Below are 114,938 nucleotides of genomic sequence, written 5' to 3' on the forward strand. Positions count from 1 at the left end.
TCGGCCTTTCCCCCCTGTTGTCTGTTTTTTCCCCTCTCTCCCTTTCCCCTTTTTTTGCTTTGGCTTGTGTTGGTTTTTTCTTTTCTCGTTTTTGTTTTTTTTTTTTTTCCCCCCCCCCCCCCCCCCCCCCCCCCCCCCCCCCCCCGCCCGCTGTCGTTCCCGAGCCGTCTTGGCTCACGAGGCCGACCGGCCGGGCTGCTTCGGCGCCCGCATCGCCGGAACCGGCGTCTGCCCCGCGGCCTTCCGCTCCGCGTCCAGAGCCCGTCCGGCCGCCCGCAGCGTGCTGAGGACCGCGGTCACCTCGCGTACCGACTCCTCGGGAATCACCGACCCGATCCGCAGTTCCAGCTCCTCCTCGAAGACCTTCAGCGCCCCGTTCACCAGCTTCCGCCCCTCATTGGTGAGCTCGACGATCGAGGACCGGCGGTCGTTCGGATTGGCCTTCCGACCACACAGGCCCGCCGCCTCCAGTCGGTCGACGACCTTGCTCGTGCCGCCCACCGTGATCGAGAACTCCTCCGCGATGTCCTGGATCCGGCGCCCAGGCTGCCTCAACAGCAGGTGCAGCACCTCGAACGAGGTCAGTGCCAGGTCGTACTCGGCCCGCAACCGCCCCTCGATGCCGTCCCACAACTCGATCTCCAGCGAGACCAGCTCCCGGTACAGCAGCTTCAGGTCAGCGTCAGCCATCACTCATCTTCCAAAGAATTATCTTCCATAGACAGTTAATTGTAGGCCACCAGTATCGGGACCCTCAGACGCCATCCGCTGTGGGTGTGTTGCAGGTGCTGTCTGCTCAGTGCAGACGATCACAGCGGACATCCGGATGTGCTGCAATGGGTGAGTGAAGTTTGAGCATGACAACATGGTCGGTGTCCGCCTGGCTGTGTCGCTGGTGAATCTCGAGGCGGGTGGTTCCTGGCGGGCTGAGTCGTTGGAGCAGGTGCTGGAGAGTCATGCGATTCGGCGTGCTCGTGTGACTGGTTCGGCCGGCGAGGAGATCAGGGTGTGGTCGCGGCGCCTGCGGTCCGTTTTCGAGGCTGTCTCGCAGGACGAACGGTGCGAGATGGTCAACGCGCTGCTCGCCGACGGTGCCGGAAGGGTCTATCTGACTTCGCACGACGGGTTGCGGCCACATCTGCACTTCGCGCCGGACGGCAAGGACGTGCAGAGCCGTGTGCGGGCCGTGACCGCGGGAGGGCTGGCCATCTTCGCCATGGAGGCGGAGGGCCGACGGCTGGGAGTGTGCTCGTTGGATTCGTGCCGGACCGCTTTCGCCGACACCAGCCGCAATGGTCGCCGCGCCTACTGCAGTGCTCGCTGCGCCAACACCGATGCGGTCCGCCGCCACCGGATGAAGCAGGGCTGACAGCGGCGGCGGGCCCGAGGGCCCCGCTGGTCAGGTGGGGACGAGGGCCGCGACGAGCGGGACGGCGGCGATGCCCACGAGGGTCTGTGTCGCGGTGATGCCGGCCATCATCGGCGCGTCCCCGCCGAGCTGTCGGGCCATGATGTACGACGACGATGCCGTGGGCAGGGCCTGGAAGAGCACGGCGACGAGCAGTGCCGACGCCCCGAGGCCAAGCGGCTGGGCCAGCAGGAAGGTCACGGCCGGCATAAGGACGAACTTCATGGTCGAGGACATGAGGATCGGGCCCGTCCATGCGCGTGCCTGGCCAAAGCGCAGCGCGGCGCCGATGCACAGCAGTCCCAGCGGCATCGAAGCGGCTCCCAGCGACTGCAGTGCCGGCTCGATGCCCGGTGGCAGGCCCAGGTCCAGGGCCTGGAGGAGGCCGCCTGCCACGCAGGCGAGGATGAGCGGGTTGGTCACCAGTTGCCGGGCGATGCCCGTCAGGCTCAGGCGGGCGCCGCCGAATAGGGCGAAGACCAGCACGCACAGCACGTTGACCGTGGGCACGATCGCCGCGTTGCAGACCGCGGCCATGGCCACGCCCTGTGTGCCGTACAGGCCGGAGGCGATGGTGACGCCGATGTAGTTGTTGAAGCGGATGCTGCCCTGGAAGACCGAGGTGAAGCCGTCGCCGGGCAGCCGCATCAGGGGCCTCAGGGCGATGACCAGCGCGGCGACCACTACGGTGGAAGCGACCAGGACGGCTGTCAGGGTTCGCACCGGGAGGTCATGGGTGTCGGCCGTCGCGAGGCCGTGCAGGAACAGTGCCGGCAACAGCACCCGGTAACCGAGGCTCTCGGCCCCGGACCAGAAGCTCTCGCCCTGGATCATCCACCGCTTGACGACAAAGCCGAGCCCGATCAGCACGACGACGGGTATCAGGGCCTTGAGTGTCAGCGCGATCACGAGGCGACCTCGTCAAGGACATCGACGACGGTGCGGCAGCCCGCTTCCAGCGTGGTGATGTCGGTGGCGAAGGAGAGCCGCAGATGGCCCGGCGCGCCGAAGGCGCTGCCCGGCACCGTTGCGCATCCCGCCTCCAGCAGCGCGTCCGCCACCGCGAGATCGTCACCGGTCGCAAGGCGCGGGAAGAGGTAGAACGCGCCGTCCGGCGCCACCGTGTCCAGGTGCGGGTTCTGGCGCAGGATCCCCAGCGCGGCATCCCGGCGGCGGTGGTAGATCGCCCGCCGCTCCGCCAGGATTCCCTGAGGCCCCTCCAGCGCGGCGACGGCCGCCAACTGGCTCACGGCCGCCGTCTGCGTGCAGTTCTGCGTCTGTACGGCGGTGATGGCGCGCACGAGGTCGGACGGGCCCAGTCCCCAGCCGATCCGCCAGCCGGTCATCGCGTACGCCTTGGAGACGCCGTCGACGAGCAGGATCCGTTCCCGCAGATCCGGTGCGACCTGCGCGAGGCCGACGTACTCCCGATCGTCGTAGCGGATGTGGGCGTAGATCTCGTCGGACAGAACCGTGACGGTGGGGTGCCGCCGCAACACCTCGGCGAGGGCCGCCAGTTCATCACGGCTGTAGGTGGCGCCAGAGGGATTACCGGGGGCGTTCAGCACGACCCAGCGCGTCCGGTCGGTGATGGCCGCCCGCAGCGCTTGCGGTGTGAGACGGAAGCCAGACTCGGCCGGGCAGTCGGCGACCACCGGCAGCCCGCCGCACAGGCGGATCATGGCGGGGTAGCTCGCCCAGTACGGCGCTGGGACGATCACCTCGTCCCCCGGGCCCAGGGTGGCGAAGAACGCGTTGAAGATGACTTGCTTCGCGCCGCACCCCACCGCCACCTCGGCGTCCGCGTACTCCAGTCCGCGATCCCGCTCCACCGCGTGCCGCACGGTCCGGCGCAGTTCGGGCAGGCCGTTGGCGGGGCTGTAGCCCAGCACACGGCCGGCCGCCTCTTGCGCCGCGGCGATGACATGGCCGGGCGGGGCGAAATCTGGCTCGCCGAGCGTGAGATCGACGGTGTGACGGCCCTGCGCGCGACGCTCGGCCGCGCGGCGGGCCATCTCCAGGATGGGCGATCCAGGGGGCGTCCCCATGCCACCTGTCACCGCGCTCTCCCGCAGGGGAACGACAGCTGCGCACGGCCGGGGGTCACCTCGTGCCGCGGGGACAGACGCCCCGGTGCACCAAGTATCGAAGCAGGCATGCAGACACACTGATGTAACCGTGCGGGGCACTACAACCATTACATGGCAGGCTCGGGAGCTGTACGAAAGGGCTGGTCACAGCCGCCCATCGAGCTGGCTCGGGCGGAGGACACGGCGCGCCCTTGGAGATCCGTACCGCCCGGGCAGCGACTCAGTGGCTCCGGCCCGGGTCCGGCTGGGTCGGCAGCGTCCGGATCGGGGGGTTGGGCTGGGACAGCGAGTGGAGCAGTTGCCGGTTGTGCGCGGTCAGTTGGTTGACAACGCGCACGAGGTGCTCGACGTCGGTGCGCAGCTGGGCCAGTTCGGTGGCGTCCCGGGTGCGGAGCTCCTTCAGTTTGACGATCTGCCGGCGCAGGCGGATCTCGGAGTCCGGCGTCTGGCCGCGTGCCCTGACCTGCGCGTAGAAGTCGTTCTTGAGGTCGAGGTGGCGCTGGGTGAGCGCGTTGCGGGGTACGTCGGCTTCCTGGGCCAGGGCGACGATCGTCAGCGCGCCGTTGGAGTGCTGCGCGGCTCCCTGCAGGATGCGGTCCATGGCCGCGCGGATGCGGTCGCGTTCGTCGGGTGCGGGGCTCATGCGGTGCCGTCCTGGAGGGTGGTGCGGCTGTGGTGGTGGGCGTCGGCGAGGTCACGCAGCCGGGTGGCGTTGTCGCGCAGTCGCTGGCCCAGCGGGCCGGGGACATGGCCAGCCTGCTGATCCAGCTCGGTGGCGCGGCGGCGGAGGCCGGCGGCGTGCTGGTCGGTGCGGGCGATGTTCGCGCAGGCGGGGACGCACTGGTCGAAGGTGGGGGTGTCCTTGAGTCCGCGGTGGCACAGGGCCTTGTCACGCTTGTAGACGCACATCAGCAGCGTGCGGGGATTGTCGTAGACGGCCAGGTGGGGGTTGGAGAGGATCTGTCGGGCCTGACGCGCGGTGATGACGGTGCCGGTGTAATGGGGCGCGGTGGCGGCGGCCTTGATGGCCCGGCGGGCGGCGGGCCCGGAGATGCCGAGGCCGTCCTCGAGCGCGGCATTCAAGTCCGCGACGGTGTCGATGGTGGCACGGGCCGTCTCGACGTCGAGGAGGTCGTGAATGCCGTCCCGGCTGCGCGCGGCGTATCCGGCCGCTACGGACGTCCGCAGATGGCCGTACTGAATCGCGAGCGCGACCAGGCCCCCGGGACGGCGGGCGATGTGCCAGGCCAGGCTCCTGCGGAACCGCTCGGTTCCGATCCTGCCGTGCGGATCCGGCGGGATGACTTCATGGACCAGCCCGCGGGCGGCTGACTCGTGGTTGGCCCAGGTGATGAAGTCCTCCACCCGGGTGCCCAGGGTGTGCACGGTGAGGGAGCCGGTGCCGGCGCGGGTGCCGCGCAGGTCGTGGGCGTGGTGGTCGAACAGCAGCTGCCCCTGGGGAACCATGCGTTCCAGGACGCGGATGGCTTTCACGACGGGGGCGATGGCCACCCAAGGGGCATCGCGGACTTCGCCCTCGGAGCGGTGGTTGCCGTCTTCGTCGCGGGCGGTCTTGTACACGGTGCTCGTGATCAAGTGCCGTCCCGTGCGCCCAGCGCTGTCCGGCTCCGGGTCGGGACAGCAGCCGCTGCGCAGTCCGGCCGCCTCGCCGGGACGCAGCCCGGTCAGATAGGCGATGACGATGAAGCACGCCGTGCCCAACTGGCGCATCAGGAAGCCTGCTTCGGTGTAGTCGACGGCCTCCCTCCAGGGGGTGCCGCCGAGTGTGCCGGTGACCGGGGCGCGGAGCGGGCACGGGCCGGGCCGGTCCAGGGCGGCCTGCCGCCAGCCGTGATCACGGGCGGTGCTGTAGACCTGGCCCAGGGAGGCGCCGGTGAGCGCGGCGATATACGCGCCCGCGATCGTGGTTCTGCCCAGCCACTGTGTGGCAATCGGCCGGCATCGATGCGGTCCATGAAGGCCCGAAGCGCGGCTCGTGAGGCGGGCGTGGCGCTGTTGCCGGCAGCCGCCGCATGCAGCCGGTTGCGTTCGGCCCAGGCGGCCAGAATGTCGTCGCTGAACTCCTCGACCGTGCGGATCGCCCACACGAGCAGGGGGCCCATGGTCTGCTCGGCGATCGCCTCGGCGGCGTTCTCGCCACCCGGCGTCGCCGGCGGCAGGTAGTCGTCCACCCCTGCGGTCTCCCAGGGCGGGCAGCCGATTCCACTGGGACGGCGACTGAGCTGGTCGAAGACCCACAGCCGGGTCAGCGACGACAGCACGCTGTGCACCGTGATGCGGGCCGCCCCGCTGTCGCGCACGTGACGGCCGTACTCATCCAGTACCTGCGTGGTGCACTCGCTCAGCGTGGTGATGCCCCGGTCGGTGAGCCACACGGCGAGCCGGCACCACGTCCCGATCGTCTGGCAGAGCGCCTTGGGTGCCTGGCGTGAGCGCCAGGTGGGATGGCGCTCACGCAGGAACACGGCGGGCAGTTCGCCGTTGATCAAGGTCCAGGCGGCCAGCCGCATCTCCTCCCGGAACGTGTCGGGGAGCGTCGGCCAATGGATGGTGCTGTGTGTGACGCCCGGGTTGGCGTTCATGGGGATCAGCGGCCAGGCCGGCGCCGCGTAGCGCGCGATGGGGCCGGTGTAGCCGCCGACGATCCGGTGGGCGGGGACGACGGGGGTGTCGGGTCCGGGAAGGAGACGGACAGGGGCTGGGGTGGCCGTCACGGGTCGAGGTCTCCGTTGAGCAGCAGGGCGATGAGTTCGCGGTCGGTGTCGGTCACGTCGGCCAGGGCGCGGGTCCACACTGCGGTACCGAGCTGGCTCTTGAGGTGTTCCAGGCGGGCGTGTCCGTCCTCCCACTGGCTGTGCCACTGGCCCGGGCCCAGAGCGGTGCGCAGGTTGTCGAGCGCGTGGTGCAGGTGGGCCAGGCGGCTGTGGTGGGCGGGGTGGATTCGGGCGTTGGGGCAGGCCAGGCACATCAGAAACGAGGCCCCGCAGCCGTCGGGTCCGGGGTAGGGGCTGTTGTCGTAGTCGTGGCAGTCGGCGGTGGCTGTCGGCTGGTCTGCCGGATCGGCTCCGTCGCGCAGTTCGGCGGCGAGCACGGTTGCGTGGGCTTGGGTCACGACGGCTTCGGCTGCCTGGGCGATGACCGGGATCGCACTCTGACGGACCTGAGGGTCGGTCAGTGTGTATACACGGTCGTGGGTGGCCTGGCTGTTCTGTCCGGGCGCGCGCCGGTGCAGCGTGTTCACCGTCCGCCGCCCCCTGCGGAAGGGCGAGGAGACGAAGCCCTGTTCGGTCGCCCAGCCCTTGGCCGTAGAACCGGAGATGCCGAACCCGAACACCCCGATGCCCGACTTCTTGCCGCTCTCGTCGGTCGGGTGCTCCAGCGGGGCCCTGGCGGAGCGCCAGACCAGTAAGCGGTCCGTACCAGGGCTCAGCGCGTGCACGGCCGCGCGGGCGAACACGGTGGCCTCCAGCGCCTGTGTGATGAGCCGCCCGGGGGAGGTGGCCCCGTCGTCGGTGAGGTTGCGGGTCTCGAAGTACCGTCCGGCGTCCCGCTTGTGCTTCTCCAGCTCGACCCGGTAGATCTGCGGCCCGTCTCTGCCGGCGTCCGGGGCTGGTTGCGGCACCTTTAACCGGTTGATCACCGACAGGTTCCAGCCGTGCTCGGCCATCAGCAGCACCCCCAGCGCGACCGTCTCCATCCGGGTTAAGAACAGCCGCTGCCACGTGTGCTCGGGCCGCTCCCCGCCCAGCACCCGCGCATAGCGGGCGAGCACCCGGCCACGCTGGCGACGCACCCTGGTGTCGTGGGGTGCCTCACCGGTCCGGGCCAGACAGTCCAGCGCCTCACCCAGCAGCCATGCCTCGCTGCCGCGAGCGAACGTCGCCGACCGCCATTGGGCGAGGTGGCGGGCATTGTCCGTGATCCGCAGATGCGCGGCACGGAACCTTCGCCGCGCCGTGGTGACGATCGCGTCGAACTCGGCATCCTGGAAGGACACTTCCTTGGCCGTGGGTTGCAGGACGCGACGGGCAAGCGCTTCCCGTGTCGCAGCGGACAGCCGCGGATCGTCCAGCAACAGCCCTCGCACGGTGGTGATCTGGCGGTACCCGAACCGGGTGTTCTGTCGGCTGAGCCGCCACTGCTGCCACACCCCCGCGGTCAGCTGGTCGAGGTCGGCAACCGGTGCGTCCAGCGTGGCCAGGTACGAGGTGAACGCCTGCAAGGGAAGCCAGAAGTACCTGCTGCTGTGGTGCGAGGTCCACAGGCTTGGCACGCACCGCGCGGCGAACAGGCCGGCCAGCGACCTGCGCAAGGCATTCGTGACAGGCAGAGTGCGGAAGTCGTAGACCGCGACGGCTCCCGATCGGTCTCGGTGCTCGACCACGAGACCGTCGCCGCTCAGAACCGGTGGTCTGCGTACCGGCGTTGTCGGCAGAGGCGCCGTACGCCCGCGCCGGTTCATCCTGTCGTCCGCGAGGTGACCTGCAGCTTGGCATCGATGTCCTGGATGCCCTCGGCCTCCAGCGCCAGACGCGCGAACACCTCATCCATCTCCCGCGTCGGCCGTTCCCCTTCGCGGAACGGGGGCGCGGTGGTCAGCAGCGACCGCAGCTGAAGGTCGGCGACCGGGGCCAGATACCGCACGCGGGTCGTTTCCAGGGACGCATGACCCAACAGGTCCTGCACCATCCGCCACGGATCCCCATACAGCAGCCGGTAGTCCCGCCGCTCCTCCGGGCTCAGACCGAAGCGCCGGTCCATCAAGTGGTGCAGGACCACCAGCATGTAGAGGGCGAAGCTGTGCCGGCAGGAATGCGGCGTCGCATACGGTGCCCGGCTGCGATGCGGATCCAGCCGACGTTCCGGCTCCGGACCCAGCACCGCCCGGCACCGCCGGTTCGCCGAAGTGAAGACGTTGTTCCACGAATGCGGCTGGAACGGCAAACTCATCTCGTTCAGCCACAACCACAACGGCTCCGGTCCGTCCGGGCCTTCGGTGTACCACGTCATCCGTTCGTCCGCGGTAGCCTCCGTCAGCGCGATACGGCCCGTGACGCCCCGGCGGTCGCACCAGTACACCGTAGGCTTCGGTCCCCGGCTCACCCGGGTGACCAGCCGCATCCCCGGCACGCCGTCGTACCGGTCCCGGGCCTGGGCCGCGCGGATGGCCTCGGCGCGCGAGGAGTCGACGTAGTTCTCGATATCGCCCACCACATGAGCCTCGACGTAGTAGGTACGGGCCTTCTTGGAACGCGTGACCGCCGCCGCGAGGCGCCCCGTGTAGTAACGGCCGCCTTCCAGGCGCAGTGACGGCACCTCGAACGTCAGCAGCGAGGCGCCCTCCAGCCGCCGCACCCCCGAAGAGGTCAGCAAGCGCACAAACGCAACGTTGCGGCCCTCCAGCCGGCCCACCCAGCCCGTCGAGGGAAGGCCGTCAGTGCCGTACCCGCGCAGCCCGACGTCCACCCAAAGCCGGAACGTCCGAGGTGTCAGCCAGTGAACATTGCTGTCCCGGGCGTCCTTCGCCTTCCCGTCCGGCACGTTGACGACCTGCCCATGCCGACCCACCACCCGATGCACCGGCACCGGGTTGCGCGGTAGGAACTCGTTGCCCAGCTTCGTCGCCCACGTGTACAGGTTCATCAGTGCGGCCAGTTCACGATTCCACTTGTTCCCGCCCACCCGCACCGGGTTGTCGCGCGACGTTTGGCGCCAGAACTGAAAATCGTCGACATCGGACTCCACGGCCTGCGTCCAGACCTTTCCGCGCTGCCACAGGAAGTTGAGGAACAGGCAGATGTCCGTGATGTAGTTCCGCTTTGTCTCTTTCGTGTATCCCCGGAACGGGCTACTGCGCGTGTACAGGCTAAAGAGTTCGTCGACGCGGTAGTCCGGTGTCAGCAGAATCGGATCGCCGGGCCGGATCCCGGTTGACTCTTCACGCTCTGTCAGGTCTGTGCATCCCGCCAGCACAGGTACGTGCGGTGAGGCGATCGGCGCCGACTTGGAGACCCAGAACACACGCCATTTGTTCATCGCGCCACCCTGTCAGATCGGCTTCAACACGCCGATTCAATAGGGATCGCCTGCCACTTCTCCCAGCCACCGTGTGCGTCGAGGAAGGCGCCGAGGAGGGCGTCGTGGTCGCCGGTATCGGACAGGTAGGCCGGGACGGTTTCCGGCTCCGGGCGGGCCGGTTCGGGCGTGGCCGCGGTGACGGCGAGTGGCTTGCGGGCTTCGAACATCTGGTGGTCCGTGAACCGCTCCGGGTCTGATGGAGGCTCCGGCCTGTCCCAGAGCGGTTCATTCTGACGATAGGGCAGCCCGTGCGGTGGCCCGCTCGACGTGCGCCGGATGCTCCCCCGACTCCTCAGCCGGAGCCCAGCGCCCGCAGGACGGAGGGCAGCAGGCGGTCGGCCCATGCCATGGCGGTCTCGGGGTCCACCTCGTCCGGCGCCTGCGGGGTGATCAGGAAGTGGCTCATCACCGGGCCGGCGACCAGGTCGCCGAGGATGCCGGTGTCGTCCACCGGTGGGATGTCTCCCCGGGCCACGGCCCGCGTCACCACCTCCTCCACGCGGCTGCGCACGGGGGCCAGGAACGTGGTCGCGAGGGCCTCGGCGAGGGCGTCGTTGTGCGCGGCCTCGCCGACGAGGGCGCGCATCAGCCGCCCGCTCTCCCCGGTCAGGCTCGCGGCCTTGTGCCTCAGCAGGGCCCGCAGATCCCCTTCGAGGGTGCCGGTGTCGGGCCGCTTCACGAGGTCCTTGGCACGCGCTGCGGCGGCCGCGATGACCAGGGTCTCCTTGGAGGACCAGCGGCGGTAGAGCGTGGCGGTGGAGACTCCGGCCCGGGCGGCCACGGCGGCGGTGGTCAGGCCGCCGTAGCCACTCTCGGCCAGGACGGCCAGGGTGGCCTCCAGCAGGGCCCGGTCCCGTGCTGCGTCACGGGGGCGGCCCCGGCGCGGCGCGGCCTCAGGCATCGGCCAGACCGGGGAGGTGCTCGGCGAGGTGCATGGCGTGCAGCCGGGCGAACTCGTCGTGGGTGCAGCGGCCGTAGGCCGGGTGAAGCGCGTGCGGACCGGTGTGGCCGCTGAAGAGGGCCACCGCGTCCGCGAGGTCCGCCGCGGCCTCGGCGGCCGGCAGGTGCGGGTCGAGGGCGGGGGCACCGTCGAGTTCCGCGTCCAGGGCGTGCTTCGTGGCGCCCCGGTTCAGGAACACGTGCTTGGCCAGGGCGCCCGCGGTGGCCCGGAACAGTGCGGGCTTCAGCCGCGGGTATCCGGTCACCGAGTAGCGGACGGTCTGGGCGCAGTGCTGGAGCGTCTGGGAGAGGTTCCAGGTGCTGCCCGGCGCGAGGAGGTCGGACTCGGGAACCGCGAGGCGCTCGGGCAGCCGCTCGGTGAGCTCGGCGAGGGGCGGGGCGGGGATTCGGGTGGGCATGCAGCGAGTGTACTCGATAACGAAACGAAAGAATTTCGTTTCGTATATGCTCCGCGGCATGCATCCTGACTCCCGCCTCCAGCCCGCCGTCGCCGCTGACGAGACCGTCTCCCGACTGCGCACGGTCTTCGCCACCGGGCTCACCCGCCCCGTCTCCTGGCGCCGGGCCCAACTGCGCGCGTTGCGCGACATGCTGACGGAACACCAGGCCGAGTTCGCGGCCGCCCTGCACGCCGATCTCGGCAAGGGCGCCACCGAGGCCCGTCTCACCGAGATCGGCTTCGTCGTCAAGGAGATCGACCACACCCTGCGCCATCTCGCCCCCTGGCTGCGCCCGCGCAGGGTCTCCGTGCCCCTGACGCTCTCCCCGGCCCGGGCCCGGACGGTACGGGAGCCGCTGGGCACCGTGCTGGTCATCAGCCCGTGGAACTATCCCCTGCAGCTGGCGCTGGCGCCGCTCGTCGGCGCGCTGGCCGCGGGCAACTGCGTGGTGGTCAAGCCCAGCGAGCTCGCCCCCGCGACCTCGGCCGCGCTCGCCCACCGGCTGCCGCGGGCGCTCGACCCGAGCGCCGTGGCAGTCGTCGAGGGCGGTATACCGGAGACGACCGCCTTGCTGGAGCAGCCGTTCGACCACGTCTTCTACACCGGCAACGGCACCGTCGGACGCGTCGTGATGGCCGCCGCGGCCCGCCGTCTCACGCCGGTCACGCTCGAGCTCGGCGGCAAGTCCCCCGCTGTCGTCGAACCGGGCGCGGACCTCCGGGCGGCCGCCCGCCGCATCGCCTGGGGCAAGTTCATGAACGCCGGGCAGACCTGTGTCGCCCCCGACTACGTGCTCGCGATCGGCGAGGCGGCCTCCGGGCTGGAGCCGCACCTCACCGCCGCGGTCCGTGAGATGTACGGCACCGAGCCGTCCGCCAGTGCCGACTACGGCCGCATCGTCAACGACCGTCACTTCGACCGGCTGGTCGGCCTGCTGGGCGGCGGCCGGCTGGTCACCGGCGGGGAGCACGACCGCGCGACCCGCTACCTCGCCCCGACGGTCCTCGCCGACGTGGATCCGCAGGCGCCCGTCATGAGCGAGGAGATCTTCGGACCGATCCTGCCGATCGTGCGCGTCCCCGACCTCGACGCGGCGATCGCGTTCGTCAACGCGCGGGACAAGCCCCTCGCCCTGTACGCGTTCACCGCCTCCCGCCACTCCAAGCGGCGGCTGACCGCGGAGACCTCCTCGGGCGCCCTGGCCTTCGGCATCCCGAACGCCCATCTCAGCGTGCCCGGCCTGCCCTTCGGCGGCGTCGGCGAGAGCGGGGTCGGCCGCTATCACGGGCCGCACTCCCTCGACACCTTCAGCCACACCAAGGCGGTACTGGACAAGCCGCTGCGACCGGACGTGCTGCGGCTCGTCTACCCGCCGTTCACCCGCCGGAAGGAGCGCCTGCTGCGCCGGTTCCTGTGACCGGGCCCGAGGACCGGCGAGTGTCCGGGAGAACTGCTGGAGCACTCCCAGCAGGGTGAGCCGACTGGGGCCCGGCCGGGGGCCAATGCCACGGTGCAGCCGTGTCCGACTCCTCGACGTCCTCACGCCGAACCGCCGAAGGCGCCGGCTGGGGCGACTCCGACCCCGGCGCGTAACGGCGGCTCATGCCCGGCCGGACAGCGAAGATCTCGTGGCTCGAGCCCCGGATCCTGTGGGCCCGCCCGCAACGGTGTGCTCGCCTTATGGTTCGGGGACCCCACGGGCCGTAACCTGGTCAGCTACGGGGCGGAGCTGCGCAAGAACAACTCCTTCCTCGTCATCCTGGCCACGCCCGCCGACTGGTACGGCCGCACTGGGCCGAACGACGTAACAGCTGGTCAGGGGTGGGGTACCAGTGGGAGAAATCGGGAGTAAGGTCGAATTTCGCCTCGCGACCTAGACGTACCCGGGCATGGACGCCTGATGGGCATCTGCCCAGGTCAGGCGCCCTTTTTCTATGTTTAGAAGAAGCCCAGCTTCTTCGGCGAGTACGACACCAGCAAATTCTTCGTCTGCTGGTAGTGGTCCAGCATCATCTTGTGGGTCTCGCGGCCGATGCCCGAGCCCTTGTAGCCGCCGAACGCGGCGTGCGCGGGGTACGCGTGGTAGCAGTTCGTCCAGACGCGGCCCGCCTGGATGGAACGGCCCGCGCGGTACGCGGTGTTGGCGTCCCGCGTCCACACACCGGCCCCCAGGCCGTACAGAGTGTCGTTGGCGATCTTGATTGCGTCGTCGAAGTCGTCGAACGAGGTGACGGACACGACCGGTCCGAAGATCTCCTCCTGGAAGATCCGCATACGGTTGTCGCCCTCGAAGATCGTCGGCTGGACGTAGTAGCCGCCCTTCAACTCGCCATCGTGCTCGATGCGTTCCCCGCCCGTGAGGACCTTGGCCCCTTCCTGCCTGCCGATGTCCAGGTAGGAGAGGATCTTCTCCAACTGGTCGTTGGAGGCCTGCGCGCCGATCATGGTGTCGGTGTCCAGCGGGTGCCCCGTCTTGATCTGCTCCGTGCGGGCGACGGCCGCCTCGATGAACTCTGCGTAGTGCCCGCGCTGCACCAGGGCCCGCGACGGACACGTGCACACCTCACCCTGGTTGAGCGCGAACATCGTGAAGCCCTCGAGGGCCTTGTCACGGAAGTCGTCGTTCGCCGACCACACGTCGTCGAAGAAGATGTTCGGCGACTTGCCACCGAGTTCGAGCGTCACCGGCGTGATGTTCTCCGAGGCGTACTGCATGATCAGACGCCCGGTCGTCGTCTCACCCGTGAACGCCACCTTCGCCACCCGCGGACTCGACGCCAGCGGCTTGCCCGCCTCCACCCCGAACCCGTTGACGATGTTCACGACTCCCGGCGGCAGCAGATCCGCGACCAGGCTCAGCCAGACATGGATCGACGCCGGAGTCTGCTCGGCCGGCTTGAGCACGACCGCGTTGCCCGCGGCCAGCGCCGGCGCCAGCTTCCACGTCGCCATGAGGATGGGGAAGTTCCACGGGATGATCTGCGCGACCACACCGAGCGGCTCGTGGAAGTGGTACGCCACCGTGTCGTCGTCGAGCTCCGCCAGCGAACCCTCCTGCGCGCGCACCGCCCCCGCGAAGTAGCGGAAGTGGTCGATGGCGAGCGGGATGTCGGCGGCCAGCGTCTCGCGCACCGGCTTGCCGTTCTCCCAGCTCTCGGCGACCGCCAGCTTCTCCAGGTTCGCCTCCATCCGGTCGGCGATCTTCCGCAGGATGTCCGAACGCTCCGTCACCGACGTACGACCCCAGCCGGGCGCGGCCGCGTGCGCCGCGTCCAGGGCCCGCTCCACGTCCTCACTCGTACCCCGCGCGATCTCCGTGAACGGCAGCCCGTTCACCGGACTCGGATTCTCGAAGTACTGCCCGCGCGCCGGCGGTACATACTCACCACCGATGAAGTGGTCGTACCGTGCCTCGTAGGAGACGACCGCGCCATCCGTACCAGGTGCTGCGAAACGGGTCATGGAATACCTGCCTCCTCGGAAGCGCCACCCGCCGTTGGGCGGCTTTCTCGTGGAGGCTAGGAATCCGACGGTTGCAACGACGTTGCGCTGCGATTCGGTGATCTCCCTTCGTCAAGTACGTCTCTGCTTCGCCCACCCCGCCGGCGCCCTCAGCTCCGCCTCCAGTTCCCGCAGCCGGGCGCTCACCGCCGGTGTCGGGCGCACGGCCGCCAGAGCGCGCCACACGTCGAGGTCGTCCTCGCCCCAGGGCGCGTGTACCCAGTCCGCCAGCAGGTCGGGATCACGGCGGGCTATGAGAGCGGTACGCAGCCCCTCGGCGAGCCTGTGGCGCAGACGGACGACCGCCGGAGCCTGCGAACCGGGAAGCAGCGGACCCTCGTACGCCGTCGCGGCCGACGTCACCGCACCCGTCTCCAGCCTGCGCTCCACGACCGCCACATCGGACTCCACCGGAACCGTGAGCCGATACGGGCGCGACCCGAGCAGTCCCGGCCCGAGCAGTCGGCGCAGCCTTGCGAGTTCCGCACGCAGGGTCACCGGCGTCACCGACTCGTCCTCGTACAGCGCGCAGAGCAACTCGTCGCCGGAGAGCCCTTCCGGATGCCGGGCGAGCAGCACCAGGATCTCGCTGTGCCGTCGGCTGAGCCTCACCCTCCTTCCAGCAACCAGGAGTTGCGCCTCGTCCCGGCCGAGGGCGGTCAGTTCCAGTGCGTCGGCCGGGGCACCGGGCGGTGCGAGCAGGGCCAACTGCGACTCGGCGGCCCGAGCCACCGCCTGCACGAAACCGAGACTGTGCGGATGCGCCAGTCTGTCGCCGCCGGTGATGTCGATCGCGCCGAGCACCCGGCCGGTGCGCGGATCGTGCACCGGTGCCGCCGCGCACGTCCACGGCTGCACCCGCCGTATGAAGTGCTCGGCCGCGAACACCTGCACCGGCCGGTCGACCGCGACCGCCGTACCCGGCGCGTTCGTACCGACCTCGGACTCCGCCCAGCGTGCCCCCGGCACGAAGTTCATCCCGTCCGCCCGACGTCTGGTCGCCGGATGTCCCTCCACCCACAGCAGGCGGCCCTGCGCGTCGCACACGGCCAGCAGATGCTCGCCGTCCGCCGCGAAGGTGCCCAGCAACTCCCGGACCAGCGGCATCACGCAGGCCAGCGGATGCTCCGCGCGATAGGAACCGAGGTCGCCGTCCATCAGCTCCACGCGCGCGGTGCCCTCCGGTCCGACACCGGCTTTCGCGGAGCGCCGCCATGAATCGGCCACCACGGAACGGACCGGTCGCGTCACCGCGCCGCCCTGGGTGAACGCCTCATGCGCGCGGCGCAGCACCCGCACTCGCTCGACAGGGTCGGCTCCCGGCTCCAGAGCCACCCATGGATCGGTCAACTCGGCCTCCCCGGACGTCGTGCATGGCAGGATCCATCGTCGACCTCGCATACGTGCCCGACAAGCCATGAGACGTACCCGCGGTCCCGCGTCCACTGCTTCAGATGGCGTTGACCATACGTATGTACCGGGTCCAGTCCCAGTGCGGCCCCGGATCGGTGTGGTCGGTGCCCGGTACCTCGAGGTGGCCGATGATGTGGTCGCGGTCCTTGGGGATGCCGTACCTGTCGCAGACCTTCGAGGTGAGGGCCGCCGACTGCTCGTACATGGCACCGGTGAAGTACTCCGGGCGGTCGACCCAGCCCTCGTGTTCGATGCCGATGCTGCGTGCGTTGTACTCCCAGTTGCCCGCGTGCCAGGCGATGTCCCGCTCACGGACACACTGGGTGACCCGCCCGTCGGCCGACCGCAGCACGTAGTGTGCGGAGACCTGTTTCGCCGGGTTCCAGAAGACGGGCATCGTGTTCTTGTAGGTCGTCTGCGTCACGTGAATGATCACCAGGTCGACGGGGTGGCTCGCCGGGCGGTCGGCCGCCGTGTAGTTGGCCTCGCTCGCCGGCTCCCACAGGGCGTACGGGTGGTCCACGGGCGGTGGGTGGACACCTGTGCGGGGACTCGGGAGCAGCGCGTAGGGGATCGCGGCGAAAGCGGTGCCTTTCAGCAGCCGCCGCCTGCTCGGCAACGCTTCGGCTCGCTCCATCGGGTCTGCCTTTCAGAGTGGGCCTGAATCGGTCTGCGGGGACGGGCGTCCATGTGTGAGACGCATCCGCAGGTCGAACGGCTGCGCCTCGCGTGAATCACGGTACGGCGATCAGCCGGTACGCCGTCGAAGCATGGGGGAAACGGTGGAAAAGCAGGCCATTGTGGATAACTCCGTCACCTGCGGGGGTGAGATGGTTCTGAGGGCCCAGGGCATGAGGACCGCTTCTCCCTCGCGGCGGCAGCCGCGATCCCCTCGGTTACGCCCGCACCCCGACCGTCGCCGGGTCGTCGAGCACCGCCCGCACCACCGAGTGGGCCGCCCCCAGCAACGGCCCCTGCGAGCCCAGGCGCGACACGGTCACGGCGCAGGCGGGCCCAGCTGTCCGCCGGGCCAGTTCACGCTCCAGTGCCGGGACGAGCCAGGGCGCGAGGGCGGCCAGGGCGCCGCCCAGCACCACGGTCTCGGGGTCCAGCAGATTGACCGCGCCGGTCAGCGCGATACCCAGCGCGGTGCCGGCGCCGCGCAGCGCCCGGCGTACCTCCTGGTCCCCGGCGGCGGCCCGCTCGGCGAGCAGTTCCACCCGGTTCTCGCCCGGCTCCAGTCCGGCCGCCCGCAGCACGGCCTCCTCGCCGGCGTACTGCTCGAGGCAGCCACGCCCCCCGCACGCGCACTTCGGGCCCTCCGGCCTGACGGGCACATGACCCAGCTCGCCCGCGAAGCCGCGGGTGCCCCGGAGCAGCCGGCCGTCGACGACCACCGCGCCACCGATGCCGATCTCCGCGGAGACGTGCAGGAAGTCGTGCGGGGTCGCCTCGCCGAGCCAGAGTTCGGCGAGGCCGCCGAAGTTGGCCTCGTTGTCGACCGTCAGCGGCACACCGCCCGGGAGTAGGGCGCCGAGGTCCGTGTCGTGCCAGTCGAGGTTCGGGGCACGGACCACGGTGCGGCCGTCGCGCGCCACCAGACCGGGCACGGCGACCGCGAGGCCCGCCGCCCACAGGCCCTCCTTCCCGGCCTCGGCGACGACGCGTCGCACGAGCGCGGTCAGCTCGTCGATGACCGGCTCGGGGGGACGGCCGCGATTGGTCCCGTGCCGCACGGCACGCGCCCGTACCTCGCCGCGCAGGTCCACCGCGCACACCGCGAGGTGGTCGACGCCGATCTCCGCGCCGATTCCGGCGGGACCGCGCCCGCTGAGAGCGAGTGCCGAACCGGGGCGCCCGACCCGTCCGGGACGCTCGGGGCCCAGCTCTTCGAGGAGTCCCGCCCGGATCAACTCGTCCACCAGCGTGGACACCGCCGCCCGGGTGAGGCCGATGTGCGACGCCACGGCCGCACGGGAGAGCGGGCCCTCGGTGTTGACGGTGTGCATGACCCGGGAGAGGTTGCGGCGGCGCATGCCCTGCTGGGTGTCGGGCAGGCGGCGGCCCGGGCTGCCCGGGTGCGTCTCGTGCAGCGGTGCGGTCATACCTCCCCCTCTTGAAGTGTCCTGGCGGGTGCCCTCTCAGATCATGCCGGAAGCGTATCGCCCCACTTCAGGTGCCCCTTCCCTGGTCAGCGGGCACCCGGCTCGCGCTCCAGCAACGGCGCCGCGTCGGAGAGCACCCCGGAGATCCTGGTCAGCGTCTCCTCGTCCCGTTCCACCGCCTCCAGGACCGGCCCGCGGGTGGTGCCCCAGCGGCGGGCGACCGCGGCCGGGTCCTCGCCGGTGAGCAGTCCGGCGGCCTGCGCGGCGGCGCCCAGCGCGACCAGCTCCTTGGCCTCCGGGACCTGCACCGCCCGCCCCGACAGGCGTCGCACGGTCTGCTGCCACGCCGCGCCCCGCGCGCCGCCGCCGATCAGCAGCAGCGGAGCCGAGGGATCCGCGTCCGCGTCGAGCACCAGGTCGAGGGCACCGAGCAGCGAGTGCACGGCACCGTCGTAGGCGGCCTGGAGGAGCTGTCCGCCGGTCGTGTCGTGGCGGAGCCCGTGGAGGAGGCCGGAGGCGTGGGGGAGGGCCGGGGTGCGTTCGCCGTCCAGGTAGGGCAGGAGGGTGACGCTGGTGCCGGGTTCCACGGCCTCGCGGTCCAGGCCCAGCAGTGCGGCGACGCGGTCGACGGCCTGGGTGCAGTTCAGGGTGCAGGCCAGCGGCAGCCAGTCGCCGTGGGCGTCGGCGAAGCCCGCCACCGTGCCGGTCGGGTCGGCGGGGCGGTGCTTCGAGACGGCGTACACCGTGCCGGACGTGCCGAGGCTCAGTACCGGGGTGCCGGGCCGCAGGCCGAGACCCAGTGCGGCGGCCGCGTTGTCACCTGTGCCGGGGGCGACGAGAGTGCCCTTGGCGAACGGCAGGTCGTGGGCGTCCCGCACGGTGCCGGCCACCTCGCCGGGCCGGACCACACGGGGCAGCAGCGCCGGGTCCAGGCCCACATGGGCCAGGACCTCGCCGTCGTACGCCTCGGTCCCCGAAGCCCACCAGCCCGTGCCGGAGGCGTCACCGCGGTCGGTCGTGCCCTGGCCGGTGAGGCGTTCGGTCAGATAGTCGTGCGGCAGTCGTACGGCGGCAGTCGCACGGACCGCCTCGGGTTCGTTCTCGGCGAGCCAGGCCCACTTCGTGACGGTGAAAGAGGTGCCGGGAACGCTTCCGGTGCGCTCGGCCCAGGCCTTCGGGCCGCCCAGCTCCGCCACCAGCCGGCGCACCTGCGGCGCCGAGCGCACGTCGTTCCACAGCAGCGCGGGGCGTACCGGCTCGCCCTGTGCGTCGAGGGTGACCAGGCCGTGCTGCTGGCCGCCGATCGACACCGCGGCGGCCTCACGCGCGGGCTCACCGCACTGGCGCAGCGCCTCGCACAGCGCCTCCCACCACTGACGTGGATCGCTCTCCCGGCCCGCGCCGGACGACACGGTGTGCGGGGCCTGCCCGCTCGCCACCACCCGTCCGGTCGACGCGTCGACGACCAGGGCCTTGGTGGACTGTGTGGACGAGTCCACACCGACGACGAGCGGACCCTCGGCTGTTGACATCGGGCTCTCCCTCTCACGCGGCTCGTGACGGCCGCTGATGCGGCTGGCGCCTCCGGCGGGCGACATCTTGTCTTCCCCGAGACGCGTCCGCATACTAATTTGTAAATCGCCATGACGAAATAGTCGGAGCGCAAGGAGTCGCGGCATGAACTACCAGCCCACCCCCGAGGACAGGTTCACCTTCGGCCTGTGGACCGTCGGCTGGCAGGGAAGGGACCCGTTCGGCGACGCCACCCGGCGGGCCCTCGACCCGGTCGAGACGGTGCAGCGTCTGGCGGAACTGGGCGCCTACGGCGTGACCTTCCATGACGACGACCTGATTCCCTTCGGGTCCTCGGACAGCGAACGCGAAGAGCACATCAAGCGCTTCCGCGCCGCCCTGGACACCACCGGCATGACCGTGCCGATGGCCACCACCAACCTCTTCACCCACCCCGTGTTCAAGGACGGGGCCTTCACCGCCAATGATCGGGACGTGCGCCGCTACGCGCTGCGCAAGACGATCCGCAACATCGACCTGGCGGTCGAGCTCGGTGCCAGGACCTACGTCGCCTGGGGCGGCCGGGAGGGCGCCGAGTCCGGCGCCGCCAAGGACGTCCGTGTGGCACTCGACCGGATGAAGGAGGCCTTCGACCTTCTGGGCGAGTACGTCACCACCCAGGGCTACGACCTGAAGTTCGCGATCGAACCCAAGCCGAACGAGCCGCGCGGAGACATCCTGCTCCCCACGGTCGGTCACGCCCTGGCCTTCATCGAGCGCCTGGAGCGCCCGGAGCTGTACGGCGTGAACCCCGAGGTCGGCCACGAGCAGATGGCCGGGCTGAACTTCCCGCACGGCATCGCTCAGGCCCTGTGGGCGGGCAAGCTCTTCCACATCGACCTCAACGGCCAGTCCGGCATCAAGTACGACCAGGACCTGCGCTTCGGCGCCGGTGACCTGCGCTCGGCCTTCTGGCTGGTCGACCTCCTGGAGAGCGCCGGTTACGCGGGTCCGAAGCACTTCGACTTCAAGCCGCCGCGCACCGAGGACTTCGACGGGGTGTGGGCGTCGGCCGCCGGCTGCATGCGCAACTACCTCATCCTGAAGGAGCGCGCGGCCGCGTTCCGTGCCGACCCGCAGGTTCAGGAGGCACTGCGTGCGGCCCGCCTGGACCAGCTGGCGCAGCCGACCGCCGCCGACGGTCTGCAGGCGCTGCTCGCGGACCGCACGGCGTTCGAGGACTTCGACGCCGAGGCCGCCGCGGCTCGCGGTATGGCCTTCGAGCAGCTCGACCAGCTCGCGATGGATCACCTGCTGGGCGCCCGCGGCTGATCACACGCGCGTGGAGGAGGCCCCCTGCCGCTCGAAGCGGCGGCGGGCCTCCTACTGTTCCCGAAACGGTACTCTTCGCCCCTTTCGTTCCCGTTCTGACTGGTTTCGGCGTCCCCTTTGCCCGGTCCTCGCGGCGACCCCGGCGGGTATGGGTATGCCGCCACCGCCGTCCCAGCCCCCTCCTACGCCGGACGGCGCACCGCCGCCGAACGACCCGACCGGGAGTCGCCCACCACCCCCGCCGGTGTTCGGCCCGCCTCCGTGGGGTGGCGACCGGCAGCCACCCGCCCCGCCCGGTGGCCGGCCACCACCCTGGCCTTCCGGTGGCCCGCCTTCCGGTGGCCCGCCTCCCGGTGGTCGGCCTCCAGGCGGGCCCCGGAACGTGCGGCTCGTCGTGGCGGCCGTGGTCGTCGCGCTGGTCGCCGTCGCGGCAGTGGTTCTGGTGGTCTCGGGGAAAGACGGATCACCGGGGGACAGGTCGCCGGGCGGGACGGGCGGCGACACGAGTGCTGCGCCCACCCCGTCGCTGAGCCTCCCGACCCGACTGCCCAGCGGACTCCCGTCCGAGTTGCCGAGCGGGCTTCCGTCGCTGCCCACGGGCTTCCCCAGCGAGCTCGCCGACGACCTCGGCTCGCTCCTCCCGTCCGAGGTCGGGTACGGAGCGCCGTAGCGCGAAGAGAGCACGCGCGCGCGGCCGTCATGAGCCGAGGTCCGCGCGCGCCCGCCCGACGGGCTCATGCCTCGGCGTCGACCGAAGCCAGTGCCGTCGCGGGATCGTGGGCGGCCGGACCCGCCGGTGCCCAGCGGCCCCGTTCCTTGCGGTACGGCCACCAGCGACCGTCCCGTCCGAGGCGCAGCTGGGCCGAGCCGCCGACCACGGTCCAGCGGTTGTGGGTGGGGCGCAGGCGTGGTCGTTCGTCCTCGTCCCAGGCGGCTTCGAGGGCGGCACGCGCGCGTGCGAGCGACTCCGCCCGCACATGCCACTCCTCGTCGAGGACGGCGAGCCCGGCCGCGCCGCCGTACCGCCAGGCGCGGACCGCGAGCGCCAGCCCTTCCCGGTCACGCCCGGCGCCCTCCGCGAGCCGTGCCGCGACGCTCGGCTCCGGGTCACCTGCGGCCAGGCGCACGGCGTCCTGTCCTGGTGCCGGCTCTTCCTCCACGGCCTGCTGATCATGTCCGGCACGCAGAGCATCGGCCAGGAGCCTGTGCGCCTCCCGGGCGGTCTGTGCCGCCAGGAACTCGAGCGCGCCAGGGTCGACACCGGGTCCGGGCGGGACCTCGGTGTCCAGGGACGGCGGCCGCCCGGGCTCCCCGGGCAGCCCGGGCGGCTCCGGAAGCGGAGGCAGGATGTCCCCGGCCGCGTACGCCTCAACGGCGTCCAGGCCGCCTCGTGGGGTCTGCGGCGCACCCTGCTCCTCCGCCGTGGGGGTGGCACCGCGGACCTGCAACTCGTTCAGCAGGGTGCGCTCGGCTCGCCCCCGCATCAGCAACAGGACGAACGGATCCCGGTCGAGCAGTCGTGCCACCTGATAGCAGAGCGCCGCGGTGTGGCGGCAGTGGTCCCAGGTCCCGCAGCCGCACTCCGCCTCCAGATCGCCGAGCCCGGGCAGCAGGTCGACCCCGGCCGTCTCGGCGTCCTCGACGAGATGCGGCGGCATCTCCCGGTCGAGCAGGGCGGCGATGTGCCCGGACCGCTCGACGGCCATCTCGAGGAAGCGGCGCCAGTGCTCCTCGGACAGCTCCTGGAGCAGGACGTCGGCGCGATGGGCCGTACCGTCGCGGTCCTGGACCACCGCGGTGACCCGACCAGGGCGCACCGACACGGCGCCCACGGCGCCCGCGCGCGCGAGTCTGCGCCCCGCTTTCAGCTGCTCCGAGTCCAGCGCCGCGTCCTCCAGCGCCTTCAACCAGGCCTGGCCCCACCAGGTCTGCGCGAATCCACGCCCACGCACCGGCGAGAGTGCGGCGAACGTGCGCTCCTCGCCCGGTCCGGTGTGTTCCGTCATCGTGCATCCCCCCGCAGCTCCACCAGGTCGGCCAGGGCCGCGTCGGACAACTCGGTGAGGGACGCGTCGCCGGAACCGAGTACCGCCTCGGCCAACTCACGCTTGCGGGCCAGCATGTCTGCGATGCGGTCCTCGATCGTTCCCTCCGTGATCAGCCGGTGCACCTGCACCGGCCGTGTCTGGCCGATGCGGTACGCCCGGTCGGTGGCCTGGGCCTCGACGGCCGGGTTCCACCAGCGGTCGTAGTGCACGACGTGCTCGGCACGCGTCAGGTTCAGACCGGTACCGGCGGCCTTCAACGACAGCAGGAAGACGGGCACTTCACCCTCCTGGAAGCTCTCGACCATCGCCTCGCGCTCCGGGATCGGTGTTCCGCCGTGCAGGAACCGCGTCGGCACCCCGCGTGCCGCGAGATGGCGCTCCAGGAGACTCGCCATCCCCACGTACTGCGTGAACACCAGAACGCTTGCTCCCTCGGAGAGGATGGTGTCCAGCAGTTCGTCCAGCAGCTCCAACTTCCCCGAGCGGCCGACGATCCGGGGACGCTCCTCCTTGAGGAACTGCGCCGGGTGATTGCAGATCTGCTTGAGCCCGGTGAGCAGCTTCACGATCAGGCCGCGCCGTTCCATGCCGTCGGCCGCGGTGATCTCCGCCATGGTCTCGCGGACCAACGCCTCGTACAGGCCCACCTGTTCCCTGGTGAGCGACACGGCGCGGTCCGTCTCGGTCTTCGGCGGCAGTTCCGGGGCGATGCCAGGGTCCGACTTGCGGCGGCGCAGCAGGAACGGCCCAACGAGACGGGCGAGCCGCTCCGCGGCGGCGGGATCGCGGTCGCCCTCGACGGCCCGCGCGTACCGGGTGCGGAAGGAACCGAGCCTGCCGAGCAGTCCCGGGGTCGTCCAGTCGAGGATCGCCCACAGCTCGGACAGGTTGTTCTCCACCGGAGTGCCCGTGAGCGCCACGCGCGCGCGTGCCCCGATGGTGCGCAGCTCCTTCGCCGTGGCCGAGTACGGGTTCTTCACGTGCTGTGCCTCGTCCGCCACGACCATGCCCCAGGCGACGTCGCCGAGGCGCGGCGCGTCGAGGCGCATCGTGCCGTACGTGGTGAGGACGAACTCCCCCTCCGTGAGCCCGTCCAGGGTGCGCCGGGCGCCATGGAAGCGGCGCACCGGAACGCCGGGCGCGAACTTCTCGATCTCCCGTTGCCAGTTGCCCATCAGCGAGGCCGGGCAGACCACGAGCGTGGGGCCCGCGGAGGAGGCGTCGGACTGCCGGTGCAGATGCAGGGCGATCAGCGTGATCGTCTTGCCGAGGCCCATGTCGTCCGCCAGGCAGCCGCCCAGTCCCAGAGACGTCATCCGGGCCAGCCAGTTGAGTCCCCGCAGCTGGTAGTCGCGCAGCGTCGCGGCGAGCCCGGACGGCTGCCCGACCGGCTGCTGCCCCTCCGGGTCCGACAGCCGCTCCCGCAGCGTCGCCAGCCACCCCGTGGGCCGTACGTCGACCATCCGGCCGCCGACCTCGGTGGAGCCCGTCAGGGCGGCGCTGAGCGCGGCGACGGGGGACACCGTGTGGTCCTTCTGCGCGCGGGCGCGGCGGATCTCCTCCGGGTCGACGAGGACCCACTGGTCGCGCAGCCGCACCATCGGGCGGTTCGCCTCTGCCAGCACGTCCAGTTCCTGGCGGGTCAGCCGCTGGTCGCCCAGAGCGAACCACCAGTCGAAGGCGAGCAGCGTGTCGGCCGACAGGGACGACGGAGTGCCGGACGAGTCGGCGCCGGGACCGGCCGCGGCAGGGCCGGTCCCGGCGCGGTCCTGCTCGTCGTCCGGCGGACCGATGACCGCGCGGGCGGTCAGCTTGCGGGCCAGCTCCTTGGGCCAGTGCACGTCGACGCCGGCGGCGGCCAGCACCCGGGCCCCCTCGCCCAGGAGCTCGGTGACCTCCTCGTCGGCGAGTTCCACCGAGTCGGGCACGGCGGCCGAGAGCAGCGGGGTGAGCGGGGTCCAGGCACGGGCCGCGCGGCGCAGCGCGAGCAGGGCGTCCATCCGTGCGCGGGGACCGAAGATCTCGGCGCCGGTCCATACGGCGGAGGCGTCCGCAACCAGGGCCGGGTCGCTGACGCTGTGGACCTGGAGGACGGCCCGGAACGACAGGCGTGTCTTGTCCCCGTCGGCCGTGTCGAGACCGGGGACCTCCACGCGGAGCGAGAGGCGGACGCCGGCATCGTGACCGGCGGCGACATCGGCGGCCCAGGCACGCTGCTCGGGCACCGACTGCGGTTCCGGCGCCGCGAAGGCCGAGCCACCCGCGGCGAAGGCGGCGGCGGGGGAGCGGGGCAGCGAATCGGCGACCGCGTCGAGGAACGCACGCAGCAGCAGCTCGGGGTCCGGCAGTCGCAGCGGCGGGGAGTGGTCGACCGGCAGGGCATGTGCCTCCGGAGGCATCGCCGCTGCCAGCTCGCGGATCCGTTCCAGGTCCTCCGCCCGCAGTGGGCCGATCCGCCAGGCGTCGTGACCGCCGGCGGTCACACCGGGCAGCAGGAGTCCTCGTGCTACGAACTGGAGGGCGAGGAGTGCGGCGGTACCCCAGAAGACGGTCGACCTGTCGGCGCCTGCCGTCGCACGCGCACGCGTGAGCACCGGCAGAGCGGCGCTCAGCGGGAGAGACACGACGGGCACCGTCACCAGCTCGACACCCGCCTCACAGGGCAGGACGACCGCCGACTCCCCGGCGGAGCCCACCGCGGCATGAGGTGGTGCCGTACTGTCGGGCCGCCGGAAGACGAAACGGCCGGCACGGGCCGGCTCGTCGGCCACGAAGGTGGCGTGGCAGCGGGCCAGCTCGGAGACGTGGGAAGAAGTTGCCGCGAGGTCCGTTGGCACAGGGACGCTGAGCTCCTCAAATTTGACTACTGTTCTTCAGGATCGCCGAGGTTACCTCACTTCAAACATCCCGAGGGTGCGACCCAGGGTGATGTGGATCACGTGCCGGTGGTGATGTCAGGACAGGCGGGGCGTCTCAGGGTTGCGCCGGGGGTGGAGTCAGGGTTCCGTCAGGGTCATGGTCCGGAACTGCGGGGAGCGGGTGCCCGTTTTCAGGACAGAGAGCGGCAGTGGGCCGCGAAGGAGGCGACGGAGATGTCGAAGAGCACCAAGATCGTGGCGGGGGGTGCGGCGATCGGGATCGTCCTGCTGTTCCTGCTGCCGTTCCCCTTCTGGGCCAATCTCCTGATAGTCCTGGGGATCCCCACGGTCGCGTACCTCACGCTCGACCCCTCGCAGCGACGCAGGCTGCGCCGGGTCGGCCGCAAGGAGCTCGGACGCTGAGGTGTCGCCGGCCCCGCGGCAGGGCCGGCGACACACGGCAGAGCCGGGAGGCGCGCCTGGACTCAGTTGGGGCGTACCGCGATCTTGTCCAGCGATTCCAGCAGGCCGGGCAGTTCCGGGCCACGCCCCACCGGGAGCACTTCCCCCGGCTCGTCGTCGAGAAGGACAAAGGCGATGTCGTCGGTTCTGGCCACCATGGACCACCCGGGACCGTCGGCGCGGAGAGTCCGGGCGTCGCCCGGCGCGAACGACGAGCGCACACGACCGAGGGGCGGCGGCGACTCCACATAGGCGCGCGCCTCCGCGAGAACACGGCGGATGCCCGTGCGGACGCCGCCCTCGCCGCCGGGCTCCGTGGCGCCCGCGGCTTCCGCCACGCCGGCGCCGTTCTGTCCGGCGAACGCGGAGTCGTCGATCTGGTCCCGCCAGGTGCTCCACTGCAACGCGATCTCATCGGCACCCAGGCGCCGCTGGGCGGGCCCCCAGACAGTGGTGTCCGGCGGGCTCAGCGGTGGCCGGTCCGAGACCTCCGGGTCCGGATCGTGCGGAGCGGGCACCCCGGGGGCGGCCACGGCCACCGCGAGGGGCCAGCCGGGCAGCGCGGCCACCACGGAGTCCTCGTCGGGCGAGAGGTCGTACTCCATGCCGCAGTCCCACGACGCGATGGCCACGGCGACCAGTGACACGTCGTCCACCGCGACCGTCCACCGGGCGCCCTCGCCGTCCTGCCCCAGGACGATCCCGTAGCCGTCGGCGAGCGGGGCGAGACCGAGCGCCGCGCAGGCCTCGGGGTAGTCGTCCCCCAGCACACTGGGGAAGTTCGCGGGCGTGAGCAGTACCGCCGTCAGCACATACAGTGCGTCGTCGTCCCCGGCGGCGACGGCGTCCTCGTCCGTCCCGGCCATGCCGGCCTCCCATCGCTCTCGCTCGTCCGTCGGCGCACCCTAATGCGCCCGGCGGGCGCTTGTCACGGGAGTGAAACCCACGCAGAGCTGCGGTGTCCGGCCGGACAGGGGCGAATCGACCGGTGTTTGTCACCTCTTCAGGGGGCGGGCAGCCCCAGCAGTGACCGTGCCACCGTCTGCGGCGACTCGTTCCGCTCGCGGGCCAGCGCTATGACCGCCCGGCACGCCAGCTCGCTCACCCCGAACGACAGTGCCTCGGGTGACACCCAGGTCACGGTCTCGTCGATCCGGTCCTGGTCGTCGTCCGCGCACGCCGAGATATAGGCGGCGGCCGCCTCGAACAGGTTGTGCGTGCGTTTCTCCTCCGGAGTGCTCGCTTCGATGCGTGGCGAGTGGAGGAATCTGTCGAAGGACTTGCGGAGCCTGTCGAACATAAGAGCTATCTTCCCCCGTCTCGGCCTTCACATACCGTTCACGTGTTCCTACTCAACGTAGAGACGGAGTCGCGACGACAGAAGAGGGCCGACCCCGTGACCGAGTCCCAGCGGCGGATGTCACGACCTTGGAACAGTGCAGGTCACGAGGTTTTCCAAGGGTCAGTCGGCGCGCACGGCGAGGGTGAGGAATCGGCTGTCCTCGTCGATGTACGACGTCATGCGCCAGCCCGAACCGGCCAGCAGCGGGTCGAGGTTCGCCTCCGCCCGGAGATCGTCCGGGGTGAGCTGCCGCCCGTGGCGCGCCGCGAGCGCCGCCCTGCCGATCGGGTGGAAGAGTGCCAGCGTGCCGCCGGGTCGGACCACCCGTGCGAGTTCCCGGAGATTCCCGGCGGGGTCCGGCAGATGTGCGATGAGCCCGGCAGCGAACACCGCGTCCAGGGACTCCGTGCGCAACGGCAGCGCCGCCACATCCGCGAGCAGCAGCTGCCCGTCGCGGTGCCGTCCGGCACGTACGGCGGCCTCCAGCATCGCCGGCGTCAGATCGGCTCCGAGGACCACCCCTGAGTGGCCCACGGCGGCCCGCAACGGCGTCAGGGCCCGCCCCGTGCCGCAGCCCGCGTCGAGCACACGGTCACCCGGCCGCAGCCCGAGTTCGGTGACCGCGGCGGCGTAGGCGGGCCCGTCGTCGGGGAACCGGGTGTCCCAGTCGGCTGCCCGTGCCGTGAAGAACTCCTGGACGTGTGTGTGGTCGTCGCTCATGTTCCGCATGATCTCCCACCACCGGGTGAGCGGGCACGGCGCGCAGGTTCGAGCGTGAGGCGATCGTTCCGACGCACATATGCGTCACATTCCACCACCTTTCGCAATGCGCCCCCTTCGTGCACCCGTGCTCCCACTAGCGTCCCGGAGCCATGGGACACCTGGACCACGCCGTCTTCGGCTGGCTGACGCCCGCGCTGTCGTACGCGATGGCCTGCACGGGCGCGGCACTCGGACTGCGCTGCACCGTCCGTGCGCTGGGCGCCACCGGCAGGTCCCGCCGCAACTGGCTCGTCACCGCGGCGTCCGCCATCGGGACCGGCATCTGGACCATGCACTTCGTGGCCATGCTCGGCTTCGGTGTCAGCGGCACCGAGATCCGCTACGACGTGCCGTTGACCATCCTGAGCCTGCTCGTCGCCATGGCCGTCGTCTGCGGCGGAGTCTTCGCCGTCGGCTACAGCAAGGACCGCGGCCGGGCGCTGCTCCTCGGTGGCCTCACCACCGGGCTGGGCGTCGCGAGCATGCACTACCTGGGCATGGCGGCGGTACGGATGCACGGCGAGGTGACCTACGACCCGGCGCTCGTCGCGCTCTCCGTGGTGATCGCCGTCGTCGCGGCGACCGCCGCCCTGTGGGCGGCGCTGAACACCAGGTCGCCCCTCGCGGTCACCGTCGCCTCCCTGGTCATGGGTGGCGCGGTGAGCAGCATGCACTACACCGCCATGTGGGCGGTGCGCGTGGAGGTCACTCCCTCCGGCGCAAACCTGCCCGGGGCCACGGCGATGCAGTTCATCTTCCCCCTCGCCGTCGGCCTCGGGTCCTATCTCTTCCTCACCTCGGCCTTCGTCGCGCTGTCGCCGACGACCGGGGAACGGGAGGCCTCCGCGTCGGCCCAGCAGCCGGTCGGGAGCGCCGCCGCCCACTAGCTCGCGCACCTCGGCGGCACGAAGGCACGCCCAAACCACTTTGAGCGAGGAGGCCATGCGTACACCCGACAGAACCTCGACCACGGGCGCCGAGACGCCGCCCCGGCCCGCGGTACGAGGCCGCCGCGCCCACGCCGGCCCCCCGGCCGACGAGAGCTTCGACCCCGACGAGACCGGAGCCCCCACGACCGGCCCGCCCAGACGCACCGGGCGGCCGCACATACGCCCCCGCACCGTCCGAGCCAAGATCGTCTGCCTGCTGATGGTGCCCGTCGTCTCCCTGCTTGCCCTGTGGGCGTACGCCACTGTCACCACCGCCCAGGACGTCGCCCGGCTACGGCAGCTCCAGCGCGTCGACGCCTCCGTTCGGGACCCGGTCGCCGATGCCGTCGCCGCGCTCCAGGCCGAGCGCGCCGCCGCCGTGCGGTATGCCACGAGGCCTTCCGACGCACGGGGAAGTGCCCTGAAGACGCTCTCCCAGGACTCCGACCGCGCGGTCGCGCAACTGCGTCTGGGCGACCGGCACACCGTCGCCGACGGTACCGACCTGTCCGCGGGAGTCGCCGAGCGTCTCGCGCTCTTCGTCTCGGACGCCGAGCACCTGCGATCACTGCGCACCTCGGTCCTGGACCACCGCAGCGGCTGGGCCGAGACCTACCAGCGGTACACCACGACCATCTCCACGGCCTTCGAGGTCGGCGGCGCGCTCAGCAGCATCCAGGACGCCGAAGCGGGCTCCGACGCGCGCGTGCTGCTCGAGTTCTCCCGAGCGGCCGAGGCCCTTGCCCAGGAGGACGCGCTGCTGGCCGGCGCACGGCTCTCCGGCACCCTCGACGGCGAGCAACTGCACCTTTTCACCGGGGCCGTGGGCACCCGCCGCACTCTGACCGAAGCCGCCGCCGCGGACCTGCGCGGCCCGGAACGCAGGGCCTGGGACGAACTCGCCGAGGGCGACGCCCACACCCGTCTGAGCGCCGTCGAGGGCAAGGTGCTCGCGGGACGCCCTGGTACCAACGCGCTCACCGCCGCACCGGAGGGTGCCTGGCGGACCGCACACGCGCGTGTGCGGGACGGTATGCGGAACATCGAGGCCGACGCGAGACGCGACGTCGCCGACCGGGCCGACCCGTTCGCACGAGCCCTGCTCACCCCTGCCGGAGCCGCGGTACTCCTCGGCCTCGCCGCCGTCGCCGCGTCGCTCGTGATCTCCGTACGCATCGGGCGCGGCCTCGTCATCGAGTTGGTGAGCCTGCGCAACGATGCCCTGGAGATCGCCCGTCGCAAACTGCCCCACGCCATGCGGAGACTGCGGGCCGGGGAGGAGATCGACGTCGAAGCCGAGGCCCCGCCGGGGCCCGCCGCCGAGGACGAGACCGGACAGGTCGCCGAGGCTCTGGGCACCGTGCACCGGGCCGCCCTTCACGCGGCGGTCGAGCGCGCCGAACTGGCCAGCGGCATCTCGGGGGTCTTCGTCAATCTCGCGCGCCGCAGTCAGGTCCTCGTCCACCGCCAGTTGAGCCTCCTCGACAGCATGGAACGCAGGTCCGAGGACCCCGACGAGCTCAGCGACCTCTTCCGGCTCGACCACCTCACCACCCGCATGCGGCGCCACGCGGAGAGCCTGATCATCCTCTCCGGGGCCGCTCCCGGCCGTGCCTGGCGCATGCCGGTCTCCCTGACGGACGTCGTCCGCGCCGCCGTCTCCGAGATCGAGGACTACACGCGCGTGGAGGTACGGCAACTCCCCGAGGTGCGGATCGTCGGCGCCGCCGTCGCCGACCTCACGCACCTCCTGGCGGAACTCGTCGAGAACGCCGCCCAGTTCTCACCACCGCACACACGCGTGCGGATCACCGGGGAACCGGTCGGCAACGGATACGCCGTCGAGGTCGAGGACCGCGGACTCGGCATGGGCAAGGAGACCCTGACCCAGGCCAACCGCAGGATCGAGCAGTCGGAAGCCCTCGACCTCTTCGACAGTGACCGTCTCGGTCTGTTCGTGGTGAGCCGACTCGCCTCCCGGCACGGCATCAAGGTCCACCTGAGGACCTCTCCCTACGGCGGCACCACCGCGGTGGTGCTCCTTCCGACCGCTCTCCTCGACAGCGGCATGACGGAACGTTCCCCCGGAGCCACTGCCGACGCCCAGCGGCAGCCCGACGGTCGTGAGCACACGCGCGCGCACACCGGTCGGCATCAAGGCCCCGTCGAGCAGTCCGTCGACCGGCGGGCACTGATGGCTCCCGTGGCCTCCCCCGGGGACGCCACGGCAGGTGACACGCCCGAGCCGTCCCCTCGCGGTGTCACCGCCCTGCGGCAGCTCCGGCCGCCGCAGGAACCGGACCACACCGACGGACTGCCGCGCCGTGTCCGGCAGGCGCACCTCGCCCCCCAGCTGCGCGACCGGCACGGCGGTGGACAGGCCCCGGTGCCGAACCACGGGGTGTATGAGGACCCCACCCCCGAACTCGTAAGGGACCGCATGGCTGCCTTCCGCGACGGCTGGGCGCGAGGCGGCGGCAGGGCACCCGGACGAGGCGTCACCCATCCCCCCGCGACGGGCAGCGACAGCAGCGAAGGAGACCGCGCATGATCCAGGACCCGACCACCAGGGCCACGGGGCGTACCAGCGAACTCGACTGGTTGCTGGACGACTTGGTACTGCGTGTGCATGAGGTACGACACGCCGTGGTGCTGTCCAACGACGGACTCGCCGTCGGCGCGTCGACCGACCTCGCACGCGAGGACGCCGAGCATCTCGCCGCCGTCGCCTCAGGCTTCCACAGCCTTGCCAAAGGGGCCGGCCGTCACTTCGGCACCGGGGGAGTGCGCCAGACCATGGTGGAGATGGACGACGGGTTCCTTTTCGTGGCGGCTGCCGGAGACGGCTCATGCCTGGCGGTGCTCACGGCCGTGACCGCTGACATCGGGCTCGTGGCGTACGAGATGGCGCGGCTGGTGAAACGCGTGGGCGAGCACCTCTACACACCCCCTCGCGCCGGCGCACGCCCACCCGTCGCCGGATGAGCGGAAACGAGCCGTGCTCATGACCGAGGACAGCGCGGGCGCCCCGCACGAGCCGCCGGGCAGCCAGTGGTACGACCGCGAGGCCGGGCCCCTCGTCCGCCCCTACGCGATGACCGGCGGACGCACTGAGCCCGGTACCGGCGGATTGCGCTGTGATCTGATCGCCCTGGTGTCCCTCCATATCGGCGCACCCGACGTCGGTGACGACACCTCGCTCGGTCCCGAGCACCGCGCGCTGATCGACCTGTGCCGCACCGAGACGCAGTCGGTCGCCGAACTCGCCGCGGGCGCGGACCTGCCGGTCGGCGTGGTGCGCGTGCTCCTCGGCGACCTCCTGGAACTGGGACACCTCACGGTCAGCCGGCCGGTGCCGCCCGCACAGCTGCCGGACGAGCGAATTCTGCGCGAGGTGATCGACGGGCTGAGGGCCCTGTAGTGAACAAAAGTGCGAAGTGTGTGGAGGGGCGACGCCGCGGGTCCGTCCCGTACGAACTTGTGCACCCAACCGGGCACCGAACGCGCACGAGTCGGTCGATGCCATGAAAATCCGGTCCAACACCCCGCTGTGCAACGCAAGTTGTCATGATGCTGACTCCGCACAGCAGTACTGAGGGCGACCTTGCCCGCACTCCCGAGAGAAGTGATCGATGGCTTCCGAGCACTCCGACACGACAGACGGCGACACGGGCGCCCTGGCACTGAAGATCCTCGTCGCCGGTGGCTTCGGCGTGGGCAAGACCACCCTGGTGGGTGCGGTCAGCGAGATCAAGCCCCTGCGCACCGAGGAACTCCTGAGCGAGGTCGGCCAGTCGGTGGACGACACCGGCGGAGTGGATCAGAAGGTGACCACCACTGTGGCCATGGACTTCGGCCGTATCACCATTCGGTCCGGACTCTCGCTCTATCTGTTCGGCACCCCGGGACAGGACAGGTTCTGGTTCTTGTGGGACGAGTTGGCCCAGGGCGCGTTGGGGGCCGTCGTCCTTGCCGACACGAGACGACTCCAGGACTGCTTCCCGGCGGTGGACTACTTCGAGCACCGTCACATCCCGTTCGTGGTCGCCGTCAACTGCTTCTCCGGAGCCGGCGCCTACGGCACCGACGACGTGTCGCGTGCTCTCGATCTCGACCAGGGCACGCCCGTGGTGCTCTGCGACGCGCGGGACCGCGATTCCGGGAAGGACGTACTGATATGCCTCGTCGAGTACGCCGGACGGATGCACACCGCCCGACTGCTCGACTCCGTGAGCTGACACCCACGGTCGGTTCGGTGCCAGAGGGGGACGACGGGTAAAGGTGTCAGTCGGAGACGCCGGAGTACGCGAGGACCTTGTCGATGTGCACCCGCACGAGCAGTTCGCCCGGCACGCCGTTGCGATCGCCGAACTCCTCGGCCCGGTCCTCGCCCATGTAGCGAGCGCCTATGCGGGCGGCCCAGTGGCGCACCTCGTCGAGGTTCTCGGAGAGTTCGGCCCGGCCTTCCAGCACCACGAATGCGTACGGTGGCACATCGGAGTCCACGCAGAGCGCCACGCGGCCGTCCCTGGCCAGATTCCGTCCCTTGACACTTTCCTTGCCGGTGTTGAAGAGCACCTCGTCACCGTGCAACAAGAACCAGATGGGGGTGACGTGAGGACGTCCGTCGGCACGTGAGGTCGCCAGTTTCCCGGTGCGAGTTCCGTGTGAGACGAAGGCCCGCCATTCCTTGTCGGTCATCTTCTTTGCCATGTACCCATCCTGCTTGCTCCGGCGGCAGCAGTGGGGAAGGCTGAACCGTCGGATCCTCCCCGCAAGGGGGGAACGACGAAAACGGGGAGTAGGAAAAATGCCGCAGAACGCGGGACTCGGTTGGTTACTGGACGACTTGACCGAGCGCGTGGAACCCGTACGACACGCACTGGTGCTGTCCAGTGACGGGCTGGTCACGGCGGTCAGTACCGGGCTGAGGCGCGAGGACGCCGAGCACCTCGCCGCCGTCTCCTCGGGTCTGTACAGCCTCGCCAAGGGCTCGGGACGCCACTTCGGAGCCGGTGACGTACGGCAGACGATGATCGAGTTCGACGACGCCATGCTGTTCATCACCGCGGCCGGCGCGGGCAGTTGTCTGTGCGTGCTCAGCGCCGCGGAAGCGGACATCGGCCAGATCGCCTATGAGATGGCCCTGATGGTGAACCGTGTCGGCGAACACCTCGGCGTCGACGCCCGACACCCCGAACCCTCCGCGGCGAGAGACCTCTGACCTGCGGGTTCAGTAGCCTGATCAAAGTTATCCACAGGCCCGCCACGACTTTCCGTGAACGGGCTACGGTTTTCCCGAGGCGACGCGAACGAGCGCCGCGGCAGCACCACGGGGGAGAACCGCCATGTCCGGCACCACCATCACGCAACCTGCCACACCCACCACGGCGACCGTAGCCCCAGCACCTGTCGGGGCGGCCGACCGGCCCGTCACCCAGAGCCGTGCCGCACGCGAACTGAGCCTGAAACGGGGCGAACTCGACCTCGCCGTACACCTCGGATGCGTACGAACCGTCGTCGACGAGGGAGGCGGAGGACGCCGAGTCGCCCGCAGCGAGATCGACCGGCTCCGTGCCGAGGAGGGCTTCCCGAAGACACTGCGGGCGAGGGTCGAAGCCGTGGGCTCCAGGGACGCCGCCGCGATCCTGGAGGTGGCTCCGACGCGCTTCGTGCGCCTCGCACGACTGGGGCTCGTCACACCCGTCAAGTTCCATCTGAACCGCTACCGTGCCGTGGTCTGGCTCTATCTGGCGGAAGAACTGAGGCGGTTCGCGGCCGACGAGAACAACGCCCAGTGGCTGACGGGCCGTCTCCCGGAAGAGCTGAGGGCCCGGCTGGACACGGGTCTCGACCTGCGGCCCAGGAACTGGCGAGGACGTCATCTCGGATTCCTGCTGCGGCAGGCAGACGACCCCTGGGCCCGCGCTGCCGCGCCGGCCTCTCTCCTCGCCCCCGTCCTGGTCGCGGAGATCGTCCGGGATCCCTACGAGCGCGCCTATCTCAACCGGCACCGACCTGTACGCCCCGACCAGGGCCCGCCCGACTCACCGGCCGCGCGGCTCGCCGCCACGATCATGACGGCGGACGACCCAGACGAGATCGAGTGGCTGCGGGCTGACCTCCGGCAGGCTCTCGTCGAGGCCCGGGCGCATCTCCTCGCGCCGAGGCCCCGCCGGAAGGAACCGGCCCCGCGCCCGGCGAGGAACGTGCGGCGTCCCGGGAAACGCCCCAAGAAGCCGGTTCCGGCATCCGAGAAGCGACACGGCCTGCTCGGCTGGCTGATGCGCAGCCATCCCTGACGCATCGGCCGGGCGTGGTGGGACCGGCGACTGCCGCCGGCCGACGGATGCGTCAGGAACCGAGCTTGCGGAACAGCCCTTCCTGGACGACGGACACGAGCAGACGCCCCTCCAGGTCGTAGATACGGCCTCGGGCCAGACCACGTCCGCCCACCGCGATGGGCGACTCCTGGTCGTAGAGGAACCACTCGTCCGCCCGGAACGGCCGATGGAACCACATGGCGTGGTCCAGCGACGCCATGTCGAAGCCACGCGGTCCCCACAACGGCTCGACGGGGATGCGGACCGCGTCCAGGAGGGTCATGTCGCTGGCGTATGTCAGCGCGCAGGTGTGGACGAGCGGGTCGTCCCCCAACGGGCCGACGGCCCGCATCCACACCGCGCTGCGCGGCTCCGCGTTCTCGACCTCCTCGTGGGTCCAACGCAACCGGTCGACATACCGGATGTCGAAGGGCTGACGCCGCGCCATGCGCTGCAACTGCTCGGGCAGCGCGCCCAGATGATCCGTGATCTCCTGCGCCAGCGTCGGCAGCGACTCGGGGTCCGGCACCTTGCGGACCGGCGGCAACTGGTGCTCGAAGCTCCCCTCTTCAGGCTTGTGAAAGGAGGCGGTCAGATTGAAGATCGTGCGGCCCTGCTGCACGGCGGTGACCCGACGTGTGGTGAACGACCGCCCGTCGCGGACCCGCTCGACCTGGTACACGATCGGCACCCCCGGACGCCCCGGACGCAGAAAGTACGCGTGCAACGAGTGCACGGGCCGGTCACCCTCGGTGGTACGTCCGGCGGCGACCAGCGCCTGGCCGGCCACCTGGCCGCCGAAGACCCGCTGCAGGGACTCCTGCGGGCTGCGACCGCGGAAGATGTTGACCTCGATCCGCTCCAGGTCCAGGAGGTCGACGAGCCTCTCGGCGGGGTTGGTCGTCATCTGCAAACCTCTCCGGTGCTCACAGCTGACCGACGTCGGTGACCTTGACGACGGCACGTCCCTCGGCATCGGAGGCCGCGAGATCGACCTCCGCGCTGATGCCCCAGTCATGGTCGCCGTTCGGGTCGGCGAAGGTCTGACGGACGCGCCACAGCCCGTTCTGCGGTTCCTCCTCGATCATCAGCAGCCGAGGACCGCGGGCGTCGGGGCCGGTGCCGAGCTCGTCGTACTCGTCCCAGTACTTGTCCATGGCCTCACCCCACCGCTGGGCGTCCCAGCCGGACTCGGCATCCAGCTCGCCCAGCTCGTCGACCTGGTCGAGGGCGGCCAGCTCGACGCGACGGAACATGGCATTGCGGACGAGGACGCGGAAGGCACGCGCGTTGGAGGTGACCGGCTTGACCTGGTCGGCCCTCTCCTGAGCCTCCTCTGCCGTCATCTCCTCGGGGTTGGCGAGCTGCTCCCACTCGTCGAGAAGGCTGGAGTCGACCTGGCGGACCATCTCGCCGAGCCAGGCGATCAGATCCTCCAGGTCGTCCGACTTCAGGTCGTCGGGGACGGTGTGGTCGAGGGTCTTGTAGGCGCCGGCCAGGTAGCGCAGCACGATGCCCTCGGTGCGGGCCAGCTCGTAGAAGGACACCAACTCCGTGAAGGAGAGCGCCCGTTCGTACATGTCCCGGATCACCGACTTCGGGGACAGCGGGTGGTCGCCGACCCACGGGTGACTCTTGCGGTACGTGTTGTACGCGTGGAAGAGCAGCTCCTCCAGCGGCTTGGGGTAGGTGACGTCCTGGAGCCGCTCCATGCGCTCCTCGTACTCGACGCCGTCCGCCTTCATCGCCGCCACAGCCTCACCGCGCGCCTTGTTCTGCTGGGCCACGAGGATCTGCCGCGGGTCGTCGAGCGTCGACTCCACCACGGAGACCATGTCCAGCGCGTACGACGGCGACTCCGGGTCGAGCAGTTCGAACGCGGCCAGCGCGAAGGTGGACAGCGGCTGGTTGAGCGCGAAGTCCTGCTGGAGGTCGACCGTCAGACGGACGATGCGGCCCTGGGCGTCCGGCTCGTCGAGCTTCTCGACGATGCCGCCGTCGAGGAGCGAACGGTAGATGGCGATCGCCCGCCGGATGTGCCGCAGCTGCTGCTTGCGCGGCTCGTGGTTGTCCTCCAGCAGCCGACGCATCGCCTCGAAGGCGTTGCCCGGACGGGCGATCACCGACAGCAGCATCGTGTGCGTCACCCGGAAACGGGACGTGAGCGGTTCCGGCTCGGAGGCGATGAGCTTCTCGAAGGTGTTCTCCGTCCAGCCGACGAATCCCTCGGGCGCCTTCTTGCGGACCACCTTGCGGCGCTTCTTCGGATCGTCGCCCGCCTTGGCGAGCGCCTTCTCGTTCTCGATGACATGCTCGGGCGCCTGCGCCACCACGTAGCCGGCCGTGTCGAAGCCCGCCCGTCCGGCGCGCCCCGCGATCTGGTGGAACTCACGGGCGCGCAGCGTCCGCACCCGGTTGCCGTCGTACTTCGTCAGCGCGGTGAACAGCACCGTCCGGATGGGGACGTTGACACCCACGCCGAGCGTGTCCGTGCCGCAGATGACCTTCAGCAGACCGGCCTGGGCCAGCTTCTCCACCAGACGCCGGTACTTCGGCAGCATGCCGGCATGGTGCACACCGATACCGTGCCGGACGTAACGGGACAGGTTGCGGCCGAACTTGGTGGTGAACCGGAAATTGCCGATCAGCTCGGCGATCTGGTCCTTCTCCTCCCGCGTGCACATGTTGATGCTCATCAACGCCTGCGCCCGCTCCACGGCCTGCGCCTGGGTGAAGTGCACGATGTAGACGGGTGCCTGCTTGGTGGCGAGCAGCTCCGTGAGCGTCTCCGTCAGCGGTGTCAGGACGTAGTCGTACGACAGTGGCACCGGGCGCGTGGCCGAGCGGACCACGGAGGTGGGACGACCGGTGCGCCGGGTGAGGTCCTTCTCGAACATCGAGACGTCGCCGAGGGTCGCCGACATCAGGATGAACTGGGCCTGCGGCAGCTCCAGAATGGGGATCTGCCAGGCCCAGCCGCGGTCGGCCTCCGCGTAGAAGTGGAACTCGTCCATGACGACCTGGCCGACATCGGCGTCCTTGCCGTCGCGCAGAGCGATGGACGCCAGGACCTCGGCGGTGCAGCAGATGACGGGGGCGTCGGCGTTCACGGACGCGTCGCCGGTGAGCATACCGACGTTCTCGGTGCCGAAGATCTTGCACAGTTCGAAGAACTTCTCCGAGACCAGCGCCTTGATCGGGGCGGTGTAGAAGGTGACCTCGTCGCGGGCCAGAGCGGCGAAGTGCGCGCCCGCCGCGATCATGCTCTTGCCGGAGCCGGTGGGCGTCGACACGATCACGTTCGCGCCGGAGACCACCTCGATGAGCGCCTCCTCCTGGTGGGGGTAGAGGGTGAGACCGCGTTCCACGGCCCACGACTCGAAGGCTTCGTAGAGGGCGTCGGGGTCGGCGGTCCGCGGCAACTGATCGATGAGGGTCACGCCCCCATCTTGCCTGTCCGCGCCCCCAAGGCGGGAATCGGATTCCCGGCCGAAGATCGCGAACGCTACGCTGTGGCGCCGACGGAGCGTCGACGCACGTGGACAACTGGACAGCGGCCCGGGGCAACGGGACAGCGTCACAGAAGGAATGGGACGGGGCACGGCCATGATGGGACCAGCACACTCACTGTCCGGGGCCGCGGCCTGGCTGGGCGTAGGGGCGGCGGCAGCCGCAACGGGGCACACCATGCCCTGGCCGGTTCTCCTGGCCGGTGCGCTGATCTGCGCGGGCGCCGCGCTCGCCCCGGACCTGGACCACAAGGCGGCCACGATCTCCCGTTCCTTCGGCCCGCTCTCCCGCTGGGTGTGCGAGATCGTCGACAAGCTCTCGTACGCCGTCTACAAGGCGACGAAGAAGCAGGGCGACCCACGCCGCTCCGGCGGGCACCGCACGCTCACCCACACCTGGCTGTGGGCGGTGCTGCTCGGCGCTGGAGCCTCCGCCACGGCGATCATGGGGGGCCGCTGGGCGGTGCTGGCGATCCTTTTCGTGCACATGGTGCTGGCGATCGAAGGGCTGCTGTGGCGGGCGGCCCGGGGGTCGAGCAGCGACGTGCTGGTGTGGCTGCTGGCGGCGACCAGCGCCTGGATCATCGCCGGTGTCCTGGACAAGCCGGGCAACGGGGCGGACTGGCTGTTCACCGAGCCGGGCCAGGAGTATCTGTGGCTCGGCCTGCCGATCCTGCTGGGCGCGCTGGTGCACGACATCGGCGATTCGCTGACTGTCTCGGGTTGCCCGATCCTCTGGCCGATACCGGTGGGCCGCAAGCGCTGGTACCCGGTCGGTCCGCCCAAGGCGATGCGGTTCCGGGCCGGCAGCTGGGTCGAGCTGCGGGTGCTCATGCCGGTGTTCATGGTGCTCGGGGGCGTGGGAGCGGCCGCAGCCCTGAACGTCATCTGACACCGCGGGCGACCGGCCGGCCAGGGTCAGCCCGCCACCGAGTCCTCGTCCACGATGTGCATCGCGGCCTCCTCGGCGGAGGCGGCAGCACCGTCGATGCCCACGTCGGTGGCGATCAGCCCGCTCTCCTCGTCCTCGTGCGCACCCTCGTCGGGAGCCACGAGGCGGCCGGAGCGAAGGCCTCCCACCTCGTTGTCCCACGGCTCACCATCGGTGTCCTGGGCGTCGCCGATGCCGTCCCCGTCGGGGGAAGCGACATCCGGCAGCTCCTCGGCCAGCCGCTGGTCCAGGGTCTCGCCGCGAAGCCGCTCCGCGGCGGTCACACCGGTGTGCTCCACCGCCCATGGCCGCTCCGGTGGCGACCAGCCCCGGTCGAGCGGGTCGTCTACACCGTCGGCGACCAGGGTGTCCTCGGCGTCCAGCAGCCCGGCGTCGTCCTGGATCTCCGATCCGTCTGGCTGGTAGACGTCGTCTCCCCATCCGCCGGCTCTGTCCACGGGTACCTCCAGTGGTGGGACGGGCCCGGTGCCACCGTACGGCGACGGTGGGCGCGCGAACCGCTGGGCAGCGGTCCGACCCCCGCGAACCGGGCGGCTCACGGGCGTCCCCCGAATCAGTGCCCACCACCAGAGTTCCACTCGCCGTCGGCACCACGCAACGTCAGGGGACCGGCCCTGGACGCACACGGCCCCTCGACACCGGTCGGCACGCCCGTGTCATGGCCGGACAGCAGCCGTGTGGCGTCACCGACCAGTGACGTCACGGGAGACTCGGCCGTGTCCGACGCGCCGGCGGTGGGCCGACAGCCGAAGAGGCCCGCCGATGACGACGGGCCTCTTGGCTTCCGAAGCGGTACAGGACCCCGCTCAGCCGTGCCACGACCGCCACAGCGCGGCATACGCGCCGTCCGCCGCGACGAGCTGATCATGGCTGCCCAGCTCGCTGATGCGGCCGTTCTCGACGACGGCGATGACGTCGGCGTCGTGGGCTGTGTGCAGGCGGTGGGCGATGGCCACGACGGTGCGGCCGTCGAGGACACGGGCGAGGGAGCGTTCCAGATGACGGGCCGCACGCGGGTCGAGGAGCGAAGTCGCCTCGTCCAGGACCAGGGTGTGCGGGTCGGCGAGGACCAGCCGGGCCAGGGCGATCTGCTGGGCCTGAGCCGGGGTGAGCGCGAGCCCGCCGGAGCCGACCTCGGTGTCCAGCCCGTCCTCGAGTGCCCGCGCCCAGGAGTCGGCGTCGACCGCGCCGAGCGCCGCCCACAGCTCGGCGTCCTCGGCGTGGGTGCGGGCGAGTCGCAGGTTGTCGCGCAGGGAGCCGACGAAGACGTGGTGCTCCTGGTTGACGAGGGCCACATGCGAGCGGACGTCCTCGGCGGGCATCCGGGACAGCTCGGCACCGCCGAGGGTGATCCGGCCGTCGCGGGGCGCGTAGATACCGGCGAGGAGCCGGCCCAGGGTCGACTTGCCCGCTCCGGACGGACCGACCAGGGCCAGCCGGGTGCCGGGCGCCACGTCCAGGGTCACCTTGCGCAGCACGTCGACGCCCTCGCGGTACCCGAAGCGCACCTGCTCGGCGCGGACATGGCGACCGTCGGGGGCCACGTCCGGGTTGCCGGCGGCCGGTTCGATGTCCCGTACGCCGACCAGCCGGGCCAGCGATACCTCGGCCACCTGCAGCTCGTCGTACCAGCGCAGGATGAGGTTCACCGGCTCGACGAGCATCTGGGCGATGAGGGCGCCCGTCGTCAGCTGGCCCAGCCCGATCCAGCCCTGCAGCACGAACACACCGCCGACGATCAGCACGGCGCCGAGGACCATGGTGTGGGTGAAGTTGATGACCGGGAAGAGCACCGAGCGCAGCCAGAGGGTGTAACGCTCCCATGCGGTCCATTCGCGGATGCGCTGGTTGGACAGCTCGATGCGGCGCGCGCCGAGGCGGTGGGCCTCGACGGTGCGTCCGGCGTCGACGGTCTCCGCGAGGACGGCGGCGACGGCCGCGTACCCGGCGGACTCCGATCGGTAGGCGGAGGGCGCCCGCTTGAAGTACCAGCGGCAGCCCGCCACCAGCAGGGGCAGGGCCAGCAGGACGGCGAGCGCCAGCGGGGGCGCCGTCACGGCCAGTCCGCCGAGCAGCAGGGCCACCCACACGACGCCGATGGCCAACTGCGGTACGGCCTCCCGCATCGCGTTGGCGAGGCGGTCGATGTCGGTGGTGATCCGGGACAGCAGGTCACCGGTTCCGGCCCGCTCCAGGACACCCGGCGGCAGACCGACCGACCGCACGAGGAAGTCCTCGCGCAGATCGGCCAGCATCCGCTCGCCCAGCATGGCCCCGCGCAGCCGCACCTCCCGTACGAACACCGCCTGGACGACGAGGGCGACGACGAACACCCCGGCGGTGAGCTCCAGATGCAGTTCGCGTGCTCCGTCGGATACCCGCTCGACGAGCCCGCCCAGCAGGTAGGGGCCCGCCATCGAGGCCACGACGGCGACGGTGTTGACGGCGATCAGCAGGGCGAAGGCCCGGCGGTGACGGCGGAACAGTTCGGCCACGTAGGCGCGGACGGTCGCGGGGGCGCCGACGGGCAGGGTGTTCGCCGTGGTCGGGGCAGCCGGGTCGTACGCCGGTGGCGCCACGCCGATCATGCGGTCTCCTCGATCTCTTCCAGTTCGTCCAGCACGTCGCTGAGCGCGGACCTGCGTTCTTTCGGCACCGCGTCCGCGCGCCGCGCGGCGCGGTCCTTCCACGCGGCGTCCGCGGCGGCCTCCTCGTCCGTCTCACGGGTGACGACGGCCCTGTACCGCGGCTCCTTGTGCACGAGTTCGCGGTGCACGCCCACCGCCGCGACCTCGCCCTCGTGTACCAGCACCACGCGTTCGGCGAGGTCGAGAAGGAGTGGTGAGGAGGTGAGGACCACCGTCGTGCGGCCCGCCCGGAGGGACCGGATGCCGTCCGCGATCCTCGCCTCGGTGTGGGAGTCGACGGCGGAGGTCGGCTCGTCGAGGACCAGCACCTCGGGGTCCGCGATCAGGGAACGCGCCAGGGCCAGCCGTTGGCGCTGGCCCCCGGACAGGGACCGGCCGCGCTCGGTGATGCGGGCGTCCAGCGGGTCCTCGGCGTCCAAGGACCCCTGCGCCAGCGCGTCCAGTACGTCACCGCACTGGGCGGCTGCCAGCGCCTCCTCGGCCGTGACCTGGCCGGAGGCGGGTACGTCGAGCAGGTCGCGGAGGGTGCCGGAGAGCAGTACTGGATCCTTGTCCTGGACGAGCACGGCCGTGCGGGCGGAGTCGAGCGGCAGCTCGTCGAGGGGGACACCGGCCAGGAGCACCGATGTTCCCTCTTCGGGCGCGTGCCCGCCGAGCCGCTCCGCGAGCCGACCGGCCGCGTCCGGGTCGCCGCACACCACCGCGGTGAGACGTCCGGCGGGGGCGAGCAGTCCGGTCGCCGGGTCGTACATGTCTCCGGACGGTAGGGCCGCTTCCCGTGACCCCTCGGTGGCGGTGGCCCGCTCCAGGGACAGCACTCCGGCGGCCCGTTTGGCCGAGGGACGGGAGAAGGAGTACGCCATGGCGATCTCTTCGAAGTGTCTGAGCGGGTACCCGAGCAGCATCACCGCGCTGTACACGGTGACGAGTTCGCCGACGGTGATCCGGCCGTCGCGGGCGAGACCCACGCCGTACCAGACGACCGCGATCATCAGCAGTCCCGGCAGCAGGACCTGGATGCCGGAGATCAGGGCCCACATACGCGCGCTGCGGACGGCGGCGTGGCGGACCTCCTGGGAGGCGCGGCGATAGCGGTCGAGGAAGAGGTCCTCGCCGCCGATGCCGCGCAGCACACGAAGGCCGGCGACGGTGTCCGAGGCCAGTTCGGTGGCGCGCCCGGCCTTCTCGCGCTGGAAGTCGGCGCGCCGGGTCGCGCGGGGCAGCAGCGGCAGCACGGCGAGCGCGAGGACGGGCACGCCTACGGCGACGACGATGCCGAGCGCGGGTTGGTAGACCACCAGGGCCACACAGACCAGCACGACGGTGAGCGCCGCCGCGGTGAAGCGGGAGACGGCCTCGACGAACCAGCCGATCTTCTCGACGTCGCCGGTGGACACGGCGACGACCTCGCCGGCCGCCACCCTGCGGGTCAGCGCGGAGCCCAGCTGGGCCGTCTTGCGGGCCAGGAGTTGCTGGACCCGTGCGGCGGCGGTGATCCAGTTGGTGACCGCGGAGCGGTGCAGGAAGGTGTCGCCGAGCGCGATGGTGAAGCCGCACAGGGCCAGCAGCGCGCCGGAGAGGGCGAGTCGGGAGCCGGAGCGGGCGACGACGGCCTCGATGGCGACGCCGACGCAGAACGGCAGTCCGGCCACTGACGTGAAGTGCAGCAGCCCCCACGCCAACGCCTTGAACTGTCCGCCGAGCTGGTTGCGGCCCAGCCACCACAGGAATCGGGGACCCGAACGTGCGTCCGGCACGCCGGGGTCCTGGTACGGAAGGTCTTGAATCTGCATGACGTCCCTGTGGGTCGTGTCAGAGGAGGGGGGATGAAGGTGCGAAAGGGGCGGCGAGGCCCGGCGACCAGCCGTGAAAGGTTCGCGTCACCGCGTGGTCGGAGGCAAACGGTTTTCCGCCGCCGGGCAAAGTTTCGGCCTGGACAGCCCGGGTGACGCCGGACGGGGCAGGCGCGTGGACGCGGAGAGTCGGCTCACGGTGCGACGATGGAGCGCATGCGAACAGGCGGCACGAGGCGTGGGACGGTCGGCGGTGCGAGCGAGGTCAAGGTTGTGAGGCGAGCCGGGTCGGCGATGGCGGTCTGCGGAGCGCTGGTGGTGTCGTTGGTGGCCTGTGGTGGTTCGGGTGACACGGGCAAGGCAGGCCGGGGCGACGCGGACTCGGGCGACCGGGCGGCGCATTCCGGGACACGGAAGGCCGATCCGACCCGTGTCCCGGGTGTCGGCGACCGGCTCCAGAAGCGTATCCCCGCCGAATCCCGTCAGGTCGTGGCCGTCTACGGCGAGGGCGTGGACGACGCCGATTCGAAGATAGTCCTCTACGCGAAGAGCGGTTCCGTCTGGAAGGAGACCAGGACCTGGCTGGGACACAACGGCAAGAAGGGCTGGACGACGGACCATCATGAGGGTGACAAGCGCAGCCCGGTAGGTGTGTTCACGCTCAGCGACGCGGGCGGTGTCCTCGCCGATCCGGGGGCGAAGTTGCCGTACAGCCAGTCGCCGTCGTTCCAGGCGCCGCACTACTGGGCCAAGTCGCACTGGCACGACTTCGACTACGTCATCGCCATCGACTACAACCGCGTCAAGGGCACTTCGCCGATCGACCCCACACGCCCCGAGGGCCAGTCGAAGGGCGGCAGCATCTGGCTGCACATGGACCACGGCAGCGGAACGTCGGCCTGCGTCAGTCTGTCCAAGTCGGGCATGGAGTACCTGCTGCGCACCCTCGACCCGGCCGCGCACCCGGTGATCGTGATGGGGGACAGGGCGGCACTGAAGGCCTGAGATCCAGGAGGCCTCCGGTCACTCATGTGGCCGGAGGCGTCATCGTGCGGAGCGTGTACCGCCCGTAGGGCTCCGCGCAGAGAAACCGGATCATCATGTCCATGCTCACCGGGGCTCGTGGTGAGCACTCTTCTAGGGGCCGCCCCGGCCGGATCGGCCGATGCTGCGGCACGTGCCGCGGCCCACGCCGCCCCACGCCACGGCCCACGCCGCGGCGGCTCTCCCGGCCGATGTCCCGGTCGAGTTCGGAGGCGACTGGCACGCCCCCGTCACCGCCGCCCCGCCCGTCACCCGACCCGAGCATGCGAAGTCCTGCGAAGTGACGGTCGTGAAGGCGCAGTTCAAGGACTTCACGCCGTATACCGGGGGACCTGTACGCCCTCGGCCGGCTGCGCGAAGCGCTGGAGCAAGGCCGTCCTGCGCCTCGCCGGCAAGGTGAAGGGGCGCCAGTACGACCGCCTCGGCCATCTGCGCATCGGCGGCGTCGAGGTCTTCCGCACCTCCACCCCGCAGCCCTCGCCCGACGGTATCGAGTGGTCCGCCGAGAAGGACGTCACGCGCTGCAGCGACACCCTGCGGACGACGCAGCCCGCGGAGATGCTCATCGCAACGTCGCCGACGACACCTGCACCGGCATCCTCGACGTCAAGGTCACGCTGACGTTCTACGCGGGCAGGCCCACGGCGCCGAAGGGAGTGCTGGCGGAGGATCAAATGGCCTTGTTGACGTCAGATGCGCGTGATGTGGCGTCTGTTCGACGATTTACTTCACGGAAACACAGCGGTCTTCCCTGCGAGCGGCCCCTCCCCGATAGTGATCGATGCGGAAAGAACTTTCCGCATGCCAGAAAGCCTGCTCGGAGGAGTGCCCGTGCCGCAGTCCGTACCGTCCCTGCCGCGACGCGTCGCACGCATGCTGCGTACCTCACTGTTCGCACAAGTCGGTGTGGCGCTTGTGCTCGGAATCATCGTGGGGAGGTGGTGGCCGGACACGGCCACGACCTTCCAGCCGCTCGGCGACGGTTTCATCCGGCTCATCAAGACGGTCATCTCACCGCTGGTGTTCTGCGTGGTCGTCGTCGGCATCGCCAAGGCCGGCAATCTCAAGGCCTTCGGGCGGATCGGACTCAAGGCGCTGATCTGGTTCGAGGTCGCGTCCACGGCCGCGCTGCTCATCGGACTGATCGCCGCCAACGTCTTCGGCCCCGGCGCGGGCATGAACGTCGACCCCTCGAAGCTCGACACCTCTGCGGTGGACGCCAAGACGGCGGGCGGTGAACTGCCGACGACCGGTGAGTTCATCCTGAACGCGCTGCCGCAGAGCGCGATCGGCGCGTTCGCCGAGAACGCGCTGCTCCAGGTTCTCGTGCTCGCCTGCCTCACCGGCGCCGCGCTGCTGCACCTCGGTCACACCAAGGTGCCCAAGATCCTGCCGGCCATCGAGCAGGCCCAAGAGGTCATCTTCGCGATCGTCGGCTTCGTCATGCGACTGGCCCCGCTCGCCGTGTTCGGCGCGATGGTCCACCTCGTGGGTGAGTACGGCCTCGGCGTGATGAGGACCTACGCCAAGCTGATCATCCTCTGCTACGCCGTCGCCGCCGTCTTCCTCGTGCTGCTGGGCATCGCGCTGAAGCTGATGACCGGCCTGAGCCTGTGGAAATTCGTCCGCTACACCCGCGCCGAGATGCTGCTCGCGCTGGGCACCGCCTCCAGTGAGAGCGTCATGCCGCGCATGATGCAGAAGCTGCGGCAGGCGGGTGCCCGGGATGACGCGGTGGGTCTGGTGCTGCCCACCGGCTACTCGTTCAACCTCGACGGCGCGTCCATCTACCTCTCCGTCGGCACGCTGTTCATCGCTCAGGCCGTGGGCGTGGACCTCAGCCTCAGCCAGCAGATCACGGTCCTGCTGGTCCTCATGCTGACCAGCAAGGGGATGGCGGGTATCCCCGGTTCGGCCTTTCTCGCCCTGTCGGCCACCGCCGCCTCGCTCGGGGCGATCCCCGCCGGCGCCGTCGCGCTGCTCCTCGGCGTCGACCGGATCATGGACTCGATGCGCGTCACCACCAACCTGCTCGGCAACTGTGTCGCCGTCTTCGCCGTCTCCAAGTGGGAGGGTGCGCTGGACACCGTACGGGCGAAGAAGATGCTGGACGGCGATATCGAGTTCGTGGAGGAAGAGGACGCGGACGGGGAGGGCGGGCCCAAGGCCACTGACGCCCCGGCAGCTACCCCCGACGCCACGGCCGCGGCCGGCTCCAACGCCCCGGCCGCCAACCCCACCGCCCCGGGCGGCGCCCCGTCGTCCGTTTCCGTGAGCACCGCGAAGGGGGTCCCCGCTCAGCCGACCGCCGAGGTCAAGGAGCCTGCCTCCGGAGCCGGTTGATCGTCTCTACCGACACCAGGGGCCCGGCGCCGCACGTCTGCGCCGGGCCCCTGGCCTGTGTGCGGGGCTGCCCGAACCGCCACCGTCGAGCGCTGCCTCGCGTCGGCGCCGCCATTCTCCAGGGCTCAGCAAGGCCCCGCCTTCGGTGCTCCGTCCACCAGCGTGTCGAGGAGGCCGCCCAGTACATCCCGCTGGCCGTCCGACAGTGGCGAAAGGATCTCCTCAGCGGCGGACCGGCGCGCGTGGTGCAGTTCTTCGAGGGCCTTGCGGCCCTCGTCCGTCACCTCGATACGGATGACCCGCCGGTTGGCGGGGTCGGGCACCCGGCGCACCCGGCCGCTCGCCTCCAGCCCGTCGACCAGCGTGGTCACGGCGCGGGGCACTACTTCCAGGCGCTCGGCGAGATCGGCCATGCGTGGGGGCGCGTCGTAGTGCGCGAGGGTCCGCAACAGCCGGGACTGGGCGGGGGTGATGTCCAGCCCGCTCTGCAGAAGATGGTGCTTCTGGATGCGGTGCACTCGGCGGGTCAGCCGCAGCAACTGCTCGGCGAGCAGGCCGTCGGCATCGGGGGCGGTCATGCGGGAACAATATCAGGATCATGTTCATTGTGAGTATAGGTAACAATGAGCTAGGCTCCGAATCGCCTCCGGGTTGTCACCGGAGCCGCAGCGCTGAAATTCACTGAATCCATTCCCGGACGCACCGCTGAACCCATTACCGGACAAGACGACACGCGGTCCGTGACTCACCCCGTAGGAGCCCATGCATCCCGACGGCCAACCCGCCTGGACCCCCGCCCGCACCGCGCCCGACGGCACCGAGGTGGCCGCCGAGGATCCGGCGCCGCGGCAGGTCCGCCGCATCCTGAAGCTGTTCCGCCCCTACCGCGGCCGGCTCGCCGTGGTCGGCCTGCTGGTCGGCGCCGCGTCGCTCGCCTCCGTGGCGACGCCCTTCCTGCTCAAGGAGATCCTCGACACCGCGATCCCCGAGGGCCGCCTCGGGCTGCTGAGTCTGCTCGCGCTCGGGATGATCGTCAGCGCGGTGCTCACCAGCATCTTCGGCGTCCTGCAGACGCTGATCTCCACGACCGTCGGCCAGCGCGTGATGCACGACCTGCGCACCGCCGTCTACGGCCGGCTGCAGCGCATGTCGCTCGCGTTCTTCACCCGGACCCGCACCGGCGAGGTGCAGTCCCGGATCGCCAACGACATCGGCGGTATGCAGGCGACCGTCACCTCCACGGCGACCTCCCTGGTCTCCAACCTCACCAGTGTGGTCGCCACGATCGTCGCCATGGTCGCTCTGGACTGGCGGCTCACCGTGGTCACCCTGCTCCTGCTGCCGCTGTTCGTGTGGATAAGCCGCCGGGTCGGCGACGAACGCAAGAAGATCACCACGCAGCGGCAGAAGCAGATGGCCGCGATGGCCGCGACCGTCACCGAGTCGCTCTCCGTCAGCGGCATCCTGCTCGGCCGCACGATGGGCCGTTCCGACTCGCTCACCCGGTCCTTCGCCGAGGAGTCCGAGGGGCTCGTCGACCTGGAGGTCAGGTCGAACATGGCCGGGCGCTGGCGCATGGCCGTCATCACGATCGTCATGTCCGCCATGCCCGCCGTCATCTACTGGACGGCCGGCCTCGCCTTCCAGTTCGGCGGCCCGTCCGTCTCGGTCGGCACGCTGGTCGCCTTCGTCTCGCTGCAGCAGAACCTCTTCCGGCCGACCGTGAGCCTGCTGTCCACCGGCGTCCAGATCCAGGCCTCGCTCGCGCTCTTCCAGCGCATCTTCGAGTACCTCGACCTGCCCATCGACATCACCGAGCCCGAACATCCGGTCCGCCTCGACCAGGTGAAGGGCGAGGTCCGCTTCGCCGACGTCGAGTTCCGCTACGACGACGGCAAGGGCGCCTCCGCCGCGATCCTCACCGGCATCGACCTCACCGTCCCGGCGGGCGGCAGCCTCGCCGTCGTCGGCCCCACCGGCGCGGGCAAGTCGACGCTCGGCTGTCTGGTGCCCAGGCTGTACGACGTCACGGGGGGCGCCGTCCTGATCGACGGGGTCGACGTCCGCGACCTCGGCTTCGACACCCTGGCCCGCGCGGTCGGCGTCGTCTCGCAGGAGACGTACCTCTTCCACGCCACCGTCGCCGACAACCTGCGCTTCGCCAAGCCGGACGCCTCCGACGAGGAACTCCACGCGGCGGCGCGGGCGGCACAGATCCACGACCACATCACCTCCCTGCCCGACGGCTACGACACGGTCGTCGGCGAGCGCGGCCACCGTTTCTCCGGCGGGGAGAAGCAGCGCCTCGCCATCGCCCGGACGATCCTGCGCGACCCGCCCGTCCTCATCCTCGACGAGGCGACCAGCGCCCTGGACACCCGCACCGAGCACGCCGTGCAGGAGGCCATCGACGCGCTCTCCGCCAACCGCACCACCATCACCATCGCCCACCGGCTCTCCACCGTCCGCGGGGCCGACCAGATCGTGGTCCTCGACGGCGGGCGCGCGGTCGAACGAGGCACCCACGAGGAGCTGCTGGAGCAGAACGGGCGCTACGCGGCCCTCGTGCGCCGTGACGCCCAGCTGGACCCCGGCGGTCAACCGCATGGGCGGTCGGCACCGGTCTCCGGCGTCGAACCGTTCGACACTCCCGGCCAGGAGGCGCCGCCGCTGCGCCCGATGGAGTCGACAAGATGAAGATATGCCGGGTTTGAGGTGATATGCGGGTTACCGTGCCCGCATGCAGATGAACACTCCGCCACGGAGCACGATTCGACTGACACGCCGGGGCCGGGCCGCCCTCATCGCGACCGGAGCGGTCGTGGCGGCCGCCGCCGTGGCGGTGCCGCTGCTGAGCCTGGACAGCGGTGAAGGCGGGGCCGAGCGGCCGACGTCACTGGTGATCCCGGAGGGCTGGCGAGCCGGACAGGTCTACGAAGCCGTCGACAAGGTGCTCGATCTGCCCGCCGGATCCACCAAGAAGTCCCTGCCGAAGGCCCGGCTGTCGCTTCCCGTGGACGCCCAAGGCAACCCGGAGGGCTATCTCTTCCCGGCGACGTACCCCTTGGCGAAGAACGCGACGCCGGAGTCGCTGCTCACCTTCATGGTCGAGACCGCGCACAAGAAGTTCAACAGCGGCCAGGTCACGGCCGGGGCGCAGCGCAACGCGATGAACGTCTACCAGGCGGTCACCATCGCCAGCATCGTGCAGGCCGAGGCCGCGACCAAGGCGGACATGGGCAAGGTGGCCCGAGTCGTGTTCAACCGTCTGGAGCGGGGGATGCCGTTGCAGATGGACTCCACCCTCAACTACGCGCTGAACCGCTCCACGTTGGACACGAGTATCGCCGACACGAAAATCGACAGCCCCTACAACTCGTACCGTCGCATGGGACTGCCGCCCACGCCGATCACCAACCCGGGCGAGGACGCGATGCGGGCCGCGACCAGTCCGCCGCCGGGTGACTGGCTGTACTTCGTCACGGTGAAGCGGGGCGACACGCGCTTCACGGCGAACTACGAGGAACACCTGCGCAATGTCGCGGAGTTCAACCAGCGCCGCGGCAAACAGCCGTCGGCGTCCACGGGATCGACCGGCACGAGCCCCTCCCCGACGTCCGGCTGACTCGCGAAGGCCCACGCCGAGCACGCGAGGGCCGCCGTTGCCCTCGATGCGCCCGGACGCCGGACGCCGGACGCTGATCGTGCGAGTGGGAGGACGAGGGCACGCGGGACTCAGGCCGCAGCGGTGGGAGCGGTGACCGGCGCGGTTCGGGTGGTGAGAGGCGCGGTCCGGGTGGGGAACGGTGCGTCCACAAGGAGCCGCCGGATGTCCCGGACCGCGGCGCGGCCCGCCCGGTTGGCGCCGACCGTGCTGGCCGAAGGGCCGTAGCCGACCAGGTGGACACGGGGGTCGACGGCCGCGCGGGTGCCCTCCACGCGGATGCCGCCGCCCGGCTCGCGCAGCCGCAGCGGGGCCAGGTGGTCGATGGCGGCGCGGAACCCGGTCGCCCACAGGATGACGTCCGCGTCCACGCGGAGCCCGTCGTCCCACGCCACGCCCTCGGGTGTGATCCGGTCGAACACCGGTAGCCGGTCCAGGACGCCGTCCGCGATGCCCTGCCGGATCGCGTCGTTGAGCGGCAGACCGGTCACCGACACGACGCTCTTCGGCGGCAGGCCCTGTCGGACCCGCTCCTCCACGAGGGCGACAGCCGCGCGCCCGGCGTCCTCGTCGAACGGACCCTCGCGGAAGACGGGTGGACGCCGGGTCACCCATGTGGTCGCCGCGGCGTAGGGGGCGATCTCCAGCAGATGCTGCGTCCCGGAGGCGCCCCCGCCCACCACGACCACCCGTTGCCCCGCGAACTCCTCGGGACCGGGGTACTGCGCGGTGTGCAGCTGACGGCCCCGGAGCGTCTCCTGGCCCGGGTAGCGCGGCCAGAACGGCCGGTCCCAGGTGCCCGTGGCGTTGATCAGCGCCCGCGTCGACCATGCGCCGTCCGAGGTCTCCACAAGCAGTCGGCCGCCCTCGCCCTCGCGCACGGCGCGCACGTCCACGGGACGCCGTACGCGCAGGTCGAAGGTGTGCTCATAGGCCTCGAAGTACTCCCTGATCACCTCGGAGGACGGCCGCGCCGGATCGGCTCCCGTCAGCTCCATGCCCGGCAGGGCGTGCATCCCGTGCACCTTGCCGTACGTGAGCGACGGCCAGCGGAACTGCCAGGCGCCGCCGGGCCCGGGGGAGTGGTCCAGCACCACGAAGTCGCGCTCCGGTTCGAAGCCGGTGCGCCGCAGGTGATAAGCGCCGGCCAGTCCGGCCTGACCCGCGCCTATGACGACCACCTCGACCTCGCGCATATTGTTCACGCTTCTACTAACCAGGGGTGGGCCCTGGATCTTCCCCGGGCGTGGTCGTGGCGCGGCGGGTGGTGCTTCCGTGCCGCGACTCGGGGTGCGCGAGGATGGAGTCATGTTCGATGCCTTCACCACCCGAGTCCTGAACGTCGCCTCCGGCTCCCGTGAACGGGTCGTCGACCTCACCCGCGACTGCGAGGCGTTCCTCCGTGAGGTGGCCGCCGGCCGGGACGGTCTCCTCAATGTCTTCGTCCCGCATGCCACCGCCGGCATCGCGGTCATCGAGACGGGCGCTGGCAGCGACGACGACCTCCTCGCCGCCCTCCACACCCTGCTGCCCGCCGACGACCGCTGGCAGCACCGGCACGGCAGCCCCGGCCACGGCCGTGACCACGTCCTCCCGGCGTTCGTCCCACCTCACGCCACGCTTCCCGTGGTCGGCGGCGGCCTTCAACTGGGTACCTGGCAGTCGGTCTGCCTCGTCGACACCAACAAGGACAACCCCGACCGCCAGGTCCGGCTGAGCTTCCTCGGGTGACTCCCCTCCCGTCGTGGCGGTGGCCGCCGGTCCGCCCCTCTCAGGCGGAGGACCGGTCGCAGGTGATGTCGGTGACCGGCAGGCGACCCGTGGCCAGGTAGGAGTTGACCGTCGCGTCGACACACGGGCTGCCGAAGACGCCGTACACGGCGTGCTGGTCCGCGTCGCGGAGGGTCACCAGGCGGGAGGAGGGCCACATGCGGCGCACTGTCCGGGCGTTCCGGTAGACGGTGCGCGGGTCACCGGTCGCGTTGACGAGCAGGGCCGGCAGGTCCCCGCGGACCGCCGTCGGGCGCTCGCGCGGCGGATTCCAGAAGGCGCACGGCCCGATGCCGTGGGTGACGGGACCGAACAACGGATCCTCGGCGCGGGCGCGTTCCACGTCACGCCAGTACACCTCGGGGGAGCGAGGCGCGGACACGTCCCCGCACAGGATCGCCGTCTGGACGCTGCCGTACGCGGAGGACGATCCGTTGAGCAGGAAGTCGAGCGTCGCGGCGAGACCCGGCGAGGGGGTGACCGCCTGGCCGTCGGCGGCGCGTCGCATGTCCCGTACCGCCTGGGCGAGATCGGCGTAGGCGGCGTCGTTGTCCTGGGAGAGGCCGCTGAAGACGACGACGGGCAGCACATGTTCGTCCACCCGGTGGTCGCCGATCGCCAGCGGGGTGCGCCCGGCCGCCGCCTGGACGCCGTCCAGGACCGCCAGTACCTCGGTCCGGGTACGGCCCAGACCGTAGGCCGAGTCGCGTGCCGCCGCCCAGGTGGCCCAGCCATCCAGGGCGCGCCTGTTGGCCTGCTCCGTGCCACGCAGCAGCCGCGGGTTGTAGCGGTCGGGGGCGACGAGGCCGTCCAGGACGACGCGGTCGGTGCGGCCGGGGAACATCGTGGCGTACACCTGGCCGAGGTAGGTGCCGTACGAGTAGCCGAGGTAGGAGATCCTGCGTTCACCGAGTGCGGCGCGGACGACGTCCATGTCACGCGCGGTGTTCCGCGTGGTGGCGTACGGCAGGACGTCGCCCTGGGACGTCCGGCAGCGATCGGCGAGTTCCCTGGCCAAGGCCACCGTGCGCTCGAACCCCGAACGGTCCGTCCCCGCACCGCGTATGAAGGAGCCGGTGGGCCAGTGGCAGTCCAGCGGCGTGCTGCGGCCGACGAAACGGGGGTCGACACCCACCACGTCGTAGCGCTCGCCGACCTGTTTCATCGAGGTGCGCACCCACGGCGGGTCGCCGATGGTCTGCCCACCGGGACCGCCGCCGTTGAGCAGCAGCGCGCCCACGCGACGGTCCGTGTCGGCGGCCCGGATCCGTGAGATGGCGACGGTGATCGTACGGCCGTCGGGCTCGTCGTAGTTCAACGGGACGGTGACGTCGGCACACCGGGCGCCGGCCCTGTCGAGTTCCTTGCCCGTCTCGTCGTCCGGTCCGAGCAGGCAGCTCTGCCAGTCGAGGTGCTGGTGGTGGTAGCGGGCGAGTGGGTCGGCCGCCGTGCGGGCGGGTTCCGCCGCGGCGGGTGACGTGGCGACGGTGAGCGCCCCGACCAGGAGGAGGGCTGCCCCCGCCGCGGTCCGCGACACGAGCCGGCGAGGGCCGCCGCCCGCGTGACCGGGGCGGGTGGGGGAGGAAGCCGCACCTGACGGTGCGCCCGGGGAGGGGGAGCCGGTCATGCGGAGGTCCTTTCGGAAGGGCTGCCCTCGCAGAGGGACTGGTCGACGAGGTCCAGGAAGTGGTATTCGGCCCGCAGCGAGGCGGGCACCTCGTTGAGGGCGACGGCGACACTCCGACCGCCGGGACCGACGGCGACCAGAGCCCGGTGACCGCCGGGCACCGTCCCCGCGTGCCCCCACCACGTTCCGCCGCAGGACAGCGGTGTCGAGATCAGGCCCAGCCCGTAGCGGGCACCCGGCCAGAGCCGGTCGGTGTCGACCTCCACCGTCCGTCGCATCTGGGCAAGTTGGGCCGCGGGCAGCAGGCGGCCGTCGAACAGGGCGGTGGCGAACCGTGTCAGGTCGCCCGGCGACGAGACGAGGGCGCCGCCGGTTCCGCCGAAGGTCATGTTCCAGGCGGTGCCGTCGACGCGCCGACCGGCACCGTCGGTGAAGTAGCTGCGGGAGTGCGGTCCTCGGAGACGGATGTCGTCACCCGGCCAGTGGGTGTCGCGCAGCCCGAGGGGCTCGATGAAGCGGCGGGTGATCTCCGCCTCGGCGGTACGGCCGGTGACCTCACGGACGATCATGCCGAGGACGAGGTAGTTGGTGGTGGCGTAGTGCCAGGTGCCGTGGGGGCGCGGCAGTTCGAGGGCACGGGCGACGAGGTCGCGCGGCTCGAAGTGGTGGTACCGCAGCCGCTCGGGACGCCCCCATTCGGGAGCGTCGAGATAGTCGGGCAGCCCGCTGGTGTGCCGCAGGAGTTGCCGCACGGTCACCGGACGGCCGCCATGTGCCTCCGCCGGGATCAGGCCGGGCAGATAGCGGTCGACGGGGGCGTCCAGAGCGAGGCGGCGCTCGGCGACGAGCTGCAGGACGAGTGCCGCGGTGAACGTCTTCGTCACACTGCCGACGCGCAGCCGGTCGGTGGCGTTCATCGGGCGTCCGGTGCGCGGATCCGCCGTTCCGGCGGCCTCGGTCCAACGACCGCAGGACTGGTCCGCGGTGGGGTCGGTCACCAGGACGGCGGCCCCGGTGATGCCGTCGAGGTCGGTGAGGACGCGCAGAGCCTCACGGGTCCGGTCGTGCGTGCCGCAGTCCACGGCGGTGTGGGGGTCCGGCGTTCGTGCGGTCGCCGTCGGGCCGGTGGCCAGTACGAAGGCCGCCACCAGCGCGGCGAGACCGGCGCGCCGGCCGGTCCGTGCGATCGATAAGAAGATTGGCATGCCACAGCACGGTAGGCATGGCCCGCCCCTTGATCACTCCGGCAGGCATGTGCTTGCGTGTTGACGCCCGCCCGAGCAGTGAGCCGGGAGAGGGCCCCCTGGACGAGCCGACCCAACTGCTGCTATGAGCGGGGGCATTTGGTACCTGTCACCGCTCCCTTTGCCGCCGGAGTGGCGCGGCGGAGCCTGACCAGGCGGGACCTGTCCTGTCGCGACCGGCGCTCAGCGTGAGCGGGAGCGGGTGAGCTGTTCGACCCGGTCGTGGAGACGTTCGACGTGCTGCTCCGACTCCGGTTTCATCAGGACGCTGCGGAGGATGCGTGCGCCGTCGGCGTCCGCGCCGATGCCGGGGTGGCGGGCCGTGAAGGCCTCGCGGCCGGCCTTGAGGGTGCTGAGGAACAGCGGATCGGGGTGGGCCATGCCGTCCGCCAGGACGCGGGCCGACGCGGCGTCGACGGCGGTCAGCGCCGCCGGTTCCACGGCGGGGAAGTAGCCGACGATGTCCAGTTCGGGCCGCTGGTACAGCTCCAGGACGCCGGACGCGTCGATCAGGTCGGCCCAGCGGAGCGCGGCGCGGCGGCCGGCCGCGAGGACCGGGCCGAGACCGGTCGGTGTCGGCGGGAGGAGCTGGAAGGTGAGCCACAGTGCGGCGGCGGAGGCGCCGGCGCGTGAGCACTCCAGGCTGATCTCGCCGAGGTGGAGCTCGGCGGAGGTGAAGTACGTGTAGGGCGAGTCGTGCAGATAGAACCGCCCCACCTCGGGGTCGCGGAAGATGACGGCGCCGCACCCGTACGGCTGGAGACCGTGCTTGTGCGGGTCGACGACGACCGAGTCGCACTGGGCGATCGCCCGCCAGGGCTCGGCCGGAAGTCCTTCGGGGCCGTCGGCGCCGGCGAGCAGGGTGAAGAAGCCGCCGTACGCGGCGTCGACATGGAGACGCACCCCGTAGCGGTCCCCCAGGGCGAGCACCGTGTGGACCGGGTCCACGGCACCGAGGCCGGTGGTACCGGCGGTGAGGACGACCGTGCCCACGTCCCCGGTGCGCAGGACGTCCTCCAGGGCGTCGACATCGATCCGGCCCCGGTCGTCGGCGGGAATCGGGTACCCCTTGATGCCGAGGACGTGGCACATGCGGCCATGCGTGTAGTGGGCCTCGGCGCTGTAGGCGACGCCCCGGCCGGGGTGGAGTTCCCGGGCGACGAACAGGGCTTCGAGGTTGGCGATGGTGCCGCTGGTGGTCAGATGGCCGAGGTGGGTGTCGAAGCCGAACATCGCGGCGAGCCCGGCGACGGCCTCCCGTTCCATGGCGGCGGTGGCCGGCCCGCCGTCCAGGGCGTGGTTGTTCGGGTTGATCAGCATGGCGGTGAGATAGCCGACCACCGCGGCCGGGTGCGGAGGCTTGAGCATCTGCCCCGCGTAGCTCGGGTGGAAGAACGGATAGTTGTCCCTCAGCCGTCCGGTGAACTCATTGAAGACGGCGCCGAAGGTGTCGTCCTCGACGTGCTGGGACGAGTGGGGCTCGTAGGGGCCGAAGGTGCCGGCCCACTTCTGTACGGCGTCGTCGGCTCGGCCCAGCCAGTGCCTCAGGTCCATGGATGTCCCCTTTCTCGGACTCTCCCGGCGGTGGACCCACCATAGGACTTCATTGACTGCTCAGCAATTGACTGCTCAGTAGTTGAGACCTTGGTAGGTGAGTGGGCACTAAAGTCAGAGGGTGAGAGAGCAGGCCCTGCGCCGGATCCGGCGCCAGGGCGACGGTCAGGGAACGGTCGGGGGACGGGCCAGGAGAAGGCCGGCCGAAGGCAGAAGGCCATGAGAGGACGCACACAGGTGGATGCCGAGACCCAGCGGGCTGACGAGACGGCCCGCGCCGCCGGCAGCCGGCTCGTACAGGACTTCGGGTTGCTGATCAAGGCCGCGACCCGCATGGAGCAGCGGATCGACGGCGTCCTGAGGCGGGAGTGCGGGATCAGTCACACGATGTTCGAGGTCCTCATCAGGCTCTGCCGACAGCCGGGCGAGGAGGTGTCGCAGCGGGCACTCGCCGACGACCTCACGCTGACCAGCAGCGGCATCACCCGGCTCATCGACCGCATGGAGGCGGCGGACCTGGTCCGCCGGGTGCCGTCGCCCGAGGACCGCCGGAGCGTTCTGGTGGAGGCGACCGATCACGGTCGCACCGTGTTCCTCCGGGCCGCCGATGCGCACGGGCAGGTCGTCGAGCGTTATCTCGTCGCGCCGTTGGCCCCGGCCGACTACCGGCGGCTGACCACGTACCTGAACGAGATCCACAGGGCACTGCGCGACGCATGACCTTCGCGACATCGCGGGGCCTTCGCCCGGGCCGGCTGAGAGAGGCCGGGCCTTCGCCCTCGCCGACTGGGACAGGCCCGGCCCTCACCCATGCCGTCCCGAACGACCGGACCGCGGACTGAACGACCGGACCGCGGACGGCCCGACAGCGCCGCCAGCGGGATGCCGGGGCCGTCGGCTGCCCGCTACGGCCGGACGTACCCACGGCAGCGGTACGCAACGAAGTCGCCCCACGAGCATCCGCTCGTTCGACCACGGAACCTGCCGCACAGAGGAACGTCATGGCCGGGGTGACCTGCCCGCGCCAACCGCCGCGCCGCGACCTCCCTCGAGCCCGGACGGCCGCGCCCGGGGGGACCATCATCGAACAGCCCGTGGGGCGCACGGAGACTGCCGGTCGCCGGCTGATACTCGGTCTCACGCTGAGCCGGCACTTCTGGAAGCAACTGCACTGGCAGGAACCGATGGTGCCGGAGATCGCCCGGCGGCTGGGAGCCGCGCCGACCGCCCGGGACCCCTGGCCGGGGCGCTGGTCGCAGCCGCGCTCGCCTGAGACGTACGGCGGCACGCGGCCGACGCCGAGCGGATCACCGTAGTACTCCGGCACCGGGCCGGCCGGAGGTGTCGGTCGCGGACGACGGCCACGGCGGCAGCCAGCTGCCGGAGGACGCTCGCGGCGGGGGCTTCGGACTGGTCGGCCCGAAGGAACGGGTGACCGCGCTGGGCGGCGAACTGCACGCCGGGCCACGTGTCGGCCACGGCTGGGAGATCCGCGCCCTCCTGCCGGTTCGCACATCCTGACGCGCGCGGGACGGTGGACGCGAGGGCGCGGGACACCCGCCGCCCCCTGCCCGGGGCGCCCGGTCCGATCACTTCCAGCCGTACGCGTAGGCCGCCACCCACGTGATGTCGAGCTGGGCGCTGCTGCCGGGGGCCGCGACCGGTCCCCGCAGGGCGCTCTCGTTCTGCAGCACCCACGACAGGGGGCGGTCCGGCACCTCCCGGGTGTCGTGCCCGACCAGCCTGCCGTCCACGAAGAACCGCACATGACCGGGCGTCCACTCCGTGGACACGGTGTGCCACTCGGTCCAGTCGCCGGCCCCCGGGAAGTACCCCTGCTCGCCGCCTCCGCAAGGATGGTGGAAGGCGGTGAGGCCGTCCGTCCACTCCCCCTCGGGATGGTCCATCTCGCAGCCGCCGCCGTAGTGGAGCCAGGCCGACTTGTAGCCCGGAGCGAGCGCGGTGACCTTGATACGAGCGCTGTACTTGCCGTACCTCATCTGCATGACGGCCCGCGGTACCACCGCGGCGGCGTGCACCGGACCTCCGTCGGCGGGTCGCCACATCCGGATGTACATCCGTCCGTCGCCGTTCTCCGCAGGGCCCACGCTCACGGTGTCCTCCGGATGGTAGACACCCACGACCTCCCGGCCCCGGTCGTTGGCCGTGTCCCGCCAACCGGTCGGATACGCCCACCAGTGGTCGCGGTAGGCGCCGCTCAGACCCCCGCAGTACGCCGCGGACGTGTCGACCTCGTGCTCGCAGTCGTCGAACGACCCCAGCGGCACCCGGTCACCGTTGAAGTCCTCCGCGAGGACCTGCCAGAACGGCCCGCAGTCGCCGAGCGGCAACGCGGTGCCCGTGGTACGGCAGGCGTCCGCCGACACGGGCGCCCCCTCGGCCTGCGGGATGCCGAGGCAAGCGGCCAGGAGCATGAGGACCGTCGGCGCCCACAGCGCGCGTCCGCGACGGCCCCGCGCTGCGTGTGCCCCCATCGCGGACCCCCTTCCCGTCCGGGCCGGTGCCGACCGCCGGAACGCACGGCAGGATGTGTCGTGCGAGGGGGCATCCTCGCCGTGCGACCAGTGGGACGCCACCCCCGGAACCGGACGCCTTGCGGACCCTCGTGCTCCGCGCTCGCGCGCCTCGGGGAGTGCCCGGCGCACAATGAACCCGGGAAGAGTGCGAGCAGTCGATCTCGACCGAGCCGGCCACGTGGCTCCGGTCGTGGAGAGAAGGAGCGATGGGCGAGCACGGTATCGCCTCGGCCGCGGTCGACGCCCGGGGGGTGATCGTCGCGTGGAGCACCGGCGCCGGTGATCTGCTCGGATACGGGCCCGAGGAGGTGCTCGGCCGACCCGCCGCCGAACTGCTGACCGGCCCCGTTCCCGTCCCGGCCCGGCGCCGTCTCACCGAACGCTCCGCGTGGCGCGGCCCCCTCGACGCCCGGCACCGGGACGGCCACCGCGTGGAGCTGGAACTGGTGGCCCACCCCCTGACGGACACCGCGGGGGAGGACCGGTGGTTCCTGACGGCCACCGTCCCGGAACCCGTGGCCCGGCTGCGGGGCTGGGCCCTGGACCAGCTGCCCGTACCCATCGCGCTGTTCGACCAGGACGGGCTCGCCGTGGCCACGAACTCCGCCATGGAGGACGTGATGGGCAGGCCGGAGAAGGACCTGCTCGGCCGCCGGGTGGGGGAGTCCGTCGACGGGAAGCGCCGGCTCCCCGGCTTCGAGGGGCTCGACTCCGCGGTGCGCCGCGTCCTGCGCACGGGCGAGCCGGTGCCGTACGAGGCCTGGCTGCACGCACCCGGCGAGGCCCGCGAGCACGCCTGGCTGGTGTCGCTCAGCCCGCTGAAGGACGACCTCGGCGCGGTGCGCGGCATGTGCCTGGTGGCGCTGGACAGCACCGAGCAGTTCCTGGCCCGCCGCCGGCTGACCATGGTCAACGAGTCCGGCGGCCGTATCGGATCCACCCTGGACGTGGCGCGCACCGCGGAGGAACTCGCGGAGGTGTGCACCGACTACTTCGCCGACTTCGTCATGGTGGACCTGCTCGACTCGGTGCTGGCCGGTGAGGAGGCACCCCTCCTGCCCGGCGCCGGCCCCCTGCTCTTCCGCCGCACCGCCCAGCGGTCCGTGCTGGAGGGCTGCCCCGAAGCCGTGATCCCGGTCGGCAGCCGCCACACCTACGACGAGAACTCACCGCCCGGCCGCGCCCTGACCAGCGGCCGGGCCCTGCTGTACGACGTCGACGACACCATCCGCCGGCTGTGGGCCGCGGACTCGCCCACCCGGGACCGCAGCATCGACGCCTACGGCATCCACTCGCTGATGGCGGTACCGCTGCGGGCCCGCGGCGTCACGCTCGGCCTGTCACTCCTCGCCCGCCACCGCACCCCGGACCCCTTCACCGAGGACGACCTGATGCTCGCCGAGGAGCTGGCCGCCCGCGCCGCCGTCTGCGTCGACAACGCCCGCCGCTACACCCGCGAGCACGCCATCGCGCTCGGACTCCAGCGCAGCCTGCTGCGCCACCACGCACCTCGGCAGGCCGCCGTAGAAATCGCCTCCCGCTACCAGCCGGCGAGTTCCCGCGCCGGGATCGGCGGCGACTGGTTCGACGTCATCCCGCTGTCCGGGGCGCGTGTGGCGCTCGTCGTCGGCGATGTCGTGGGCCACGGAGTGCAGGCCTCCGCGACCATGGGCCGGCTCCGGACCGCCGTACGCACCCTCGCCGACGTGGACCTCGCCCCGGACGAACTGCTCACCCAGCTCGACGACATCGTCCTGCGCCTGGACACCGAGACGATGCCGGACGGCGACGACGACGCCGACAGCCCCGGTGAGATCGGTGCCACCTGCCTGTACGCCGTCTACGACCCCGTCACACGCCGCTGCTCCATGGCCCGGGCCGGCCACCCGCCGCCCGCCCTGGTCGCCCCGGACGGCGAGGTGGAGTTCCTCGACCTGCCCACCGGGCCGCCGCTGGGGGTGGGCGGGTTGCCGTTCGAGACGGCGGAGGTCGACCTCGCCGAGGGCAGCGTGCTCGCCCTCTACACGGACGGCCTCGTCCACGCCGCCGGACACGACATGGACGACGGGCTCGGTCTGCTGCGCGAGGCCCTGCACGGCAAGAACCGGCCCCTGGAGGAGACCTGCGACGGCGTCCTGCGCGGCCTGCTGACGGAGCGCCCCGCCGACGACGTCGCCCTGCTCCTGGCCCGCACCCACGGACTGGCCGCCGACCAGGTCAGCACCTGGGACGTCCCCGCCGACCCCACATTCGTCGCCCGGGCCCGCAAACTGGTCTGCGACCAGCTCGTGGCCTGGCAGCTGGACGATCTCTCCTTCGTCACCGAGCTGATCGTCAGCGAACTGGTCACCAACGCCATCCGCTACGGCGACGCCCCCGTGCAGCTGCGGCTGATCCGCGACACCACCCTCATCTGCGAGGTGTCCGACTCCAGCAGCACCGCGCCGCACATGCGCCGGGCGCGCGCCTTCGACGAGGGCGGACGCGGCCTCCTCCTCGTCGCCCAGCTCAGCCGGCGCTGGGGCAGCCGCCACACCCGCACGGGCAAGACCATCTGGGCCGAACAGACACTGCCGGACGAGACGGGGGCCCCTTGAGAGGTCCTTTCACCATGCCCGCCCGACCGGTTTCGCCGACAGGCCGCCCGGTGGGGCGGTGGAACGACCAGGAGCTCTCCGCAGCGTGCGCCGAAGTCGCTACGACAGCCGGCGAAGGAGCCGCCGCCATGGCCGCCGTCGACATCAGCGACGCCAGTGGGTTCCACTCCAGCGACATCGCCCACCGCGACAAGGAGGGCTTCCGCTACATCGTCGACCGGCTCAAGGACATGATCATCAGCGGTGGCGAGAACAAACTACCCGGCCGAGGTCGGGCGGGCCTCGCCGCCTGCCCCGGCGTACTGGAGGCGGCCGGCCTGGCCCCCCGGACCACCCGTGGGGCGAGACCGTCGTCCGGGCGTTCCCCGGCCGTCACCTCGCCGACAAACTTTCCACCCGGCTCCTGCCCCTCGACCGCCTGCCGCGCAACGCCGGCGGCAAGCGCGGCAAGGCCGAACCGCGCCGCCTGGCCGAGTCCCGGCCCGCCCTGGACACCCTTTGACGAGGCGCTCGGCAAGCAGGCCGGACTCGGCGGACCATGTGCGCCCGGAGCCCGCTCCCGTGGGTCCCTCGGTGGCCGGAGCAAGGCGTGCCGACGCTCGGTAAGGTGGCCTAAGTGGACAATCGTCCACTATCGGCGAGTGTGATGGATGGCTGTCCGGAGCGGGCGGGGCCCGCAGCGGTGCGGGAAGGAGGGTGGATGGAGTCGAGAGACGGTGTGCCTCAGCGGACGGACGCGCAGCGCAATCGCGAGCGCATCCTGGAGGTGGCGCTGGTCGAACTGGCGCGCTCCGCGGACGTCCCGCTGAGCGTCATCGCCAAGAAGGCGGGTGTCGGGCAGGGCACCTTCTACCGCAACTTCCCCGACCGTGAGTCGCTCGTCCTGGAGGTGCACCGGCACGAGGTGTGTCAACTGGCCGACAGCGCGGCCCGGTTGCTGGAGACCCGGAAGCCCGACCAGGCGCTGCGGGAGTGGATGGACCGCCTCGCCCGGTACGCCATCGCCAAGGCCGGGCTGGCCGACGCGCTGCGGCAGGCGGCCCGTGCGGCGGGAGGTCCGGCCAAGCCGGGGTACGCGTCGGTGGTCTCCGCGGTCGAACTCCTGCTCAAGGCCAACCGTGAGGCCGACACCATCCGGCCGGGCCTGACCGCGGACGACTTCGCCCTGGCCATCGCGGGCATCTGGCAGATCGACCTCCACGGGGACTGGCAGGCCCAGACCGCCCGGCTACTCGATCTGATCATGGACGGCCTTTGTGCGGGCGCTCCCGGCGCCGGCGGCTGAGGCGACAACCGTCCCGTTAACCGGACAGTTGTCCGGTTCCTTCTCGGTATCGGAAAGCTGTCCGCTTGTGTTCCCGGTCGCCTCATCGCGCCGTTCCCCCCGAGGGCCTCTGTCAATGAAACTGCTCATCCTCGGTGCGACCGGTCGCACCGGCCGCATCATGTCGTCGACGCGGCTCTGCCCTCCGGCGACTCGGTCACCGCTTTCGTGCGCAACCCGGTGGCCCTCGGCGGCCTGGCCCGGCAGGTCACCGTAGCCACCGGCGACGCCACCTCGTACCGCGATGTCTCCGCCGCCGCGGCCGGGCAGGACACGGTCGTGTCGGCGCTGGGCAGGGGCACGTCGATTCGGGCCGACGGTCTCTTCACGCGGGCGGCGGCGGCCGTTGTCCGGGCGGCCGAGGAGCAAGGGGTGTCCCGACCGGTGTGGCTGTCGATGGGTGGCGCTCGACCAGTCGAAGGTGTGCCCCACGCCTGAAACTGCTCATCCTCGGTGCGACCGGTCGCACCGGCCGCATCATGTCGTCGACGCGGCTCTGCCCTCCGGCGACTCGGTCACCGCTTTCGTGCGCAACCCGGTGGCCCTCGGCGACCTGGCCCGGCAGGTCACCGTAGCCACCGGCGACGCCACCTCGTACCGCGATGTCTCCGCCGCCGCGGCCGGGCAGGACACGGTCGTGTCGGCGCTGGGCAGGGGCACGAGTCGATTCGGGCCGACGGTCTCTTCACGCGGGCGGCGGCGGCCGTTGTCCGGGCGGCCGAGGAGCAAGGGGTGTCCCGACCGGTGTGGCTGTCGTCGTTCGGCGTGGGGCACACCTTCGACTGGTCGAGCGCCACCCAGAAGGCGATCTACCGCACGCTGCTCCGGTCGGTCTACGCCGACAAGGCCACCGCGGACGATCACATCCGCTCCGGCGGGCTCGACTGGACGATCGTCCTGCCGACGCGGCTGACCGACGGCCCGGCGCGGGGCGCGTTCGTCGCGGGGGACCGGCTGCCCACGAAGGGCAACCCGACGATCAGCCGGGCCGATGCCGCGGCCTTCAAGTACGAGGTGGCGCAGGGCGGCGGGTGGGCTCGCGCCGGCCCTGTCATCACCGACTGACGACGCGGGGGAGCCGGGCGTAACGGATATTGTCGGGAACACTCGACATTTCTGGCTAAACGGGCGCATAGGTGCTCCCCGTGCGGATACGCGTGGGCGCATGGTGCGGACACTGAAACGGCTCAGAAGGCATGGCGACCACCACGCGCACGAGGGCGAGGCCGACGCCGTGGAGGAAAGGGTGGACCGGAGGGAGCCGGAGGAGCAGTCCCTCGACCGTGAGGACCGGGTTGGGCGAGCGCCCGAGGAGCGGCCCCTCGGACCGGACGAGCAGGTGGAGCGGCGAGCGCCGGACCAACCCACGCAGGTGCTCAAACGCTCCTGGTCGGCCGTGCTCAAGGGGACGCTCAAGGAGTTCAAGGACGACGAACTGGCCGACCGGGCCGCGGCTCTGACCTACTACGGCATCCTCTCGCTCTTCCCGGCGCTGCTGGTGCTCGTCTCCCTCCTCGGGATCACCGGCCGGTCGGCAACCCGGCAGGTGCTGGACAACATCCAGAGCCTGGCGCCGGGCTCCGCGCGGGAGATCCTCCAGGACGCGGTGCGGCAACTCCAGGGCAACGCGGGGATCGGCTCCGTCATGGCGATCGTCGGTCTGGTGCTGGCGGTGTGGTCCACCTCCGGCTACGTCGCCGCGTTCATCCGCACCGCCAACGCCGTCTATGACATCCCCGAGGGCCGCCCCGTCTGGAAGGTGCTGCCGATCCGGGTCGCCGTGACGGTCGTCCTGCTGGTCCTCGTGGTGATCAGCGCGCTGATCGTCGTGTTCACTGGGGCCCTGGCTCGCGAGGCCGGTTCGGCCCTCGGCATGGGCGACACGGCCCTGACCGTGTGGTCGATCGCCAAGTGGCCGGTGCTCGTGGCCCTGGTCACCGTCATGATCGCGCTGTTGTACTGGGCGACTCCCAACGCCAAGGTGCGTGGCTTCCGCTGGGTGACTCCCGGCAGTCTCCTGGCACTGCTGATCTGGATGGTCGCCTCGGCCGGGTTCGCGGTGTACGTGGCGAACTTCGGCTCGTACAACAAGACGTACGGCACCCTCGCCGGTGTGATCGTCTTCCTGGTGTGGCTGTGGATCACGAATCTGGCGATTCTGCTCGGCCTGGAGTTCGACGCGGAGCTGGCCCGTCAGCGAGCCGTCGCGGGAGGTCATCCGGTCGAGGAGGAACCGTACGTCCAGCCACGTGACACCCGGAAGTGGACCGACGAGGACCGACGGCGACTGCGCACCTGAGCGAGCGCTCGTGAGAGTCGGTTCGCCGCCCCCGGCGGCGCGGACGGGAGAACGCTGCCGATGAAACTGATGGCGCGGCTGCGCGCGAACGACCGGAGGCTGGCCCGCAGGCTGATCGACTGCGGGCCCTCCTGGGCACGGCGGGTGCTGCCCATGGTGGAGGAGTCGGCCGAGCACACCAAGGTGTGGTGGGCCGTGGCCGTGACGCTGGCCGCCACGGGAGGGCGCGGCCGGGTGGCCGCGATCGCCGGTGTGACGGGCATGTGGACGGCACAGCTCCTGTCCAACATGGTCGCCAAACAGGTCTACCGGCGCCGCCGCCCGCCCCCGGAGTGGGTCCCGCCGGACGAACTGCAGGACCGTCCCGAGAGTTCCTCCTTCCCCTCCGGTCACACGGCCGCCGCCTTCGCCTTCGCGGGCGCCGTCGGATCGGTGTGGCCGCCCCTCGGCGCGACCTGCGGGGTGCTGGCGGTGCCGGTGGCCGTCGAACGCGTGCACAGCGGCGCGCACTATCCCTCCGACGTGGCCGCCGGCGCCGCGATCGGCCTGGCCTCGGCGGCCCTCGTCCGGGCCGCCCCCCGGCTGCTGTGGCGCCGGATGCTCTGACCGGGCACGGTGGATCCGGATCCCCCCGGTGTCATGTGCGGGAGTGCCGATGAGTCCGACGTCCGCCGAGACCCCGCCCCCCGAGCGGGCGGCCGACCACGATGGCGACGCCGCCGGGAACGGCCCCGTCGTCTCCCGGCAGGAGTTCGACCGGATCTTCGAGGCCGTCCGCACCTGGGGCCGCTGGCACCCCGCCGACCGGGGCGCGTGGAACCGTGTGACCGAGGAGCATGTGCAGAGGGCCGCCGCGCACGTGCGGTCGGGGCAGGTCGTCCCGATGGCGCTGCCGTGGAACACTCGGCCGGGCCCGGACAACCGCAAGCCCGCCCTGCACCACATGACCGACCTCGGCGACGTGGAGAGCCCGGAACCCACGACCTACAAGGACTTCCTCGCCGCGGACTACCACGGCAAGGGCGTCACCCATCTGGACGCGCTGTGCCACATCGCCTACGGAGGGCGGCTCTACGACGGCAGGGCGGCCCGCGAGTCCGTCGACACGGCCGGCGCCCGCTTCGGTGCGGTGGCCGCGCTCGGCCCCCTCGTCACGAGGGGTGTGCTGCTCGACCTCCCCGCCGTGCTCGGGGTCCGCTGGCTGGAGCCGGGTCGAGCCGTGCACGCGAGGGACGTCCTCGCCGCGGAGAAGGCGCTCGGGGTCACGATCGGCGAGGGCGATGCCGTACTGCTGCGCTCCGGCCATGTCCGCCGCCGCGGGGAACGCGGCGCCTGGGACCCCGACACCGCGAGCGCAGGGTTCCATGTGGACGCCGTACCGCTGCTGGCCGAACGGGGGATCTCCCTGCTAGGCGGCGACGGCGACAACGACGTACGGCCCTCGCCCGTGCCGGGGGTGCACTCGCCGGTCCACGCCCTGGCCGTGACCGCGATGGGGGTGCCCCTGCTGGACAACCTCGATCTGGAGGCGCTCGCCACGGCCACCGCGGAGGCAGGGCGGTATGCGTTCCTCCTCGTCGTCGCCCCGCTGAACGTCCCCGGAGGGACCGGCTCACCCGTCAACCCGGTCGCGGTCCTGTGACCGAACGGCCCCCTCGTCTCCATGCCAGTCCCTTGCCGACCGTGACTCGTGTTGCCGATGCCCGTATCCTCGGCAATGCCGGATACTTCCGAAAAGCTGGTTATCGAAGGCGCGTGCGAGGCGAGCGTGGTCCGTTCCGACGGCGAGCCGATTCTCACGGGGCGTGCGACACAAGGCACGGGACCCGCCCGTTTCCGTGAGCTGTTTCTCCAGGGTGAACCGGTCGAGACCGGTGTCCGGACATCGATCCTGCACTCCTGGCGGCGCTCCCGGTCCCTGGGACTGTCGCCCAACCAGTCCGAGCTGCCCTTCAACGACGACTTCGACCCCGACAGCCGTATCGTCCGCGCGGCCACACCGGTGCTCGACCGGCTGCAGTCCCGGTTCGCCGGCAGCGCCATGAACATCTCCCTCGCCGACGGGAACGGGACAGTGCTGATGCGCCGTTTCGGCCGGGCGTCGATGGCCCGGAGTCTCCCGGCGATCCAGACCGTGCCGGGCTTCGTCTTCGCCGAGCGGTTCGCCGGCACCAACGGCATCGGCCTCGCCCTGGCGGAGCGGCGGCTCATCGGGGTCTACGGCGCGGAGCACTTCGCCGAACGCTCCCAGGCCAGCGCCTGCCGGGCCCTTCCCGTCCGAGACCCGCTGAGCGGCCGTATCGAGGGCGTCCTGTGCTTCGGCTACCCCCGCAGCGCCGAGGACCCGGCGCTGACGCCCGTGATCCGCAAGGCGGCCGCGGCCATCGAACGCCGGCTGCTGGCACAGAGTTCCACCCGCGAGCGCTCCCTGCTCCAGGCGTACACGGTGGCCGAGGCGAAGGCCGGCGGCGGCCTGCACCACAGCGTCCACATGAACGCCCTGGCCCTCGAACTCGGCCCCGGCGACCGGGCGATCCTCGTGGAGAAGGCCGCCGAGCTGATCTCCCGCGCCCAGCGGGCGGCTGTCGACGTGCACCTGCCGGACGGCCGGCGGATCACACTCGTCAGCCGTCCCATGACGAGCGCCTCCGGAGTCGAGGGCGTCGCCATCGAGGCCGTCCTCCCGGGCCCCTCCCGCCCGCTCCCCGACATCCCGCGCCAGGTCGAGGAACTCGTCCAGCCCGCCGCGCCCACCACCCTCCCGCCGCTGAACGGTCTCCCCCTGGTCGGTGCCTCCGCCGGACCCGTCAGCGCCGGAACCCTCGGTCCGCCCGGTCAGGTCCCCGGCACCGCCGGCCCCGCGACCGGTCCCCCGGCCACCCCCACCGTCGTGCACGTCGACGTCGACGGCGCCCCGGGCGACGACCCGGGTCCCGCAGCACCCCATGCCCGAGGGCTGCTGATGGTGGGGGAGCCGCACGTCGGGACGTACGCCCTGGCCGCACGACGCCGCATGGAGCTGCTGTCGGAGAGCGGCGCCCGCATCGGCACCACCCTCGACGTGCGCCGTACCGCCCAGGAACTCGCCGAGACGATCGTCCCGCGCCTGGCCGACCACGTCACCGTCGACCTGGCCGAACCCGTCCTGCGCGGCGAGGAGGCCACGGACCCCCGCGCCGACCTGCGCCGCATGGTGGTCCACGGCGTCGGCGACGACCTCCCCTTCAGCCCCGTGGGCAAACAGGCCGAGTACGGACCGACCGCGCCCCAGCTGCGCTGTCTGACCGCCGGGGAAGCGGTCCTGGAACCCGATCTGGCGGGCGCCGCCGACTGGCTGGCCCAGGACCCCGAGCACACCGAACGGCTGCTGCGGCACGTCCGCTCCCTCATCGCGGTGCCCCTGGTCGCACGCGGTGTCGCCCTCGGTGTGGCCACCTTCTACCGGGCCCACGACTCCGCGCCCTTCGACGACGACGACCGCCGGCTGGCCCAGGAACTCGCCCACCGTGCCGCCCTGTCCCTGGACAACGCCCGGCGCTACACCCGCGAACGCACCATGGTCCTGGCCCTCCAGCGCAGCCTCCTCCCGCACGGTGTGCCCGACCAGGACGCCGTCGAGGTGGCCCACCGCTATCTGCCCGCCGAATCCGACGTGGGCGGCGACTGGTACGACGTCATCCCGCTCTCCGGCGCGCGCATCGGCCTCCTCGTGGGCGACGTCGTCGGCCACGGCATGTTCTCCGCCGCCACCATGGGCCGGCTGCGCACGGCCGCCCGCAGCTTCGCCGAACTCGACTTCCCGCCGGACGAGGTCCTCACCCACCTCGACAACCTCGTGGGCCGACTGGACCGCGAGGACCCCGTCTCCTACGGGGCCGGCATCATCGGCGCGACCTGCCTCTACGCCGTCTACGACCCGACCACGCAGCAGTGCACCATGGCCCGCGCCGGCCACCCGCCGCCCGCGCTGGTCCACCCCGACGGCACCGTCTCGTTCCCCGACCCGCCCGCCGGGCCCCCGCTCGGCCTGGGCGGCCTGCCCTTCGAGGCCCTGGAGGTCCACCTTCCCGAAGGCAGTGAACTGGTCCTCTACACCGACGGGCTCATCGAGGACCGCACCCGCGACGTCGACGTGGTCCTCGACCAGTTGAGCACCGCCCTCTCCCAGGCCGAGCGCACACCGGAGGAGACCTGCCGGGCGGTCCTGGACACCGTGGCACCGGCCCACCCGGCCGACGACATCGCCGTGGTCGTGGCCCGGACCCACGCCTTCGACGCCAGCCGCATCGCCACCTGGGAGCTGCCCGCCGATCCGGCCCGCGTCAGCGAGGTCCGCGCCTCGGCCATGCGCACGCTCGCCGACTGGGGCCTCGACGAGGCCGCCTTCGCCGCGGAGCTGATGCTCAGCGAGCTGGTCACCAACGCCATCATCCACGGCAGCGGACCCATCCGGGTCCGGCTGCTGCGCGACCGCTGCCTGATCTGCGAGGTCTCCGACACCAGCAACACCGCCCCGCACCTGCGCCGGGCGGCCAGCACCGACGAGGGCGGCCGCGGTCTGTTCCTCGTCGCTCAGCTGGCACAGAGCTGGGGCACGCGCTACACACCGGAGGGCAAGGTCATCTGGGCCGCCTGCAACCTCGAAGGCGTCTGAGACGTCAGGTCCCTCCGGAGCAGCCCCGCTGATCCGTCGTGGCAACACCGAGCGGGGAAATGCCTGAATTATTGTGATACGTACGGCTACTATCGCTGACGCGAGTCATGAAGAACTCGCCAGGCCGACCCCCGGAGCTGTCCGTGCACGACGTTCACGACACCTCTGCGCAGGAGGTCCCCGCCGACGGGGCGGAACCCCTGGTCCGCATCCGCGGGCTCGCCAAACGGTTCGGCGGGACCCTCGCGCTGGCCGGGGTCGACCTGGATGTCCACGCCGGCACCGCCCTCGCCCTCCTCGGCCCCAACGGGGCCGGCAAGTCCACCCTCATCAAGGTGCTCGCGGGCGTCCACCACGCCGACGCCGGACGCGTCACGGTCGACGGACATCCGCTCGGCAGCCAGGCCGCCTCCCACCGCATGTCCTTCATCCACCAGGACCTCGGCCTGGTGGAGTGGATGACGGTCGCCGAGAACATCGCCCTGAGCACCGGGTACGCCCGCCGGGCCGGGCTGATCTCCTGGCGCCGGACCCGGGAGCGCTGCACCGAGGCCCTGCGGAGCGTCGCCGGACACCTCGACCCCGACACCACCGTGTCCCGGCTCGCACCGGCCGAGCGCTCCCTGGTCGCCGTCGCCCGGGCCCTCGCGGCACGGGCGAAACTCATCATCCTCGACGAGCCGACCGCCCGCCTCCCCGCCGCGGACTGCGCCCGGCTCTTCCACGTCCTGCACACCCTGCGCGACCGGGGCCACGGCATCCTCTACGTCACCCACCGCCTGGACGAGGTGTACGAGGTCGCCGACTCCTTCGCCGTCCTGCGCGACGGCCGCCTCGTCCGTCACGGCCCCCTGGCGGGCCACAGCCCCGCCCGCCTCGTCGGCGACATCACCGGCGAGGAGCCGACCGGCCACCACCCGGCCCCGGCCCGCACCGACGGCCCGCCCGTACTGCTGCTCGAAGGCGTTCGGACCGCCGGAACCGGACCGGTCGACCTGGAACTGAGGGCCGGGGAGGCCGTGGGCCTGGTCGGGCTCTCGGGCGCCGGGCACCTGGACCTCGGCCGGGCTCTCGCGGGCTCCCGGCCCCTCCTCGGCGGACGGGCGCTGCTCGCGGGGCGCCCCTACCACCCCCGTACGGTCGCCGAGGCGGTCGCACGCGGAGTCGCCTTCGTGCCCGGCGACCGACAGCGGGAGGGCTGCCTCACCGAGCTGACCGTGCGGGAGAACCTCCTGGCCAACCCGGCCGCGGCGGGCCCGGCGGCGCCGCGCTGGATCCGGCCCCGCCGGGAACGCGCCGACGCCGTCGCCCTGATCGACCGGTTCTCCGTCCGGCCCCGGGACAGCGAGGCCGTCATCGCCACGCTGTCCGGCGGCAACCAGCAGAAGGTCATGCTCGGCCGCTGGCTCCGCACCGCGCCCGACCTGCTGATCCTGGAGGAGCCCACGGCGAGCGTCGACGTCGGGGCCAAGGCCGCGATCCACCGGCTGCTCGACGAGGCGCTCGCCCGTGGCCTCGCCGTCCTGCTGCTGTCCACCGACTTCGAGGAGGTCGCGGGGGTCTGCGGCCGCGCCCTGGTCTTCGTCCGCGGAACCGTGACGACCGAACTGAGCGGCCCCGCCCTCACCGTCCCGGCACTCACCCGGGCAGCCTCGGCCCTGCCCCCCTCCCGAACCGCCGGGAACCCATGACGGCCCCGCCCTCCCCGCCACCGGCCGGACGGCGCCGACGGAACCCGCTGACCCGGTCGGGCCGACCCGGCCGCCCGGCCCACCGCGGGGGACACCTCGTCGGCGCCTACGGACTCCTGGTCCTCACCGGCCTGCTCTACCTGGTCTTCTCCCTCGCCCTGCCCCGCACCTTCCCCACCCTGGACACCCTCGACTCGATCCTGTCCACGCAGTCCATCCCGGCCGTCCTCGCACTGGCCGCCATGGTCCCCATCGTCACCGGCGCGTTCGACCTCTCCCTCGGATACGGCCTCGGGCTGGCCCACGTCATGGTGCTGCACCTCATCGTCGACGCGGGCTGGCCCTGGCCGCTCGCCTGCCTCACCGTGATCACCGGGGGAGTGACGGTGGGCGTCCTCAACGGCGTCATCGTCGAGTTCGGCCGGATCGACTCCTTCATCGCGACCCTGGGCACCGGCAGCATGATGTACGCCGTGACCGGCTGGATCACCGACGGCGGCCGGATCGTCCCCGGCCCGGAAGGACTGCCGGCCGGCTTCACCGACCTCTACGACTCCACCTTCCTGGGCCTTCCGGTCCCGGCCTTCTACGTCCTCGCCCTCACGGTCGCCCTCTGGGTGGTACTGGAGCGGCTGCCGCTCGGCCGGTACCTGTACGTAGTGGGCTCCAACCCGCGCGCCGCCGATCTCGTCGGCATCCCCGTCCGCAAGTACACCGTCTGCGCCTTCGCCACCTCGGGGATGATCGTCGGCTGCGCGGGCGTCCTGCTCGCCGCCCAGCAGCAGATCGGCAATCCGAGCGTCGGCCTCGACTACCTGCTGCCGGCCTTCGTCGGCGCCCTCCTCGGCGCAACCGCGATCAGACCCGGCCGCCCCAACCCCCTCGGCACCCTCGTCGCGGTCGCCGTCCTCGCCGTCGGCCTGACCGGTATCGCACAGATGGGCGCCGAGTTCTGGACGGTACCCCTGTTCCACGGCGGCACCCTGCTGCTGGCCGTCGGCCTGGCGGGCTACTCCGCGCGCCGCCGACTGCGTACCGGCGCCGCCACCACCCCGGACGCCGTGGCCGCGGCCCCCCAGGACGGCAGCCCATGACCCGTACCGCGCACACCACCACCGAGTCCCGGACCCCTCCGCGAGGAGCCCTCGTGCACCATCACCGCACCACCACCCACGGCACCCGCACGGCCCGGTCCGCCGCCACCCTCCTGCTGGCGGCGGCCGCGGTCCTGACCGGCTGTGAACGCGGCTCGTCGAGCGGCTCGGGGGACTCCCCCTCCACCGCGAACGGCTGTCCGGCGGCCCACGCCAGGGCCCAGGACGCCGTCAGCCGGGCGGAGCGGACCGACGTCCCCTGGAACGGGCCGGCCAACGGTCCCGCCGCGGTACCGGACAGGACCATCGTCTACGTCGCCCAGACCATGACCAACCCCGGAGTGGCCGGCGCCGCCGAAGGCGTACGGGAGGCCGCGCGGGTCATCGGCTGGAACGTCCGGGTGATCGACGGCGGCGGCACCCCGGCGGGCATCCAGGCGGCGATGAGCGAGGCCCTGGCCCTCAGGCCCTCCGGCATCGTCATCGGCGGCTTCGACCCCAACTCGACCTCGCAGCAGGTAGCCCGGGCGAACGCGGCGGACATCCCGCTCGTCGGCTGGCACGCGGTCCCCTCCCCGGGCCCCAGCAGGCAGCCCCCGCTCTTCACCAACGTCACCACCCAGGTCGAGGCCGTGGCCAGGATCAGCGCCCAGTGGGTCATCGCGGACTCCGACGGGAACGCCGGGGCCGTCGTCTTCACCGACGCCTCCATCCCCTTCGCCAAGAACAAGTCCGAGCTGATCAGGAAGGAGCTGGCCACCTGCCCGGGTGTCCGGCTGCTCGCCTACGAGAACATCCCCATCCCGGACGCGAGCAGCCGTACGCCGCGTGAGGTCTCCTCGCTGCTCTCCCGCTTCCAGGACCGGTGGACCCACTCGGTGGCCATCAACGACCTCTACTTCGCCGATGCCGCCCCGGCGTTCCGCGCGGCCGGGCGGAAGGGCTCGGGACCGCCCTTCAACATCGGTGCGGGAGACGGCGACCCCTCCGCGTTCCAGCGCATCAACAACCGCCAGTACCAGGCGGCCACCGTGCCCGAGCCGCTGTCCCTCCAGGGCTGGCAGATCGTCGACGAGTTCAACCGGGCCTTCTCCGGCAGACCCGCCAGCGGATACGTGGCTCCCGTGCACATCACGACCGCCGACAACAGCGAGGACGCCACGACCTGGAACCCGTCCGGCTACCAGGAGGCGTACCGGAAGATCTGGGGCAGGTGACGGCTTCCGGCGGTGGCGCGCGTGGCCCCGCCCCGGACCTGCCCGCGGGGGTGTGGCTCAGGTGCCGATCCTGGCGGCGACGATCGGCGCGAGACGGTCGGCGATGACCCGGTGGCCCCGGTCGTCGGGGTGGACCGAGTCGGTGAGGTCACCGGAGCCCAGCCGGCCCGTGGTGTCCACGAAGGAGACCCGCGAGTCGCCGCCCGCGACCGCCGCGCGGACGGCCGCCTCGGTCTGCGGCACGTACCGACCGCGGAAGGTCTCCAGCGCGAAGATCCAGGCCTGGTTGCGGATACGCGGCGCGTACCGTGCGCAACAGACTCATGTACGCCGACTGGAACTGCGTCGAACTCACGCCGTGGCCCACGTCGTTGGCGCCGAGGAGATGACGACCGCGTCGGCCCGGTACCGGGAGGGGACCCGGTCGGGAGTGGCCGCGTTGCCGCACAGCCTCTCCCCCGAAGCAGTGAACGATTCATGGTCAGGGCCCTCGCAGCGGACACGACCTAGCGGTCCAGGCCGTCGACCGCGGCGGTGGCGGCACGGGCGATCAGGGCGTCGCGGCGTTCCGCGTTCTGCTGGTCGCGGCTGGTCATGACTGCCAGCACGACGGGGTTCCCGCCGTCCTCGGGCCAGAGCACGGCGATGTCGTTGCGGCCCCCGTAACCGGCGGTGCCGCTCTTGTCGGCCACGGTCCAACTGTCCGGGACACCGGCCCGGACGAGTGTGCCGCCGGTCCGGTTCGTCTCCATCCAGGTGCGCAGGAGCGTGCGCTCATTCCGCTTCAGGGCGTCGCCGAGGAGGAACGCCCGCAGGCTTCCGGCCATCGCCCGCGGAGTGCTCGTGTCGCGGATGTCGCCGGGCCTGCCCTCGCTCAGGTCCGGCTCGGTCCGGTCCATCTCGGTGACGTCGTCGCCGAGTTCCTCGAGGACCCTCTCCAGCCCGTCGGGACCGCCGAGTTCGTCGAGGAGCAGGTTGGCGGCCGTGTTGTCGCTGTACCAGAGGGTGGCGGCGCACAGTCCGCTCAGGCTCATCCCGGTCTCGACGAAGTTCTCCGTCACGGGCGAGTTCTCGATGATGTCGTCGCGCTCGTAGGTGACGACCTTGTCCATGCCGTCCTCGCCGTACTTCCGGAGCACGGCGCCCGCCGCCAGCGCCTTGAACGTGGAGGCGTATGCGAACCGTTGGTCGGCCCGGTAGACCACCGAACGGCCCGTGCCGGTGTCCACGGCGTAGACGCCCAGCCGCGCGTCGAACTCGCGCTCCAGCTTCCGGAACGCGGAATCGGTGGCCCGCGCGGCCACCGGTGCCGCGGCCCGACCGGAACCCGTGGCCGGGCCGGCCGCGGACCCCTTCTCCTGACCGCAGGCCGGCAGCGCCGCAAGTGCGAGCAAGCAGGCCGCCGCACCCGCGATGCGGTGGCGTCGGCGAGGCGGGAACGGCATGGAGCGAGTCATGGAACGAACCTCCGAGTAGTCGTCGAAAGAGCAGACGGAGAGCTGGACTCCCGGGGGAGATGCCCCCGTTGGGCATCACTGTGCGGGGCGCTCCGTCGCGCGGTCCAAGACGGCGACGCTCGTATCCATGCCGATTTGGCATAGTGGGGATCGTGGATCTTGTAGCGGCGTGCCGGGCGTTCGTCCATGTGAGCGAACACGGCAGTTTCACGGTGGGCGCGGCGGCGGCCCGTACGGCTCAGTCCGTCGTGAGCCGCCGCGTCGCCGCGCTGGAGGAGCGGCTGGGCGACCGGCTGTTGGAGCGTTCCTCGCGCGCGGTGGCGCTGACCCCGTTCGGCCGGGACATGCTTCCCCTGGCGCGCCGGCTCGTCGAACTCGCCGACCGGCTCGACCACGAGGCGGAGGCCGCACGGCGCAGACCGCTGCGGCTGGCCGTCCCCGCCGACTGCTCCACCGGGGACCTCGCCCGCCTCATCGCCGAGGCGCGAGAGCAGGGAGTCCCGCTCGACCCGCGTCCCGCCGGACCGGCGGAACGGGCCGACCTCGTCACATCCCGGCAGGTCCGTGCGGCGCTGCTGGCGGTGGCTCCGGCGGGGGCGGACTGGACGGTGCGGCTGGGTCTCGCGGTCGGCGACGCCTCGCACGGCGGTCCCATCTACCTCGACACCCTGCGCCCCGGCCGCGCCGACCGCGACCGGCGGGCCCGTCGGGTCTGGCTCCCGCCGGAGGACGACGTACCCCACATCAGGGACCGTCTGACCCGGCTCGGTGACGCCGTCGGACTGCTTCCGGCGCAGCTGGCCGTCGCCCCGTCCCTCGCCGTCGCCGCGGCGGACGTACTGAGCCGGGGCGACGCGGTGCTCTGCTCGGCCGCGCAGGCCCGTGAACTCGACCTGCACTGGCGCCCCGTCGGCGAACTCGACGCGGGCTTCGCCCGGGGTTTCTCCCTGGCTCTCGCGGACCCGGCGGACACCGAAGCCGGCCGTGTGCGGCAGGTGTGTGCCCGGGGCATCGCCCGGTGCCTCGGTGCCACCGGACACGCCGAGGCGGTCGCGTGACCACGGGCACCGAACGGCTCCTGGGAGACCTGCGCCGGACCCTCCGCGACGGCGGTCTGTACGGGTCGTTCCTCGTACGGGACCTGGAGACGGGCGAGGAGATCGGGATCGACCCGGACGTGCCGTTCCCCGTCGCCTCCCTGGTGAAGGTGCCCCTCGCCCTGGCGACGCTGGAACGCATACGGCGCGGGGAACTCGACGGCGCCGACGTCATCGAGGTGCCGCCCGGCCGGATCACCACTCCGGGGCCCACCGGCCTGTGCCGGTTCCGCCACCCTGCCCGGATCGCCGTGGACGACCTGCTCTACCTCAGCACCAGCATGAGCGACAGCAACGCCGCCGACGCACTCTTCGCACTCACCCCGCCGTCCCGCGTCGAGGCGTTCCTCAGGCAGTGGCGGCTGGACGGCCTCTCCGTACGGCACACCATGCGGGAACTGATGGAGACCCCGATGGAGCGGTTCGACACGGCCGACACGCATCTCGCGTATGCTCTCGCGATCGACGCCGGTACGCCCGGGCGCGGTCACCGGGTGCCGCAGCTCGACGTCTCCCGCGCCAACTCCGGCACGGCACGGGCCTGTGTGGACCTCCTCCAGGCGGTGTGGGAGTCGCGGCCGGACCCCGCCGGCGCCGAGACGCCCGTGATCCACCCCGAGGTCGCGGCCGGGGTACGCGGTCTCATGGCCGACAACGTCGTACGCCACCGTCTCGCCCCGGACTTCGCCACCGACGCCTCCCACTGGTCGTCGAAGACCGGCACCCTGCTCCATCTGCGCCACGAGGCGGGTGTCGTCGAGCACGCCGACGGCCGCAGGTACGCCGTGGCCGCCCTCACCGAGTCCCGGGTGGCCGCCCGCATGCAGCCGGGCGCCGATGCCCTCATGGGCCAGGTCGCCCGCCGTCTGCGCGACGAACTGCGTGCCCGCTGGGCCTCGCACGGCTGACCGGCCACCCCGGCCCGGTGGCGGGGCATGGGATCCCCTGACGACGGGAGGGCACGGGCGCTCACACCAGGGGGGTGAGCCGAGTTGGGCGCCCGTCCGTATGTCTCCAGGGATAGAGTCCTGGAGTTCGGTGATCACAAGTGCCGGGCGTGGAGCATCAGTCGACCGGCCGGATGCGGCCGAGGCGGGGGGAACGCCGGTGGTGGGTACGGGAAGGCGGCGCGCCGGGACCGGGGGCGGGGGAATGCGGCTCACGAGGCGGGGCAGGATCGTGGGCTGGGTCGCGGGCGTGTCCGCGGTGGTTGTGCTCGGCGTCGCGGGGGTCGGCGCCTGGGTGTACAAGGACCTCGACGACAACATCACCTCTGCCGACGTCGACGACAAGCTCGGCGGGAACCGTCCGGTGAACCTCAGCCCCGGATCCAAGAACATCATGGTGGTCGGCTCGGACAGCCGTGACGGCAAGAACGCCAAGTACGGCAGGAACCTGACCACCATGCAGTCGGACACGCTGATGGTGCTGCACATCCCCGCGAACCGGGAGTGGGCGACCGTGGTGTCGTTCCCCCGGGACTCGTGGGTCGAGATATCGGCGTGCGAGAAGGGCGGCGGCGGCACCTCGGGCGCGCATCGGGCGAAGATCAACGAGGCGTTCGCGATCGGCGGCTCCGCCGGTGAGGTCGCCGGGGCCGCCGCCTGCTCGATCCGGACGGTCGAGGCGAACACCGGGCTGCGCATCGACCACTTCATGTCCGTCGACTTCTCGGGCTTCAAGGGGATGGTCGACGCCCTGGAGGGCATAGAGGTCTGCCCTGAGCAGGCCATCCACGACGAGAACGCCCTCCTCGACATGGAGCCCGGCTGTCAGACGGTCAAGGGCGAGACGGCCCTCGGATACGTGCGCACCCGCTACGCCGTCGGCGACGGCTCGGACATCGGACGCATCGGGCGCCAGCAGGAGTTCATGGAGGCCCTCGCCGCCAAGGCGAAGTCCAAGCTGACCAGCCCCGGCGCGCTGTACGACTTCATGCAGTCCGCCACCAAGTCCCTGACCACGGACGAGGATCTCGCCGGCATCGACCCGCTCTACGACCTCGCCTCCGAACTCAAGGGCATCCCCAGCGACCGGCTGACCTTCCTGACCGTCCCCAACTACCCCCGAGAGGCGGACGTCCCCAGCGACCGGGCCAACGTCGTCTGGCAGTACCCGCACGCGGCCGACCTGTTCACCTCACTGGCCAAGGACCAGGAGGTCGACAAGAAGGAGCTCCAGACCCGGGCCAAGGACGAGCTGGTCTACGCCTCGAACGTGCGGGTGCAGGTCCTCAACGGCACCGGGGTGACAGGGCGCGCCGCCGCGGTCGCCGAGAAGCTGCGCGCGGCCGGTATCACCGTCGCAGGCACGGGCAACGCCCCTGAGACCAGCGCGAAGACAACGGTCAGTTACCCGCCGGGCCTGGCGAAGCAGGCGAAGGTCCTCACCTCACGCCTGCCCGACGCCCGTGCCGCCGAGGACGCGGGCTCCGCGCAGGGCGTGGTCACCCTCGTCGTCGGAACGGACCTCGATCCCGTCACCCTGCGGTGACCGGCCCTGGAAAGGGGCGAGCGGTCATTCAGGCTGTGCCGCAGGTACCGGCCGTTGCGGCTGATCACCCGCAACCGGTCGGCCGCCGGGTCGAAGCCCGGAAGGCGGCGAGTTGTCAGGCATCACGTCGGTGCGTGGCCCACCAACCGGCCAGGAGCGCGGCTGCCGCACACAGCGCCGTCACGAGCGTGCCGCGCTGCTCGGGGGCGAGGCTCGGGCGGGACGGCACGGCGACCACTGGCTGCTGTCCGTCGAGCTGCCGCTGTAGTTGATCCAGCGCCCCAGCCGTGGACCGTGGACTCGGCCGCGGCATGTGCCCAGGGCCTGCGCCCGCTGCCCGACCCGACGCGCCGGAACCGGACGAGGAGGGACGACCACACCTTGAACTGACAGGCCCGGCCGGCCCTGTCAGGGGATCGACCGGCGTCCGCCCCGACGAGCGGGACGACGAACGACACGATCGCCGCCCGATCCTCAGCGAGGGGAGACGAAGCCTGACTCGTATGCCGCGATGACCGCTTGGGTGCGGTCCCGTACGCCGGGTTTCGCCAGTACGGAGCTGACGTGCGACTTGACGGTCTCGGTCCCCACCACCAGGCGCTCGGCGATCTCCGCGTTCGACAGGCCTCGCGCCATGAGACGCAACACCTCCTCCTCGCGCTCGGTCAGTGCGGCACGCTCCATGGCGGCCTGAGCCGCGGCATTCCCGTGGTCCAGGCCGTAGGAGGAAGCCATCTGCCGCACCGCCGCCGGGAACAGCAGGGAGTCGCCCTCGGCCACCCGCCGGACGGCGTGCACGATCTCCGCCGGCCGTGCCCGCTTGAGCAGGAAGCCGTCGGCTCCCGCGCGCAGCGCCCCGTACACGTAATCGTCGTTCTCGAAGGTCGTCACGGCCACGATCTTCGGTGGGTCCACCACGGTGCGCAGTACCGTACGCGTGGCCTCGATGCCGTCCATCAGCGGCATGCGTACGTCCATGACGACGACATCGGGGCGCAGTTGCCGTACCAAGGGGATCACGGCCGCCCCGTCGGCGGCCTCGCCCGCCACTTCGATGTCCGGCTGATCTAGATCGTCATGCCTGGCTCGGGACTGTCTGCCACCGGCGGAAAACCAGGTGGCCTCAGCGCGCGATCTGGTTAGAGTCGGGCGATGTCCGAGCTGAAACGGCTGCATGCCTGCCACGCCCCGGCGGTCCTTGCCTTCGAGCTGGCGAACCGCAGCTACTTCGCGGCCTCGATCCCCGACCGCGGCGACGACTTCTTCGACCAGTTCACCGACCGGTTCAACGCCTTGCTGGCCGAGCAGGAGGCCGGCATCTGCGCCTTCTACGTGCTCGTCGCCGAGGACGGCTCGGTACTCGGTAGGTTCAACCTGTACGACGTGGAGGACGGCACTGCCATACTCGGCTACCGGGTCGCGGAGCGGGTCGCCGGCCGCGGCGTGGCCACCGCGACCGTCCGGGAGCTGTGCCGGACAGCGACAGCGACGCACAGCCTGCGCATCCTGCGGGCGGCCACGTCCCACGACAACGCCGCGTCCAGAAAGGTCCTGAGCAAGGCCGGCTTCGTCCCGGTCGGCCCTGCCACCCCGGCCGATCTCGGCGGCAAGTCAGGCACCTGGTACCAGCGCGACCTCCAGCCGTAGAGCTTGATCTTGCTCGTGGGGCTCATGGTCACCTCACCTTCGCGGGCGTCGGCCGTAGCCGCACGCCACTGCTTTCGGCGTTGCCGATCAGGAGTGGGGCTCCTCGCGCGGCCCATGGGGCCACGGAAGCCGCTACGGAATCAGGCTCTGCCTCCGACGAGCCAGCAGTGACAGAGAGACAGAGAGCCGTGAGATGAGTGACGAGGTAGGACGGGGTCAGGGAAGCGTCCCGGTTCAGTACCACCAGTTCGACATCAGTGAGGAGGACGGGCCGACCGGCCCCGATCTGGCCCGCAGGCACAACGGACTGGTGCGGGTAGTCGATGGCGTCACTGTTGTCCTGACCGGGATCCACACCGGCGACATCGACGTCACCGTCACCCTGTACCGGGCCGAGCCCGCGCCCGGCGACGGTGACTGGCAGGAGATCGTGGAGATCTCCGCACACTCTGCCTCCGGCGATCTCATGGTCCGCGGCTTGATGGATGACCTGGACGAGGAACTCCCCGTCCTGTCGTTCAACGGCCCCGGCAGCTACCGGCTGCGGGTGCATGCCCGCGGTCGGGACGCCGCCATCGATCTGGCCCCTGACGAAGTCACCGAGTGGTACCTCATCCAGGCCTGGCCGGCTCCGGCCCAGGAAGTGACAGTACTCCGCCAGACCGACAGCTATGGAGCCTCGGTCCGAGCCGGCTGAAGCCACCAAGGAAGCGCGATGCTGCCACGTCCGCCTTCACGGGGCGGGTGAGGCAACGCACGTCCAGGGGCGGCGCTGACAGGTCCTCCTCATGTCCACCTCAACGACCTCGATAGCGGTCGCATGATCGGCCGGACAGGCGCTAAAGATCCATTATCGCCCGAATTGGATATTTTCACGACTTGTGTAATAGTTATGCCGTGCGAGACCTCTACCCGAGGAGTACGGCCGCATGATCCACGGAGCCCACCCGAACGCTCCTGCCACTGCCCACCACGTGAACATCGCCCTCGCTCGCGACTGCGACAACTGTCGCGGCTGGGGAAGCGTCATCAACCAGGGACGGTTCGAGCTCTGCCCTGACTGCCAATGCCCGGCGCCGGACCTGTGAGGACGTCGCCCGGAGCGCCGATCCCGGCGAGCGCGACGAGGTCCGGAAGCAGCCCCGCTGGTTCATCCGGCAGCCTGTCCGCGGCCACCATGTCGGCAGCGGATGGTCGACGAAGCCCACCGCGTCCTTCGGCAGCGAGACCGCCGGCCCGGCCGACTTGACCATGCTCATCGGAAGGTCCGGCGCATCCATGCAGTGAATGGTCCTCGGCTGAGGCCGCTCTGTCCCCCTATCCCCCGAGAGCGTCAGTGAGCTGCTCTCAGGTGGCGCGGCGGTGGCCGAGGGTGGTCCTGGCAGTGTTGCGGATCCGCTTGGTACGGCCGGCCTCGGCAAGGATCTTGAGGGCCTCGGTGCTCGTCCCGGCGGCCACCTTGAGCTGGAGCCAGTCGGACGACGCAAGCAGGTCGTCCGGATGCCAGGGCAGCTTGAGCGTGACGGCGCGGAGGAGTGACCACTCCCGCAGGCGCCGAGCCAGGAAGGGGTGGTCGGTCGCTGCCTGGATCATCGCCTGCGCCCATTCCTGGTAGGACGAACCGGAGTGAAGGTCGGCGGCCCGGCGATCCACGTGCCGCAGCACTGCGGACTGGGCCATTGTCTTGTCCGGATCGGTGAGCACCCGGCCTACCAGGTCGATCTCGTCCGGGCCGGCAACGTGCCGCAGCTCTTCGAGGTAGGCCGCGAAACGGGCGTGCTCATCCGGGTCCTGCGGGATGCCATGGACGTTCACGCGGCTTGCTCCTCTCACTCGACCAGGACGACGTTCTTCCCCCGTGCGCCGGCGCGGACCAGCGACACCTGGGCGAACTCGTGCACGCAGCAGGTGATGCTGCCGGCATTGTGGACCCGGCACCTCTGTGGCCTGGCAGCGGGGGAGGAACGCCTGGGCGAGCGCACGTCGAAGGACCATGGCGCCGTCGCCGCTGACCAGCGCGGGGCCGCGCCCACCGCGTCGGCGGCAGTCGCGTGAGCGCGCCTGGCCGAGGCGGGCCGTCAGGCTCCCACCATCCGCCCACGCGCAGCCGTCGCCGACCCGGCTCGGCCCCGCAGGCGTCGGCCAACGCCCCCCGCGGGGGCGAGACGTACTCAGGCGAGATCCCGGAGTTCGCGATCCTGGACCACACCGGCGGGCCAGGGCCGGGATGTTGGACCACGCCGTGTGAATCCGTCGGCCCAACCGTCGAACCCTCCTCGGACAACGGTGAGTTGAGCGGTACCGATGTCCACTCCATCGCCTTCACGGGTGATGGAAGAACTCATGCGGATGATGAGCTGGTTCGCCCCGCCGGGAGAGCGGGGCACAAGCACCGCTCGGCAGGGATTCGTGACATGGTGCGGCCCCGTCCGGTGTACGTCGAGCAAAGGGATCCGCCGGCCCGGCGGGCGTGCGTACCCCACCCCCGAACAGGGCGATCGCGTTCCCGTCGGCGTCGCCGATGAGGCAGTCTGGGGCAGTGAGCAACTCCAGTGACTCCCTTTTCGTCAAGATCTGCGGTCTGCGGACCGAGCAGGACGTCGACACGGCTGTCGAGGCGGGCGCAGACGCCATCGGACTCGTCCTCACGGCCAGTCCGCGCCGCGTCGACGCGGCCACCGCCGCGCGGCTGTGCCGCCGGATCCCGGAACATGTCCTGACCGTCGGTGTCTTCCGCGGGGAAACCCTGGACGACGTACGGTCCCTGGCCGCCGACTCGGGCATCCGGGCCGTACAGCTGCACGGGTCGGAGGACCGCGGCTACTACGACGCCCTGGCGGCCGACGGCCGGACGCTGATCCGCGCCGCCGCGTTCGGCGAGTCGGTGCCGCGCTGTGGCGAGATGGGCGAGGACATGCTGCTGCTCGACGCGCCCGTACCGGGCTCCGGCATGGCCTGGGACTGGTCCCGGATGCCGTTGGCCGGCCCCGGCGAGAAGTGGCTTCTCGCCGGCGGTCTGACCCCCGAGAACGTACGGAACGCCGTCGACACCGCGCGGCCCTGGGGCGTCGACGTGTCGAGCGGCGTGGAACAGAGCCGAGGCGTCAAGGACCCCGCCCGGATCACCGCCTTCGTCCGGGCCGCCCGCGGCGGGAGGTGATCCGCCCGGCGCCGAGGTGCCGGGGACGGTCGCACGGCGTGAGTTGATCTGCGCGTTTCGCGGGCTCCGTACGCGCAACTCGGTGGGTGTACATGCGGAGGACCGTGCGGCGTCGTCGGGCGCGGTACGGACGGGACCCCCTTGGGAGGAAACATGGATCACTCGCGGGTGCCCGTGCTGGAGGCGCTGCAGGAGTTCCGCCGGCGCGGCGACATGGTGTTCGGGCCGCCCGGACACAAGCAGGGCCGCGGAGTGGACCCGCGGGTCGCGGAGATCGTCGGGCTCGATGTCTTCCGCTCCGACGTCCTCTCCCTCAACGGGCTGGACGACCGCCGTCAGTCGCAGGGGATCATCAGCCAGGCACAGGAGCTGATGGCCGACGCCGTCGGCGCCGAGCACGCCTTCTTCTCCACGTGTGGCAGCTCCCTGTCGGTGAAGACCGCCATGCTGTCCGTGGCCGGCCCCGGCGAGAAGATGCTGCTCTCCCGCAACGCACACAAGTCCGTGATCGCGGCCGTCGTCGTCAACGGGGTGGAACCGATCTGGGTCCACCCCAAGTTCGACGCCGAACGGCACCTCGCCCATCCGCCGGAGCCGGACGACGTACGCAGTCGCCTGGAGGAACACCCGGACGCCAAGGGCATGCTGCTGATCACGCCGACCGACTGGGGAACCTGTGCCGACGTCCGGGGTGTGGCCCGTGTGTGCCACGAGTACGACGTCCCCCTCATCGTCGACGAGGCCTGGGGCGCCCATCTGCCGTTCCACCCGGCGCTGCCCGCCTGGGGAATGGACGCCGAGGCGGACCTGGTGGTCACCAGCGTCCACAAGATGGGCGGCGCCGTCGAGCAGAGCTCCGTCTTCCACCTCCAGTACGACCGGGTCTCGCCGGAGGCCCTCAAGCAGCGCGAGGACCTGCTCGGCACCACCAGCGCCTCCTCGCTGGTGTTCGCCACCCTGGACGGCTGGCGCCGCCAGATGGTCCAGCACGGTCACGACCTGCTGGAGGCGGCGGTGCGCCGGGCGGAACGGATACGGACCACGGCCGGTGAGCTGCCGGGCCTGAGGCCGATGGGCCAGGAGGTCGTGGAGGAGGGGCTCGCCGCGGAGTTCGACCCGCTGAAGCTGGTCATCGACGTACGGGAGCTGGGCATCAGCGGGATGCAGGCCGCCGAGTGGCTGCGGACCCATCGGCATGTGGACGTCGGCGGATCCGACTCCTGCCGGATCAGCGCCTCGATCACCCACGCCGACGACGACGAGACCGAGAAGGTACTGCTCGACTCCCTGCGGGCCCTCGTCAACGCCGCCGACTCCATCGAACGGCAGCCGCCGGTCCGTCTGCCCGAGCCGTCGGCGCTGGAGCTGGAGCAGGCGATGCTGCCGCGCGACGCGTTCTTCGCCGAGGTCGACCACGTGCCCGCCGAGCGGGCGGCCGGCCGTATCGCCGCCGAGATGGTCAGCCCGTACCCGCCGGGCGTCCCCGTGATCGCCCCCGGCGAGGTGATCACCGACGAGGTCCTCGACTACCTGCGCAGCGGCGTCGAGCACGGCGTCCTCATCCCGGACGCGGCCGACCAGTCGGTCAGGACCCTGCGGGTGGTGGCACGGCACTGAGGACCCGCCACCGCGGGCCCGAACGCCCCCGGCGGCACCTTGGGCGCCCGGGACCTTTGACGGAGCGTGCCCCCTTTGTCGTGTCCGCGTCTGCGAATCCGGCCACCCGTCGTTCTCCGACGGGTTGGCCTGGGGTAAGGTCCCCACGGTTCCGGCTACCGGCTGAAGGTGTGCCGGTACGGGGAGTGTCGGAGGGGCGGCATGGTGGTGGAATTTCAGACGGGTGAGGGCGGGTCCGTGGACGCGGACGACAGGCGGTTGGAGGCGTTGGACCCCCAACCGCTGCTGACCCGGGACTACGAGATGCGCCCCTCGCTCGTGTACGAGCGGCTGCGGCAGCGGCACGGTGCGGTCGCGCCGGTCGATCTGCTGGGCGTCCCCGCCTGGCTGGTCCTCGGCTACAAGGAATCCCTGGAGGTGCTCCAGGACGACGACGGCTGGCCCAAGGGCCTGGAGAACTGGCGGGCCCGCTCGGAGGGCAGGGTGCCCGCCGACTGGCCGCTCGGACCCTCCCTGGAGGTCAATCACGTTCTGATCCAGGGCGGCTCGGGATACAAGCCGCTGCGGGCCGCGTGGGACACCGCGCTCCGCCCGTTCCAGGACCCGCGCCACGCCCAGGCCAAGCGGCTCAAGGCCGCCGTCACCGCCTGCGCCGACGACCTGATCACCCTGGTGGGCCAGGCCGGCGGCACGGGAATGGCCGACCTGTCCGCCCAGTTCTCCCGGCCGCTGCCGCTGATGGCGGCCAGTCACCTCCTCGGCTTCCCCGGCTCCCAGGGCGATGACGCGCTGATGGACATGTGGCGGGTGCTGGACGCCGGCCCGGACGCCGAGCCCGCGCTGGAGCGGCTGCTGGCGGCGCTCGCCGACCTGGCGGCGCAGAAGCTGAAGTCACCGGGCGACGACTTCCCCTCCTACCTCCTCGCCGCGCACCCCGGCCTCACACTCGACGAACTGGCCCGCGAGCTGTTCATGCTGCTGGGCATGACCTCCGACCACGTCGGCATCCTCATCTCCAACACAGTGGTCGAGGTCCTCTCGGGCGAGGGCAGCATCCGCGCCAGTCTGTCCGCCGGCATGGTCAGGGAGACCATGAACCGGGTGGTCATGCGCAAGCCGCCGCTGGTGAACTTCGTCCCGCGCTTCGCCGCCAAGGACACCCGGCTCGGCAGCTACATCATCCGCGCCGGCGACCCCGTCTGGGTCTCCTCCGCCGCCGCGCACGCCGACCCGGTCTTCGCCGACCACGCGGCGTCGAACACCACGGTCAGCACCCGCGCGCACCTCTCCTGGGGCGCGGGCCCCCGCCAGTGCCCCGCCCGCGAGCTGGCCTCCACGGTCGCGGCGGTCGGTGTGGGCCGCCTGTTCGAGCGGTTCACCGATCTGGAGCTCGCCCTGCCCGTCGACCAACTCCCTTGGCGTTCCTCGCCGTTCATGCGCGGCCTGCGCTCGCTGCCCGTGCGGTACGAACTGGCGCCGACGCCCGATCCGTCGTCGGCGGACCCCGCGGAGGCAGGGCCCGCGGGGGAGGCGGTGACGGGGGCGGAGGCGGCCGGGGCGGTGGCGCGGGATCGTTCCGCCCGGCAGCGCTCGTCGCTGTGGCGCTATCTGACGGGCCTGATCCGCACCGGCCGCTGACCTCGGTTCAGTCCCTGCCCGTGAGCAGGCGCCGGGGATTGGCGATACGGAAGGCATAGGCCGCCGCTCCGCCCAGGCCGAAGCCGGGATGGAGCGGCGGCTCCGCATAGGGCCGGTCGGAGCCCTGGACCACCGCGTCCACACCGAGGGCCCGCACGACGGAGTCCACGGCGGTGGGGCCGTACGACGACGTCTCCACGAAGACCCGCGCGTCCGTCCCGGCGAGGCCCGCGTCGCCGCGGGCGGCGAAGCGCTCCCCGTGCAACGGCGCCAGACCGGCCAGCAGGGCGAAGCAGACCCGCAGCCGGGGATGGCGGGGCCGGCCGAAGGCGCGGAAGGCGAACCAGGCGGCGTGCATCTGCTGGACGTACGGCACCATCGCGGGCCACCAGCCGGGCCCCTCGGCCCCCGCCCCGGAGCCGCCCACTGGTCCGGGGTGCACGAACAACGGGAGGTCGCGGTCCTCCAACAGGTCGAGCAGTGGGGCGCAGCGCGCGTAACCGGCCGCGTCGGCGAGGGCGTCGGCAGGGAGCTGGAGACCGACGAAGCCCCGGTCGAGATCCTCGGCGGCCGCGGCCGCGTCGATGTCCCGTACGCAGGCGGCGGCCCACGCCCCGAAGGGCTCAGGGAGGGCGGCCGCGCCTTCGTGGTAGGCGTCGAGCAGGGGCCGCGCCTGGCCCCCGGGCAGCCATTCGACACCGAGCGGGGAGGACAATGAGACGAGCGCCCGGCCGAGGCCGTCGGCCGCGGCCAGCTCCGCACGCCGGGCGATGTCATGGGCGGCGGGCGCGACCTCATAGGGCGGCTCACCGTCCAGGAACAGCGTCCAGCCGTCCATGAAGGGCGGCTCGCGGCGGGAGCGCAGAGCCGCCACCAGCGAGGGGGGCCACAGATGCTGGTGCACGTCGACGTTGGTCATGATGACTCCAGGAAAGCACGACGGCCGGGCGGACGGCCGTGGCACGCGCAAGCGAGGACAAGCCGCTGGATCCGTATGATCCGGACGCCCCGGAGCGACATCGTGTGAACGTAACGTGCCGTTCATGAAACTCCATTGACTGTCATTCAGTCACAGACAACTGTGCATGAGCATATGCAGTCGGTTGAGGGGCACTCTTGATCAGATTCGACGCGGTGAGCAAGAAGTATCCGAACGGCACGACAGCCGTGGACGATGTGACGGTGGAACTGGCCGAAGGCGCCATCACGGTCCTGGTCGGCCCCTCCGGCTGCGGCAAGACCACCACGCTGCGGATGATCAACCGCATGGTGGAGCCCACGGCCGGCACGGTCAGCCTGCGCGGCCGGGACATCCACGAGATCGACGCGCCCGAGCTGCGCCGGGGCATCGGCTACGTGATCCAGCACGCGGGGCTGTTCCCGCACCGTACGGTCCTCGACAACATCGCGACCGTGCCCCTGCTCCTCGGCTGGGGCAGGAAGAAGGCCCGCGCACGAGCCGCCGAGCTGCTCGAACTGGTGGGGCTGCCCGCCGAGATGGCGAAGCGCTATCCGAACCAGCTCTCCGGCGGGCAGCAGCAGCGCGTCGGCGTCGCCAGGGCGCTGGGGGCCGACCCGCCGGTGCTGCTGATGGACGAGCCGTTCAGCGCGGTCGACCCCATCGTGCGGGCGGAACTCCAGGCCGAGTTCGTCCGGCTCCAGAAGGAGCTGCACAAGACGATCGTGTTCGTCACCCATGACATCGACGAGGCGATCAAGCTGGGCGACCGCATAGCCGTGTTCCGCACCGGCGGCAGGCTCGCCCAGTTCGACACGCCCGAGCGGCTGCTCGCCGAACCCGTCGACGACTTCGTCGCCGGGTTCGTCGGCCAGGACCGGGGTATCCGTCGGCTGTCCTTCGTCCAGGCCGCCGGACTGCCGCTGCGTGACGGCCCGGTGCTGCCGGTCACCGCGTCGGTGGCGGTGGCCCGCGCCCTGGACGAGCCCTGGGTGCTCGTCGTCGACGACGCCCGCCGCCCCCTCGGCTGGACCCCGGTCGCCGGTCTGCCGGAGAGCGGCACCCTCGCGGACGCGACCCTGGTCCCGCTCGGTCACACCTTCAGCCTCGTCGGGGACTCGGCACGGGCCGCCCTCGACTCGGCGCTGCTGTCGCCCGCCCGGCTCGCGGTCGGCGTGGACGCCGAGGGCGCGGTGGCCGGCGTGGCCGACGCCCACGAACTGTCCGCCGGAGCGTCCTCCCCGAGTCGCCAGGAGGCGGCCGGGAGCCCGGTGGCCGCCGACAGTGCGGGCGGTGACCGATGAGCGACGGCGAACCGCTGGTGCGGTGGCAGTGGATAGCCGACCACACCGCCGAACTGGCCGACTACACCGCCCTCCATCTGCGACTCGGCCTGCTGCCGGTGCTGTTCGGGCTGATCGTCTCGGTCCCGCTGGGCATCCTCTGCCATCACCGGCGCCGGCTCTACCCGCCGGTGCTGACCGTGGCCAACATCCTGTACTCGATCCCGTCGCTGGCCCTGTTCATGGTCTTCGTCCGCTACACGGGGCTGACCGAACAGACGGTGATGATCCCGCTGACGCTGTACACCCTGTCGGTACTCGTGCCCAACGTCGTGGACGGCCTCGCCTCGGTCCCCGAACCGGTCCGGCTCGCCGCGACCGCCATGGGATTCGGCACCGTACGCCGGGTCGTCCAGGTCGAACTGCCCATCGCCGTGCCCGTCGTCATCGCAGGCGTCCGCGTGGCCGCGGTCTCCTCCATCAGTCTCGTCGCCGTGGGTCAGCTCATCGGGCAGGGCGGCCTCGGCTACTACATCACGCGCGGTCTCCAGCTCGACTTCCCGACGCCGATCGTCACCGCCATCGTGCTGATCATGCTGCTCGCGCTCGCCACCGACGCCCTTCTGGTCCTCACGCAGCGGCTGCTCACCCCGTGGTCCCGGAACAAGGTGACGACGGCATGAACGACTTCCTGAACCAGATGGAGCTGGTGGGGGACTGGCTGACGTCCCCGGCGCAGTGGCACGGCGACGAGGGGATCCCCGCGCGACTCCTCGAACACCTCACCTACAGCGGTCTGTCGCTGCTCGTCGCCGCGCTGATCGGGTTGTCGGCCGGACTGCTCGTCGGGCACACCGGCCGCGGGGCGTTCGCCGTGGCGAGCGTCGCGAACCTCGCGCGCGCGATCCCCACCTTCGGCCTGCTCGTCCTCGTCGTCACCCTCGCCGGGCTCAGCACCGCGCCGGTCCTGGCCGCCCTGATCGCGCTCGCGGTGCCGCCGATCCTCATCAACACCTTCGAGGGCGTACGGGGGGTGGACCCGGACACCAGGGACGCCGCGCGCGGCGTCGGTATGACCGAGTGGGAGGTCCTGGTGAAGGTGGAGGTGCCGATGGCGCTGCCCCTGATCCTGCTCGGCCTGCGGGTGGCCGCGATCCAGGTCGTGGCCACCGCGACCGTCGCCGCCTACCCGGGACTCGGCGGCCTGGGCCGCTTCATCGTCGACGGGCTCGCCCGCAACGACTACGAGCTGGTCATCGGCGGCTCCACGGTCGTCGTCGCCCTGGCCCTCGTCGTGCAGGCCGCCTTCACCGGGCTGCGGCGGGTCGTCGTCTCGCCGGGGCTGCGCGCCCCGGCCCTCAAATCCTGAACGCCGGTAGTTCTGCGCGCCCTTCGGGGCCATGAGAAGGGAAACACCCATGCGAGGCATGTACCGGGGCATCGCCCTCGGCCTGATCACCACCCTGTCACTCACCGCCTGCGGCGGCGGAGGCGACGGCGACGACAATCCGCTCACAGGGGACAGCGGTGGCGGCGGCTCGTCACTGGTCGTCGGCTCGGCCAACTTCCCCGAGAACCAGCTGCTCGCCGAGATCTACGCGCAGGCCCTGGAGGACAAGGGTCTCGAAGTGACCCGCAAGTTCGACATCGGGGCCCGCGAGGTCTACTACGACCAGGTCGTCAAGGGCGGTATCGACGTTTTCCCGGAGTACAACGGCGCCCTGCTGTCGGTGGCGGTCGACAAGAACAGCACCGCGACCGGCACCGAGGAGATCAACGCCGAACTGAAGGCGAAGCTCCCCAAGTCGGTGGAGATACTCGACTCCGCTGCGGCCGAGGACAAGGACTCGGTCACGGTGACCGCCGAGACGGCGAGGAAGTACGACCTGAGGACTCTCGCCGACCTCAAGCCCGTGGCGGGCGACCTGACCCTCGGGGCGGGTTCGGAGTTCAAGACCCGCACCCAGGGCGGGGTCGGTCTGAAGAAGGTCTACGGCGTGGAGTTCGGCAAGTTCCAGCCACTCGACGCTGGCGCCCAGACCACCCTGGTGAAGCTGCTCAAGGACGACAAGGTGCAGGCCGCCAACCTTTACACCACGGACCCCGCCATCGTCGAGGACAAGCTGGTCGTCCTGGAGGACCCGAAGAACCTCTTCTCCTCGCAGAACGTCACGCCCCTCGTCCACAAGGAGGCGGTCGACGACAAGGCCCGGGAGGCGCTCAACGCGGTCTCCGCGAAGCTCACCACCGAGGACCTGCTGGAGATGATGAAGAAGCTCGTCAACGACAAGGAGGACGCGAGCGCCGTCGCCGAGGAGTGGCTGACGAAGGCCGGCCTCACGAGCTGACGCCCGGCACCCCCGCACCCCGCGTGGGGGTGCGGGACCGTCACTCGGGGCTGCGCAACGCGGACCAGGTGTCATGGGCGACGACACCGTCCGCGTTCAGTCCCACGTCGCTCTGGAAGGCCTGGACGGCGGCCTCCGTCCCGCTGTCGAACTCGCCGTCCACGCCCACGCCGTATCCGCGCTCACTCAGCATGCACTGCACCTGGAGCACGCGTCTGCCGCTGTTGCCCAGGCGGGTGCGCCCGTTGCCCGAGTAGTAGGTGCAGTCCGACAGCCACGACGGTGTGCCGGAGTCGTCCTGCGGGTCGCTCGGAGTCGGTTCGGGCTCGGCCGGGATGTCGGGTTCGTCGCCGGGGGCGGAAGGGCCGGAGCCGACGGGCCGGTCGTCGTCGGCGGACACGGAGGCGCCGGGACGGGCCGAGGAACCGTCGACGGCGGCGCTGTCGCCCTTGCCGGACACCTCCGAGAGCGACGAGCCGCCGTCCGGGGCGGGTGCGCCCTTCGAGGTGCCGGGCGTCGACGGGGAGGCGGCCTTGCCGGGCGCGCTCTTCCCGGTCGACCAGGTGCCCGCCTCCGGTGAGGCGGTGCCGGAGGCGTCGTCCGGGCGGGTGAGGACGAAGACGCCCGCGGCGACCGCGCAGAGCGCGATGCCCGCACCGCCGACCGCCAGCACCCTTTTCCGCCTCATCCGGGTGCGGGCGGCCGCATCTAACGCCGCCTGTCCCTGGGCAGGGGCGGCAGGAGCCTTCTCCGGCGGTTCCGCGGAGTCGGGCGCGGCGGGCCGGGACGCCTCCTCGGCGGGCGCCGGTGCCTGCTCCGCCGGGGCGTGGGCGGCCGGGAAGACGGGGGCCTGCACGAGAGGCAACCGGCACAGCGCGTCGTACGCCTGCTGCCGGACGAGCACCATGCCGCCCAGCGGCTCCGGCCAGTCGAACGTGCCGGACGGCCCGGTGCGGGGGCCCGCCGCGCGGACCAGGTCCTGCGGCGTGGGCCGGCGCCCCGGCTCCTTGGCGAGGCAGGACCACAGCAGCGTGGCGAGCGCCTCGTCGGACCCCGCGAGCTCCCCGATCACCTTCGCGTTGGGCTCCTCGAAGGCGACCCGGTGCATCACGTCGACCCCGGTGCCGTCGCCGAACGGGGCGGTGCCCGTCGCCGCGTAGACCAGCGTGCAGGCCAGGGAGAACACGTCCGAGGCCGTGCCGCACTCACCGGTGCGCAGATACTCCGGCGACATGTACGCCGGAGTGCCCACCCGGTTGCCCGTCCCGGTGATCGCGCTCGCGTCGGCCGCCTTCGCGATGCCGAAGTCGATGACATACGCGCGCCGGGCGGACACCAGGACGTTGGAGGGCTTCAGGTCCCGGTGCACGATCCCCGCGTCCGAGAGGTCGGCGAGCGCCTGCCCGAGCTCCGCCACGAGCCGCCAGACGGCGGCCGTCCGCAGCGGGCCCTCCTCGTTCACGGCGTCCGCCAGATCGAGGCCCGGCAGGTACTCGGTGGCCATCCACAGCAGTTCGTCCTCGAACCCCGTCCCGCACAGCTTCGGCATGTGCGCGGTGCGGACCCGGCCGTGCACGGCCGCCTCGCGCTCGAACCGGCGCCGGAACCTTACGTCCTCCGCGTACTCCGGTCTGATCACCTTGACGGCGACGAGCTCGGGCCCGCCGTCCGCGGGGCGCCCCAGATAGACCCGGCCCATGCCGCCGCTGCCGAGCAGCCCCAGCGACACATACGGACCGATACGGCCCGGGTCGCCGGGGCGCAGGGGCAGGGCACCCGTTTTCCGCAGCACCGGAGCCTCGTCTGCCGTTGAGCGCGGTGGCACCGGCCGCTGGTCTGACACAACACCCCCGAGGTCACTTTCCGCATGCATCAGTTCGCTTTCGGAAGTTGAGGCTAGCTCAGCCGGGCGTCATGTACGCGGTTTCTGTCACTTCCGTATCACCGTCGTGCCGGAACCGACCGGTCACCGTCCATGAAGCGGCCGGCCGCGCACGGCGGTCGCCTCGCCGTCCCTGCCGAGGGCGGCGGCGCAGTGGGCGAGTGCCTCGAACGCCGCGTACGGGACTGGGCGCTGCTGCGCCACGAATACGCCACGGCGCCCCGGCGCAGAACTCCGGCACCTGCCAGCTGAAGCGCGGGCCGCGCCCGGCATGCGTCCCGAGGGCCTGCGGCAGCAGGTCGGCGAGCATCCCCGTCGGCGCCGGCGGCTTCCCCGGGACCGCGGCCCCGGCACCCCAGCCGGTCGCGGCGCCGGCCCCGGGCCCGGACAGGACGACGGAGGCGGCCACGGTGCCGCCGAGCTGGAGCAGTCTTCGCCGGGGAGATCCCGCGCCATGGAGCACCTCGGGGAGAGTCGGAGCAAGTCGATGAAAGGTTTCAATGCGATGCCTGGAGGTTGGGGTTCGGCGTCGAACCCGGTCAATGGTCGGAGCGGGGCGGATGCATGGCGGAGATGAAACGATGCAATGCCCAGGCCGGAGGCCGCGTCGGCGCCGTCACCACGCGATAATCGCCTCGCCCCGCTCGCCGGAACCACCGGAGGTCCGCTTGTCCCCGCTGCACGACTTCGCCACGTGGGAACCGCTGTTGAGGGTGCTGCGGGCCGACAACGAGCGGGCGGGGGCCGGCCACCAGGTGGCCGGACAGATCAGCCGGGGAGCCTGGAGCGTGCCCCTGAAGCGGCGCACGCCGAAGCCGGGCCGGGCCTCCCAGGTCGAGGACATGCAGGCCGAGTTCGACGCGGTGCGGCGCGTCCAGGACGCGCTCACCGACACCGGCGTCGACGGCGTCTCCTTCACCGCGAGGATCGCGCCCACTGGTGAGGCCGTGCTCCGTCTGCTCGGGCCCAGCCCCGCCGTGGAGTCCGGCGTCGGCAGCCCGCACCCCGGCTCGCTGCTCCTGGTCGAGGGCGCCCTCCCGGAGCCCTGGCGTCGCCGGCCCGAGCCGGTGCCGGGCGCGGCGCCGGCTCCGACCGTGGACCTGGAGTCGCTGGAGCGCGCGCTCCGCGAGCGGATGCCCGAAGCCGTCGGTGCCACGGACGAGGAGATGGCCGCCGCCGAGGAACGCCTCGGTGTCGCCCTGCCCGACGAACTCAAGGTGCTGTACCGGGTGACGCGGGCCCGCTGGCAGGACCACGGGGACGACTACGCGGCGGCGGAACGCGAGTACGACGCGGTCGGCTGCGAGCTGTTCTCGCTGGACGACCTGTACGTGGCCGACGTCGCCTCCCGGCCCTCCCTGTGGCGGTTCGCCGCGAAGGAGGCGGTCATCACCCCGCCCGACGCCGAAGTCCAGGGAGTGGTCGGCTCGCCCGGCTGGATCGCCTTCGGCGACAACGGAGGCGGCGACCGCCTCGCGGTCGATCTGACCCCCGGACCGGGCGGACACGTCGGGCAGATCATCATCCTGAGCCATGAGGAGAACATCGGCGCCGGCCTGGTCGCCGACTCCCTCACCGACCTGGTGCTGCGCGGGCCCCGGCAGAACCGCCGTCGTCGTGCCGAGGACGAGCCGCCCGTGGTGGCCCACGTCAACTTCCGGAGCCTGCCGGGCATCGGGGCCGCCGCCCACCCAGGACTGGAAGTCCTCAGCATCGGCGTCTGGGAGGACGAGCCGCTCAGCCTCGCCCCGGTCATCGGACTGCCCCGCCTGCGCACCCTCGCCGCCTACCCGGGCACGCTCGCCGACCCGCTGGAGATCAGCCGGCTGACCGGGCTGGAGTACCTCCAACTCTGCCCCGAGGACTGGCGCGTCCTCCTCGACGCCGACGCGGTCCCGCGCACCCTCCTCGCCGCCTCCGTCGAGGCCCGCCACGACGCCGACCCGCTGCCCGTCGTGGATCTGGCCAACGAGATCCTCGCCCTCTGGAACCGCCCGCCCATCATCCGTACCCGTGTGGAGGGGGACCTCGGCCCGGTGGGCTGACACTCTTCTCCGTGGGCCCGCGCCCGTCTGCCCGTAGCGGACAGGGCTCCTCGTCGCACGAGGCGGCGGCGGGCGGACCGTTCGTCCCGGTGTTTCCGGTCACGGCACGTGAGTCCGGCGCATCCTCGGGCGGACGTGCCGGCCGGGACGGGCGCGGGGGAGTGCGGCGGCGGCCCCTGCCGAAGGCCTTCGCCGGCTTCGGCGGAGTGCCCACTGGGTCGTCGGCATCCTCCCGCCGACTGCCCGAGTGGGACAAGGGGCTGCGTGTCATTCCGCTGTGTGGCCGCGGCGGTCTCGGAGGACGGCCAGAAGACGGGGAGCCAGTTCGCCCCACCGGGGTGACGGTAGCCGCGCACGGCATACGGGACCGGCCACCCGACCGGCCTCCAGTGGCACTGTGGGACAGGGATCGGGCGAGTCCCCTGCAGGGGTTTCGCTCCGTTCATCCGTATCAGTCCGAAAAACACTGGCACTCAGTGACACGCCTCTCATGGCATGTGGGCTACATTGCCGCGACCATGGTGTTCCTCATCGCAGGCCGAAGGGATCAGGGATGCTCCGCAAGGTACTGGTCGCCAACCGTGGCGAGATCGCGATCCGCGCATTCCGTGCCGGATACGAAGTGGGCGCGCGGACGGTCGCCGTCTTCCCCCACGAGGACCGCAACTCGCTGCACCGACTCAAGGCCGACGAGGCCTACGAGATCGGTGAGCCGGGCCATCCCGTGCGGGCGTATCTCTCCGTCGACGAGGTCATGCGCGCGGCCCGCCAGGCCGGCGCCGACGCCGTCTACCCGGGGTACGGCTTCCTGTCCGAGAACCCCGAACTGGCGCGGGCGTGCGAGGAGGCGGGCATCACGTTCGTCGGACCGAGCGCCCACATCCTGGAGCTGACGGGCAACAAGGCGCGTGCCGTCGCCGCCGCGCGCGCGGCCGGCGTACCGGTGCTGGGGTCCTCCGAGCCCTCCACCGACGTGGACGAACTGGTGCGGGCGGCCGACGAGATCGGCTTCCCGGTGTTCGTGAAGGCGGTCGCCGGTGGTGGCGGCCGCGGTATGCGCCGCGTCGAGGACCCCGCGGCGCTGCGCGAGGCCATCGAGGCGGCGTCCCGCGAGGCCGCGTCCGCGTTCGGCGACCCCACCGTCTTCCTGGAGAAGGCCGTCGTCGAGCCCCGCCACATCGAGGTGCAGATCCTCGCCGACGGCCAGGGCAACGTCATCCACCTGTTCGAGCGCGACTGTTCGGTGCAGCGCCGCCACCAGAAGGTCATCGAACTGGCGCCCGCCCCGAACCTCGACCCGGAGCTGCGGGAACGGATCTGCGCCGACGCCGTACGGTTCGCCCGGGAGATCGGCTACCGCAACGCGGGCACCGTCGAGTTCCTCCTCGACCGCGACGGCAACCACGTCTTCATCGAGATGAACCCCCGCATCCAGGTCGAGCACACGGTGACCGAGGAGGTCACCGACGTCGACCTCGTGCAGTCGCAGCTGCGCATCGCCGCCGGGGCGACCCTCGCCGACCTCGGGCTCTCCCAGGAGACGGTCACCCTGCGCGGCGCCGCCCTCCAGTGCCGTATCACCACCGAGGACCCCGCGAACGGTTTCCGCCCGGACACCGGCCGGATCAGCGCCTACCGCTCGCCCGGCGGTTCCGGCATCCGCCTCGACGGCGGTACGACCCACGCCGGTACGGAGATCAGCGCGCACTTCGACTCGATGCTGGTCAAGCTCACCTGCCGGGGCCGGGACTTCACCACCGCGGTCAACCGGGCCCGGCGCGCCGTCGCCGAGTTCCGCATCCGGGGCGTCGCCACGAACATCCCGTTCCTCCAGGCCGTCCTCGACGACCCGGACTTCCAGGCGGGCCGGGTCACCACGTCGTTCATCGAACAGCGCCCGCATCTGCTCACCTCACGCCACTCCGCCGACCGGGGCACCAAGCTCCTCACCTATCTGGCCGACGTGACGGTCAACAAGCCGCACGGCGAGCGGCCCGCGCTCATCGACCCCTCCGGCAAGATCCCGCCCACACCCGCCACGGAACCGCCCGCCGGCTCGAAGCAGAAGCTCGTCGAGCTGGGTCCGGAAGGTTTCGCCCGCTGGCTGCGCCAGTCGCCGACCATCGGCGTCACGGACACGACGTTCCGCGACGCCCACCAGTCGCTGCTCGCCACCCGCGTCCGCACCAAGGACATGCTCGCGGTCGCCCCCGCGGTGGCGCGGACGCTGCCGCAGCTGCTCTCCCTGGAGTGCTGGGGCGGCGCCACCTACGACGTCGCCCTGCGGTTCCTCGCCGAGGACCCGTGGGAGCGGCTGGCCGCCTTCCGCGAGGCCGTGCCGAACATCTGTCTCCAGATGCTGCTGCGCGGCCGCAACACCGTGGGCTACACCCCGTACCCGACGGAGGTGACCGACGCCTTCGTGGAGGAGGCCGCGCGGACCGGCATCGACATCTTCCGCATCTTCGACGCGCTCAACGACGTGAGCCAGATGCGGCCCGCCATCGACGCGGTACGGGCCACCGGTACGGCCGTCGCCGAGGTCGCCCTCTGCTACACCTCCGACCTGTCCGACCCGGCGGAGAAGCTCTACACCCTCGACTACTACCTCCGCCTCGCCGAGCAGATCGTCGCGGCCGGCGCCCATGTCCTGGCCGTCAAGGACATGGCGGGCCTGCTGCGCGCCCCGGCCGCCACCAAGCTGGTGTCCGCGCTGCGCCGCGAGTTCGACCTGCCGGTGCACATCCACACCCACGACACGGCGGGCGGTCAGCTCGCCACCTACCTCGCCGCGGTCCAGGCCGGCGCCGACGCCGTCGACGGAGCCGTGGCTTCCATGGCCGGGACGACCTCCCAGCCCTCCCTGTCGGCGATCGTCGCCGCCACCGACCACTCCGACCGGCCAACAGGACTCGACCTCAGGGCCGTCGGCGACCTGGAGCCCTACTGGGAGAGCGTCCGCAAGATCTACGCCCCGTTCGAGGCGGGCCTCGCCTCGCCGACCGGTCGCGTCTACGACCACGAGATCCCCGGCGGCCAGCTCTCCAACCTGCGCACCCAGGCCGTGGCCCTCGGCCTCGGCGACCGGTTCGAGGACATCGAGGCGATGTACACCGCCGCCGACCGCATCCTCGGCCACCTCGTGAAGGTCACCCCCTCGTCGAAGGTGGTCGGCGACCTCGCCCTGCACCTGGTCGGCGCCGGAGTGGCACCGGCGGACTTCGAGGCCACCCCCGACCGGTTCGACATCCCCGACTCCGTCATCGGTTTCCTGCGCGGTGAACTCGGCACCCCGCCCGGCGGGTGGCCCGAGCCGTTCCGCACCAAGGCCCTCCAGGGCCGCGGTGAGGCCAAGCCCGTGCAGGAGCTGGCCGCCGACGACCGCGAGGGCCTGGAGAAGGACCGGCGCGCCACACTCAACCGGCTGCTGTTCCCCGGCCCGACCCGAGAGTTCGAGACCCACCGGCAGACGTACGGCGACACCAGCGTCCTCGACAGCAAGGACTTCTTCTACGGGCTCGGCCCCGGCAAGGAGTACGCCGTCGACCTGGAACCCGGAGTGCGGCTCCTGATCGGTCTGGAGGCCGTGGGCGAGGCCGACGAGCGCGGAATGCGCACCGTGATGGCCACCCTCAACGGCCAGCTGCGGCCCATCCAGGTCCGTGATGTCGCCGCCTCCTCCGACATCCCCGTCACGGAGAAGGCCGACCGTTCCGACCCCGGCCATGTCGCCGCCCCGTTCGCCGGAGTGGTGACCCTCGCGGTCGCCGAGGGCGACGAGGTGGAGTCCGGCGCCACCGTCGCCACCATCGAAGCCATGAAGATGGAGGCCGCGATCACCGCCCCGAAGGCCGGCCGGGTGTCCCGGCTCGCCATCAACCGGATCCAGCAGGTGGAGGGCGGAGACCTCCTCGTCGAGATCCGCTGAACCGGAATCGCGGGCCCCGCCTCGCGGGTCCTCACCATGGCGGCCCGGTCCGACGCGTCCGAACCCTGACGCGTGTGCCGGGCCGCTGGGGGAGGACTTCGGCACCGACGGCGACGCCACCGTCAGGAGCCCGTGCCGGCCACGGGGCGGGTGGCGGTGGCCATGAGAGAGATGGTGAACGGGTGCCGGGGCGCTGTCAGGACGCGGTGGGCGGGACCCTGTTCGACGAGTTCCCCGGCGTCCAGGACGGCGATGCGGTGGGCGACGGACGCCGTGTCCAGGTCGTGGGTGATCAGGACCAGGGAGAGAGCGTCGCCGCCGTCGAGCAGTCCGGTGAGGACGTCGAGGAGGCTCCGCCGGGTGACGGTGTCGAGTCCGGAGGTGATCTCGTCGCAGACGAGGACGCGAGGGCGGACGAGGAGGGCGCGGGCCAGGGCGGCGCGCTGGAGTTCACCGCCGGACAGCCGGGCCGGGCGGCGGAGCACCAGCTCCGCCGAAAGACCGAGGCGCGCCAGCGTCCCGAACGCCTCGGCCTCCGCCGTGCCGGCGTCGACGCCACGCAGCCGCACCGCCGTACGGGCGATCTGGCGCAGGACCGGACGGTGCTCGTCGAAGGAGGCCCGGGCGTCCTGGAAAACGTACTGCACGGCCGCCAGTTGCTCCCGTCGCCGGTCCCGGATGCTGCGCGGCAGGGGAGCGCCGTCGAGGAGGACCTCGCCGTCGTGATCTCGGTGCAGCCCCGCCAGACAGCGGGCGAGAGTGGTCTTGCCGCTGCCCGAGCGGCCCACCACGGCCAGGCACTGCCCGGCGCGCAGGTCCAGTTCGGGCGCCCGTACGACCACGGTCGCGCCGCGTAGTGAGCCGTCCCGGTGGCGGGCGGTGAGGTTCCGTACGCGCAGCACGGGTGCCGCCGTTTCCTCCCGGCCGCCGGACTCCGCCTCGGGGAACGAGGGCTGCGGCCGCAGGAGCGCACGGGTCCACTCGTGCCGGGGCGCGAGCCACAGCCGCCGCGCCGGACCCGACTCCACGACCCGGCCGTCCCGCATGACGTGGATCTCGTCGGCGAGCGCGCGCATGACGTCGAGGTCATGGCTGAGCAGGACGACGGCGAACCCGCGGGCCGTGACCGCCGTCAGCTGGTCGACGACACGGCTCTTGGTCAGGGCGTCCTGGCCTGTCGTGGGCTCGTCGGCCACGATGACCCGGGCCCCGAGCAGCAGGGCCTGCGCCAGGACGACCCGCTGCTGCTGACCGCCGGAGAGCTGATGCGGATGGCGGCGCAACAGCGCCTGTGCGTCCGTCAGTTGAGCGTCGGTGAGAGCTCGCAGAACCCGCTCGCGGGCTGCCCTGCGGCGTTCGCCCCGCGGCAGGTGCCGCACCCGGGCGCGGGCGATGTCGGTCAGGAGCGCCGAGACCCGGCGGGCGGGGTTGAGGACGGCCGCCGGATGCTGCGGCACGTACCCCACCGGGCCGTCGGCCGCCACGCGGACGCGACCCGTGACCCGCGCACCCGCCGGGAACTCGCCGAGCAGGGCCAGCCCGGTGGTGGTCTTGCCGCTGCCCGAGGCACCCACCAGCGCGGTGACCCGGCCGGGCAGCACCCGCAGGCACACCCCGTCGACGATCGCCCGTCCGCCGACCTCGACCCGCAGGTCCTCGATCTCGGCCAGGGGTTCCCCGGCGGTCCGGCCGCCCCCGTCGTCGTACCGCTTCACGGCCGTCGTTCCTTCCGTGCCCGTCGCCCACCGGGTGTCTTCGGTGCGGGCTTCTCCAGTGCGGCGTCGAAGAGCAGGTTGGTGCCCGTGGTGAGCGCGACGATCAGCAGCGCGGGCACGACCACCGCCCACGGCTGCACGAACAGGCCCGTACGGTTCCGGTCGACCATCACCGCCCAGTCCGCGGCGTCGGGCTCCACCCCCACGCCGAGGAACGCGGCCGTGGCGACCAGGTACAGCACCCCGGTCAGGCGGGTCCCGGCGTCGGCGCCCAGGGTGCGCAGGATGCCGCGGCCGACACAACCGAAGGCGGTCCGCCACCAGCTTTCGCCCTGGAGCCGCAGCGCCTCGACCACCGGCCGGGCGGCGGCCTCGGTGGCAGCGGCGTGTACGAGACGGGCCGCGTCCGGCACATTGACCAGCGCCACCAGCAGGGCGAGCCCCACGGCTCCCGGCGTGAACACCGAGGCGACCAGCAGGATCAGCAGCAGCGACGGTACGGCGATCAGCACGTCCAAGGGCCGCATCAGCAGTTCCTCCAGCCACCGCCGATGGGTGAGCGCGGCGGCCAGACCGACCGGCAGAGCGACGAGGTAGGCCAGTGTGCCCGCGCCGAGCGCGGTCAGCACCACGGGTCGCCCGCCGTGCAGCACCTGCCGCCACACGTCCCGGCCCACGAAGTCCGTACCGAGCCAGTGCCCCTCGGCGAGCGTGAACGACACCGTTCGCGGGCCCGGTTCACCCGCGAACACCGGGCCCAGCAGGGCGAGAAGGAGAGGGACGGCGATGATCGCGACACCGAGCGCGAAGCGGCCCGTACGCCGCCCGGCACCCGCACGGGCCGTGCGCGGACCGACATCGGCGGTGGCGGGGGAGGCGGTGGTCACGCGGCCACCCCCGCGCGCGGAGCCAGCCGTCGCGCGACCACGTCGGCGCCCAGATTGAGGACGACCGTCAGCACGCCGAACACGACGGCGAGGCCCTGCACCACGGGCACATCGCGTTCGGCGACGGCGTTGAGGAGGACGGTGCCCAGCCCGGGGATCACGAAGAGGGCCTCCACGACGACAACGCCGCACAGCAGCCAGTCGATGGTGCGGGCCAGTTGCTGGGCGGCGGGAGCGAGCGCGTTCGGCAGCGCATGGGCGTAGCGGACCCGGGCGCTCGTGACGCCGTACCGTCGGGCATGGGTCACATACGGGGAGGCGAGGGCGTCGACCATGCCGGCGCGCACCAGCCGGACCATGGAGCACACCGGCCGGGACAGCAGCACGAGCACGGGCAGCACGAGCGCGGCCGGGTGGGCGACCAGATCGGTGCCGTAGCCGACGGCGGTCGGCGGCAGCCAGCCGAGGCGCAGCGCGAACACCGTCACCAGCAGCACCCCGAGGGCGAACTCGGGCACCGCGTACACGGCGAGCGTCAGCCCGCTGACGACACGGTCGACGAGTCCGCCCTCGTGCCGCGCGGCCAGCACGCCGAGGCCGAAGCCGATCGGCACGAGCAGGACCACGGTGAGCGCGGCCAGCAGCAGGGTGGGGCCGAAGCCGTCGGCGATGTACTGGCTCACCGGGCGTCCGGAGGCCAGGGAGGTGCCGAAATCACCGCGCGGCAGTCCGGCCGCCCAGTCCACCAGTCGTTCCGGCACAGGCCGGTCGAGGCGCATGGCCTCCCGGATGGCGGCGATGCGCTCCGGGTCGGGCTGGTCCCCGGCCAGGGCTACCGCCGCGTCGCCCGGCAGCGCCTCGGTGAGCGCGAAGACCAGCAGCACCACGGCCACGGTCTGCGCGGCGCCGAGGAGCAGTCGCCGGGCGACGAAGGAGCGCAGACCGCTTCCGCTCACGCGAGCCACACCTTGTCGAAGCGCGCCCAGTCGAGCGTGTTGGCGGGGGCCTTGGTCTCCACTCCCTTCACGTTCCTGGCCGTGCCGAGGATCCAGTCGGCGAACCCCCAGATGAGGAAGCCGCCCTCCGCGTACAGGCGGCGCTGCATCCGCTCGTAGACGGCGGACCGCTCGGCCTTGTCCCGGGTGGACTGCGCCTGCCGGTACAGCGCGTCGAAGTCCTTGTGCCGCCACTTGGTGGCGTTGGTGGTGGACCCGGTCAGCAGTCGCTGCGAGATGTGCGCCTCGATGGGCATCGCTCCGGAGCGGTAGCAGGCGAGGGTGCCGGAATCGAGGATGTCGCTCCAGTACGAGTCCTTGCTGCCCATCTTCACCTCGACGGTGACGCCCGCCTTCGCGGCCTGGTCGCGGAAGATGCCGGCTGCCTCGGTGAACCCGGCGGCGACGGCCGAGGTGTCCAGCCGTACCTTCAGCTTCTCGGCGCCGGCCTTCCTCAGCAGGGACTTGGCCCGGTCCAGGTCCTGCTCGCGCTGCGGGAGGTCGGCCGCGTAGTACTCGTAGCCCTTGCCGAACAGGTCGTTGCCGACCACGCCGGCCCCCGACAGGGCGCCGTCGACGAGTTCCTTCCGGTCGGCGATCAGGAAGAACGCCTCGCGGACCCGCTTGTCGTCGAAGGGCGCCCGGTCGGTCTTCATGCAGAACCCCTGCATGGCGCTGCCCTGGAGCCGGACGATCTCGATCTGCCCCTTGCCCTCGTGGGCGCGCGCGGTGGTGGGGTTCAGCTCGTGGGCGTACTCGACCTGGCCTGCGAGGAGCGCGTTGACACGGGCGGACTCCTCGTTGGCGACGACGAACTCCAGCTCGTCGAGGTGCGGGGCGCCCTCCCAGTAGTCGTCGTGGCGGCGGAAGACGGCCGAACGGCCGGGGGTGAACGACACGAAGCGGAAGGGCCCCGAGCCGATGGGCTTCCTGTCGAAGGCGTCGGCCTTCTCACCCGCGTTCTCGGGGACGATGTACGCTCCGAACGCGGCCAGCACGTTGGGGAACTCCGCGGTCGGCCGCTTGAGCACGAACTCGATGCCCCGCTCCCCGGTGGCCCGGCTCGCGTCGAGGTCGATGGGCTCCAGTGACGCCTTGGCGCGGTACGCCTTCTTCGGGTCGGCGATGCGGCGGTAGCTGTAGAGCACGTCCCTCGCCGTCACGGGCCTGCCGTCGTGGAAGATGGCCTTGCGCAGGGTGACCTGCCAGCGGTCCAGGGTCTTGTTGGCCTCCCACTTGGCGGCGAGCCGGGGCTGCGCGGACAGGTCGGCGCCGTAGTCGGCGAGCTTGTCGAACAGCGCCTTGGCCCGGGCGACGTCCGCGAACAGATTGGCCAGGTGCGGGTCCAGGGTCTCGCCGGCGCCGCCGCCGGCGAACGCGGCGCGCAGCCGTCCGCCGCGCTGGGGTGCACCGCCGCCGCTGTCTCCCGCCTCGGAGCCGGTGCCGCCCCCGCCGCACGCCGTCAGGGCGAGCGCGCCGAGCGTGGCGGCTCCGGTGGCGGCGAGGAAACCGCGGCGGCGCAGGCCGGGGAAACGTTCGTCGTGCATGCAGGTTCCTTGGGGTGTGGTGGTGGATGAGAGGGCGGTGGGGGGAGACGCGCGACGAGGGGCAGCGAAGGGAGGTGCGTCGCGCGGGTGAACTTCAGAGGCGAGCGGTGAGTCGTGCGACGAGGTGCAGCCGGTCCGCGTCCGTGGTGCTGCCGGGCAACTGCCCTTCCCGCCAGGGTGGTTCGGTGCGCGGGCCCGGCCCGTCGTGCAGTTCGAGCACCTCCAAGCCGTGCGCGGCCAGGACGTGGCGCAGTTCCAGCGGGAACAACAGCCGCCAGGCGGAGCGCTGTTCGAGGGGCGGTGTGCCGTCGTCCGAGGTCCAGAGGCGGGTACGGCGCAGGAGTTGGGCGGTGCGGTCCACGGTCAGGGTGGTGGTGGACCGGTAGGCGGTTCCCCGCCAGGTGAAGCCGTCGACGGTCGGGGTGTCGAGCAGATCGGTGCGGCCCAGGAAATAGGCGCCGTTGCGCATCTCCGCGACCAGCAGCCCGCCGGGGGTGAGCGCGTGGCGGCAGGAGCCGAAAAATCCGTCGAGCTGGTCGCCGGTGTGGCAGTACAGCAGGGAGCTGTCCAGGCACACGACGGCGTCGAAGGCGGCCCGGCCCAGGTCGAAGCCGTGCAGATCGGCCCGTACGTACGCGGGTCCGGGGTGGTGGACGCGGGCGTGGGCCAGCATCGCCTCGGAGAGGTCGGCGCCGGTCACCGTACGGCCGGCGTCGTGCAGACGCGCGGCGTCGCGGCCCGTGCCGCAGCCCATGTCCAGCACCCGCGGCCCCGCCCCGTGGCGACGCAGACAGTCCTCCGCCCAGCGCCCGGCGAGTCGCTCGGGGTCGGGGTAGCGGGCCTCGTACAACTCGGGGTTGTCGGTGAGGAGATTGCGGGTCGCCGCACTCTCGGCAGCCCGCCGCTCCCGTCGTGCCGTCATGCGCTGCTCCTTTCGCCGGCCGGGGCGGGGGAGACGGGCACCGGTGGCGAGGGCAGCGCGCCCAGCCGGTGCAGCCAGACGACCCCGCTCGCGGAGACCAGCCCGAACACGGCGCAGCACACCCAGGGCAGCCAGGCTTGACCGGCACGCTCACCGGCGTCCATGGCCCATCCGACGACGGCGTTGCCGACGGCCGCGGCCACACCGGAGACGACGTAGAAGATCCCGAAGTAGGTACCGGTCAGCTCCGGGCGCCCGAAGCGGGGGATCAGCTCCATCACGAACGGGGAGGCCACCATGATCCCGAGGTACAGCAGCAGCGCCCCGAGCAGCACCGGCACGGCGTCGAGCCACCCAGCGGCCCCGGCCCGCGCCGCCAGCGCGGGCGGCAGGAACGCCAGCCCCATCATGCCGAGCCCGACGGCGATCCAACGTCCGCGGCTGCCAAGCGACTTGAGGGCCGTGGTGATCCGCAACTGGAACCCGAGGTTGGCGAGGGTGCCGACGAGGAAGACGAGACCGGCCGCGCCGTCCCAGCCGGTGGCCTCCCGTGCCCCGGCGGGCAGCAGCAGATACAGCTGGTTCTCCAGGGTGAACATGCCGACCATGGCGAGCGCGAAGGCCAGGAAGGCCCCGTTGCCGAGGACCTCACGCCAGTCCCCGAGGACACCGCTGCCGCTCGCCTCGACCTTCCGCGCGGGCAGCACGAGGGCCTGCGCCACGGTGAGCACCGCGAAGATCCCGGCGGCGGTCAGCGCGGAGGTACGGAAGTCCACCAGCAGCAGCACGCCGCCCAGCAGGGGCCCGAGCAGCGCGCCCGTCGTCGCAAACACGTTGAACAGGGCGAACGCCTCCGCCTTGCGCTCCCCGGCCTCCTGCGTGAGATAGGCCCGCACGGCCGGGTTGAACAGCGCCCCGGCGAGGCCGCTCAGCACCGACGCGGCCAGCAGTACCGGCAGTCCGTCGCCGAGCGCGAACAGCCCGAACCCGAGAGTCCGCAGCGCGCACCCGGCGATGATGACGCCCCGCGCACCGAGCCGGTCGGAGGCGGAGCCGCCGATGACGAACAGCCCCTGCTGGCTGAGGTTCCGCACGCCGAGGACGACACCGACGAGGGCCGCCGACATACCCAGGTTCTCGGTGAGATGGGTCGCCAGATAGGGGATCAGGAGATAGAAGCCGGTGTTGACGCCGAGCTGGTTGACCAGCAGGAGGCGGACGGCGATCGGGAAGCGGCGCATCTCATGCCACGTACGCACCACCCACCTCCTCCCTGGGCCGAACTCCCAGCCCCGGCAGCTCACTTGCCCTGACGAACCCGTCGTGGCCGCCGATGCCGGTCCACGGGTCGTGGGCGAGCAGCAGGTGCCCGTCGAGGTCGGCCCAGCGGGCCCGGTCGGCGAGATGGACGGCCGGTGCGAGACCGAGGCTGCTGGCGGTGAGACAGCCGAGCATGAGGTCGGTGCCGCTGCCATCGACCGCCGCGGCGATTCCCAGGGCGCGGTGGACGCCACCGCACTTGGCCAGCTTGACGTTGACCCCGTGGACGCGCCCGGCGAGCCGCCGCACGTCCTCGGTGCTCACGGCGTCCTCGTCGGCGATCACCGGCAGCGGTGAGCGCTCGGCGAGGGCGGCCAGCGCCTCCGGGTCACCCGGCACGAGGGGCTGCTCGACGGCCTCCACGCCCAGTTCCGCGAAGCGCGGCAGCAGGGCCATCGCCCGGGCCGCCGTCCACGCGCCGTTGGGGTCCAGGAGCAGCCGCACGCCGGGCGCCGCGTCACGGACGGCGCGTACCCGTGCGAGGTCGTCCTCCGGGTCGGGTGCCCCGGCCTTGATCTTCACGGTCCCGAAGCCGCTCGCGGCGAGCCGGCGGGCCTCGACGGCGGCACGGTCCGGCGCGGTGATCCCGATGGTCCGGGCGGTGGCCGCGACCGGGGCGGACGGTGCGCCCAGCAACCGGTGCACGGGGCTGCCGGCCCGCTTCCCGACGAGGTCGAGCAGCGCGGCGTCCACGGCGGCGGTGACGGCCGGCGGAGTGTCGGCGCCCGTCAGTTCACCGGCCACCAGGGCCCCAAGTGCGCTCTCCGGATCGGGGAGGCGCGCCAGGTCGGCGGCGACCACCGTGAACAGCCGGCCGAGGGTGTCGGCGTCGAGGCCGTAGTACACGCTGGTGACGGCCTCGCCGTGGCCGTGCAGCCCGTCGTGCTCGACGGTCAGCCACACCGCCTCGCGGGCGGCCATGGTGGAGCGGGAGATGCGCAACGGCTCGGCGAGGTCGAGACGTACGCCGCGCTGGGTGACCTTCACAGGCTCTCTTCCGGAACGGACGCAACGGCGGGGCCCTCGGCCGGGTCGGCGAGGTCCGCGGAGGCGTAGGCGGTGGGCGTCGGGACGATGGGCACCCCCAGGGGGTCGCTGACCCGGCGGCACCGGACCCAGCCGACGGCCTCGGCCGCGCCCGGGTACGGGATCTCGACGGGCCGCACGGCCGCCGTGACCAGGTCGATGCCGTGCGCGGCGGCGAAGTCGTCGTCGTAGACACTGCCGAGGTAGCGGTGCGGCCCGTCGGGGAAGACGGTGGCGACGACGGCGCCCGGATGGACGCGGGCCGCCCAGGCGGCGACGAGCGCGACCGCCCCGGTGCTCCAGCCGCCGCTGACGAAGCTGCCGCCGGCGAGTCGCCGGCAGCTGTCCACCGCCTCCGCCGGGCCGACCCAGTGCACCTCGTCGAACGCCTCGTAGGCGACGTTGCGCGGATGGATGCTGCTGCCCAGACCGCGCATCAACCGCGGCCGGGCCGGCTGGCCGAAGATGGTGGATCCGATGGAGTCGACGCCGATCAGCCGCAGCGCGGGCCAGTGCCGCCGCAGCGGACCGATGATGCCCGCACTGTGCCCGCCGGTGCCGACACTGCACACCAGGATGTCCAGGTGGTCCAGCTGCACGGCCAGTTCGGCCGCGAGTGAGGCGTAACCTGCGGTGTTGTCGGGGTTGTTGTACTGGTCGGGCCAGTAGGCGCCGGGCAGGACGGCGAGCAGCTCCCGCAGCCGGGCGAGGCGCGCCGCCTGCCAGCCGCCGCGCGGCGCCGGGCGGTCCACCAGCTCCAGCCGTACCCCGTGGGAGCGCAGCAACTGCCGCATCGACGGCTCCAGTTCGCTGTCGCCGACCAGCACCACCGGATGCCCGAGCGCCTGACCGGCGAAGGCCAGGCCGATGCCCAGCGTGCCGGAGGTGGACTCCACCACCGGGGCGCCGGGGCGCAGTTCACCGCGCTCGCGGGCCCCCAGCAGCATGGACACGGCGGCCCGCGCCTTCATGCCGCCCGCCGAGAGCCCTTCGAGCTTGGCCCAGAAGCCGGGCTGCCGGCCCGGTAGATCGGCGGTGATCCACGCCAACGGCGTACGCCCGACGAGGGACAGCAGTTCCGGCCGGGCGACGGGACACAGGACGGTCGACGAGGTCACCGGCCACCTCCCGGGCCCGGACACTCCAGGCGGTAGCGGTGCAGGACACCGGGGCCCGCGTCCAGCCAGAAGAAGGGGTACGGCTCCGCGCACACCGCGCTCACCCCGTGCCCGAGGAAGCGGGGCAGCACCGCGCTGCCGGTCTGTGCGAACATCACCAACTGCTTGCCCTGCCGCAGCGCGTGGCGCCGCAGCGGCTCGAACGTGTCGTTGCCGAGCGTCATACCGGAGACGAGCAGCGCGTCACAGCGGTCGGCCGCGCCGAGCGCGTCGGTGACGACCTCCTCGCCCCACTCGGTCACCCCGCCCTTGAGGTCACACGGCACATGGCGGAGCCCACGCGAACGCAGCGCCTCCAGCAGGGAGTTGACGACCCCGACCACGAGGACCGCCGACCCCGCCGGCAGATCGAGCAGTTCGACGACGGCGTGGGCCCGTGCCCGGGACTTCTCCAGCGACGTGCCGGCCGGAAGGGGGAAGGGACGCGACCCGTTCTCAGGGGTGTGCGGGGTGACGTGCATCAGGTAGGCGTCGAGCGCCGCCACCCGCACCGGCGGCAGGGGATGGTCCAGCAGCCGGGCCACGTCGGCGCCCACACAGTCGTCGATCGCCGTGTCGGGCAGAGCGCCCGGCTCGACCGCGCAGGAGCCGACGGCACCGGCGAGGCGCAGGCTGAGCACCTCGTTGCGGTAGCCGGTGGCGCGCCCGTCGTGCCGCACGGCCTGCCGGGTCGTGAAGGCCACCGCAATCCGCAGCGTTCTCGGGTCCGGGCCGAGCTCTCCGGCCCTGACCCCCTCCAGCAACTCCACGTACGTGGCCGCGCGGGCCACGGTGGAGGCGGTCACCGGATCACCAGGCCGGCGTTCAACTCGCCGAGCAGGGCCTCCACCTGCTCGCGCGCACCCTGCCTGTGCGGATCGCCCACCATGACGTGCCCGAGGTACTCGTTGTTGCTGCCCGCCGACCTGACCTGCCGGCCCGGCTCGGCGAGCTGCGCCTCCAGCACACCTTCGGCGCCCTTCAACGGGGCGTCGTCCAGGGCCTCCAGCTTGCCCGACCTCTCGGGCACGAGGAAACCGACGGCGGCGCTGCGCAGCCCCGTCTCGCGGCGCCGCAGGTCGGGTGCACGGCCGAGGGCGACCTCGACGGCTGCCGCGGCGAGGTCGATCCCGGTGACATGCCGGATCAGCTCGGTGATGCGGTTCCCGGCGGGCCGGGGGTTGACCTCGACGACGCGGGGTCCGGCCGGGGTCAGCTTGATCTCGGTGTGCGCCACGACGCCGTCGGTCAGCCCGAGCGCCTTGAGCGCGCCGAGCGCCGTGTGTACGGCGGCGTCCGTGTCGGCCGATGTCAGGGCAGCGGGGAACATGTGCCCGGTCTCGATGAACGCCGGCGCGCCGCCGACGCTCTTGTCGGTCACCCCCACGACGTGCACCGATCCCGCGTGCGACACGGTCTCGACGCTCACCTCGGGACCGGTCAGCAGTTCTTCGAGGAGCACGGCGGGCACCCGCCGCTGCCCGCGCGCGTTCAGCGGGAAATCGGCCAACGCCCGCACGGTGGATGCCAGTTCGCTCTCGTTGTCGACTCGGCGCACATACATCCCCGCACACAGGTCGACCGGCTTCGCCACCAGCGGATAGCCGATCTCCCGTGCCGCCCGCGTGAGATCGGCCCACTCCTCGTGCACGGCGAAGCGCGGTCCCGGCACTCCCGCCTCGGTGAGGACGCGGCGGGTGGCGTCCTTGCGGCAGGCGTTCTCGACCGCCTCCGGTCCGGGGCCGGGCAGCCCGAGACGCGCGGCGATCCGGGCGACGGTCGGGAGGTAGTAGTCGCAGGAGGACATGACGCCGTCGAAGTCGAACACCGCGTGCAGCCGCTCGACCTCGGGCAGCAGGGTGTCGATGTCGTTGGTGTCGGCCGTGATCACGTTGCGCGCGCCGAGCAGGGGGTGTGCGGTGCCCTCCGGGACCGAGCGCAGGTAGTGGTGCAGGTCGCGGGTGAGGAACGTGAACTCGTGTCCGCCCTCCCGAACGGCCCGTGGCAGGAGTCTGCTCATCGATCCGACCCAGCTCTCGACCACCAACAGATGAGCCACGGCTCCCCTTTTCGTGCGGTGTGGTTCAGGCGTCAGGGCAGCCCGGCGTCACCTCGACAGAGAGGTGCCCGGGTTGACATGCTCACCTTATCGACAATCATTTTCATTGTCATCAGGTTGGTTGCCGGGCTCCTGTGGGGGCGTTGGCCGTGGCGGGCACCGCCGCGGCCGGCTCCGTCGTCGGACGCCCCCTAGCCGATCTCGACCACCCGCGCCCAGTCCGGCGGCGAGTCCGGCACGTAGTCGGGGTCGTCCTCGTCCCAGGAATGGCCCGCGCCGTGCCGGGGGAACAGCCCGACCACAGTCCGGCACGAGGGCCGACTCGACGGCCACGGGGTCTGCCCGTCCGTGAGGACGACCACGACGTCGGGGCGGGGCCGCGTCCGCAGCGCCCGGTCGAAGCCGCTCCGCAGATCCGTGCCCCCGCCGCCCACCAGGGGGATGCCCTCCGCCCGGCACAGCGGATGGGCGATCCGGGCCGCCGCGTCACAGGGCACCACGGCGACCAGGTCACGTCTCCCACCCACGGCGCGGGAGATCGCGGCCACCTCCAGCAGCGCGCTGCCCAGTTCGGCGTCGCTGACCGACCCGGACGTATCGATGATCACGGAGACCCGGGGCGGGGTCCGCCGCAGACTCGGCAGCACCGCCCCCGGCACCCCGGCCGACCGCCGGGAGGGCCGGCCATACGTGTAGTCGTCGCCCCCGCCCGCACCGGCGGCCGCCGCCCGGACCGCCGAGCCCAGCAACTCCCGCCATGGCTGCGGCGGATGGAACGCGTCCTCCGCCCACCGCCGCCATCCCTCCGGGGCGCTCCCCGGGCGCCCCTTGATGCCCTGGGCCACCCGGAACCGGACCGCGTCCTTCTCCTGCTCGCTCAGGCCGTGCGCCCCGTCCGGCCCGAGGTCCCACTCCCGCTCCAGCCCGTCGGCGCCGCTGCCGCAGTCCAACCACGCCAGATCGTTCATCATCGGCCCGAGCCGGAACAGCCGCAGGTACTCCTCCATGAGCAGCCCCTCGCGCAGCCGCAGTGTCGCCGGCTCGACGGCGCCCTCCGGCTTGACCAGCCCGTCGCCGAAGGCGTCGTCGTTGATCTCGCAGTCCGCGGCGATGTTCATACGAAGCCGCTCCCCGGGGCCGGTCAGCCCCAGTTCCCTGGCGACCCGGTCGCTGCGCCCGTGATGGTCGCGGAGCAGATGCGACACCTCGTGCACCCAGACGCCCGCCAGCTCCTCCACCGGCGTACGGTCCACGAACCCCGGGGAGACATAGCACCGCCAGTGCCGGTCGACGGCCATGGTGGGCACCTGCCGGGACACGACGGGATGCAGCGCGAACAGCGCCGTCGCCAGATAGGGCCGGGCCCGGGCCGCCTGGAGCCGGGCGGTGAAGAGCTTGTCGCGGTCCAGCGCCGCTTCGAGGCGCCTCCTTGTCGCGTCGGGGCGCGTCCTCGTCGCGTCGGCGCTCATCGGCCGGCCTTGGTCGCCGCCGCGGCCCGGCCCGCCGCCTCGTCCGCCCGCCGGGACAGCGACACCACGCCGGCGAGCTGTTCGATCGCCGCGGGTACGTCCCAGTCCGCCCGGCGCAGCGAGGCGAGCGTCGTCGCGGGGACGACCACCAGATCCGGGGCGCCCGTCTCCAGCGCCCGGACCAGCAGTGCCCACGCGGCGTCCCAGCGGGGCTTCTCCGGGCGCGCCCGCACGGCCGCCACGACCCCGTCGAGCACCGCCTGACGCAGATCCCCCCGGTCCGGCAGCACCGCACCCGCCGGGTCCGCCAGCAACTCCTCGGGATCCGGCAGGTCCATCCGGTCCAGACTCGCCAGCAGCTCCAGTCCCGGACCATCGCCCACCGTGCCCCTGACCAGCAGGGACAGCACATCGCGGGAGACCCCGGAGGCGGTCGCGAAAGCGATGAGCCGCAGGGTCATCTCCCAGCTCCGCGGCGACGGCCAGGGGCCGCCCCGTCGGCTCTCACTGTTCGGCAGCTGATGCACCAGTTTGGGGCGGGCGGCCAGCAGCCCGCACACCGCCCGGCGGGCATGGTCCACGGCGTCCCGCAGCCGCTCGGGGGCGAGCCGGGGCAGGGTGGCGCGGGGCCAGGTCCCGCCCAGACCCCGGACGACGACCTCGTGGTCGTGGGTCCACTGGAGGTGCACGAACCGGTTGGCGAGCGGCGGGCTCAGCTCCCAGCCGTCGGCCGCCGAGGACCGCGGGTTGGCGGCGGCCACGATCCGCACCTCGGGCGGCAGCTGGAGCGCGCCGATCCGCCGCTCCAGCACCAGCCGCAGCAGCGCGGCCTGCACGGCGGGCGGCGCGGTCGACAACTCGTCCAGGAACAGCAGACCCCGGCCGGCCCGCACCAGACGCACCGCCCAGTCCGGCGGCGCCATCGGCACACCCTGCTCGGCGGGGTCGTCGCCCACGATGGGCAGGCCCGAGAAGTCGGACGGCTCGTGCACGCTGGCGATCACCGTGGTCAACGGCAGGTCCAGCGCCGAGGCCAGCTGGGTCAGCGCCGCGGTCTTGCCGATCCCCGGCTCACCCCACAGCAGTACCGGCAGATCGGCGGCGACGGCCAGCGTCAGCGCCTCCAGCTGGGTGTCGGGCCGG

At 71.7% G+C, this 114,938-nt stretch carries 98 protein-coding genes and 3 pseudogenes (1 of these 101 cut by a window edge); 50 read left to right on the forward strand and 51 right to left on the reverse strand.

From position 1 onward, the window contains the following. Positions 1-174: 174 nt before the first annotated feature. The gene (locus tag ACZ43N_RS26945; RefSeq protein WP_468101034.1) at positions 175-690 is read right to left on the reverse strand and encodes a MarR family winged helix-turn-helix transcriptional regulator; all 516 of its coding nucleotides are present in this window, start codon (positions 688-690) and stop codon (positions 175-177) included. 175 nt (positions 691-865) lie between these two features. Here ACZ43N_RS26945 and ACZ43N_RS26950 point away from each other — a divergent pair, with 175 nt between their 5' ends. Next, on the forward strand, positions 866-1,369 hold the full coding sequence (locus ACZ43N_RS26950; protein WP_468101036.1) for a CGNR zinc finger domain-containing protein: 504 nt from the start codon (positions 866-868) through the stop codon (positions 1,367-1,369). 30 nt (positions 1,370-1,399) lie between these two features. Here ACZ43N_RS26950 and ACZ43N_RS26955 read toward each other — a convergent pair whose 3' ends face one another. The 10 genes from ACZ43N_RS26955 to ACZ43N_RS27000 all read right to left on the reverse strand — a co-directional run bounded on the left by ACZ43N_RS26955 (position 1,400) and on the right by ACZ43N_RS27000 (position 10,955). Next, the gene (locus ACZ43N_RS26955) at positions 1,400-2,317 is read right to left on the reverse strand and encodes an AEC family transporter (RefSeq protein ID WP_468101037.1); all 918 of its coding nucleotides are present in this window, start codon (positions 2,315-2,317) and stop codon (positions 1,400-1,402) included. Then, positions 2,314-3,456: a pyridoxal phosphate-dependent aminotransferase gene (locus ACZ43N_RS26960; RefSeq protein ID WP_468101038.1), complete on the reverse strand. Its 1,143-nt coding sequence runs from the start codon at positions 3,454-3,456 to the stop codon at positions 2,314-2,316. The genes ACZ43N_RS26955 and ACZ43N_RS26960 overlap by 4 nt, the downstream gene beginning before the upstream one ends. Positions 3,457-3,718: 262 nt before the next feature. After that, complete coding sequence (locus ACZ43N_RS26965; RefSeq protein WP_468101040.1) at positions 3,719-4,141, reverse strand: hypothetical protein; 423 nt, start codon at positions 4,139-4,141, stop codon at positions 3,719-3,721. Further along, positions 4,138-5,229, reverse strand: a complete 1,092-nt coding sequence (locus ACZ43N_RS26970) for a hypothetical protein (RefSeq protein ID WP_468101041.1) — start codon at positions 5,227-5,229, stop codon at positions 4,138-4,140. The genes ACZ43N_RS26965 and ACZ43N_RS26970 overlap by 4 nt, the downstream gene beginning before the upstream one ends. Next, positions 5,229-6,233, reverse strand: coding sequence for a hypothetical protein (locus ACZ43N_RS26975; RefSeq protein WP_468101043.1), 1,005 nt, complete (start codon positions 6,231-6,233; stop codon positions 5,229-5,231). The genes ACZ43N_RS26970 and ACZ43N_RS26975 overlap by 1 nt, the downstream gene beginning before the upstream one ends. Then, positions 6,230-7,831, reverse strand: coding sequence for a hypothetical protein (locus tag ACZ43N_RS26980; RefSeq protein WP_468101044.1), 1,602 nt, complete (start codon positions 7,829-7,831; stop codon positions 6,230-6,232). Before ACZ43N_RS26980 ends, ACZ43N_RS26975 begins: the two co-directional genes overlap by 4 nt. 146 nt (positions 7,832-7,977) lie before the next feature. Further along, positions 7,978-9,555 (reverse strand): site-specific integrase, encoded by a 1,578-nt coding sequence (locus ACZ43N_RS26985; RefSeq protein WP_468101045.1) that lies wholly within the window; start codon positions 9,553-9,555, stop codon positions 7,978-7,980. Between the two features lie 23 nt (positions 9,556-9,578). Beyond that, positions 9,579-9,764, reverse strand: a complete 186-nt coding sequence (locus tag ACZ43N_RS26990; RefSeq protein WP_468101046.1) for a hypothetical protein — start codon at positions 9,762-9,764, stop codon at positions 9,579-9,581. Positions 9,765-9,889: 125 nt separating this feature from the next. Continuing rightward, positions 9,890-10,498: a TetR/AcrR family transcriptional regulator gene (locus ACZ43N_RS26995; protein WP_468101047.1), complete on the reverse strand. Its 609-nt coding sequence runs from the start codon at positions 10,496-10,498 to the stop codon at positions 9,890-9,892. Next, entirely contained in the window at positions 10,491-10,955 is a 465-nt protein-coding gene (locus ACZ43N_RS27000; RefSeq protein WP_468101049.1) for a DUF1569 domain-containing protein, read from the reverse strand. The genes ACZ43N_RS26995 and ACZ43N_RS27000 overlap by 8 nt, the downstream gene beginning before the upstream one ends. 58 nt (positions 10,956-11,013) lie before the next feature. Here ACZ43N_RS27000 and ACZ43N_RS27005 point away from each other — a divergent pair, with 58 nt between their 5' ends. Further along, positions 11,014-12,414 (forward strand): aldehyde dehydrogenase family protein, encoded by a 1,401-nt coding sequence (locus ACZ43N_RS27005; RefSeq protein WP_468101051.1) that lies wholly within the window; start codon positions 11,014-11,016, stop codon positions 12,412-12,414. Between the two features lie 521 nt (positions 12,415-12,935). Here ACZ43N_RS27005 and adh read toward each other — a convergent pair. The 5 genes from adh to xylB form a co-directional block, all read right to left on the reverse strand. Then, on the reverse strand, positions 12,936-14,459 hold the full coding sequence (adh, locus tag ACZ43N_RS27010; RefSeq protein ID WP_468101052.1) for an aldehyde dehydrogenase: 1,524 nt from the start codon (positions 14,457-14,459) through the stop codon (positions 12,936-12,938). Between the two features lie 111 nt (positions 14,460-14,570). Further along, a complete protein-coding gene (locus ACZ43N_RS27015; RefSeq protein ID WP_468101054.1) occupies positions 14,571-15,848 on the reverse strand; it encodes a GAF domain-containing protein in 1,278 nt (425 codons plus the stop codon). A 100-nt stretch (positions 15,849-15,948) separates the two neighbouring features. Beyond that, the gene (locus ACZ43N_RS27020; RefSeq protein ID WP_468101055.1) at positions 15,949-16,548 is read right to left on the reverse strand and encodes an N-acetylmuramoyl-L-alanine amidase; all 600 of its coding nucleotides are present in this window, start codon (positions 16,546-16,548) and stop codon (positions 15,949-15,951) included. A 259-nt stretch (positions 16,549-16,807) separates the two neighbouring features. Continuing rightward, on the reverse strand, positions 16,808-18,016 hold the full coding sequence (locus ACZ43N_RS27025) for an ROK family protein (RefSeq protein WP_468101056.1): 1,209 nt from the start codon (positions 18,014-18,016) through the stop codon (positions 16,808-16,810). Positions 18,017-18,102: 86 nt separating this feature from the next. Further along, entirely contained in the window at positions 18,103-19,548 is a 1,446-nt protein-coding gene (xylB, locus tag ACZ43N_RS27030; RefSeq protein ID WP_468101057.1) for a xylulokinase, read from the reverse strand. Between the two features lie 145 nt (positions 19,549-19,693). On the opposite strand from xylB, the gene xylA reads away from it, so the two are divergent. Further along, the gene (xylA, locus tag ACZ43N_RS27035; RefSeq protein ID WP_468101058.1) at positions 19,694-20,860 is read left to right on the forward strand and encodes a xylose isomerase; all 1,167 of its coding nucleotides are present in this window, start codon (positions 19,694-19,696) and stop codon (positions 20,858-20,860) included. Between the two features lie 382 nt (positions 20,861-21,242). Next, complete coding sequence (locus ACZ43N_RS27040) at positions 21,243-21,530, forward strand: hypothetical protein (RefSeq protein WP_468101059.1); 288 nt, start codon at positions 21,243-21,245, stop codon at positions 21,528-21,530. 64 nt (positions 21,531-21,594) lie between these two features. On the opposite strand, the gene ACZ43N_RS27045 is transcribed toward ACZ43N_RS27040, so the two are convergent. Both ACZ43N_RS27045 and ACZ43N_RS27050 read right to left on the reverse strand, forming a co-directional pair. Then, the gene (locus ACZ43N_RS27045) at positions 21,595-22,866 is read right to left on the reverse strand and encodes an SWIM zinc finger family protein (RefSeq protein ID WP_468101060.1); all 1,272 of its coding nucleotides are present in this window, start codon (positions 22,864-22,866) and stop codon (positions 21,595-21,597) included. After that, on the reverse strand, positions 22,863-25,745 hold the full coding sequence (locus ACZ43N_RS27050) for a DEAD/DEAH box helicase (protein ID WP_468101061.1): 2,883 nt from the start codon (positions 25,743-25,745) through the stop codon (positions 22,863-22,865). Before ACZ43N_RS27050 ends, ACZ43N_RS27045 begins: the two co-directional genes overlap by 4 nt. A gap of 255 nt (positions 25,746-26,000) precedes the next feature. On the opposite strand from ACZ43N_RS27050, the gene ACZ43N_RS27055 reads away from it, so the two are divergent. Then, complete coding sequence (locus ACZ43N_RS27055; RefSeq protein ID WP_468101063.1) at positions 26,001-26,189, forward strand: hypothetical protein; 189 nt, start codon at positions 26,001-26,003, stop codon at positions 26,187-26,189. A gap of 62 nt (positions 26,190-26,251) precedes the next feature. Here the strand turns inward: ACZ43N_RS27055 and ACZ43N_RS27060 are convergent, their stop codons facing one another. The 3 genes from ACZ43N_RS27060 to ACZ43N_RS27070 form a co-directional block, all read right to left on the reverse strand. Continuing rightward, positions 26,252-27,094: a hypothetical protein gene (locus ACZ43N_RS27060; RefSeq protein WP_468101064.1), complete on the reverse strand. Its 843-nt coding sequence runs from the start codon at positions 27,092-27,094 to the stop codon at positions 26,252-26,254. Between the two features lie 137 nt (positions 27,095-27,231). Beyond that, positions 27,232-27,528: a hypothetical protein gene (locus ACZ43N_RS27065; RefSeq protein ID WP_468101066.1), complete on the reverse strand. Its 297-nt coding sequence runs from the start codon at positions 27,526-27,528 to the stop codon at positions 27,232-27,234. Positions 27,529-27,690: 162 nt separating this feature from the next. Beyond that, positions 27,691-28,290 carry a class I SAM-dependent methyltransferase gene (locus tag ACZ43N_RS27070; RefSeq protein ID WP_468101068.1) on the reverse strand — a complete coding sequence of 200 codons (600 nt, stop codon included), beginning with the start codon at positions 28,288-28,290 and terminating at the stop codon, positions 27,691-27,693. 152 nt (positions 28,291-28,442) lie between these two features. Here ACZ43N_RS27070 and ACZ43N_RS27075 point away from each other — a divergent pair, with 152 nt between their 5' ends. From ACZ43N_RS27075 to ACZ43N_RS27095, 5 genes are all read left to right on the forward strand, one after another. Next, positions 28,443-29,219, forward strand: a complete 777-nt coding sequence (locus ACZ43N_RS27075; RefSeq protein ID WP_468101069.1) for an MHYT domain-containing protein — start codon at positions 28,443-28,445, stop codon at positions 29,217-29,219. Between the two features lie 55 nt (positions 29,220-29,274). After that, positions 29,275-31,812: a sensor histidine kinase gene (locus ACZ43N_RS27080; protein WP_468101071.1), complete on the forward strand. Its 2,538-nt coding sequence runs from the start codon at positions 29,275-29,277 to the stop codon at positions 31,810-31,812. Then, on the forward strand, positions 31,809-32,246 hold the full coding sequence (locus ACZ43N_RS27085) for a roadblock/LC7 domain-containing protein (protein WP_468101073.1): 438 nt from the start codon (positions 31,809-31,811) through the stop codon (positions 32,244-32,246). The genes ACZ43N_RS27080 and ACZ43N_RS27085 overlap by 4 nt, the downstream gene beginning before the upstream one ends. A 19-nt stretch (positions 32,247-32,265) precedes the next feature. Continuing rightward, on the forward strand, positions 32,266-32,682 hold the full coding sequence (locus ACZ43N_RS27090; RefSeq protein ID WP_468101074.1) for a DUF742 domain-containing protein: 417 nt from the start codon (positions 32,266-32,268) through the stop codon (positions 32,680-32,682). 211 nt (positions 32,683-32,893) lie between these two features. After that, on the forward strand, positions 32,894-33,499 hold the full coding sequence (locus ACZ43N_RS27095) for a GTP-binding protein (protein ID WP_468101075.1): 606 nt from the start codon (positions 32,894-32,896) through the stop codon (positions 33,497-33,499). A 46-nt stretch (positions 33,500-33,545) separates the two neighbouring features. Here ACZ43N_RS27095 and ACZ43N_RS27100 read toward each other — a convergent pair whose 3' ends face one another. Then, positions 33,546-33,974: a PPOX class F420-dependent oxidoreductase gene (locus ACZ43N_RS27100; protein ID WP_468101076.1), complete on the reverse strand. Its 429-nt coding sequence runs from the start codon at positions 33,972-33,974 to the stop codon at positions 33,546-33,548. Positions 33,975-34,071: 97 nt separating this feature from the next. Between ACZ43N_RS27100 and ACZ43N_RS27105 the strand changes: the two genes are divergently transcribed. After that, entirely contained in the window at positions 34,072-34,485 is a 414-nt protein-coding gene (locus ACZ43N_RS27105; RefSeq protein ID WP_468101078.1) for a roadblock/LC7 domain-containing protein, read from the forward strand. Between the two features lie 124 nt (positions 34,486-34,609). Next, positions 34,610-35,563 (forward strand): DUF6397 family protein, encoded by a 954-nt coding sequence (locus tag ACZ43N_RS27110; RefSeq protein WP_468101080.1) that lies wholly within the window; start codon positions 34,610-34,612, stop codon positions 35,561-35,563. Positions 35,564-35,615: 52 nt separating this feature from the next. On the opposite strand, the gene ACZ43N_RS27115 is transcribed toward ACZ43N_RS27110, so the two are convergent. Together ACZ43N_RS27115 and ACZ43N_RS27120 are read right to left on the reverse strand one after the other, a co-directional pair. Next, complete coding sequence (locus ACZ43N_RS27115) at positions 35,616-36,491, reverse strand: acyl-CoA thioesterase (protein WP_468101082.1); 876 nt, start codon at positions 36,489-36,491, stop codon at positions 35,616-35,618. Positions 36,492-36,510: 19 nt separating this feature from the next. Next, entirely contained in the window at positions 36,511-39,024 is a 2,514-nt protein-coding gene (locus ACZ43N_RS27120) for a DEAD/DEAH box helicase (protein ID WP_468101084.1), read from the reverse strand. A 166-nt stretch (positions 39,025-39,190) separates the two neighbouring features. Here ACZ43N_RS27120 and ACZ43N_RS27125 point away from each other — a divergent pair, with 166 nt between their 5' ends. Then, positions 39,191-39,985 (forward strand): metal-dependent hydrolase, encoded by a 795-nt coding sequence (locus ACZ43N_RS27125; RefSeq protein ID WP_468101086.1) that lies wholly within the window; start codon positions 39,191-39,193, stop codon positions 39,983-39,985. Positions 39,986-40,011: 26 nt separating this feature from the next. On the opposite strand, the gene ACZ43N_RS27130 is transcribed toward ACZ43N_RS27125, so the two are convergent. The 3 genes from ACZ43N_RS27130 to ACZ43N_RS27140 form a co-directional block, all read right to left on the reverse strand. Beyond that, a complete protein-coding gene (locus tag ACZ43N_RS27130) occupies positions 40,012-40,482 on the reverse strand; it encodes a DUF5709 domain-containing protein (RefSeq protein ID WP_468101087.1) in 471 nt (156 codons plus the stop codon). A 369-nt stretch (positions 40,483-40,851) separates the two neighbouring features. Next, positions 40,852-42,633: an ABC transporter ATP-binding protein gene (locus ACZ43N_RS27135; RefSeq protein WP_468101088.1), complete on the reverse strand. Its 1,782-nt coding sequence runs from the start codon at positions 42,631-42,633 to the stop codon at positions 40,852-40,854. Beyond that, positions 42,630-44,486 carry an ABC transporter transmembrane domain-containing protein gene (locus tag ACZ43N_RS27140; RefSeq protein WP_468101090.1) on the reverse strand — a complete coding sequence of 619 codons (1,857 nt, stop codon included), beginning with the start codon at positions 44,484-44,486 and terminating at the stop codon, positions 42,630-42,632. The genes ACZ43N_RS27135 and ACZ43N_RS27140 overlap by 4 nt, the downstream gene beginning before the upstream one ends. Before the next feature lie 294 nt (positions 44,487-44,780). On the opposite strand from ACZ43N_RS27140, the gene ACZ43N_RS27145 reads away from it, so the two are divergent. From ACZ43N_RS27145 to ACZ43N_RS27155, 3 genes and pseudogenes are all read left to right on the forward strand, one after another. Then, positions 44,781-45,491, forward strand: coding sequence for a hypothetical protein (locus ACZ43N_RS27145; protein ID WP_468101218.1), 711 nt, complete (start codon positions 44,781-44,783; stop codon positions 45,489-45,491). 160 nt (positions 45,492-45,651) lie between these two features. After that, positions 45,652-46,222 (forward strand): annotated as a pseudogene (locus ACZ43N_RS27150) (peptide-N4-asparagine amidase); the annotation flags it as partial. 139 nt (positions 46,223-46,361) lie between these two features. Further along, positions 46,362-47,873 (forward strand): cation:dicarboxylate symporter family transporter, encoded by a 1,512-nt coding sequence (locus tag ACZ43N_RS27155; protein WP_468101091.1) that lies wholly within the window; start codon positions 46,362-46,364, stop codon positions 47,871-47,873. Between the two features lie 125 nt (positions 47,874-47,998). Here ACZ43N_RS27155 and ACZ43N_RS27160 read toward each other — a convergent pair whose 3' ends face one another. After that, a complete protein-coding gene (locus ACZ43N_RS27160) occupies positions 47,999-48,451 on the reverse strand; it encodes a MarR family winged helix-turn-helix transcriptional regulator (RefSeq protein WP_468101093.1) in 453 nt (150 codons plus the stop codon). Positions 48,452-48,635: 184 nt separating this feature from the next. On the opposite strand from ACZ43N_RS27160, the gene ACZ43N_RS27165 reads away from it, so the two are divergent. Together ACZ43N_RS27165 and mltG are read left to right on the forward strand one after the other, a co-directional pair. Continuing rightward, positions 48,636-50,570: an ABC transporter ATP-binding protein gene (locus ACZ43N_RS27165; RefSeq protein WP_468101094.1), complete on the forward strand. Its 1,935-nt coding sequence runs from the start codon at positions 48,636-48,638 to the stop codon at positions 50,568-50,570. 43 nt (positions 50,571-50,613) lie between these two features. After that, positions 50,614-51,498 (forward strand): endolytic transglycosylase MltG, encoded by an 885-nt coding sequence (gene mltG / locus ACZ43N_RS27170; protein WP_468101095.1) that lies wholly within the window; start codon positions 50,614-50,616, stop codon positions 51,496-51,498. Positions 51,499-51,608: 110 nt separating this feature from the next. Here the strand turns inward: mltG and ACZ43N_RS27175 are convergent, their stop codons facing one another. Next, a complete protein-coding gene (locus tag ACZ43N_RS27175; protein WP_468101096.1) occupies positions 51,609-52,742 on the reverse strand; it encodes an NAD(P)-binding domain-containing protein in 1,134 nt (377 codons plus the stop codon). Between the two features lie 103 nt (positions 52,743-52,845). On the opposite strand from ACZ43N_RS27175, the gene ACZ43N_RS27180 reads away from it, so the two are divergent. Continuing rightward, a complete protein-coding gene (locus tag ACZ43N_RS27180; RefSeq protein ID WP_468101098.1) occupies positions 52,846-53,268 on the forward strand; it encodes a YjbQ family protein in 423 nt (140 codons plus the stop codon). Positions 53,269-53,308: 40 nt separating this feature from the next. On the opposite strand, the gene ACZ43N_RS27185 is transcribed toward ACZ43N_RS27180, so the two are convergent. The 3 genes from ACZ43N_RS27185 to ACZ43N_RS27195 all read right to left on the reverse strand — a co-directional run bounded on the left by ACZ43N_RS27185 (position 53,309) and on the right by ACZ43N_RS27195 (position 57,732). Next, complete coding sequence (locus tag ACZ43N_RS27185; protein ID WP_468101099.1) at positions 53,309-54,934, reverse strand: alpha/beta hydrolase; 1,626 nt, start codon at positions 54,932-54,934, stop codon at positions 53,309-53,311. Next, positions 54,931-56,139 carry a serine hydrolase domain-containing protein gene (locus tag ACZ43N_RS27190; RefSeq protein ID WP_468101101.1) on the reverse strand — a complete coding sequence of 403 codons (1,209 nt, stop codon included), beginning with the start codon at positions 56,137-56,139 and terminating at the stop codon, positions 54,931-54,933. The genes ACZ43N_RS27185 and ACZ43N_RS27190 overlap by 4 nt, the downstream gene beginning before the upstream one ends. A gap of 222 nt (positions 56,140-56,361) precedes the next feature. After that, a complete protein-coding gene (locus tag ACZ43N_RS27195; protein WP_468101103.1) occupies positions 56,362-57,732 on the reverse strand; it encodes a pyridoxal phosphate-dependent decarboxylase family protein in 1,371 nt (456 codons plus the stop codon). A 219-nt stretch (positions 57,733-57,951) separates the two neighbouring features. Here ACZ43N_RS27195 and ACZ43N_RS27200 point away from each other — a divergent pair, with 219 nt between their 5' ends. The 3 genes from ACZ43N_RS27200 (at position 57,952) to ACZ43N_RS27210 (ending at position 59,253) form a co-directional block, all read left to right on the forward strand. Then, complete coding sequence (locus ACZ43N_RS27200) at positions 57,952-58,452, forward strand: MarR family winged helix-turn-helix transcriptional regulator (RefSeq protein ID WP_468101104.1); 501 nt, start codon at positions 57,952-57,954, stop codon at positions 58,450-58,452. A 374-nt stretch (positions 58,453-58,826) separates the two neighbouring features. Then, on the forward strand, positions 58,827-59,048 hold the full coding sequence (locus ACZ43N_RS27205; RefSeq protein ID WP_468101106.1) for a hypothetical protein: 222 nt from the start codon (positions 58,827-58,829) through the stop codon (positions 59,046-59,048). Between the two features lie 25 nt (positions 59,049-59,073). Beyond that, entirely contained in the window at positions 59,074-59,253 is a 180-nt protein-coding gene (locus ACZ43N_RS27210) for a hypothetical protein (RefSeq protein ID WP_468101108.1), read from the forward strand. A gap of 68 nt (positions 59,254-59,321) precedes the next feature. Here ACZ43N_RS27210 and ACZ43N_RS27215 read toward each other — a convergent pair whose 3' ends face one another. Continuing rightward, on the reverse strand, positions 59,322-60,227 hold the full coding sequence (locus tag ACZ43N_RS27215) for a glycoside hydrolase family 16 protein (RefSeq protein WP_468101109.1): 906 nt from the start codon (positions 60,225-60,227) through the stop codon (positions 59,322-59,324). 248 nt (positions 60,228-60,475) lie between these two features. Here ACZ43N_RS27215 and ACZ43N_RS27220 point away from each other — a divergent pair, with 248 nt between their 5' ends. The 12 genes and pseudogenes from ACZ43N_RS27220 to ACZ43N_RS27275 all read left to right on the forward strand — a co-directional run bounded on the left by ACZ43N_RS27220 (position 60,476) and on the right by ACZ43N_RS27275 (position 75,145). Then, on the forward strand, positions 60,476-62,866 hold the full coding sequence (locus ACZ43N_RS27220; RefSeq protein WP_468101110.1) for a SpoIIE family protein phosphatase: 2,391 nt from the start codon (positions 60,476-60,478) through the stop codon (positions 62,864-62,866). A 700-nt stretch (positions 62,867-63,566) separates the two neighbouring features. Further along, positions 63,567-64,151, forward strand: coding sequence for a TetR/AcrR family transcriptional regulator (locus ACZ43N_RS27225; protein ID WP_468101112.1), 585 nt, complete (start codon positions 63,567-63,569; stop codon positions 64,149-64,151). A gap of 207 nt (positions 64,152-64,358) precedes the next feature. Then, positions 64,359-64,628: an NAD(P)H-binding protein gene (locus ACZ43N_RS27230; RefSeq protein WP_468101114.1), complete on the forward strand. Its 270-nt coding sequence runs from the start codon at positions 64,359-64,361 to the stop codon at positions 64,626-64,628. An 88-nt stretch (positions 64,629-64,716) separates the two neighbouring features. Further along, positions 64,717-64,791, forward strand: a pseudogene (locus ACZ43N_RS27235) (NAD(P)-dependent oxidoreductase); the annotation flags it as partial. Between the two features lie 65 nt (positions 64,792-64,856). Further along, a complete protein-coding gene (locus ACZ43N_RS27240) occupies positions 64,857-65,255 on the forward strand; it encodes an NAD(P)-binding oxidoreductase (RefSeq protein ID WP_468101220.1) in 399 nt (132 codons plus the stop codon). Positions 65,256-65,355: 100 nt separating this feature from the next. Next, positions 65,356-66,489, forward strand: coding sequence for a YihY/virulence factor BrkB family protein (locus ACZ43N_RS27245; protein ID WP_468101116.1), 1,134 nt, complete (start codon positions 65,356-65,358; stop codon positions 66,487-66,489). A 60-nt stretch (positions 66,490-66,549) separates the two neighbouring features. Further along, positions 66,550-67,095 carry a phosphatase PAP2 family protein gene (locus tag ACZ43N_RS27250; protein ID WP_468101118.1) on the forward strand — a complete coding sequence of 182 codons (546 nt, stop codon included), beginning with the start codon at positions 66,550-66,552 and terminating at the stop codon, positions 67,093-67,095. Positions 67,096-67,138: 43 nt separating this feature from the next. Beyond that, the gene (locus ACZ43N_RS27255; protein ID WP_468101120.1) at positions 67,139-68,131 is read left to right on the forward strand and encodes a cyclase family protein; all 993 of its coding nucleotides are present in this window, start codon (positions 67,139-67,141) and stop codon (positions 68,129-68,131) included. Between the two features lie 126 nt (positions 68,132-68,257). Beyond that, a complete protein-coding gene (locus ACZ43N_RS27260) occupies positions 68,258-71,143 on the forward strand; it encodes a SpoIIE family protein phosphatase (protein WP_468101122.1) in 2,886 nt (961 codons plus the stop codon). 143 nt (positions 71,144-71,286) lie between these two features. Then, a complete protein-coding gene (locus tag ACZ43N_RS27265; RefSeq protein WP_468101124.1) occupies positions 71,287-72,834 on the forward strand; it encodes a sugar ABC transporter ATP-binding protein in 1,548 nt (515 codons plus the stop codon). Next, on the forward strand, positions 72,831-73,928 hold the full coding sequence (locus tag ACZ43N_RS27270) for an ABC transporter permease (protein WP_468101126.1): 1,098 nt from the start codon (positions 72,831-72,833) through the stop codon (positions 73,926-73,928). The genes ACZ43N_RS27265 and ACZ43N_RS27270 overlap by 4 nt, the downstream gene beginning before the upstream one ends. Next, positions 73,925-75,145 carry a substrate-binding domain-containing protein gene (locus tag ACZ43N_RS27275; RefSeq protein ID WP_468101128.1) on the forward strand — a complete coding sequence of 407 codons (1,221 nt, stop codon included), beginning with the start codon at positions 73,925-73,927 and terminating at the stop codon, positions 75,143-75,145. The genes ACZ43N_RS27270 and ACZ43N_RS27275 overlap by 4 nt, the downstream gene beginning before the upstream one ends. A 57-nt stretch (positions 75,146-75,202) precedes the next feature. On the opposite strand, the gene ACZ43N_RS27280 is transcribed toward ACZ43N_RS27275, so the two are convergent. Beyond that, positions 75,203-75,388 (reverse strand): hypothetical protein, encoded by a 186-nt coding sequence (locus ACZ43N_RS27280; protein WP_468101130.1) that lies wholly within the window; start codon positions 75,386-75,388, stop codon positions 75,203-75,205. Positions 75,389-75,651: 263 nt separating this feature from the next. Then, complete coding sequence (bla, locus tag ACZ43N_RS27285) at positions 75,652-76,590, reverse strand: class A beta-lactamase (protein ID WP_468101222.1); 939 nt, start codon at positions 76,588-76,590, stop codon at positions 75,652-75,654. A gap of 164 nt (positions 76,591-76,754) precedes the next feature. Here bla and ACZ43N_RS27290 point away from each other — a divergent pair, with 164 nt between their 5' ends. The 4 genes from ACZ43N_RS27290 to ACZ43N_RS27305 all read left to right on the forward strand — a co-directional run bounded on the left by ACZ43N_RS27290 (position 76,755) and on the right by ACZ43N_RS27305 (position 80,460). After that, entirely contained in the window at positions 76,755-77,660 is a 906-nt protein-coding gene (locus ACZ43N_RS27290) for a LysR family transcriptional regulator (protein ID WP_468101132.1), read from the forward strand. Then, a complete protein-coding gene (locus ACZ43N_RS27295) occupies positions 77,657-78,607 on the forward strand; it encodes a serine hydrolase (protein ID WP_468101134.1) in 951 nt (316 codons plus the stop codon). Before ACZ43N_RS27290 ends, ACZ43N_RS27295 begins: the two co-directional genes overlap by 4 nt. A gap of 244 nt (positions 78,608-78,851) precedes the next feature. Next, positions 78,852-80,192, forward strand: a complete 1,341-nt coding sequence (locus ACZ43N_RS27300; RefSeq protein WP_468101136.1) for an LCP family protein — start codon at positions 78,852-78,854, stop codon at positions 80,190-80,192. Positions 80,193-80,304: 112 nt separating this feature from the next. Beyond that, on the forward strand, positions 80,305-80,460 hold the full coding sequence (locus ACZ43N_RS27305; protein ID WP_468101138.1) for a hypothetical protein: 156 nt from the start codon (positions 80,305-80,307) through the stop codon (positions 80,458-80,460). Positions 80,461-80,666: 206 nt separating this feature from the next. Here the strand turns inward: ACZ43N_RS27305 and ACZ43N_RS27310 are convergent. Then, positions 80,667-81,257: pseudogene (locus ACZ43N_RS27310) on the reverse strand (response regulator); the annotation flags it as partial. Between the two features lie 87 nt (positions 81,258-81,344). Here ACZ43N_RS27310 and ACZ43N_RS27315 point away from each other — a divergent pair. Beyond that, entirely contained in the window at positions 81,345-81,839 is a 495-nt protein-coding gene (locus ACZ43N_RS27315; RefSeq protein WP_468101140.1) for a GNAT family N-acetyltransferase, read from the forward strand. 193 nt (positions 81,840-82,032) lie between these two features. After that, a complete protein-coding gene (locus ACZ43N_RS27320; RefSeq protein ID WP_468101142.1) occupies positions 82,033-82,536 on the forward strand; it encodes a hypothetical protein in 504 nt (167 codons plus the stop codon). Positions 82,537-83,186: 650 nt separating this feature from the next. Here ACZ43N_RS27320 and ACZ43N_RS27325 read toward each other — a convergent pair. After that, positions 83,187-83,654: a hypothetical protein gene (locus ACZ43N_RS27325; RefSeq protein ID WP_468101143.1), complete on the reverse strand. Its 468-nt coding sequence runs from the start codon at positions 83,652-83,654 to the stop codon at positions 83,187-83,189. A 706-nt stretch (positions 83,655-84,360) separates the two neighbouring features. Between ACZ43N_RS27325 and ACZ43N_RS27330 the strand changes: the two genes are divergently transcribed. From ACZ43N_RS27330 to ACZ43N_RS27340, 3 genes are all read left to right on the forward strand, one after another. Further along, positions 84,361-84,999 (forward strand): phosphoribosylanthranilate isomerase, encoded by a 639-nt coding sequence (locus ACZ43N_RS27330; protein ID WP_468101145.1) that lies wholly within the window; start codon positions 84,361-84,363, stop codon positions 84,997-84,999. A 153-nt stretch (positions 85,000-85,152) separates the two neighbouring features. Beyond that, positions 85,153-86,616 (forward strand): aminotransferase class I/II-fold pyridoxal phosphate-dependent enzyme, encoded by a 1,464-nt coding sequence (locus ACZ43N_RS27335; protein WP_468101146.1) that lies wholly within the window; start codon positions 85,153-85,155, stop codon positions 86,614-86,616. 201 nt (positions 86,617-86,817) lie between these two features. Next, complete coding sequence (locus ACZ43N_RS27340; protein ID WP_468101148.1) at positions 86,818-88,254, forward strand: cytochrome P450; 1,437 nt, start codon at positions 86,818-86,820, stop codon at positions 88,252-88,254. A gap of 7 nt (positions 88,255-88,261) precedes the next feature. Here ACZ43N_RS27340 and ACZ43N_RS27345 read toward each other — a convergent pair whose 3' ends face one another. Further along, complete coding sequence (locus tag ACZ43N_RS27345; protein ID WP_468101150.1) at positions 88,262-89,173, reverse strand: amidohydrolase family protein; 912 nt, start codon at positions 89,171-89,173, stop codon at positions 88,262-88,264. A 197-nt stretch (positions 89,174-89,370) separates the two neighbouring features. Between ACZ43N_RS27345 and ACZ43N_RS27350 the strand changes: the two genes are divergently transcribed. From ACZ43N_RS27350 to ACZ43N_RS27365, 4 genes are read left to right on the forward strand one after another with little or no spacing between them, the layout of a single operon-like run. Then, a complete protein-coding gene (locus ACZ43N_RS27350) occupies positions 89,371-90,516 on the forward strand; it encodes an ABC transporter ATP-binding protein (RefSeq protein ID WP_468101152.1) in 1,146 nt (381 codons plus the stop codon). Further along, on the forward strand, positions 90,513-91,178 hold the full coding sequence (locus tag ACZ43N_RS27355) for an ABC transporter permease (RefSeq protein WP_468101154.1): 666 nt from the start codon (positions 90,513-90,515) through the stop codon (positions 91,176-91,178). The genes ACZ43N_RS27350 and ACZ43N_RS27355 overlap by 4 nt, the downstream gene beginning before the upstream one ends. Beyond that, a complete protein-coding gene (locus ACZ43N_RS27360; RefSeq protein WP_468101156.1) occupies positions 91,175-91,864 on the forward strand; it encodes an ABC transporter permease in 690 nt (229 codons plus the stop codon). The genes ACZ43N_RS27355 and ACZ43N_RS27360 overlap by 4 nt, the downstream gene beginning before the upstream one ends. A gap of 58 nt (positions 91,865-91,922) precedes the next feature. Next, positions 91,923-92,843, forward strand: coding sequence for an ABC transporter substrate-binding protein (locus ACZ43N_RS27365; RefSeq protein ID WP_468101224.1), 921 nt, complete (start codon positions 91,923-91,925; stop codon positions 92,841-92,843). Positions 92,844-92,883: 40 nt separating this feature from the next. Here ACZ43N_RS27365 and ACZ43N_RS27370 read toward each other — a convergent pair whose 3' ends face one another. Then, positions 92,884-94,716: a protein kinase domain-containing protein gene (locus ACZ43N_RS27370; RefSeq protein WP_468101157.1), complete on the reverse strand. Its 1,833-nt coding sequence runs from the start codon at positions 94,714-94,716 to the stop codon at positions 92,884-92,886. A 102-nt stretch (positions 94,717-94,818) separates the two neighbouring features. Here ACZ43N_RS27370 and ACZ43N_RS27375 point away from each other — a divergent pair, with 102 nt between their 5' ends. The 3 genes from ACZ43N_RS27375 (at position 94,819) to ACZ43N_RS27385 (ending at position 100,698) form a co-directional block, all read left to right on the forward strand. Continuing rightward, complete coding sequence (locus ACZ43N_RS27375; protein WP_468101159.1) at positions 94,819-94,977, forward strand: hypothetical protein; 159 nt, start codon at positions 94,819-94,821, stop codon at positions 94,975-94,977. Between the two features lie 416 nt (positions 94,978-95,393). Continuing rightward, positions 95,394-96,770, forward strand: coding sequence for an SMI1/KNR4 family protein (locus ACZ43N_RS27380; protein WP_468101160.1), 1,377 nt, complete (start codon positions 95,394-95,396; stop codon positions 96,768-96,770). Positions 96,771-97,323: 553 nt separating this feature from the next. Continuing rightward, positions 97,324-100,698, forward strand: coding sequence for a pyruvate carboxylase (locus ACZ43N_RS27385; protein ID WP_468101161.1), 3,375 nt, complete (start codon positions 97,324-97,326; stop codon positions 100,696-100,698). Between the two features lie 122 nt (positions 100,699-100,820). On the opposite strand, the gene ACZ43N_RS27390 is transcribed toward ACZ43N_RS27385, so the two are convergent. The 12 genes from ACZ43N_RS27390 to ACZ43N_RS27445 form a co-directional block, all read right to left on the reverse strand. After that, entirely contained in the window at positions 100,821-102,413 is a 1,593-nt protein-coding gene (locus ACZ43N_RS27390; RefSeq protein ID WP_468101162.1) for an ABC transporter ATP-binding protein, read from the reverse strand. Next, positions 102,410-103,300: an ABC transporter permease gene (locus ACZ43N_RS27395; RefSeq protein ID WP_468101163.1), complete on the reverse strand. Its 891-nt coding sequence runs from the start codon at positions 103,298-103,300 to the stop codon at positions 102,410-102,412. The genes ACZ43N_RS27390 and ACZ43N_RS27395 overlap by 4 nt, the downstream gene beginning before the upstream one ends. After that, positions 103,297-104,256, reverse strand: a complete 960-nt coding sequence (locus tag ACZ43N_RS27400; protein WP_468101165.1) for an ABC transporter permease — start codon at positions 104,254-104,256, stop codon at positions 103,297-103,299. Before ACZ43N_RS27400 ends, ACZ43N_RS27395 begins: the two co-directional genes overlap by 4 nt. Then, positions 104,253-105,842 carry an ABC transporter substrate-binding protein gene (locus ACZ43N_RS27405; protein ID WP_468101167.1) on the reverse strand — a complete coding sequence of 530 codons (1,590 nt, stop codon included), beginning with the start codon at positions 105,840-105,842 and terminating at the stop codon, positions 104,253-104,255. The genes ACZ43N_RS27400 and ACZ43N_RS27405 overlap by 4 nt, the downstream gene beginning before the upstream one ends. A gap of 94 nt (positions 105,843-105,936) precedes the next feature. Further along, positions 105,937-106,764 carry a class I SAM-dependent DNA methyltransferase gene (locus ACZ43N_RS27410; protein WP_468101168.1) on the reverse strand — a complete coding sequence of 276 codons (828 nt, stop codon included), beginning with the start codon at positions 106,762-106,764 and terminating at the stop codon, positions 105,937-105,939. Continuing rightward, a complete protein-coding gene (locus ACZ43N_RS27415) occupies positions 106,761-108,023 on the reverse strand; it encodes an MFS transporter (protein WP_468101170.1) in 1,263 nt (420 codons plus the stop codon). Before ACZ43N_RS27415 ends, ACZ43N_RS27410 begins: the two co-directional genes overlap by 4 nt. Beyond that, complete coding sequence (locus tag ACZ43N_RS27420; protein ID WP_468101171.1) at positions 108,007-109,071, reverse strand: dipeptide epimerase; 1,065 nt, start codon at positions 109,069-109,071, stop codon at positions 108,007-108,009. Before ACZ43N_RS27420 ends, ACZ43N_RS27415 begins: the two co-directional genes overlap by 17 nt. Continuing rightward, complete coding sequence (locus ACZ43N_RS27425) at positions 109,068-110,228, reverse strand: PLP-dependent cysteine synthase family protein (protein ID WP_468101173.1); 1,161 nt, start codon at positions 110,226-110,228, stop codon at positions 109,068-109,070. The genes ACZ43N_RS27420 and ACZ43N_RS27425 overlap by 4 nt, the downstream gene beginning before the upstream one ends. Further along, positions 110,225-111,073 (reverse strand): Rossmann-like domain-containing protein, encoded by an 849-nt coding sequence (locus ACZ43N_RS27430; protein ID WP_468101175.1) that lies wholly within the window; start codon positions 111,071-111,073, stop codon positions 110,225-110,227. The genes ACZ43N_RS27425 and ACZ43N_RS27430 overlap by 4 nt, the downstream gene beginning before the upstream one ends. Continuing rightward, positions 111,070-112,326 (reverse strand): ATP-grasp domain-containing protein, encoded by a 1,257-nt coding sequence (locus tag ACZ43N_RS27435; RefSeq protein ID WP_468101176.1) that lies wholly within the window; start codon positions 112,324-112,326, stop codon positions 111,070-111,072. The genes ACZ43N_RS27430 and ACZ43N_RS27435 overlap by 4 nt, the downstream gene beginning before the upstream one ends. Positions 112,327-112,517: 191 nt before the next feature. Continuing rightward, positions 112,518-113,795 (reverse strand): vWA domain-containing protein, encoded by a 1,278-nt coding sequence (locus ACZ43N_RS27440; protein ID WP_468101177.1) that lies wholly within the window; start codon positions 113,793-113,795, stop codon positions 112,518-112,520. Beyond that, positions 113,792-114,938 carry the 3' portion of an AAA family ATPase gene (locus ACZ43N_RS27445; RefSeq protein ID WP_468101179.1) on the reverse strand. 116 nt of this gene lie beyond the right edge of the window, so 1,147 of the gene's 1,263 nt are visible here — the last part of the coding sequence; its start codon lies off the right edge, out of view; it ends in the stop codon at positions 113,792-113,794. Before ACZ43N_RS27445 ends, ACZ43N_RS27440 begins: the two co-directional genes overlap by 4 nt.

This window comes from Streptomyces sp. NPDC030814, from assembly GCF_055572155.1.

Bases quoted from the DNA above. Each gene is read 5' to 3' on its own strand.
- ACZ43N_RS26945 (WP_468101034.1), bottom strand. From the start codon at position 690: ATGGCTGACGCTGACCTGAAGCTGCTGTACCGGGAGCTGGTCTCGCTG.
- ACZ43N_RS26950 (WP_468101036.1), top strand. From the start codon at position 866: ATGGTCGGTGTCCGCCTGGCTGTGTCGCTGGTGAATCTCGAGGCGGGT.
- ACZ43N_RS26960 (WP_468101038.1), bottom strand. From the start codon at position 3,456: ATGGGGACGCCCCCTGGATCGCCCATCCTGGAGATGGCCCGCCGCGCG.
- ACZ43N_RS26965 (WP_468101040.1), bottom strand. From the start codon at position 4,141: ATGAGCCCCGCACCCGACGAACGCGACCGCATCCGCGCGGCCATGGAC.
- ACZ43N_RS26970 (WP_468101041.1), bottom strand. From the start codon at position 5,229: ATGCGCCAGTTGGGCACGGCGTGCTTCATCGTCATCGCCTATCTGACC.
- ACZ43N_RS26985 (WP_468101045.1), bottom strand. From the start codon at position 9,555: ATGAACAAATGGCGTGTGTTCTGGGTCTCCAAGTCGGCGCCGATCGCC.
- ACZ43N_RS26990 (WP_468101046.1), bottom strand. From the start codon at position 9,764: ATGTTCGAAGCCCGCAAGCCACTCGCCGTCACCGCGGCCACGCCCGAA.
- ACZ43N_RS26995 (WP_468101047.1), bottom strand. From the start codon at position 10,498: ATGCCTGAGGCCGCGCCGCGCCGGGGCCGCCCCCGTGACGCAGCACGG.
- ACZ43N_RS27000 (WP_468101049.1), bottom strand. From the start codon at position 10,955: ATGCCCACCCGAATCCCCGCCCCGCCCCTCGCCGAGCTCACCGAGCGG.
- ACZ43N_RS27005 (WP_468101051.1), top strand. From the start codon at position 11,014: ATGCATCCTGACTCCCGCCTCCAGCCCGCCGTCGCCGCTGACGAGACC.
- adh (WP_468101052.1), bottom strand. From the start codon at position 14,459: ATGACCCGTTTCGCAGCACCTGGTACGGATGGCGCGGTCGTCTCCTAC.
- ACZ43N_RS27020 (WP_468101055.1), bottom strand. From the start codon at position 16,548: ATGGAGCGAGCCGAAGCGTTGCCGAGCAGGCGGCGGCTGCTGAAAGGC.
- ACZ43N_RS27025 (WP_468101056.1), bottom strand. From the start codon at position 18,016: ATGACCGCACCGCTGCACGAGACGCACCCGGGCAGCCCGGGCCGCCGC.
- xylB (WP_468101057.1), bottom strand. From the start codon at position 19,548: ATGTCAACAGCCGAGGGTCCGCTCGTCGTCGGTGTGGACTCGTCCACA.
- xylA (WP_468101058.1), top strand. From the start codon at position 19,694: ATGAACTACCAGCCCACCCCCGAGGACAGGTTCACCTTCGGCCTGTGG.
- ACZ43N_RS27045 (WP_468101060.1), bottom strand. From the start codon at position 22,866: ATGACGGAACACACCGGACCGGGCGAGGAGCGCACGTTCGCCGCACTC.
- ACZ43N_RS27055 (WP_468101063.1), top strand. From the start codon at position 26,001: ATGTCGAAGAGCACCAAGATCGTGGCGGGGGGTGCGGCGATCGGGATC.
- ACZ43N_RS27060 (WP_468101064.1), bottom strand. From the start codon at position 27,094: ATGGCCGGGACGGACGAGGACGCCGTCGCCGCCGGGGACGACGACGCA.
- ACZ43N_RS27065 (WP_468101066.1), bottom strand. From the start codon at position 27,528: ATGTTCGACAGGCTCCGCAAGTCCTTCGACAGATTCCTCCACTCGCCA.
- ACZ43N_RS27070 (WP_468101068.1), bottom strand. From the start codon at position 28,290: ATGAGCGACGACCACACACACGTCCAGGAGTTCTTCACGGCACGGGCA.
- ACZ43N_RS27075 (WP_468101069.1), top strand. From the start codon at position 28,443: ATGGGACACCTGGACCACGCCGTCTTCGGCTGGCTGACGCCCGCGCTG.
- ACZ43N_RS27080 (WP_468101071.1), top strand. From the start codon at position 29,275: ATGCGTACACCCGACAGAACCTCGACCACGGGCGCCGAGACGCCGCCC.
- ACZ43N_RS27085 (WP_468101073.1), top strand. From the start codon at position 31,809: ATGATCCAGGACCCGACCACCAGGGCCACGGGGCGTACCAGCGAACTC.
- ACZ43N_RS27090 (WP_468101074.1), top strand. From the start codon at position 32,266: ATGACCGAGGACAGCGCGGGCGCCCCGCACGAGCCGCCGGGCAGCCAG.
- ACZ43N_RS27095 (WP_468101075.1), top strand. From the start codon at position 32,894: ATGGCTTCCGAGCACTCCGACACGACAGACGGCGACACGGGCGCCCTG.
- ACZ43N_RS27100 (WP_468101076.1), bottom strand. From the start codon at position 33,974: ATGGCAAAGAAGATGACCGACAAGGAATGGCGGGCCTTCGTCTCACAC.
- ACZ43N_RS27105 (WP_468101078.1), top strand. From the start codon at position 34,072: ATGCCGCAGAACGCGGGACTCGGTTGGTTACTGGACGACTTGACCGAG.
- ACZ43N_RS27110 (WP_468101080.1), top strand. From the start codon at position 34,610: ATGTCCGGCACCACCATCACGCAACCTGCCACACCCACCACGGCGACC.
- ACZ43N_RS27115 (WP_468101082.1), bottom strand. From the start codon at position 36,491: ATGACGACCAACCCCGCCGAGAGGCTCGTCGACCTCCTGGACCTGGAG.
- ACZ43N_RS27125 (WP_468101086.1), top strand. From the start codon at position 39,191: ATGATGGGACCAGCACACTCACTGTCCGGGGCCGCGGCCTGGCTGGGC.
- ACZ43N_RS27135 (WP_468101088.1), bottom strand. From the start codon at position 42,633: ATGATCGGCGTGGCGCCACCGGCGTACGACCCGGCTGCCCCGACCACG.
- ACZ43N_RS27140 (WP_468101090.1), bottom strand. From the start codon at position 44,486: ATGCAGATTCAAGACCTTCCGTACCAGGACCCCGGCGTGCCGGACGCA.
- ACZ43N_RS27145 (WP_468101218.1), top strand. From the start codon at position 44,781: ATGGCGGTCTGCGGAGCGCTGGTGGTGTCGTTGGTGGCCTGTGGTGGT.
- ACZ43N_RS27160 (WP_468101093.1), bottom strand. From the start codon at position 48,451: ATGACCGCCCCCGATGCCGACGGCCTGCTCGCCGAGCAGTTGCTGCGG.
- ACZ43N_RS27165 (WP_468101094.1), top strand. From the start codon at position 48,636: ATGCATCCCGACGGCCAACCCGCCTGGACCCCCGCCCGCACCGCGCCC.
- mltG (WP_468101095.1), top strand. From the start codon at position 50,614: ATGCAGATGAACACTCCGCCACGGAGCACGATTCGACTGACACGCCGG.
- ACZ43N_RS27180 (WP_468101098.1), top strand. From the start codon at position 52,846: ATGTTCGATGCCTTCACCACCCGAGTCCTGAACGTCGCCTCCGGCTCC.
- ACZ43N_RS27185 (WP_468101099.1), bottom strand. From the start codon at position 54,934: ATGACCGGCTCCCCCTCCCCGGGCGCACCGTCAGGTGCGGCTTCCTCC.
- ACZ43N_RS27190 (WP_468101101.1), bottom strand. From the start codon at position 56,139: ATGCCAATCTTCTTATCGATCGCACGGACCGGCCGGCGCGCCGGTCTC.
- ACZ43N_RS27195 (WP_468101103.1), bottom strand. From the start codon at position 57,732: ATGGACCTGAGGCACTGGCTGGGCCGAGCCGACGACGCCGTACAGAAG.
- ACZ43N_RS27200 (WP_468101104.1), top strand. From the start codon at position 57,952: ATGAGAGGACGCACACAGGTGGATGCCGAGACCCAGCGGGCTGACGAG.
- ACZ43N_RS27215 (WP_468101109.1), bottom strand. From the start codon at position 60,227: ATGGGGGCACACGCAGCGCGGGGCCGTCGCGGACGCGCGCTGTGGGCG.
- ACZ43N_RS27220 (WP_468101110.1), top strand. From the start codon at position 60,476: ATGGGCGAGCACGGTATCGCCTCGGCCGCGGTCGACGCCCGGGGGGTG.
- ACZ43N_RS27225 (WP_468101112.1), top strand. From the start codon at position 63,567: ATGGAGTCGAGAGACGGTGTGCCTCAGCGGACGGACGCGCAGCGCAAT.
- ACZ43N_RS27245 (WP_468101116.1), top strand. From the start codon at position 65,356: ATGGTGCGGACACTGAAACGGCTCAGAAGGCATGGCGACCACCACGCG.
- ACZ43N_RS27250 (WP_468101118.1), top strand. From the start codon at position 66,550: ATGAAACTGATGGCGCGGCTGCGCGCGAACGACCGGAGGCTGGCCCGC.
- ACZ43N_RS27270 (WP_468101126.1), top strand. From the start codon at position 72,831: ATGACGGCCCCGCCCTCCCCGCCACCGGCCGGACGGCGCCGACGGAAC.
- ACZ43N_RS27275 (WP_468101128.1), top strand. From the start codon at position 73,925: ATGACCCGTACCGCGCACACCACCACCGAGTCCCGGACCCCTCCGCGA.
- bla (WP_468101222.1), bottom strand. From the start codon at position 76,590: ATGCCGTTCCCGCCTCGCCGACGCCACCGCATCGCGGGTGCGGCGGCC.
- ACZ43N_RS27300 (WP_468101136.1), top strand. From the start codon at position 78,852: ATGCGGCTCACGAGGCGGGGCAGGATCGTGGGCTGGGTCGCGGGCGTG.
- ACZ43N_RS27315 (WP_468101140.1), top strand. From the start codon at position 81,345: ATGTCCGAGCTGAAACGGCTGCATGCCTGCCACGCCCCGGCGGTCCTT.
- ACZ43N_RS27320 (WP_468101142.1), top strand. From the start codon at position 82,033: ATGAGTGACGAGGTAGGACGGGGTCAGGGAAGCGTCCCGGTTCAGTAC.
- ACZ43N_RS27330 (WP_468101145.1), top strand. From the start codon at position 84,361: ATGAGGCAGTCTGGGGCAGTGAGCAACTCCAGTGACTCCCTTTTCGTC.
- ACZ43N_RS27335 (WP_468101146.1), top strand. From the start codon at position 85,153: ATGGATCACTCGCGGGTGCCCGTGCTGGAGGCGCTGCAGGAGTTCCGC.
- ACZ43N_RS27340 (WP_468101148.1), top strand. From the start codon at position 86,818: ATGGTGGTGGAATTTCAGACGGGTGAGGGCGGGTCCGTGGACGCGGAC.
- ACZ43N_RS27345 (WP_468101150.1), bottom strand. From the start codon at position 89,173: ATGACCAACGTCGACGTGCACCAGCATCTGTGGCCCCCCTCGCTGGTG.
- ACZ43N_RS27355 (WP_468101154.1), top strand. From the start codon at position 90,513: ATGAGCGACGGCGAACCGCTGGTGCGGTGGCAGTGGATAGCCGACCAC.
- ACZ43N_RS27360 (WP_468101156.1), top strand. From the start codon at position 91,175: ATGAACGACTTCCTGAACCAGATGGAGCTGGTGGGGGACTGGCTGACG.
- ACZ43N_RS27365 (WP_468101224.1), top strand. From the start codon at position 91,923: ATGTACCGGGGCATCGCCCTCGGCCTGATCACCACCCTGTCACTCACC.
- ACZ43N_RS27370 (WP_468101157.1), bottom strand. From the start codon at position 94,716: ATGCATGCGGAAAGTGACCTCGGGGGTGTTGTGTCAGACCAGCGGCCG.
- ACZ43N_RS27375 (WP_468101159.1), top strand. From the start codon at position 94,819: ATGAAGCGGCCGGCCGCGCACGGCGGTCGCCTCGCCGTCCCTGCCGAG.
- ACZ43N_RS27385 (WP_468101161.1), top strand. From the start codon at position 97,324: ATGCTCCGCAAGGTACTGGTCGCCAACCGTGGCGAGATCGCGATCCGC.
- ACZ43N_RS27405 (WP_468101167.1), bottom strand. From the start codon at position 105,842: ATGCACGACGAACGTTTCCCCGGCCTGCGCCGCCGCGGTTTCCTCGCC.
- ACZ43N_RS27410 (WP_468101168.1), bottom strand. From the start codon at position 106,764: ATGACGGCACGACGGGAGCGGCGGGCTGCCGAGAGTGCGGCGACCCGC.
- ACZ43N_RS27440 (WP_468101177.1), bottom strand. From the start codon at position 113,795: ATGAGCGCCGACGCGACGAGGACGCGCCCCGACGCGACAAGGAGGCGC.